This is a genomic window from Psychrobacillus sp. BL-248-WT-3 (assembly GCF_012843435.1).
In the GTDB taxonomy this organism is placed as follows: Bacteria; Bacillota; Bacilli; order Bacillales_A; family Planococcaceae; genus Psychrobacillus.
In genome coordinates, this window is record NZ_JABAFC010000002.1 from 1 (window position 1) to 115,343 (window position 115,343).

Sequence of the window (115,343 nt, forward strand, 5' to 3'; positions counted from 1 at the left end):
TTCATTCCGGACACGTCCTCTCTATTTATAGGATAGAGACTTAACTAACTTGTGTCCATACATCCATACTAGCATCACCTTGCATTATTTTATTGTTAAACTCAGTATTAAAATTTTTTACATCATTTATTAACTAACCCTGTAAGAAGAGAGGTGTTTCTCGAAAGATTACCGCATTTTCATTTTAAATGGAGTGGTGTAGGAGAAATGTGAATTATTTTAATAGAAGGTAAATCCCTTGATGGTAGCTTGCCTATCTCCAATAAAAAAGAGACCATAGTATAATATATCTTAATTTAAAGGAGGCAATTAAAATAAGTTACAATCGGAAACGTCGCAAACATAAACAGAATCATAACCGACCTTTATACAATAGCGAGATAAGTAATAATAGTACTAATCAACATATGAAAAACGATTTTGAAGAATCGAACAGTAAAGGTTCTAGTTCTATAATACAACAAGGCAATAGTATAAGAGATTATTATCATTCTAGAAAAGATTCATGTGGATCGAGAGGTAGGAGAAGAGGGGGAAGAATAATAGCCGGTCCTCCAGGTCCTCCAGGTCCTCCAGGTCCGCCTGGACCTCGAGGCCTAAGGGGGCCAACAGGAGCGGTAGGAGTTGGAGCGACCGGACCAACCGGACCAACAGGAGCTACAGGGGGAGCAATAGCTACAGAATTTAATCCTGCAGAAGCACCTAGTTATCAATTGGGACAGTTAATTTTCTTTAACGGTAGTTTATATCGAGCAAATGTTAATTCTCCAACTGGAACACCAGGTCAATCAGCAGACTATACATTATTGACCGGTGGAGGATTAGGTGCGACTGGAGCGACCGGAGCGACCGGAGCGACCGGAGCGACCGGAGCGACCGGTATAACTGGAGTAACTGGAGCACCTGGGACGATAGGTATAACTGGAGCAACTGGAGTAACCGGAGCAACTGGAGCGAGCGGTATAACAGGAGCAACTGGAGTAACCGGAGCAACTGGAGCGAGCGGTATAACTGGAGCAACTGGAGTAACCGGAGCAACTGGAGCGAGCGGTATAACTGGAGCAACAGGAGTAACCGGAGCAACCGGAGCGAGCGGTATAACAGGAGTAACTGGAGCGAGCGGTATAACAGGAGCAACAGGAGCAACAGGAGTAACTGGAGCAACAGGAGCAACAGGAGCAACAGGAGTAACAGGAGCAACCGGAGCGACTGGAGTAACAGGAGTAACTGGGGCAACTGGAGCAACCGGAGTAACTGGAGCAACAGGAGTAACTGGAGCAACAGGAGTAACCGGAGCAACCGGAGCAACCGGAGCAACCGGAGCAACCGGAGCAACCGGAGCAACCGGAGTAACTGGAGCAACCGGAGTAACTGGAGGAACCGGAGCAACCGGAGCAACCGGAGCAACCGGAGTAACTGGAGCAACAGGAGCAACAGGAGTAACTGGAGCAACAGGAGTAACTGGAGCAACTGGAGCAACCGGAGCAACAGGAGTAACTGGAGCAACTGGAGCAACCGGAGCAACCGGAGCAACAGGAGTAACTGGAGCAACCGGAGCAACCGGAGCAACTGGAGTAAGTGGAGCAACCGGAGTAACTGGAGCAACCGGAGCAACCGGAGCGACCGGAGAAACCGGCCCAGCTGCATAATACCCAACAAGAATCAATGATTAGTTGGAATTTAGGACTCATAAAGTTAGGGTGAAGTATGTAAAGATAACTTTTCAAAAAGATATTCCTTTTTGGAAAGAGCTCGGAACAAAACCCTCCTCTATGAAAAGCCGGTGAATTTTAAAGGAAGTAAAATTTCACCGCATTTAAATTTCGTTTATGCTAAGAGATTCTGGAGTATCCAACCATACTATGAATTGATGAACTGAGATACGTACTTAATGTACGATGTCTCGGTTTATTTGATATAAATAAAAAATTTTAGGCAGATACCAAGAAGACGTCTTCTTGTTGCTATAGTTTGTCTACCTTTAAACGTAACAGAGGTCATATTATAAACCATCTGAATAAAAAGGAGGCAATTAATATCGGTAACAACAATAGAAGACGTCGAAAACAAAAAGCTATTCAGAAACTCAACTTGCAAATGAATGGGATGAGTAAAAATAATAGTTCTGAAGAGCAATTGAAGAAAAATTTTAGTGATATTTCGATAAACAGTGACTCTAGCTCTATGGCTGATAAAGGTAGAGAGCCAATTCAGCAACATCATAGACAAGAAAATTATTATTCATCTAAAAAGGACTCATGTGGATTTAGAGGTAGAAGAAGAGACGGAAGAGTCATTATCGGCCCAGCTGGCCCCACTGGCCCCACTGGCCCAGCAGGACCAAGAGGATTAAGGGGTCCAACGGGTGCGGCAGGAGTTGGAGCAACCGGTGCAACTGGCCCCACTGGCCCAACCGGAGCTACAGGGGGAGCTATAGGAACTGAATTCGATCCGGCAGCTGCTCCTAGCTATCAAGCAGGACAGCTAATTTTCTTTAACGGTAATTTATATAGAGTAAATGTTAATTCTCCTACTGGAATACCAGGAGAATCCCCAGATTACACATTATTAACTGGTGGTGGAGCTGGAGCTACAGGCGCAACCGGAGCCACCGGAGTGACGGGGGCCACAGGAGCCACAGGCGTAACCGGAGTACCTGGAGCAACAGGGGCTACCGGAGCCACGGGAGTAACCGGAGTACCTGGAGCAACAGGGGCTACCGGAGCCACGGGAGTAACCGGGGCAACAGGCGCAACTGGAGCCACGGGAGTAACTGGGGCAACAGGTGCAACTGGAGCCACAGGCGCAACTGGAGCCACGGGAGTAACTGGGGCAACAGGCGGAACTGGAGCCACGGGAGTAACTGGGGCCACAGGCGCAACTGGAGCCACTGGAGTAACTGGAGCCACGGGAGTAACCGGGACCACAGGCGCAACTGGAGCCACAGGCGCAACTGGAGCCACTGGAGTAACTGGAGCCACAGGCGCAACTGGAGCCACGGGAGTAACTGGAGCCACGGGAGTAACCGGGACCACAGGCGCAACTGGAGCCACAGGCGCAACTGGAGCCACGGGAGTAACTGGGGCAACGGGAGTAACTGGGGCCACAGGAGTAACCGGAGCAACCGGATCTACGGGCGTAACTGGAGCAACAGGTGCAACTGGAGCCACGGGCACAACCGGAGCTGGTTTAGCAGAATACGGATATGTTTACAACTTAGCAACTCAACCTGTAGGTTTAGGGGATGATGTAAATTTTGATACAAATGGATTACTTACATCTGGAATAACTCATACAGAAGGTGAAGAAGCGATTAGAGTTACGAATCCAGGCGATTATGAGATTACTTTCTCTACGACAACCAACGAACCTAGCCAATTTGAATTGTTTGTAAATGATACGGCAATACCGGGGACACTTTATGGTTCCGGATCTGGTGTTGTACAAAACAATGGATATGTAATAGTAACTCTAGAAGCTGGCGATGTAATATCACTAAGAAATAGTTCTAGTACTCCAGGAACAGTTACTCTAACACCTACAGGAGGCACAGGGACGAACGTAAACGCTTCTATAACTATTAAGAAACTAGATAGTTAAAAAGAAAGACTCATTTCTTTAGGTCAGTGCCCATTAAGTCAAAGTGTTTTTATAAGAAAAAACAGTATCGTTTTAAAGGAAATATTGGAGTAAAGGTCTATATTCTAATTTATATATTAACCTGCCAAAATTGATTGGATTATATAAAAGTAGGTCCTTTGTAAAAGATAAATCCCCTCCTAATTAAATTCTTGTATAAAAAGGTTAATCAGATTTTACTGGTTAACCTTATTTTAATGAGAATTTTAGTTCTGAAATTTAATTCATCCTATATCTAACATTTTGTTGCCTGCAGGTTAATTTTTTTAACTTAAGTTAACAATAAACCGTTTGAGGGTTATTCATGTGATTAGTACAATGAAGGTAAGGATGAAGGAGATGAGTATGATGAGACTTACGATTAGTCAAATACTTATAAAAAAAAGAGAAGAAAAAGCAATTACACAAGATGTCCTAGCAAAATTTATAGGTGTTTCCAAAGCCTCTATATCGAAATGGGAAACGGGTAAAACTTATCCAGATATAACACTTCTGCCGAAGCTTGCATCATTTTATAATATAACGATTGACGAACTGATTGGTTATGCACCGCAGTTAACGAAGGATGAGATAAAGAAACAATATCACGAGCTTGCTACAAAATTTAGTAAACAGGATTTTGATTTAGTATACGAGGAAAGCCAAAGTATAATTCAAAAGTATTATGCATGCTTTCCCTTCTTACTGCAAATGGGTGTTCTTTATTTGAATCATTATATGCTCGCGCCAACGGAGGAAAAACAACAAGCTATTTTAGAAGAGACAGCTCAACTGTTTGTAAGGATTAAGCAAGAAAGTGATGATGTTTGGCTTAATAAACAGGCAAATTCGTTACAAGCAGTCATTTATTTATTATTAAAGAAACCTGAAGAAGTACTGTCTTTGTTAGGGGATACGTTACGCCCTGCTGTTGGCGATGAAATTGTACTATCTAATGCCTTTCAAATGATGGGTGATGTAGAGCAAGCAAAACGCACCTTACAAGTGAATATGTATCAAAGCTTATCAAGTCTAGCAGGAACTGCTCATTCATATATGTTATTAAATATTGACGATCAAGAGAAATTCGAAGAAACCATTCTGCGCATGGAAGGGATTACTTCTATTTTTGGATTAAAGGAATTGCATCCGAATATCGTGTTGCAGTTTTACTATGCAGCTGCCCAAGGATACGCAATGCAAGGAAATCGAGAGAAAACGTTGTACTGGTTGGAAAGATATATAGGGGTCTGCACGTCTAACATTTTTCCATTTACATTACATGGAGATAATTTTTTTACATTAATTGATGACTGGCTTGAAAATTTAGATTTAGGTATTAATGCAGTACGGGATGATGAAGTGATTAAAGAAAGTATGCTGCAAAGCGTATGCGCACAACCGGCGTTTGGTTTTATTCAAGAGGATCCTTTATATAAATTGCTTGTCGAAAATTTAAAATTTTCATTAGGAGGAAAAAAGTAAATGGAGAGCAACATGTCAACATTAATAGAATATTTACCATTTTTATTACCACTGATTATTATTCAGTTTGGATTGGCCATCTTTGCAGTAGTTCATGTAATAAAGCACCCGACATATCGGTTTGGTAATCAGGTGATGTGGATTATAGTAGTACTCTTCTTTCAATTTATTGGTCCTGTTATTTATTTCGTATTTGGACGGGGTGATAAATAAATGTCCATTGTTGAAGTGAAAGGACTGAAGAAGCAATTCGCAGATAAAAAAGTAATTGATGATATTTCATTTACAGTTGAAGAGAATCGAGTCTTTGGCTTTCTTGGCAGAAATGGTTCAGGAAAAACGACTACAATGAAAATGTTATTAGGTTTACTACAACCAGATGAAGGTAATTTAAATATTTGTGGAGAATTGGTTCGTTTTGGTGAGACGAAAACCAATAAATACGTTGGGTTTTTACCAGATGTTCCAATGTTTTATCCCTTTATGACTGCGAGAGAATACCTTCTATTATGTGGTGAAATTACTGGTTTAAAGCAACCATATACGAAGCAGAAAAGCGAGGAATTGTTAGATCTTATTGGATTGGCTAACGAATCTGGTAGGATTGGTACTTATTCAAGAGGGATGAAGCAACGTCTAGGAATTGCGCAAGCACTTTTAAATGAGCCTAAATTATTAATTTGTGATGAACCAACCTCAGCATTGGATCCAATTGGTCGAAAACAGATACTAGACATCTTACATGAAGTAAAGCAGAAAACAACGGTTATTTTTTCAACACATGTATTATCTGATGTGGAACGTATTTGTGACGATATTGCTGTGTTACATGAAGGTAAAATTGTGATGGCGGGAGATCTACAAGCTATAAAAAGGCAGTATCAATCTGATCTATTGCATATTCAATTTGGAACAGAGGATGATAAAAACAAATTTTGTGGCTTATCAAGTATTCAAAATTTGTTGAATGATAGTAATTTTAAAGAGGAGAAAATGAATCTGCAATTTAAACATACCCATTTTACAGAGCAATTAGTTTTGCAAGCATTCCAGGAAGCGCAAGTTTTTCCACAAAAGTTAGAAAAAATGGAGCAATCATTAGAAAATATATTTATGGATGTGGTTAAATGAAATCATTTCAAGCATTTATAAAAAAAGAATTAATGGAATCACATCGTACTTATAAATTGTGGATTATAGTCACTATTTTTTTAGGTCTTGGCATTATGAGCCCGCTAACTGCAAAATTAATGCCTGTATTATTTGAACAGTTTATGCCAGCAGGAGTAGTAATGGATATTCCAGAGCCAACTGCTCTCGACTCTTGGATACAGTTTTATAAAAATATTTCACAAATGGGTATTATTTTGTTCATTATTTTATTTAGCACCACATTATCCTCAGAGTTATCAAAAGGTACCCTTATCCTTATGTTAACAAAAGGACTTTCAAGAAAAACAGTTATCTGGTCGAAAGCCACAGCTATATCACTTATATGGACACTAAGCTATGCCCTTGCTTTTTGGACGACATTCGCATATACATCTTATTATTGGGATATGAGTACTGTTTCGCATTACTATTTTGCTGCTTTTTGTCTATGGTTATTTGGCGTTTTAATGATTGCTGTATTTTTGTTTGGAAATATCTTAGCAACATCAACATATATGCCGATGCTTTTTTCTGGAGTTGTATTTGTCGCATTATTACTACTAAATATGTTTGAGAAAACAGAAGCATACAACCCAATCCGGCTAGCAACGAATAATGTAGAATTATTAACCGGTGCTATGGGAACAGAAGATTTTACAATGGTTATTTGGCTAACCGTTGTAAGTATTTTCATAATCCTTTTAAGTTCCATAGCTATTTTCAATAAAAAACAACTATAATAACAGGTTTATGGGTGCAAGTCCTACACAAACCTCTTTTACCCAGATTCTCTCTTTTCTCCAATAATTATTTTTTGATTATGTAATAAATTACCTTATCCATAATTTTTTTCTTACATAATCTATAAGTATCAGGAGGAGAGGAGGAATAGTAAATGTCTGGATATGAAAATCAAGGCGGAGGATCGGGTTACGGCAATAGCGGATCAGGTTTCGTACTGCTTGTAGTGTTATTTATCCTACTTATTATTGTGGGAGCATCATTCATTTATTAGTTAGTTAATACTAACTAAGTTTAAAAAGTAAATCCCATTCTTAACCTTCTCTAAAAAAAATCGACTTTCTCTTCATTGAGTTAGTTGTTTTTTTTAGATGAAATCAAAAATATTACAAGAAAATAATAAACAAAAAGCCGATGTCCTTAAATAGCGAGGAACATCGGCTTTTAACTACCTAAACAAGCCTATAGCAGATCCTAATTGTCTCATCATGTTATATCCATTTTGTAAGGTAGTGGCGTGACCCGCAAGTGTGTTGATATGATTGGGCAGTCTTCCTAAAAAGCCTGGGGAAGAATTGTTGGAAGAAGGCTGGTTCCATCTATTATCAAAAGGTTGCCCAAATGGTTGTCCCTGATTAGGGGGACCAAACTGTTGCCCCTGATTAGGTGGTCCAAATGGTTGCCCAAATGGTTGTCCTTGGTAAGGAGGTCCAAAAGGTTGCCCTTGGTAAGGAGGACCGAACTGTTGCCCTTGATAAGGAGGGCCAAACCCTTGTCTATAACCTGGAGGAAAGGATCTTCTTGGTACTGGTGAAAAAAGTGGCATGTACTCACCTCCTTACAGAGTAAACCTATTTATAATATATGACAAAAAGTAATATGAACTTAGACTTTTATTAGAATGATAAATGAGTTATTTTCTTAAGTCCCATCTAAAATGAACATGATTCATATTTATTTTTTTATATCTTAAGTGTAATAATTTGTATATAATTAACTCATATAACTATATAAGGAAGTGGTTTATGGACATTTTACATTACATCACTATTCTATTAAGTTGGTTAATCATTTTTGTATTTATACTTAAAATAGCTAAGAAGAAGGAAATCTCATGGAAAAATTGGCGACTGTATGTAGTTTTACTGCTTGGCTTATTTTCCATAGATTATACCTTTTCTTTTTTAGAACGAAAAATTTCTATAGCCATTTTTCCGCTAGGCATGTGGATTTTATATATCTTTTTACACAAAAAAGAAGGAGCCTGGTTAAAGTACAGAACCTTTGCTTGGTTGGGTTTTTGGAGTAATTATTTGTTTTTAATGACGTATCTTTTTTCTTGGCCAATTTATTACTTGCTATATCCATCAGAAGATTTAGCAACCTATCTTAGTAATCCGGAAGAAGTAAGGGTTATTGCTATCCACCCAACTGCTAAAGAACAAAGTAAGGAAACGGGAGCACTTAAGAAAGAGTTACCTGAATTTAAGCGTGATGAATTTTTTACAGTGGAATGGTATAACGAAACCTATTTTAATAGTGATTCGACAAAAGCAAAAGAACGTTTTCCATACCTACTTGTAGATCACAAATCTAAGTGGGGAAGTGGGATAGAGTCAACTATCTATCTAGAAAAGGATGGTAAAGGGGTGCTAGTGTCTACTAGTAAAAACCAATACTATTTCCGTTCTGATCACTCCATTATAAAGGGGGGCAGCAATGATGAATAAGAAATGGATAGTTATAGTTTCCTTTGCTGTAGTCATTGGAGTGGGTATTCTTTTCTTTGTTAATCGAGAGCCAACACCCTTTTTGACCATGGAGGAGGTAACAGAAATACTAAATAGACAGGATATTAATAGTCCTGTGAAGGTATTAGATATAATAGATTTGGAAAAATCGTACCGTTTTGTTCCTTTTATAACGGAGAGTGGTCAGAGGGGAATTAGTTATTGGGCTTTTAATCATTTCGAATGGAAGTTAGTCGCCTACGAGTGGAGCGATCAATTAAAAGTATGGAAGCTAAGTCCGGATGATCCATCTAGCTATTATTTTGTCTGGCATTTTGAAGCGCAAGACGAAGTAACTCAGATGAATATACATTTATTACAGAACCGTTCGTATAGAGTGTCTGGAGATATTAGTATTTATACGCCAAGTATTCAGCTTCACAAAAATGTAAGCTTAATGAATAAAACATATGGAGTAATGCCTCTCCCAGAGGAATGGTATAAAATTATAACTGCTATTTCTTCTATCCAAGAAGATACTGTATTTGATTTTATGTCAAATCCACAGTCAACGTATTACTTTGGAAGACAGACACTAGATGAGCAGGGGCTTGATGCAAATTTAAAAAGAAATGAACGTAGCGCTAGTCAGTCAGGGCACTGGGTGGAAGAGCCGGATTATCAAATGGATTATGTAATAAGCATTTACGAAGAACAGCTAGAGCGTCCCTGATGAATAAATGAAATAGATCCACTTAAAGCAAATAAAGTAGCAAGTGTATAACTAATTAAAAGAGAGCTTATCCTGAACATTTTTTTCAGAATAAGCTCTTTTTTATATTTGTCGGGAAGAAAAAAGCTATTCTTAAAATGGACAAAGTTATGGAAGATATATCCTCATTCAGATTTTATTGTTTGATTATCTAAAAAGATGGGCTTATACTAACAAAGAATTCAAATTAAAGTACTCTAATTAAAGTACTTTGTTTGAAGTTTAATTAAAAGTAAATATTATTTGAAAGAAGGAAATTAAAACACATGAAGTTTACACAATTTTTGAAAACAAAGGGAGCTATTGCTTCCATTTTTATGGGGATATTTTATGCAGTTGCTATGCTGGGGATTTTTCTTCCAGGGTATACAGCGATCCCAGGTAACATCGATCAACTTCCAATAGCCCTAGTCAATGAGGATGCCGGTGAATATGGCTCGGTGATTGCCGACCAATTAAAAGAAAGTTTACCATTTGAAGAGATTAAAACAGATTTGTCCAATAAGAATGCGTTAGAACAGCTAGAGAAAAATGAAGTAACTCTAGTAATTCACATTCCTGAAAATTTCTCGGCAAACATGCAAAACGGAGAAGTATCATCCAGTATTGACTTCACTGTTAACGAAGTGGGTGCAACAGTTGTTTCTTCCTCCATGACGTCTATTGTCACGGAGATAAACAATCAGTTAAGCGCTCAGTTTTCTCAGCAGACCGCAAAGGGAGTGTTAATGAACTTTAATGTTCCTGAAGACCAAGCTGCTGCAATGGCAGAAACGATTGAAACATCTTATGTTGGAAACGTAGTAACGATCAATGACATCCCGGATGGTATGCATAACAACATGCTTCCGATGTTCTTAACAATGGCAGGTTATGTAGGGGCAATGATTGCAGCAATGCAATTAGTAGCTTCCTTCAAGGAGAGTCGCGGAAAAGCGAGCAAAACTCGTTTATTCGTTTACGTGCAATTGACTGCATTAATGATTGCCGTACTTGCGGCTCTTGCAGCAATGGGGATTACCTATCTAGTAAATGAACCTAGTGGAGATTTATTTTTAGGTCTTTTTGGTCAGCAAGTTTTAAACTATATGGTAGCATTTAACTTTACGGCAATGTTTATATTCCTTGTTGGGGAGGGTGGTATGATTCTGAACATACCAGTCCTACTAGTACAGACCATTGCAAATGGAGCAACCATTACAAGAGACATGATGTATGGACCGTACGAGTGGGTAAGCTATATTTCCCCAATGTATTACTCTGTACAAGCATACTGTGCTAATATGTATGGAGGTATTAGCCCAACACCTTATGTATGGGGCATGATTGCGGTCGGTTTAGGAGCAATGTTAATAAATATGCTGCTTGTAGCCTTTGTCCATAAACCAGTTCCAATAGAAAAAACTTCAATAAGCGAAACAAAGGAAGTTGTGAATAATACTGAAATTACTGCATGATTTTGCTACAATGAATATAATTCTGCCAAAGGAGCGGTACTATAATGGCAATTCAAATATATATATTGGGCAAATTAATGCAGGATAATAACTATCCATATAAGTTAAAAAAAGAGCTTTCAGAGCCAATTCCCTTAGATCAATTAGGGGGAGTGACAGAAAGTAAGCTATATTATCATTTTGAATCTTTGGTAAAACAAGGACTGATTGAACCGGTAGAAATTATTAAGGAAGAGCACCGACCCGATAAACAAGTATTTGCGATAACTAAGAAAGGTAAAGCTGCTTTACCACAAAAAATTTATCAATTATTTGAGAATACAGATACAATTAGCGGGATGGTCATCGCTCTAGCAAATATAGAATATGTTGATCGCGAAAAAGTAATTGAGATACTTGAAAAGAAAATAACGCTTCTCAAGGAACGATGGGATAACATAAAAAACTTAGAAAACCAAGTGCAGTTAACAGAGAAGAAAGAGCATTTAGTCAATTATCTTGGAGAATATTTTTCAGATAAGAACGATCATACCTCGCATTGGATCGAGGAGTTAATTAGACGTATTAAAAGCAATGAAATATAAGAGGGTTATTCAGCTAATTCGATAGCTGAATGACCCTTTTGTATTTTTAGAGTAGAATTCCATTTTATAGATTGGTTATAAAATTGAGTAAATATCGTGGGAAATTGTATAATGGGTATAATTGGAGGTGAAGTATTTGAAACTGTTTATTCAAGTGGTCATTGGTTTGATGTTGTTAATATTTTCTACAATTGCTTCTTGGTATGAGGGAAGTACATTGACAACGGCTATATGGGAGTGGAAGCATACAGCGGTTTTTTCAAAGTGGATCAATGGGTCTGTAAACCAAGCAAATGATATTTTAACAATAGATTATTTTATATATGCAGCTAAATTCTCACCTGCCTATCCTTTAACCATGCTATTAAGTGGAACGTATTTAATTATACTGATCGGCTACATATTATTTAGAGGTAAAACAAAGCTATTTTCTTATTTTCTAACTTCTGTCGGAATTGTATTCTTGGTTCTATGTAATTTAGTATCAGGTTCCCCGACGATAGGTCTAACCATATTTTTTTACAGTTCTCTTTTAATAGGAATTTTAGCGATTGGTGTAGCAATTATCTTACTTGTTACCAACAAAAATAAGGGGATAACAACTTAAATGTCCTGTTCCATAAATAGTTAAATATTATAAGAGCTAAACCAGAAGCCGATACTTCACTAGTGTGGGCTTTTTTTCATTCATAATTTAATATGCCTTTAGTGAATCCATCCCGTTTACAAAATAATAAAGAGAGTATATTATGTATATATGAATATATAATCATATATAAGTTTTAGTTTTACTTTAATGGAGGGCAGGGAGTTATTATGTCGGATCATCATAATCACACACACAGTGCCAATAAAATAGTATTGCTCGTTTCTTTTTTTATCATTTTTACCTATATGATTGTAGAGGCAATCGGCGGCTATTTGACCAACAGCTTGGCGCTTCTTTCAGATGCAGGACATATGCTAAGCGATGCTGTATCTTTGGCCATTGCATTATTGGCGTTTAGCCTTGGAGAAAAAGCTGCAAATAGTAACAAAACATATGGATATAAGCGCTTTGAAATTTTAGCAGCTGTGCTCAATGGCCTAACGCTTATGGGGATTGCATTCTTTATCTTTTATGAAGCATTTATGCGATTCGCTAATCCACCAGAGGTTGCTACAACTGGGATGTTAATCATTAGTTCTATTGGTTTAGCGGTTAATATTTTTGTAGCTTGGTTTATGATGCGAGGTAGTGATACAGAAGACAACCTAAATATGCGAGGAGCTTACTTGCATGTTATTAGTGATATGCTAGGCTCAGTCGGAGCAATCATTGCTGCATTACTCATCCTGTTCTTTGGATGGGGATGGGCGGATCCATTGGCTAGTGTGATTGTCGCTGCGCTTGTATTAAGAAGTGGATACTTTGTAACAAAGGCATCTCTCCATGTTCTAATGGAAGGTACCCCACAAAATGTAGACATAAATAACATTGTACAAACAATCGAACAAAACCCTGAAATCCATAGTGTCCATGATTTGCACATCTGGTCTATAACCAGTGGCTTGAATGCACTATCCTGCCATGTGGTTGTGAAAAAGGAAATGACAATTGGTGAGGGTGAAAAACTCCTGCAAAAAGTAGAGCACGATTTAGCTCATCAAAGTATACAGCATGTGACTATTCAACTGGAAACAGAATCACATAAACATGATTCATCTATTTTATGTACAACAAAGGCAGAAGACACAGGAGCTCACCACCATCATCACCACTAACTAAAAGGCTATGTTAAAGGTTATGGTTGATTTAGGATGCAAAGAAATATTAAATCAGAGAGTAGAATTGATTTCCGCCCCAACCGGACGCTTTCCGTGGGGTGAGCGATAAGCCATCACCCGTCGCTAACGCGCGCGGTTGTGATGTCTTATCTGTCTCACTCATCCCACTGGAGTCGCCGTCTGGCGCTCCAATCAATAAATGGAACAGCTTTATCATCGATAAATCGCTAATAATTTACTCGAATAAATAAAGCTTCAAAATGGTCACCAACCCCAATTTCATCATCTATTTATATTTAACAGACATTTGAAAGTACCTTTGTTTATGTTTACAGTCACTATAAAAAAGAATTGTTAGTCAAAATAAACTCATATCTTTAACAAAGCTAACTAAAAAAATAAGGAGGGTATAAAGTGGAGGAAAAGTTACAGCATGATTTAGACGAAGAAACCCTTTTCGTTGTATCCCAGACGTTCAAAGCACTAAGTGATCCTACTCGTATACGAATATTAAATTTTTTATGCTGTGAAGAGCACTCTGTCAATGAAATAGCGGAATCATTAAATTTAGGGCAAACAACGGTTTCTCATCAGCTACGCTTTCTAAAGAACTTGCGCTTAGTAAAGTTTCGCCGTGAAGGAACTACCATGTACTATTCAAGCGATGATGATCATGTGATGAACTTATTGCATCAGGCTGTGAGTCATGCCAAGCATTAACTTAATCTTTTGGCTAGGCATCTACTTGCATTCCAAAGTTGCTTGTAACCAAGAAGAAAGCTCCGATATTTACTTTACGTAAATCTTCGGAGCTTTTTATCTGTAGAGATTGCTTGTAATTATCCTTTAAGTTTTACTTCTCCTGGCTTTTTCATAAATAGAGATAGCACAAGATTAACGATTGCCAATATTAAACCTAGGGTAAATACGAATGATGAGCCAGAGGCAGTTGCCTCTGCTAAATTATCATTAACCGTTGTTAAATAGCTACTTTGTTTTGCAGATAACACGGAAACCATGATAGCAATACCCATTGCCCCAGCTACTTGTTGAACTGTTTGAGTTAATGCTATTCCATCTGGATAGTATTCTCTAGGCAATGAATTTAGTGTGTTTGTTTGCGTAGAAGCAAGTACCATACCGATACCAAGCATCATGATAATATGTGTAACAACTAATAACCATGTAGCTGTGTCGGTACCAAATGAAGCATAAAGGATATATCCAATAACAACAAAGATAGTACCTGGAGTTATTACAGCTTTTGGACCAAACTTATCAAACATCCGTCCAATGGTAGGTGCTAAAATACAATTCAACAAGCTTCCTGGTAGTAATACCAGACCTGTAGTAAAGGCAAGCATTAATAATGCCATTTGCATGTACATAGGTAAAACAACAAGCAATGATAGCATATTAAAGAATGTGATAAAGCTCATTACAACTCCCAAGACGAATAAAGGATATTTAAAGGCCTTCAAATTCAGCATTGGATTCTCCATTTTCGTTTGACGAAGAGAGAACAGAATTAATGCAATCACACCAACAATAATGGATGTTATAACGATTGTACTTGTCCAGCCATGTTCTCCAGCAACACTTACTCCATAAACAATGCCACCAAATCCAAGCGTTGAAAGAATTACAGATAAAATATCTATAGAAACTTTGCGAATTTCGTTAACATTAGGCAAGAATACTAAACCGATGATAGCAGAGAGTAGTAAGAACGGAAGGGTTACCCAAAAGATCCATTCCCATGATAGTGTATCTAAAATTAGTCCAGCAATCGTTGGACCTAATGCTGGTCCTGCTAACATAACTAGTCCCATTACTCCCATTGCAGCCCCACGTTTGTTTGGAGGGAAAATAGTAAAGATGACATTTTGCGTTAATGGCAAATTGATCGCTAATCCAGCAGCTTGAATAATACGTCCAACTAGCAAAAGACTAAAAGTCGGTGATACTGCAGCTAAAATAGTTCCGATAATAGATAAAGAAATAGAAGTAAGGAACATTTGACGTGTTGTAAATTTTTGCATCAGAATTCCCGTAACCGGTACTAAGATACCTAAAGTTAAAAAGTAACCCGTGGCTAACCATTGAATGGTTGTAGGTTTAACATCAAATATTAAACTTAAGTCTCCTAAAGCAATATTCAATGCGGTTTCACTAAAAAGTCCGACAAATCCTGCTACTAAAAGAGCAGCCATTATCGGTCCTGTCTTGATCTGTTTATTCATTTATATTTGAAACTCCCTCTATAAAATAGATATTCCCCTAGACTTTGTCTTAAGGGGAATACTTCTTTGTTTAGTATTGTAAACGTTCATGTCTAAATGTTGATATGTTCAAATAATTATTAATGGGTAATCTATTCTTTCTTTCTTTTATTTTTAATCAAAATAGTAATCACTGTATGTCGACTATAAGCGATTTAGATATTCCTTTATAACATTTTTCTTTTGTTCAGACCGGTCTAGTTGTTACTATAACAAAATAATTTCATACGATGTAAGTGTTTTTTTTATACTAAATTTTATCTCATTCACATTTTAGACAAAAATAAGGGGGTAAAGAGTTCTTAGTAATAAGGAGATGAGGAAGGATAGTGTAACTTCTTGTTGCTAGTATAATTTTCGAAAAGTTTTAACCCTCCAGCGGTTTAGCATGGAGGGTTAAGTGACTAGATTAAATTTTAGCCTTTTTATAGCTTTCTACTATTTCTATAATAAGGGAAATAACGATAGAGGCAGCGATGATTATCCATAATACATCCATTGCATTACTCAAAACAACGTTGTTTATTATGATTGTTTTTTCTATATAAGGAAGGGCAGCCTCGTTATATAAATTAGCGTTCCTTGAAATTATGAGAAAAGCAAACGTGCTAAGTATATGGATAATGCCATTTACTAAAGCTACTTTTTTAGTCCATTGACCTACCACCCACTTATAAAGTACGAGTCCTACCTCTAGGACAATAAACGTAACTACTATTGGCCAATAAGATAGTAATACATTTTGTTCAAATATAGGCATGACTAGTTGTAAGCCGTTACCATCTGAAGAACTATAAATACCTAACAGATGGTCAGCATTCCAGTAAATGATTGCCCAGACAGTAATCCAAAAAATACTAAAAATAATTTCTCCTGTAGATATGATTTTTTTAGCGGGAATGATTTGGACATCCTTTAAATCGTCTGGTGACCATGGAGTACCTCTTTTCGTTAAAGGTAGGTCATTTTTAGATAATCCGACTCGTTCAACAATGACAAATACTATAGTGGTCCATATAAACACCTGAGAGGCGGCATAGATGACGTTGACAATAGTGTCAGTAATTGTATTAATAATAACTGTTAGTATTGATTCCTCTCCATTAAACATTCCAATGCTAGCAACAATATTTAAGATAACGCAGATAAGGATGACCCAAGGGAAAATTAGCTTCAGCGTTTCTATATAGGCATCGTAAACCTTAGGACCGATTAAATACATAGGCTTATCGCGGTAGCTTGCTGCCAAAACAGCTGGATCGTCCATTTTAGCTAGCGCCTCTTTTACTTCCTTCTCTGTATAGCTCTCTGGAAGCATGTCTTCAATTGAAAATCTTAACTCCATTGCAATATCATCTCGTGATTTTTTAGGAAGTCTTCTTGTTACCTCATACACATAAGCATCAATCAAATTCATTCAAATCATCTCCCTCTAAAAGTGACTTCAATTCTAACGTCATTTTCTCCCACTCTCCTTTTAATAGTTCAAAAACCTCTATGCCATAATCACTTAGTACATAATACTTTCTTGGTCTACTTTCTGTTGTATCCCAGCTACTTGTTAATAAATCTTGTTTCTCTAAACGACGTAGTAAGGGATATAGTGTACTTTGTTCAATAGAAACCCCAGCACTTTCTAATCCTTGAACTAACGAATAACCGTACTGTGGCTTTCGTAATTGACTTAAAACTGCTAAAGGAAGCGTTCCTCTTCTAAGTTCAGTCATGTATGAATCCAACAAATTAACCAATTATTCTCACCTCTTTTTCTATACTGTATATCATACACTATTAGGTGACGAATTATAACGTATATAATACTTTATTAGAAAAAAATTATTTTATGTAGGCTTTACTTAAAAAAATTACATAAACGAATATAAAATTCGTTATTATCTCTTTAATATTGTTGTTTTTCCATGTTGTAGCTAGCGATAGACTTATTTTTTGTATAGTTGAATCTTTTTGTACTAAGATAACAATGAATCTAATACTTTTAAGAGGAGCTTGAAAATGAACCGTTTAGAAAACAAAACTGCTATAATCACCGGAAGTGGAGCTGGAATTGGTAAGGAAATTGCAATTGCATATGCAAAAGAAGGCGCTAGTGTAGTAATCGCTGACTTTAACGAGGAAGCTCTGCAATCTACCGTAAAAGAATTAACAGAATCAGGATTTTCTGTTTTTGGTGTTAAAGTGAATGTTGCAAACGAGAATGATGTGAAAAAAATGGTTTCCTCCACAATTGAGCATTTTGGTCGCATTGATATTTTAGTGAACAATGCAGGTGTAGGTGATAATATGCAAGCAGCCGCTAATGTCGAGGATGATATATGGAACCGTGTTATGAATATTAATGTAACAGGTGTTATGCGCTGTATACGTCAAGTGCTCCCTCATTTTGAAAAGAACGGAAGTGGCACAATTATCAACATGGCATCATTATCAGGTGTAATGGGTGGTCGTGGTGGACTTACTTATACTGCAGCTAAGCATGCTGTTGTTGGTATGACTAAAAATGTTGCTTCACATTATGGACCACTTGGTATTCGTTCTAATGCCATTGCACCTGGGCACGTAGAAACAGGATTCGCAGCAGCTATGGACAATGTTGATCCATTCGGTATGAAGCAAGCTACACGAGGTGTTGGAATGATGACAAGAGCAGGTCAAGTATCAGACATTTCAAATATCGCTCTATTCCTAGCCTCTGACGAATCTTCACTTATCAATGGCATTGTAGTAACAGCTGATGGAGGCTGGAGTGCTTACTAATTTATATTGACTCTCTAGATATTCTCTAGGGAGTTTTTTATTTTTAAAGGAAATATTACTTTCAGTATACTTTGTAGCATATAATGGGCAAGTGAAACAAATTCTCTACTTTTACGTCAGTATAAATTATAAATGTTTTGGTAGGAGGAATAATGGAAGACTTAATATTTACTTTAAAAATGATTATTATTGGACTTGTTCAAGGCTTTACAGAGCCAATTCCGGTTTCATCGAGTGGGCATGTTATGATTGCTAGTGAGCTACTAGGAGTAGGAGAACAAGGCTTCACCTTTGCGATACTAACAAACACAGCCTCTTTGCTGGCTATCTTGCTCATTTATAGACAGGATATTATTAGACTAGCAACAAATTCTATTTCCTATGTGCAGAAGAAAGACACGCGTTACAAAAGTGATTTTCGATTTGTGCTTTTTATAATTATTGGGACGATTCCAGCGGGCATATTAGGGGTTCTGTTGAGTGACTGGATAGCTGAAAGCATCAGTCTGACGGTAATTGCAATAATGCTTTTCATCACCGGGTTAGCCTTATGGACGATCCGAAATATGAAGGGGACAAAAGGAGAAAAAGACCTGACAGCCAAGGATGCTTGGATTGTTGGTTTAGGACAAGCAGTTGCTTTAACACCTGGTATCAGTAGATCAGGAGCTACCATTATTTCCTCGATAGCAGTAGGGATGAAACAGGAGACGGCGCTAAGGTTCTCCTTTATGCTTTATATCCCGATAAGTTTGGGAGGAGTTGTACTTGGTTTGTCTGATTTTATCGATGAACCAAACAAGGCTGAATTAGCCATTCCTTATTTGGCAGCCTTTGTAAGTACCTTTATCATGTCCTATTTTGCAATGAGATGGTTTATGGGAATCATGAAGAATGGGAAGCTGCATTATTTTACTTATTATTGCTTCGCCGTTGGTACTCTGTTGTTAATATTCTTTTAAAGGTACAACTAGGAAGAGGGTTCTTACCTCTCTTTCTTTTTTTTATGAATAAATAGGTCGCCTAGATGGGTGCAGCTAAATTGCATATATAAAGGTTAGGAGATGCAAGGTGATGTACAAACCATTTGTACCGCCTTCAAATAAAATGAGGAGGCAAGTCTATGTCATTACTGCCGTCTGATCCATTTAATCAGCTAACCAATAATATATTTAAAGAAATAGAACGCTTTTTTGGAGAGCTTCCCCTTTTTAAGGAGATGCAACTCGGAAGCTTGCATATGGATATGAAGGAAACGGATAATGAAATTGTTGCATTATGTAATATTCCTGGCTTGGATAAAAATAGTGATCTCGAAATTGAAGTGGTAAACAACATGCTAATGATAAATGGCATGATTAACCACTCCGGAGAGGCAAACAATAGAAATTCACATTACGTAAGTCGATTTCACCGTTCTGTGTCACTCCCGAGCTTGGTTTCTAAGGAAGACATGATTGTAAACTATAAAAATAACCAGCTAGAGGTTAGAATGCCAAAGCTAAAATAGATAAAAAAAGGAGATCTCCAAGTTTGGGATCTCCTTTTTAATGTATGTTATTTCCTTGTGTATTTCTTAATAGCCGGAAGAATTTCATTGCCTATTAGTTCAAGATTTTTTACTAAACTCTCAAAAGGCACCCCACCAAAGTCCATTTGTGCAATGTATCGTTGATGACCAAAAACCTCATGCTGATAGAGGATCTTTTCAATAATTTGTTGAGGACTTCCGATATTCATCACATCATGGGGATCGGCGCCTTGCATAAATTGATGCTTAGGATAACCATGCCCGTTGATTAGGTGGAGACCGTGGTTGAGATAAGGATAAATTTCTTGTTGGGCTAGTTGGGTTGTTTCTGCAGCGTAGAAAAATCCTGCAGTTGCAACAGGAAGCGCTTCAGGATTAAAACCACTTTCTTTAGCTGCATTTCGATAAGCATCTATGGAAACTTTAAAGCTAGTAGCAGGACCTCCTAATGTTGCTATAAACATTGGAACGCCTGCATGTCCTGCTTTGATCGCGCTTTCTGGACGTCCACCAACAGCTCGCCAAATTGGTAAAGAACCGTTTTGCGGGCGAGGGATAACCTGTGCCTCCCTTAATGGAGCACGAAATTCACCGCTCCAGTTTATGATCTCTTCTTTATTAATTTGAAGGAGCAGCTCAAATTTTTCTTCAAAGAGCTCTTCATAATCTCTTACGTTATAGCCCAACAAATCGAAAAGACCAACTCGGGAAGCCCTGCCAGCAATGATTTCTGTGCGACCTTTGGAGATTAAATCAATTGTAGCAAAATCCTCATAAACCCGTACTGGGTCAGAGGTACTTATAATCGTAGAAGAGCTCGCAATTTTAAGTGTGTCCGTGGCTTGTGCTATTGCAGCCAAAACAACGGAATGAGCTTGTGTAGTAAAGTACTCCTGATGACTTTCCCCTACGCTAAAAAAATCTAGCCCTGCCTGCTCGGCTAATTTGGCTAGCTCTATTATTTCGTTAAGTCGCTGAGCGGAAGAAATACGTTCACCAGTATGGGGATTAGGAATATGGTCCCCTAGTGTATAAAGGCCAAACTCTAAGCCTTTGCTTTGGTCTATTCTATAGTTTTGCAATTATCGTCACCTCTCCAAGTTTACAGTTTAAAAAAGATAACTAGTAAATTAAAGATACTAAAGAAAACTTTAAAATGGAAAGCTTTTGTCTTATCTAAAAGGTGTTCTATCTTAAAAAAAAAACAAACTTATAAACAGCTTCTCCCCAAAAGATAAAATGTAGCAGCTCATTATAGTAGAAATTAGACTTTCTCCACAAAGTTACACACATATTCAAAAATTTATAACATCTTTTTTGAGAGAATGTAGATAATTTCTAAAAAGTTATGCACTTATACACATAGTTATCCCTATTATAAAATGCTTCTGAAAGTTATCCCCATATTAAGGATTTCACCAAACGTGTGACAAATTAATGTTGTTATATCTTTTTTACTATACAACTTATGAGTTATATGGTTTCCTTATTTATTAGAAGAAACCAGTGGAGGCAAGATGAACGTGAAAAACATGGAATACATAAAGAATGAGCACTTTTTACAAAATATTTATTGCTCTTCCGTAGAAGAAACAGTAGAGGCAAGTTTGTTAGACAATCAGCTATTGTACATGAACCAATTAGGTCCTATCAAACTAGAAGTCGCATCTGACCAGTATGATGATGTGGTTTCACAACTAACAGACCGTTTACAAAATGAAGAGCTTGCAAGAGAAACAGTGAAGCAAGGTGCTTTTACATATAAACAAGTTCGCTATATAGCCCAGGCTGGTCTTGTAGACGGACTAATCTTAGAGGAGTCAGGTCGAGTTCAGCTTCTAAATGAGTCATTAGGAATGAGTGCAGCTGTTGCTTTTGCGCAAAGTACATGGAACGGAGCCACTCGTGAGGAAGCGGTAGAAAATGCGGTGTTCACTGGGTTAAATATAGTGGGAGAAGCAGTAGTAGATGAGGTGCTGTCAAATGACATGCAGGATATTGAACTAGATGACGCTTTTGAGTTAGGGAGTGGCGTCAGGGGGGCTATTCGAAAAAATGGAGCCAAGGTTGTAGCAAAGAAAGCTGCTGGAAAGTTTACTCATAAGGCTATGATTGGCTCATTAGCAGCTAAAAAAACTATTCTATTACTAAATGCTAACGTGGTTACCGGCGCATTAGTAACTGGTATGCTTTCTACCTTAGACATTTCCCGAGCTATAAAAGGTGAGATGTCTAAAACGCAGCTGTTTAAAAACATCACGAAAACAGCTGCAAATGTGGCAGGTAGTATAGGAGGTATGGCAATCGGTGCAGCCATAGGTGCTCTAATTCCATGGGGGAGTACAAGCACTGGGGCCCTAATAGGCGGTATAGTTGGTTTAATCATTGGTAGTATCGTCACATCTAAAATTGCAAGTAAGATTTTAAATCGTTATATTGAAGACGATGCAAAAGAGATGCTAGATTTATTCGAGGTGCAGCTCGAGCAACATGTATACAACCATTTATTGAACGAAAAAGAACTTCAAAATCTTTTGGATTTATTTAAATCGAAATACAAAATCCCTAAATTATTGCGTCAAATGTTCAAGTCCAATGATCGTGAACAGTTTGCGCGAGAGATAATTCAAAAGGAGCTTGTTAGCATTTACAGTAATCGTAAAACCTTAAAGCTACCGACTATAAATGAAATCTATAAGGCTTTATTAGAAATGAAATAACAAAAGGCCATTGCTGAGAGCTATTCAGTAATGGCCTTACGTTATATATATGGAAAGAGATTGATTGCCGACATATCAATCTAGCCTCTATTTTTAAACTTCTTTGTTTCTCTCCGTAATTTCACAACCGTCATCTGTACAAGTTGCATCTGAATCAGTTTGAATATGCTGAAGAGGCGCGGTTTGATTTTCTTCCTCCCAAACTTTCTTCAATGTTTGGACGAAGGCTTCGTGAGGCTGCGCTCCAGAAATGGCATATTTTCTGTTGAAAACGAAGAAAGGCACTCCTTGAACACCGAGCTGTTGACCTTCTTGCTGATCCATTCGGACTTCATCTAAATAATCAGAGCTTGTTAGAACCTTGCTTGCTTCCTCACGATTTAATCCTACTTCGGTAGCTAAGTCTAAAAGAGTTTCGTGCTCACCTAGGAATTGAGATTCTAAGAAGTGAGCGCTTAAGAGACGTTCTGTTAATTCGCCACCTTTTCCTACCGACTCTGCATATTTCACTAAGCGATGCGCATCTAATGTATTGGTTTGTTTCATTTCGTCAAATTGGTATGCCAATCCTACTGTTGCTGCATTAGCAATGACCTGCTCATTCATTGCCTTTGCCTGCTCAGGGGACATATTCATCTTTTTAGCAAGCATTTCATGAACAGTTACACTTTTATCGCTTGGTAGATGAGGCTGTAGCTCAAAACTTTTAAAGCTAACTTCTACCTTGTCTTTTTGATCAAACTCCTCTAAAGCCTGCTCTAAACGACGCTTTCCAATATAACAAAATGGACAAACAAAATCCGACCATACTTCAATTTTCATGACTGTTCCCTACCTTCCTATTGATAGAGTTAATATAGCATAAATCATATAAAGAGCGGTCCTTGTTTGCTTAGACTAGCTACTTCACCGGAGCTTCTCCTAGAAAGAGAGCAATTTGTTGGATAAGGTCCCTCCAATTTAAGGAAGCGCGTGCAATGGATTGTAGCTCATAGCAAGTGCTTGAGAGTAATTTCTCATCGCTTGTTACTTTTTTTAATGTGTTAGCTATCCCTTCCCAGTCGGATGTGGAGTGTATCTTTCCATATCTTTGGTTGTACGTAATATCGGAGACGCCGTCCACGTCTGTGCAGATCAAATAACAACCATTCTTAGCTGCCTCTGCTAAGACATGAGCATGACATTCTACTATGGAGGTAAGGGTAAATATTTTCGCAGCTCTATATTCTTGTTCTAGGAGAACTTTATCGTAAATGGGACCTAAGATTTTTACTTGAGAGGCATAAGTATTTCCCTCTAATAAGGTTAATAATTTGGCTTTGAAATCCTCATTCATTGGTCCAACTAAGCGAAATTCCCAATTCGGAATTCCTGCAGATAAGAAAGCTATTATAGCTGGAAGGACTTGTTTCTCTGGGGAATCTAATCTACCTACTGTTAAAATTACATTTTTTTTATCTTTAAATAAAACAGGTTCTGTAGGAAAAAATTCATAAAAACCGTTTGGAATTCTTTTTACATTTAAATTCAGCATTTCGTTAATTTTATTTTGAATTGGCTCGCACTCAGAGGTAACTAAGTCACAGAGATTCAATAGTTCTTCAAAATAAGGCTCTTGTAATAACCGAGATAACCAGTATCGATTTACATCTAGTTTCATATAAATTTTCCCAAGCGGGTTATACATTTTATATGTCTTCAAAATAGATAGATAAGATGGGTAAGGACCAAATGCAACCGCAATATCAATTTCATGCGCATGCTCTATCATGTATAGTTTCATATTTTCCTCGAAGTTTCCCTCGGAGGAAACACGTGCAAACTTAACATTAGGAAAGGTCTCATGGAGTAATGTCTGGTTAATGTGAGCAGTTACTATGGTTACCTCGTATCCTAAATATTCACCAAGTAATATTGGAACAAGACATACATCCTTGAATAGATGAGCATCACCGAGCGTATAGGACTCAATACTGCACACAAGAGCAATTTTTTTGGACAATCTTTCAGCCCCTCTGGCTTTTATCTTTAACATATGTAAGTCAGCAGGAATGTTGAATGGTAAAGCAGAACTAAACGATTATGTATCGGTTTAAGAATTATAAGGGGCGATAATGGATGGACATAAATAAAATTATTAATAAATTAGGGATCACATCTTATACAAGTCTTGAAGAGGTACAGGGGGGAAAAGACTGCTTAGTATATAAAATACGAATACCGGATGGTACTAATCTTGCCCTTCGGATCCAACATGCGGAACGATATGATCAATTTTTATATGAAAAGAATATAAAGGAACTTGCATTAGAAAGTGGTATTCCGGTACCTATTGTGTATTCAGTTATAGTGGAAGATTCCTATGCTGCTATGCTAATGGAATGGATTAAAGGAGTAACTGTACTTCAAATGCTAATAGAAAAACCAACTGTAGCTCATCAGCTAGGAGCAGAATTTGGAAAGACACATGCAAAACTTCATCACATAACGGTACCGGAATCTTTAGAAATCAGAACTCCCAATTGGTTAACCCCAATCGGTTCAGAAAAAAAGATAATCGAAGAACTGCCATCAGCTAAAGAATGTCTTATTCACTTAGATTTTCATCCACTAAATGTTTTAACAGATGGTAGCAAGATTACGGGAGTAATAGATTGGACTAATGTAGCGTTAGGTGACCCAAGATTTGATTATGCAAGAACTCTATCTATTTTACAGATAGAGGGATATCGTCATTTTAAAGATAATCTATCTCTTATAAAGGCATTTGAAACAGGTTGGAGAACGGGCTATGAAAGTGTTGACGGGTCTTATAATAACCTTCCAGCATTTTTTGTTTGGGCGGGTATCAGAATGCAACGTGATATGGGGAATTCCTTAAGTGTAGAGCAGGAAAAGGACATAAAAGAATGGATTAACAGCTGGGGAATACATTTTTAAGAGTAGACCTCTTCTTGAGGTTATTTGTTTAATCCATTTGTATAAGGGAATTTAACAGGTAACAAACTCTGTTTAAAGGAGAGGATTAATATGAATAAAAATGTCGCAGAGGTTATATTAGACCAACTATCCCTTTTAGGGGTTAAGCGAATTTATGGGGTAACTGGTGATACTATTATTGGGCTTTTAGACGCAATGGCCAAACAGGATAAAATCGAATTTATTGCTGTAAAGCATGAGTCTGTGGCAGCATTCATGGCTTCGGCGGAAGCAAAACTGACTGGTAGACTAGCAGTATGTACTTCTACAATGGGCCCAGGTGCAGCCAATCTTTTAAATGGTCTAGGTGATGCATATTCAGACAAGGCACCTGTATTAGCGTTAACGGGTCAGGCGGAACAAAAAGAAATGGGGACAGACTTTCAGCAATATGTCGATCAGCAGGAGCTATTTAAGCCATTTGCAGCATACTCAGCAAACTTAAATAGTGAGAATGCCATCGTTGATTTACTTCAGAAGGCAGCTGAAATTTCTCTACAGCAGAGAACAGTGACTCACATATCGGTGCCTAAAAATTTATTTGAAAAAGAGACTACTGCAAAGGCTAGACAGCTCCCGAAAGTATTAGAGGGAACAGGCACCTTTGAACTAAATGATTTAGAAGAGGTAGCGGGAGTGATGAAACAGGCACGACAACCAATGATTTTAGCTGGTGCAGGAGCAAGAGGAGCAGCAGGAGATATAGCAGAGCTGGCTACAACTTGGGGAGCAGGAATTTTATTAAGTCTAGGCGGCAAAGGGATTTTTGAGGATGCTACACCTCATCTCATCCAAGGGATTGGTGAGGGAGGAAATCCCCATGCCCCAAATGTATTTAAAGATGCGGATGTAGTTCTAATAGCAGGAGCAACGTGGTGGCCGGAGGGATATGTGCCAGAGGATGCGACTATTATCCATATTGACCTTCATTTAGAGCATGCCAAGAAAAGAGTGGCAGCAGATTACGGGATTAAGGGTAAAACTGAGCAGGTTATTCCTCTTCTATTAGAAAGCATGAAGGGCAAACAGAAGAATGAAGAGTGGCTTAATCGCATAGACGCAGTAAAAGAGAAATGGGCATATCAAAACGAACAGGAAGGTCAAATACAAGGATCTCCCGTTCATCCATCACGAATAGCAAGAGGACTAGAAAATACGGTAGCAGACGATGCAATCATTGCTTTAGACACAGGCGACGTAACAGTGTGGATGAATAGGAACTTCCGTCAAACTAACCAAAAGGTTCTCTTTTCAGGATATTGGCGTTCCATGGGCTTTGGTCTTCCTGCAGCAATTGCAGCAAAGTTAGAGCAACCAGAAAAACAAGTGGTAGCCGTGGTGGGAGACGGTGGTATAGAAATGACGTTAGCTGATTTATTGACCGCTACTCGTTATGGTCTGGATATCACGGTAGTAATTTTTAATAATGGAGCACTTCAAATGGAAAGCGATAAGATTCAAGCTGCTGGCAATGAAGAGTTAGGGACACAACTGACTAACCCAAATTTCGTTCAAGTGGCCGAGGCCTGTGGTTGGAAAGGGTTCCGTGTGGAAACAGATGGAAATTTAGAAGAAATACTGAGCAAAGCCCTCCAAACTAAAGGACCAGTATTAGTCGACGTATGGACCGAGCAAGCATTTTTCCCAGAAACAGAATAACAAAAAAAGAAGCCCGGAATAGGGCTTCTTTTTAAAAAGGGAAAATCCACGTCTGCATGTGGTCAGACGTGGATTTAGTCACCAATTAAAACATTGGGAATACGTAAGAGATTAGGAACCAAAGGATACCAAAGAATATTATTAGGTAAGCAGCATACTTGATGAAGGTTGCTCCTACCATCCCAGAATCAGTGCGTTCTTCACGATGTACTTCTACGCGTTTTTCTTCTTCAGCCATGTTTATTCCTCCTCTCACCATATTTTTGAATATATTTTAATTAGGAAGGTTAATAAATGATTACCCACAAAGAAATTTGAATAAACCTATCGGGGGTAGAAATGAGTTGAAGGGCATAGAGTCCTGTATTAAAATGAGGTAAATTGGAGGTAATAAAATGACGACAGCATTGCCGAAATGCCCAAAATGCAATTCCGAATATACATATGAAGATGGCTCTCTTTTAGTTTGTCCTGAATGTGCCCATGAATGGTCCTTAACAGAAGAAGTAGGAGATACGGCAGAAGAGTTGGTGGTGAAGGACTCTAACGGGAATATCCTCCAGGATGGAGACTCTGTTACAGTTATTAAAGATTTAAAAGTAAAAGGGAGCTCTTCCACGCTAAAAATTGGGACGAAGGTAAAGAGTATCCGCCTAGTAGATGGAGATCATAACATTGATTGTAAGATAGATGGCTTTGGGGCCATGAAGTTAAAGTCTGAGTTTGTGAAAAAGAGCTAATATAGGTCTCTTCGTTTAGAATGCATCACAAGGCACTAAAGAAGCAAGTACATCATTCATGTACTTGTTTTTTTATATATTGCCAGTTCTTTTTTTTATCCAATCCAAATAACTTTTAAAAAAAATATCACTTTATGCAAGCGTTTGCATTATAATGAATATATCAAATACTTCTGATGGGGGTCGGAGAACATGAAGACAAATAAGGAGCCTTGGTGGAAACGAAGTGTAGTTTATCAAATTTATCCACGTAGCTTTATGGATTCAAACGGAGATGGAATTGGGGATATACAGGGGATTATTTCTAAATTAGATTATATACAGAAGCTAGGTGTCAACGTTATTTGGTTGAGTCCTGTTTTCGACTCTCCGAACGATGACAATGGCTATGACATAAGAAACTACCGTACTATTTTAGATGAGTTTGGAACAATGGAAGATTTGGATCAATTGATAAGGGAAGCAGAAGCGAGGGACTTACGTATAGTAATGGACCTTGTTGTTAACCATACCTCAGACGAACATAAGTGGTTTGTCGAGTCCAAATCCTCAAAGGACTCTAAGTATAGAGACTACTATATTTGGAGAGAGGGGAAAGACAATTTGCCGCCGAATAACTGGGGCTCTGTTTTTTCCGGATCTGCATGGGAGAAGGATGATGCGACAGATTCCTATTACTTACATTTGTTTTCTAAGAAGCAACCAGACTTGAATTGGGAAAACGAAATACTTCGTAACGATATATATGAGATGATGACCTATTGGCTAGATAAGGGCATAGGCGGATTTCGAATGGACGTTATTAATTTTATCTCCAAGGTGGAGGGACTACCGGATGGAAAGGTTGGACAAGGACAGCTATATGGCGATGGAAGTCCCTATTTTATGAATGGTCCTAAAATCCATACATATTTAAAAGAAATGAATGAGCGTGTTCTTCAAAACTATGATGTACTCACAGTAGGTGAAATGCCAGGAGCTTCTCCTAAGGATGCTCAGTTATATACGAATCCTGCCAATAAAGAAGTGAACATGGTATTCACCTTTGAACATATGGATTTAGACAGTGGTCCTTTTGAAAAATGGGATGCAAAGCCACTGGATTTAGTTGCGTTAAAACACAATCTTGAGAAATGGCAGCATGCACTTCATGGGGTAGGATGGAATAGCTTATATTGGAACAATCATGACCAGCCTCGTGTGGTTTCTCGTTTTGGAAATGACCAAGAATATCGAGTTACTTCTGCTAAAATGCTAGCTATTTGTCTTCATATGCTACAAGGAACTCCTTATATTTATCAAGGAGAAGAACTAGGTATGACTAGCGTTAGATTTGATAGTATTGAAGACTACAAGGATATTGAAACAATTAATATGTATAATAGTAAAATAGAACAAGGTATACCAGAAGACACTATTATGCGTGGTATTTATGCTAAGGGTAGAGACAATGCACGTACACCTATGCAGTGGACAAGCGATGGGGGATTTACAACTGGTACCCCATGGATACAGATGAACCCGAATACTACTGAGATTAATGTGGAACAGGCATTAAACGATTCTTCTTCCATCTTTTATACGTATCAAAAGCTTATTGAGATGAGAAAACAGCACGACATTATAACTTATGGAAGCTTTCATTTGCTATTTCCAAACGATCCAAAGCTTTTTGTATATAAGCGCCAAACGGAGAAGGAAGAATGGCTTGTCATCTCGAATTTCTCAAATAGTACAGAGAAACTGCAATGGACTAGCTGTGAGGTAGATGGTCTTAGTGGAAAAGTAATAATAGCTAATTATGACTCTCTAGAAATAGACGAACAAGGGATAAGTGTACGTCCCTATGAAGCAGTAGTATTAGCTTTTGAAAGGAGATTATAAAGTGAAGAAGGTACTTGGCATAGATATTGGTGGAACCAAAATACGGATGGGCGTTGTGAATGAGACTGGAGAAGTCTTGGCTGATATAACAGTACCTACAGAGCTTCCCCTATACCCATATTTAGAGGAGCAGGTCTTAAAGATAAAAGATCAGTTCCCTGACATCTCAGGAGTTGGCATTGGGACCAGAGGAATGGTAGATGCTGAAACTGGAACAGTCACCTTTGAAAAGGAGCTGCCTGGCTGGGAGGGCACGCCAGTAAAACCGCTATTAGAGACAGCTACGGGACTTCGAGTCGAGTTAAATAATGACGCGAACTGTGCGGCACTTGCAGAGGCACGTATTGGAGCTGGAAGTAACTTTTCAAAAGTAGTTTGTGTAACGGTTGGTACCGGTCTTGGCGGTGGCTTTATATTTGATGGTCAGGTTATGAATGGTGCGAATGGTGGAGCTGGAGAAATCGGACATCTTATTTTATATCCTAACGGGTTAGTTTGTGGTTGTGGACGACCAGGCTGTAGTGAACAATACGTATCAGGAACCGCATTAAAGAGATTGATTAAAGAAGAGCATGTGATTGATCCGACTACAGGGGAATTAGCTAAGCCCCATACTTTATTTAAGCTAGCTTCTCGGGAGATTGAAAGTGCAAAACGTGCAAGAGATCGTTTTATAGCAGACTTTGCAATTGTTCTTTCTACCCTTCAAGCAGTAATTGATATGGATTGTATAGTTATTGGCGGTGGCGTTTCGGAATCTGCCGATGAATGGTGGGACTTGCTAATCGAAAAAGTAAAACCATTAATGCTTAAACCAGTTGAAATTAAACGAGCACAATTTGGTAATGAAGCAGGTATGCTTGGTGCCGCAATGCTTGTTGTGTAAATAAAATGCTTTGTCTCTTCTGGGACAAAGCATTTTTTTAAGAAAAATGGAGAATCGGTCGGTTAAGTCAAATAATCGGTCGGTCCCGCATTAAATAGGAAATCTCTACTGAAAAATGAAAAACTGTAGCCCCCAACAGGGGAGGCTACAGTTTTAATATCCAGGCTTTTTAAGGATCTTAAAGATGTTTCGTTTATAGTCTTCTACTCCTGGCTGATCAAAAGGATTAATGTCCAGCAAGTAAGCACTATACGCACAAGTCATCATGTAGAAATATAATAAGTGGCCAATATGCTCTTCATCTAGCTGTTCCATCGTTAATGTGATTTGAGGAACACCACCATCTAAATGGGCAGAGGCAGTAGCTTCATGACATGCTTTATTGAAATCATGTAACGTCAGGCCACTTAAGTAATTTAGCTCATCACGATTATCCTCCGCTTCAAAGACCGTTAGATCATCTGAAACTTGTTCGACCATGAGGAATGTTTCGAATAGCATTCGCTTACCATCTTGGATGTATTGTCCTAATGAATGGAGGTCCGTTGAGTACAGTACGGAAGCAGGGAAAATACCTTTTCCTTCTTTTCCTTCACTCTCCCCAAATAACTGTTTCCACCATTCTTGGACATACTTCAGCTTCTCGTCAAAGGTAGCCATTATTTCCACAGGATATCCCTTGCCGTATAAATGATTTCGGATGACAGCGTATTTAATAGCCGCATTCGAATGAACATCCATGACTTGAAATTCCTCTTCTGCTTGTTTAGCTCCTGCTATTAATTGATCGATATTATGCCCAGCTGCTGCGATTGGTAATAGGCCAACTGCTGTAAAGACAGAATAGCGGCCACCGATATCTTCTGGTACTACATAGCGTTTGTAGCCCTTTTCCTTCGCAAGAGACAATAAAGCACCTTTTTCCTCGTCTGTAGTGACGATAATGCGAGCTGCAGCCTCTTCACCGTAGCGTGCTTCCATGTACTGGCGTAGGAATCGGAAAGCAATAGCAGGTTCGGTTGTCGTACCCGACTTAGAAATAACATTTAAAGTTACTTCCTTAGAGTCTAAGTAAGTAATCAATTGCTTTAAATAAGCACCACTAACTAGCTGTCCCGCGAAGATGACTTCTAATTGGCTGTCCTTTTGGAATGGAGTAGCGAGTGATTCTAGAACTGCTTTGGAGCCAAGGTAAGACCCCCCAATCCCAATGACAACTAATACATCTGAATTAGAGCGAATATGCTCTGCAGTTTGTTTTATATCTTGTAAAAAAGCTTGCTGAGTGGAGCTTGGCCAATTAACCCATCCTAAAAAGTCAGATCCCAATCCTGTTTTTGACTGGATAAAATCATGAGTAGCCTCTAGTTTGTTATGTAATTCTTCTGTAAGGAGGCTTTGGTAATCCTCTGAGTAATTAACGGAAATTTTCATGAAGTACCCCTTTATTTTACATATTTTAATGACTTAATTTTACCATACCCCTTGGGAAAAGTTAAAAAAAGCTATCATTATATTTATTCTTCCTGCTATTGGCCGAGTTGACTCCAATACTACTTGTATATATTGAGAGTAGAAGCTAAAGAGGAGGATAAAAATGAAGATCCAGCAAATTGATTTGTGGGTATCTAACTTAGAGGAAGTGGTCATCTTCTACCGAGATACATTAGAGTTTCCTTTAACGTTATGGAAAGCTACCGAGGCCACATTTCAAATTGGAAATAGTTTGCTTAGATTTATTAAGGACAGTGAAGCCAAGGATACTTTCTATCACTTTGCTTTTAATATACACTCAAATATGTTTTCAAAGGCTAAATTATGGCTGCAAGAACGTGTAACGTTATCTATAGAGGAAGGGAAGGATGAGGTAGAATATAGTGGTCTTTTTAAAGCAAGGTCCTGCTATTTTCAGGATCTGGCAGGAAACATAGTGGAGTTTATTGCAAGAGAAGCAATTACACCAAAGTCGAATGCCATGCACTTCACTTCAAACAATGTTATTGAAATTAGTGAAATTGGATTAACTACCCACAATATCATTGAGTTCGCAGACAAAATAATGGAACTAGGGATCCCTTCACAAGATGGAATAATAGTGGACGAACCAGAACATTTAAACTTTATGGGGCATCAGGAGGATGGGGTATATATATTGCTTGGGCCTGTAGGTAGGAGATGGTTGTTTTCGGATAAAAGAGCAATAGCCTCGCCAGTGACAATCTACACAGACAAGGGCATTATAAGTAACGTTTTATAAAATTAGAGGCTAGGATAGACCTGCCACATAAATGAAGCTCCTTACATCTACTATCTGTAAATGTAAGGAGTTTTAATATGACCGTATTTATTGGACTTCCATATGTAAGTCTCCAGTTTTAGCCCATCCTCGTTTTTTAAGCAGGTGATAAGCGGTCATAGAGATAACTGCCGGTGCTATAATGCCTAACACGATATACATAAGAAGCACTCCAATACCTTGGTTTGCTAGAACATTTAATGGAGCGATGAATGAATTTAGTCCAAGCCCCGCTAATGTAAAAGGTACCTCAAAATTAAAAAATGAAATAGCAATCGGAGCACAAATAATTGAGGATAGAAATGGCCCAATTACTAACCGTGGATTTTTCACCAAATTAGGTACTTGAACTTTAGGTGTCAAGAACGATTGTGCAATGTTCGCACCTAAGTCATTTTCTTTAAAGGACATAGCTGTCCATCCTGCAAATTGTGCTGTACACCCGATTAATGCTGCGGCACTAGATACTGGGTCTAGTTGTAACGCAATGGCGATTGCTGCTGAGGAAGCAGGGGACATGAGGAAAATACTCCACACCAGTGCAATAACAATCGATCCAAGTAAAGGAGATCCAGAAACAGAACCAGCAATAAACTCACTTAATTGCTGTAACAAAGGCGTAGTGACAGCTGCTAACCCAACCCCCGCGACACCACCTATAAGGATGGCACAAAAAGGAATCGCAAGCATATCAAGCTTTGTTTTTCCTGCAATACGTTTTCCTACCCAGATAGCAACCACGGCTGCAAGTACTGCACTAATCGGTTGTCCTGTTGTCAAAACCCATAATCCATCTTGTAGTATGAGAGCATTCGCTCCAATGGTACTACAGGCCATCGCACTAAAAATAACTAATGTATTCCCGCCGAGCTGATAAGCGATACCTGCACCAATTGCTGGAGCAAGCATCAATTGAGCGGTTTTCCCAATAGCCATAAACCCTTCCCAGCCTGTAAACGTACCAATAGTTTCAATAAGTAGTCCAATTCCTAAAGTGACAAGAACGGCGTTTGCTAGTCCTTGAGAACCTCTGTACATTCGGTCGATTAGGTATGTCTTAGTTGCTTGCTTCATGGTGATTCCTCCTTGTTATATAATATATCGCATAAAATATACCGAACGTATTAAAAATAAATAGTCCTTATTTGGACTAACGCAATACATTATATGTGAATAATAAAAAAATATTATTCCAACCTTTTAAATTGTTATAATATTAATATAATTTATAATAACAGTCAATACTTATTTTTAAATAGATAAAAGAGGCTGGGACAAAACTCTCCTCAAAAATAAAAAGCCTCGAAAATTCTACGACCTTGTAAATTTTCGAGGCTTCTATTCAAATATACCTGTAGTTGTTTTCCGTTACAGTGGACGCTTTCCGGGGGCACGGCTTCAATCTCCTCGTCGCTTCGCTCCTGTGGGGCTTTCAGCTCGTGCTGTTCCCCCAGGAGTCGCCACCTTCACTTCAAACAACTAGATTGAAAGGTAACTTACAAGAAATTGTGCGGACCTTAAAAATGAAGTAAAAACATGAAATCGAGTTTCCGTTTCATGTTTTTTAATTTATAGACTAGTTACGTCCCAGCCTCTTTTGAGATTAACTTTTAGATTGTTCCAATTTCATGACACCTACTACATAAGAACATTTTTTAGTATAACGTCAAGAATGATTCAGGTGAATGGATTAAAAAACCTTCCATTGTTAATAAAAATAAATAAAACCATTAATAAAAATAATGAAGATGATATTAGAATAGCGATCAAATCTCTTTTTCTGAACTCCTTTAAGCTAAACCAGGAGCGAGTTTTAAATTTACCGAAACCTCGAAGATCCATTGTATTGCTGACTGTTTCAATACGTTCCAGACTAGAAAAAATAAGTGGCATTATAATAGAGCCAGCATTTTTTATTCGGGTAAATAGTTTTTCATTATTAGACATGTCCACCCCGCGAGCCTGCTTAGAACGAGAAATGGTTTTAAAATCCCTTTGTATATCAGGGATATAGCGTAGAGCAATAGAAACCGAGTAGGCAAGTCGATAGCTTACACCGATGCGGTTTAGAGAAGCTGCAAACTCACTTGGATGTGTGGTGACTAAGAACAAAAGAGCAGGAGGGATTACTGCAAAATATTTCAATGTAATATTTAACTGGTAAAACAATTGCTCCTGCGTAAGTGTATAGCGCCCCATGGACCCAGTAATAGGGTGGGAGGTACCATAAATAGTTGTCCCATGTTGAGGGGCGAACAAAAATATGGCTATATTGTTTAATAATAAAAACACGAGGATAAAACCAAGCACTAAGCTGATATCCTTTAATTTAATATCCGATATATAAAATAAAATAAAGCTACCGAGCAACAGCACCATTAAAACTCTTGTGTCATACGTTAACATGGCTGCAGTGGACCAAAGTAGGAAACAGATTAGCTTGGTTGAACCTGTTAGGCGATGGATAATAGAGTCACGATCAAGATAGCTTAGCAGTTCGTTGCCCATTAAATCGCACCTCCCGATCATATTGTATAAATTGCTCTACAAAATCAGAGGGATGCTCAATTTTAAGCTGCTTAGCAATCTCATATAAGGAAGATTCCTTTAAGTTAGCCTCTAGAATTAAAGAGGGATTCGATAGGATATGGGCTGGTGAGTCATCCACTAATATCTTCCCCTCTGTTAACACGATTGCGCGGTCTGTATATTCCGTCATTAGGTGCATATCATGGGTAATTAATATAATGGATGTACCCTTCTTCGTTAAATCTTCTAAGAACGTCATTAGTTCTGTAGTATGCTTGTAATCCTGCCCCGCTGTAGGCTCGTCCAATAATATAATTGGGGGCTCCATGATGAGGATAGAAGCAATTGATAAACGTTTTTTCTGCCCATAGCTCAAGGCTGCAATCGGCCAGTTTCTGAAAGGGTATAATCCACAAGTCTTTAATGTTTCCTCCACTCTTCTGTTAACTTCCCTATCTGATAGTCCAAATTGAATAAGTCCAAAAGCAACTTCATCGAAAACTGTTTGCTTAGAAAACATATGATTTGGATTTTGGAGGACAAAGCCTACACGATGAGCTCGTTCCTTGATAGAGTCGTTAATCGCATTAAAACCCTCGAAATATATAGTGCCTTCAGTAGGTCGTTCAAAACCACAGATAAGAGATGAAAGGGTAGATTTACCAGCTCCATTGGCTCCGATAAGGCTAATCATTTCTCCTTTATGTAATTGAAAAGACACGTTTTTAATAATGTCTAAATGATTCCCGTAGTGGAAGCTGATGTCATCAAGTGTCAGGACAGGCTCATTTTTATACCCAAGCTGAATTGGAGAGCATCTTGCATCGCTAAATGTTTTTAGCTTCTGCCGGAAGGAGTCATTTACAATGCTGTCAACCTTAGTTAGATTGGGGTGATCATTCAATTCACATCCAGCATATTTTAAAGCTTTAATGTAAAGTGGTTCTCGTATCCAATTATCCGTTAATAACGATCCTGCCAATAGCTCATTGGGGCTGCCGTCTGCAACTATCTGACCGTGATTCATTAATATTATGCGATCGATAGGTTCTGACAAAACATCCTCTAATCTGTGTTCTACAATGATAATCGTTTTGTTGCTATCTGCATGAAGCTGATCAATCAGTCTCATTGCTCCCTTCCCAGAAGCAGGATCAAGGTTAGCAAGAGGTTCATCAAACAATAGAATATTCACATCGTTTACTAAAACGCCAGCAAGAGCGACTCGTTGTTTTTGACCGCCCGAGAGCTCATGAATCCGAGCATCTAAATGATTGGACATTTTTACTAAAGAGGCTGCTTTTTGAACGCGTTCATGCATTTTTTGTGTGGGTACAGCATTATTTTCTAGGGAAAAGGCTATATCCTCGCCGACAGTAAGGCCAATAAACTGACCATCCGTATCCTGGAGTACCGTACCAACCTCCTGTGAAATGGTAAAGAGATCAAGCTCTCTGGTCTCTCTCCCATGAATGGTAAGGTTTCCTGTCATACTGCCTTTATAAGCAAAAGGGGCAAGCCCGTTCAGGCAATGAACGAGCGTGCTTTTCCCAGAGCCGGATGGTCCGACAATAGCTACTTTTTCCCCTTCGTAAATCACTAAGTTGATATCGTGCAAAGTAGGTTCGGATTGACTATTATATTGAAAGCTAAAGTGTTTAAATTCGATGACTGGCTTTTTCATGTAAATCTCCTTATCTACTTATTCCTCGTAGCTCAGGCTTCCTTTTTTAGTTCTTGTCTTTGCATACGCAGTAAGCAATAGTGTACCTAGAATTGCAACTGTAATAATATTAGAAGCAGCAGCGACGATCCCTTGTGTAAATACTTTATTTGCAGGCTCTGCATAAATAAGAATGTCCAATAATGGAGCTATTAAAGCCCATGCAATAACTTGAACAATGATTTGAATAATGTTAAATAATATGATGTGTTTTTTACCAAACTCTCCATCCTCAAAAGAAAACTTCTTAAAATATAATCCGATACCTAATCCAACAAATGCGGATGAAATGACCCAGCTCCACCATATAGAACCATAAGAAGTAAGGTCGTTTAAAGCATGACCAAATAATCCAACAAATAAACCCGCTATCGGTCCAAAAATAGCTGAAATGAGTGCTAAAAAAGCATAGGATGTTTGAATTGTCGTATTAGGTATACCGGTAGGGACTGCAGCAAACTTAGCTAAAATTAGGAACACAGCTGTTCCGATACCTATTGCAACAACCGTCCTAGTTGAAAAGATAGATTTTTTCATTTCATTTCTCCCCCTATATATTTTATTGCCAGTCATCCAATTAAGTGATTGTAATAACAGCTTTCCGGATCGTTATTGCTGTATTAGCACCTGTTGAAATTTTATAGGTATCAGCAAAGGAGCCTTGATTTAAGGCAATTCCTATATTATCAAGAGAATTCACATACATGAGTGCATCCCCTAATTCTGCGGCAGCGAAAGAACGACCATACGTAACTACTCCCTCATAGGCTACCTCTCCGTTAATAGAAAGCGAAACGTCAAATTTATCTCCATATTCTACATTCAGCTGCTTAAACTGTAGACGATGAATATTAGTCCAAAGATTGCCGAATGGTCGATCGATGACATCAATGACTCCTGTAATCGAATTATTTTCAATAACTGCCTCCTTTAATGGAAGTTCCACGATAAAGGATGTAGGGATAGAAGGTCCGATGTCCTCCATATGAATGTCACCAGAAGCAAGTCGTGCCCCTGTATAAGCAAAAATATCACGTCCATGAAACGTGTGAGATTCTCCAGAATTCGGTAGGCGGTTTTTAGACTCCTCAATTTCTCTCACTTCTTTAATACCAATAAATCGATTAATGTGGGTTAATGTGCCATTGTCCGGGGTGACGATATATTGATCGTTTACGGTCTTTGCAACTACACTTCTCCGATCCGATCCAACACCAGGGTCTACTATGGAAACAAATACTGTATCACTTGGCCAATAGTTGATGGTTTGTAAGAGACGATAGGATGCCTCCCAAATATTGTACTGAGGAATTTGGTGTGTCAGATCAAATAGCGGAAGTCCACGCTTCACACTATTGGCTACCCCATGCATGGCACTTACTGCACCGTCGTTGATACCAAAATCTGATTGAAATACTAATAAACCTTCTGTCATGTTAAAACACTCTCCTCATTGTTTTTGGAGGAGAGCGAATTAAAAAACTCGCCCTCCTCAATCATTGGATTGAAAAGGACGAGATACTCGTGTTACCACCTTTATTCACTACTTATTCACATAAGCAGCCTCAGCAAGTACAGAAATTCCGTTAATATGAAATTCTAGACTGTGGTGTGGATAACGGGTACCAATCCCGCTAGCATCTCAGGCGCAGGTAACTGCACGTTCAATGTAGTGCTCAGAGGCCATTGTTCAAATGGTGTTTTCTGCTTCTTTTCAGCTACCGAAGCTCTCTTTGAAGAAAACCACTCATCTTACTTTTTCTCTTCATCGCATTAACTTATTATAGTGAATTTACAATTAATTCTGATAACTGTCAAGCATTTTTTATAGTTCCTTTATACTTTCTTCCTGTGCCTTTTCCCATTCTTCTCTTAAAATACCCATTCGAATGGAATCATAGTAAACACCATTATATAAGCGGACTTTACGAATTCTTGCCTCCATAGACATTCCAAGCTTTTCTCCGACCCGAATCATCCGTTTATTACCTGACCAGGTCGTATAGCCTACTCGGACAAGTGGCATTGTAGTAAAAAGGTGGTTCATCCAAAGTCTCATAGCGCGGGTTCCTAGCCCTTTACCCCAGCTTGGAGCTTCATGAAAGCCTATACCCATCTCAAGCCATTTAGAAGGTTCATGCTCCCAATAATATGAAACGATTCCACGCAATATACCATCTACTTCAATCCCCCAAAAGCTTTTACTATCCACGTAAGACCCTGCTTTTTCCATAAATACCTCATAGGGAGTTGGCTTATAGTCATAATAAGGAGCATCCCACTTTTTCCACTCAGGCTCCTCATCTTTACACATTAATTCCCACAGTCTAGATAAATCATTGTACTGAATTGGTCGTATGATTAATTCTTGATCTTGATACAAGTTGTTTTCCTCTTTTCGTATTAGGTCTGTTTTTTTCTGTTTGTATTGAAAAGAGAAATGCTAGAAGTCTACTTTTCAATCACCATTAGTTTGTTTTTCATTCTCTATCAGTCCCTTCCATACTAGTAAACTAAGTATATAATAATTTTAGAAAAATGAGAAAATAAAAAATATATCGTGGTATAATTTTACTAACCAAATAAGGAAAGGGGATAGTTCTATGTTTTGTGCATTAAATTTTGTAGAGGTGAAATATAGCTAAACAAAAGGAGAGTCCAAATGAAATTAGAAACTGAGAGATTAGAAATTATCCCTTGTACGGAAGAAACTGCTCAAATGGCGGAAAAGCAAAGCTATGATAATGGGCCACAGATTTCTATGTCTTTAGAGATGCTTAAAGCGGATCCTTCCTCAATGGGTTGGGGAGCGTGGCTGGTGATAAAGAAAAGTGATGGTCAGGTCATTGGGGATATTGGTTTTAAGGGAAATCCTAATGTAGATAACCAAGTAGAGGTAGGCTATGGTTTATTAAAGGAGTATTGGAATAAAGGCTATGCAACAGAGGCAGTAGGCGCCATCATTCAATGGGCTTTTGCAACTGGTAAGGTGGATGCAATTATTGCGGAAACACTTTCCGATAATCTTGGCTCCATGCGTGTATTAGAAAAGCTAAATATGCAACGAGTAGGAACTTCTGAGCAAATGGTCAATTGGAAATTGGTGAAATAAAACAAAAAATCCTGTGATAAAAAACACAGGATTTTTTATAAATATATGTATTAATTTCTCAAGGCTTTTCCTAGCTCCTCGATCGAGCTAACAATGACGCCGTTTTGCTTGATCAGTCCAATAACAAACAAGTTGCGGTACATAAATTGATTTTCGGTTCCATCTTCAATTAATGCGTTAATTTTTTTCTTATTTTCCCGACCTTGTTGGCGTGTATCGGTATAGAGTGCATAAATTGGCCGATTTAACATAGAGAATGCACCAATTTCTGCTGCAACACCAGAATCTATTTCAACTCCATCAATTACGGCAACAAGGAAGTCACTCTTCTTCAGGGCATCGATGTCTGCACTAGCGATAAGCAGGCTATCTGCATAGGCCATTTTATCATTAATTGCTGTATTTTCCTGTGGTACATATAAGTCAACGCCTGGGAGTGAAGCTCGAATCTCCTTTGCTACTAGTTCATTTACTAAACGATCTCCTAATCCAAATAATCCATTTGCTAAATAACCTTTTTTCATCATTCATCCTCCTTTTCCATCTTTCATTGTAGGGAATTTTATATGAAATGCATAGGTAAAAAGGAAATAAGATTATATAAAGAGAATTATCAGAAGGGGAACTTATATGAAAACCAAAAGCTTATATTTTATTAGACATTGTAAGGCAGGGGGACAAGAATCGAATGCTCCTTTAACAAAAGACGGGGAACAAAGTGCCAAAGACCTTGTGCCGTTGTTAGAAAAATTACAGATTGACTATATCATTTCTAGTCCCTTTAAGCGGGCCGTCCAAACAATCGAGCCTTTTGCTCACCAAGCTGGTTTGAAGATACATATTGATGAAGCGCTAAGTGAGCGTATTTTAAGTAAAGAGCCTATGGATGATTGGCTAGTGCAATTAAAGAAGACTTTTGAAGATATAGATCTTACCTTTCCCAGTGGAGAATCTAGCCGAGAGGCACTAGACCGTATTTTGAATGTAGTAAATGAGGTGTCAGGTATAAATAGTGTTAAAAATGTGGGAATAGTGTCTCATGGGAATATCATGTCTCTATTAATCAATCATTTTGATAGTACATTTGGCTTTGACGAATGGAGTCGCATGAAAAATCCAGACATTTTCTTGCTAGAAGGCTCAAATATTAGTCGTGTAGAAATAGAAAAAATCCTGTCTAATTAAAGGCAGGATTTTTGTCATAATATAATACGCTTTTAAGATTCTTTACTGCTTGAGGAGCTTGAAGGTATACGAATATTGCTCATTTGACGTTCTTGTTCTTGCTCAGCGATTATATCGTTGTCCTCAGCATTATCACGGGTAACCTTTTGGGTAAGGATTGCCCCTACTGCTACTAAAATCATTACTGCAATATAATATCCTTTTTCGTTTAGCTGCAAATTATCTGCATTGTATAGCCCAATACTAAACATGACTACCCCTGCAAAAAAAGTGAAATAAGCTAGCACCGTAAAAGCCATCGTATTTCTTCGTCTATACCTCTTTGTATTCATGACATACGCCCCTTTGTATTGGTTTTAATTGTTATTATATGAATTATATTCTAGCATGAAAGAATAATAGTGTAAAATATTCTAAAGTATATGATTATTTCTAAAGATTTATAATTAGACATATTTCGTTATTATTCTCTAGCTTTAGAAATATAGTCAGATGCTACCTCTTGGCAAGGTATAAATAAAATAATAGGAGATGGAAAATGAAATATAGCATACCGGAATTAGCAGAAATACAAACACTAACATCCAGAATAAATACAATTCAATCATTACCAGATAATCCTATGGGAGCAGAACGAGTAGTAAGAGGCAATACCCATGCTTTTGCTGTGAAGGAAATACCGGGACCTGCTTTTAATACGGTGAGAGGATTAAATAGTTACGATTTAAAATACTTAGATGAAATCCTTTTCTTTTATAAGGAGCTATCTATTTCTTTTCGAATAGAGGTTACTCCACTGAATAGTTCTGATCAACTGTTTCGCAAGCTATCAGATATGGAATATTATCAATCTGGTTTTCATTCCTCCTTTATAAGGTCTGTCTCTAGTATTAAAAGTGGAAGTTTGTCGACAACTATCGAAGTTCGTCCACTTAAAAAGGATGAATTTAACTTGTTTTCAGCTATCTATGTAAATGCTTTCGGTCTGCCTACTTTTATACAAGACGGGATACAGCAAAACAACCAAATATTATATGACGTGCCGGGCTGGAATTTTTACTTAGCACTTCGACAAAATGTCCCGGTAGGCATTGGAGTTTTATATGTGGAAGGGGAACTTGCCACCTTGGCAGCTGCCGCAACTCTACCAGCTTATCGGGGAATGGGAGTGCAGCGTGCACTGCTAAATAAGAGGATAGAGAAAGCGGTGGAGCAGGGTGCAAAGTATATTACTAGTGAGGCTGTTTTCGGAAGTAGTAGTCATCGAAACATGGAACGTCAAGGGATGAAGTTAGCCTATACGAAAGCTATATGGACAAAGCGCTAAGGGAGTGATGGGCATGTTTTATCGAAGAAAGTATTATCGTGTAAAGGAAGAATTTGTGGAGAGCTTCAACAAGCTATTCAATGAAATTAATTTGCCGAATCAGTTAAAGCATGGTTCTCGCCTAGTAGGAAGATGGATGACGGCTACAAAAGATGATTTAGTCGAGATTTTTGCCATTTGGGAATATAACAGCTACGAGGAATATTTGCAAATAGAGGCTGCAGTAAGAAGGGATCAGTCACATGTTGCAAGCGTTAAAGACTGGTATGAACAATATGGTGGCAAGGAGTATGTTCAAGAAAATTTTTTAATAGAAGTAAAAGATGAAGAAATAATATCAACGGTCGAGAAAAATTATGACTAAAATGATAGCTACTTTTCTAAGGACGGCTTTAGGAATTGCCTTATTCCCATTAACCTTATGGAATATAACCATGAATCACAGAAATAAAATAAATCCTCCAGGCAATATTATTAAAACTAAGAAATCTAATATACACGTTATATTGGAAGGTGAGGGGCCAGATGTAGTCATATTAGAATCGGGATTAGGCTCTATCTCTATTGACTGGTCCGAAATTCAGCCCAAAGTTTCTAAGAGTGCTAAAGTATTGTCCTATGATAGAGGGAATTACGGGTGGAGTAAAACAAGACGACAAGCTCTAACTGCACTAGATTATGTAGAGGAGTTAAAGGAGCTGCTGGAAAAAGTAGATCTTCAGCCACCTTACGTTTTAGTAGGGCATTCCTTTGGAGGACTTATCATGAGGCTATACGCGAGCTTGTATCCAGAACAGGTGAAGGGTCTACTTCTAGTCGATGCTGTGCATGAGAACCAGTATGCTCCTAGTAACCAAAACAGAGGTTTTAAATGGTTGGTGACTTTTGGGTATGTGACTTCTCTTATTGGTCTGCCTAGAATAGTTAAGCAAAAGGCAGGAAGAAAGTTTTTGGGTGGAGAGAAAAATCATTATTTAAATTATACTGGGTATACACTGGGCGCTTACCAAACGATTTATCAAGAGTATATGGATATTGCCATTTCTGCAGATCAATTAAAGAATGCAAAGCCCCTTTTAAGTAACTTGCCTGTCACTGTATTAAGTTCTAATAATCCCGAGGAAAGGTGGGTTCAACAGCAGCTTTTGTTATCCAAGTTAACAGCCAGGACAGAGCATATCCAAACAGATAAAGGTCACTCTATTCATTTAGAGGATCCTTTCGTAGTTACCAATGCTATTATCAAGTTACTAAGCACAGGAGAATCCAGAAATGCTTAACGTACAACAAATTTTAACAAAAATAAAAAGCTTAAACCGTCCTTTTGTTTTAGGGGTAGACGGGCTAAGTGGAGCAGGAAAGACTACTTTTACTGATCAACTAGCTCAAGAACTGCAGGAAGCGGGTCATAAGATTGTTATTATCCACCTTGATGATTTAATAGAGGTTCGAGAAAAGCGTTATAACACCGGGCAACCAGAATGGTATGAATACTATAGCATGCAATGGGATGTTTTATACATTCAGGAAAGATTGTTTAAGTCAATTCATGAGAAGGCAAAGGTTCTTCAGCTTAAATTTTATAATGCCCAAGAAGATCAGTGCTTATCAAAGGAAGTCCCCCTGAAGGACTGTACAGTTCTATTAATTGAGGGGGTGTTCCTTCAACGTAAGGAATGGCGTAGTTTTGTTGATTATTTAATCTATTTGGATTGTCCGAGAATGATTCGAAACGGACGGGTGTTGAAGCGAGATTCCTATATAGGAGAAATGGAAGCAAGGCTAAATAAGTATGAACGAAGGTATTGGAAGGGTGAAGAGTTTTACTTAAGGGAAGAAAGACCATTGGAACAAGCAGATCTAGTTTTAGATGTAGAAAACGCTTCTATCATAAAAAATGTGCAATAAGTTAAATAGAAGGATAAAAAGCTAGTCTTGAAGAATATATCTAATATTTAATTTGACGGGGGGATGAAAGTGTTTAATGAGGTTAAGGTCGAACAGGTAACATCTACTGTAGAACATATGGAGGAGCTTTCTGAGCTATTAATACAAGTGGTAGAAGATGGTGCCTCTATTGGCTTTTTGCCTCCAATGGAGCTAGCGGATGCCATGGATTATTGGGAAGATATCTTAACTCCTGAGGTTATCTTGTTTGTTGCAAAAAGGAACAATCGTATTATTGGTAGTATCCAGCTCCATCTCTGCAGTAAACAAAATGGTATGCACCGTGCAGAGATCGCTAAACTAATGACTCATCCCCATTACCGGAGAAATGGAATAGGACGGCAGTTAATGGAGAAGGCAGAAAATAGAGCTGCAAGAGAGGGTAGATCCTTGATAGTTTTGGACACAAGAGAGGGCGATGCTTCCAATAATTTATATACTTCTCTAGGATATATACAGGCTGGCAAGATTCCCGGTTATGCCAAATCTGCTAATGGGGAAATGAGTACGACGATTTTTTATTACAAAAGAATAGAGGAATCTATTTAATACCGATGAGATAGATTACTTCTAACATTATACTTCAAAAAAGCATCAGAAATTTTACTGTATGTAAAATTTCTGATGCTTTTTGTGTTAACGTAAATACATTTTTCAGCAAATATTTAAATTAGATGAAAAAATAACTTTTAGGGAGATATAAGGTTCCATTAACCCGTCTATTTAAGTCGAAAATAAGAATATTTTGACTATTTTTGTATTATTCTAAGAAGTTTTATCGAATAGATTGAAAAGAACTGAATCAAAAGTATAATAATCTTAATCTTCTGTTAAAAAGCAAAGAAATTTAACAGAAGTAGAGGTGGAATAGTCTATATGCCTATAGAAAAGGAGGGTAATTAAGTAATTAGGTTCATTGTCTATAATACTTTAGTTCTAAGCGGAGAAAGTGACTGGGGGGAAGTGAAATTCGGAAAATAGTAGTGGTTATTACATTTATACTACTGGTTTTTGTTGGTTCTAGCTACATCTCGGCAAGTAGTATTAACTATTTTTCTCTAGGAAATTGGTTTATCAAAGTTCAGGAAGTGAAGGAACAAAAAGAGGTTGACGAGTCTATTAGTAATTCGTTAGTAGGATATGAAGTGATTCTTAAAGACTCTTTACAGTATCTAACTGACTCTATTCAAGAAAACCTTTTAGAAAAACAAATCTATCTTTCTAAAAAAGAGATTACAAAAACACAAAGAGAATTTAAGCGTGAGTTAAGTGAAGTTGTAAGCGATCTTGAAAATATGAATTTGGATGAACCAATTTTTGAGAAGGAACTGGAAGAACAACTGGAAATTGATATCGAAAATACGTTTAAAAAAGTGCTAGAAGGAACTTAAATAAACTATTAACTACTACTTACTAAAAAGGGGATATTGAGGATGATAAAAACAGTTAAAGGGAAAATAATTACAGGAACAGTGGCTGTTACATTACTTGTTGGAGCGGGATCTGCATTTGGGGCATCTAATGCTGGTGAAATGCTACAAAACTGGTTTAATACTCAATTTGGTGCAGCTACCGAGGAGTTTGATGAAACCGTTGGTGGATATCAAGACGATAAAACATTAGTAGCATCAACTCAGTACGGGGCTTTAGAGGCGAAAGCTACCAATAAGATTGGTGAATCTCAAGAAGACTCTACTGCAGGTGCTGCTTCTAAGATTGATAAAGACTTGCAGGAGCATAAGGCAGCGTTAGAGGCGAAAAAAGTAGAGCTTACTAATTACACTAATGCAGAGTTCACTAAAATTTATGAGATAGAAAAAGAGAATATACGTCTTCTCTGGTTAGAGGCAAATCGAAAAGCAGAAAGAGATATGGAGGCACATACGATAGCCGAAGGATCTACTGCTTTAGATGCATTAAATGCTGAATTAGAAGCTGCAACAACAGCAGCGCTTTCTGAGCTAGAAGCAGCGATAGAAGCTTCCAAGTCAGGTCTTCAGGCTACCATTGACAATCATGTGGATACTAAAACGGATGATTTGAAAGGAAAAATAGATAAGGAATTAGCAGACTTTACGCTTTGGACACAAATGATGACTAACTTCATGATTCAGACCCAAACAGATGCAATAGAAGCAGCTGCCAAAGATTTAGAGACAGCAGCGTTAACTTCTATGCAGGACTTAGTAAATGGGATAAATGAATAGGAACTCGGTAAGGTTACCAGTTTAGGGATGATTACACCTTAAGATGGAGGATGTGAAATGAAGAGATATTCTAAATATGTTCAAAAATATAAGGTGGTTCTCCTTGTCTTTCTTATCCTGTTTGCTATGGCGATAGGGGGGGGTATTAGAACTGCTTTAGCTGATCAAGACATTGCACTTATGATGAGTAATTGGTTTAACAAGAAGAAAGAAGCTTCCGTAGCAGATATAGAACAAGCGATTACAAAGGAAAAACAAATTCTTTTAGATGACCTTGAAGCTTCTTTATCTAGCGAAATGCAGAAAGCGGCAGACCAATTAGTGTCGTTTGCTAATCTTGAAAAGCAAAATAGAATAGTATCTCTAAACGAGTATGCTGAGTCCTTAAAGTCTCAGATGAAAATAGACAACTCTGAACAGGAGAAAGTTATCCGGAATAACCTAGATGCTATTATTGCACACGCAAAGGCTCAAATGAATGGACAAGCTAATGAACTAACATTACTGCCAATTCCTCCTGTAACGGAGGAAATAGAGAAAGAAGCTCCTAACGTTCCATTAGAGAATGAAGAAGAGCAAGGAAAAGGGGAACCAGAAGAGCGTCCTAATAATACAGATCAGGAAGGAGAAAAGAAAACAACCCCTAAAGATGATAAGGAGAATACAGTCGATCCGGTAGTAGGAGCTGATCAACCAAAGGTAGTTGATATCTATTCCATTACAGACTGGTTTAACCCACCTAATATACAAGGTGTTCTTGTGGAAGAGGTTGAAATCCCAAATGGCGTATTTTCAATTAATAATTCATTTTCCGATATATTAATGAATCCTCAAGCCGCAGATTCTATGAGAAGTATACTTCGGGGAATTGAAAAGCACCCACAATTCGCTGAAATCCAATATAAGTCAATAGATGAAATGTCTCGAATATGCCCTGCTTTGTTTAACGAAACCATTTTATATATGCTTAACAAATCGCTTGTTCAAATAAAAATATAATAAAAAAATTACGAGTGTTAGGTTAATCAGCAATTAGAATTGTTGATTAACCTGGCACTCGTTTCTTTATAGCGTAAATTAATTTACCCTATAAAAATATAATATTGCTTTTTAAAGTAATTTAAATTACTATTAAAAGTAATTGAGGGGGGATAATGTGGAAGAAATAAGATTAAATGTTGCTTTACTTCGAAGAAAGGTGCCAAACCTAACGACTGCAGCTAAATCTATTGGAATACGTCCTGCTACAGTTTCTAACTTATGCACTGGGAAAATCGATTTAGGAAAAGCAGAGGTAAAGACTCTTGTTGGTTTAGCTTCCTTGGCAAATTGCACGGTAGATGAATTAATCATTAGGGGGGAGAAAAAAGACATGATTGAAACTCAAATTAAAGCATTGGACTTTTTTGCGCCATTAGTAAAAGGAGGCACAACGGGCTTGGTTGCTAGACCTGGAATGGGACAGCTAGTAATACTAGCCGAGCTCATGCATCGTTTTAAAGAAAGTGGTTTTACTTCCGTGTTTTTATTGCCAAAAGAAGAGCATAGTGAATTAGAGGGGACCACGGAGTTAGCTGATATTGTAACTACTTCTATAGAGGAAGCCTATCAAAAGCTCGCACACATATCTGGGGAAGCAGTTTTTATTACTGATAGAAGCTATATTATTTCGGGGGAACTATTAGATTTGCAGGAAAAAATTCTTTCGGACAATATAGAGGGTATTACAACTATTTTAGTCGACTTATCAGGAGATGTAGTGGATGAAGAAATGCCATTTGGACCATTAGAAACGGTTTGGCAGTTAGATGCAGACCTTGCAACTCGTCATATGTATCCAGCTATTCATCCCATTTATTCGACGTCATCGATAATGGAGGGAACGGATGTGGACCAACGTCATTTTGGTTTAAGACAACGCGCCCAAAAGCTACTACGACGTTATAGAGAATTACGTTCTATTGTAATGGTACATGGGATTCAAAAGCTTCCGGAAGGGGAGCAAACAACCTATGATCGTGGAGAGAGGTTAGAGGCATATTTGACGCAGCCATTCTATGTTGCGGAAAAATTCACTGGTCCAGGAGAAGTTGTTTCTATAGAACAAACGTTGAATGATGTGGAAGCAATTCTAGAAGGAAAACAAGATCAGGAAAGTGTAGAGAAGTTAAAGTTTATTGGGTGCTTGAGCTAAATAAAAATAGGTGAGAGATGTAAATGATATAGTCATTTGCATCTTTTTTTATTTGGGTGGTTAATCGTCGGTCTAAACCAAGCGTTAGCTTATTTGTTTAAGAACAGGAATTCAGGGAAAAACTACAAATAAAAAAATATATTTGTTCAAGGGAAAGGAGGACGCCATGACTACTTTAAAAAGTAATGCACCTACCAAAGAAAATCAAAAACGTTATTCCAAAAAGAATATGTGGACTGGAATACTGTTTGGATTAGGAGTCGTTGCCTTTATAGATGAAGTGGTTTTCCATCAAATCTTACATTGGCATCATTTCTATGATAAATCCACAACAGATATTGGCTTAGTTTCCGATGGATTATTCCATGCATTTAGCTTCTTTGCTACTGTGGGCTCGGCTTTTTTAATGGCAGATCTTCATCGACGCCAGGCTTTTTGGCCAAAAAGATGGCTAGGAGGCATCTTTTTAGGAGCCGGAGTTTTTCAGCTATATGATGGTACGATCCAGCATAAGCTAATGGGTTTACATCAAATTCGTTATAATGTCGATATTCTCCCGTATGACTTAGTTTGGAACATAACTGCAATTTTAATGATTATCGTTGGTTTAGTTCTATTAAAACAAACGAGTACTAAGAGTGGAGGTGATTAGGATTGCATCATCACCAACAAGAAAGTGGTTTAAATATCGATATTGCTCAAATACTACTAGGTGCTCCATTTATAATCATGCTTTTTTTATATTTACTAGCCGTATATATGTCTAATAAAAGTAAACGAAAGTGGCCAAAATATAGAACGCTATTATGGGGAGTAGGAATTGTTTTAGCAATTATATCTGTATCGGGTCCCCTCGCACAGCAAGCACATACAGACTTTGTAGCTCACATGGTTGGTCATTTGTTTTTAGGGATGCTAGCACCGTTGCTTTTAGCTTTAGCGGCACCAATGACACTATTTCTTAGGGCTTTGCCGGTCAAAACTTCGCGAAGTATTACTAGAATACTTCGAACTAGATTTATTCACTTTTTTCAAAACCCAATCGTTGCATCTATATTAAATGTCGGTGGACTTTGGTTGTTATATACCACACCTTTATTTGAAATGATGCATGAGAATAGTTTGATTTATATCTTCATTCATATACACATTTTTCTAGCCGGCTACCTTTTTACAATCTCCATTATATATATTGACCCAACACCTCATAGAAAGAGTTATATATATAGATCAGTGGTTTTTTTATTTGCTCTAGCGGGTCATGCCATCCTTTCCAAATATATTTATGCAAACCCTCCAATTGGTATTTCGAAAACAGAAGCAGAAATGGGAGGGATGATTATGTATTACGGTGGGGACGCTATTGAGATAGGATTAATTATTATTCTTTTTTACCAATGGTTCAAACAAACCGGTCCTAAAGCTGAGATTATTAATCCTACACCTATCAATAGAAAAGAGGAGCTTATATGAAGGAGAATAATGCAAAATATACGGTTGCAGGCACTAATATTGAGGAAGTTAAAAGGCAAAATGCTAATTCTGGGTTAACTTATAATGAGTTAAACGAATTGATAGCTAAACAGTTAAAGGATGAGGAAATAAATAGTCAAAAATCAACTTAAAAGAAAGGACTGTGGTTTTGAAATGTATTTCAAAGCATTTCTCATTAAGTTTATTATGACAACAGCCGTCATTTGGATCGTACTAGGTTATTATGGGGTAGAATTATTAAATATTTTTATTACAAGTATTGCTTTAACTGTTTTAGGCTTTGTAGGTGATATCTTTTTAATGCCAAAGATCGGTAATATGCTTGCAACCTTTGGTGATTTCATACTGGCACTTGCAGTAGTTTGGCTAATAGGTATTTACTTATTCGACCCTTCCGTTCCTGCAGGAAGAGCAGCATTTATTATTTCTCTTATATTGATAATCGGAGAAATGTACTTGCATCAATATATAAAATTGCATATTTTCGAACCAAGAGTAACAAATCCAAGCGATAAAGCAGGTTATTATCAAAGAACGGATACACAATTGGAATTTGCAAAAGCATTTAGTAAAGAGGATTTTAAGAAAAAATAAAAAATGTATATTTTATCGTTTATAGCCCATTCTAATACGGTAGAAGGGGGGTAAAACAAAATGTCAAACAACAACAACAACCGTAATAACATCAACCGCAACAACAACAACAATAATAACAACAACGAATTCGGTGAAGAGTTCAACTTTGAAAACCTAAACAACAACAATAACAACAACAATGACAGAAATAACCGTAACAACAACCGCAATAACAATAATAACAACAATAACAATAACAACAACAACGATAATAACAATAACCTGTAGTTTTTAGGTTAAAAAGGCAACTTTACCTTCCTGGTAAAGTTGCCTTTTGTTTAAAAAACAAAATAAGTGGTACCTATAGGTTAAGAAACGGGGGAATGGAATGTGGTAAACAAGTTAAAGGAGTTAGAAGTAGAAAAAGCATATGTTACTTTTATGTTCCCATTCGCCTTTCATGAAAATCAGAGACAAAAAATGATGGAAACGCTAGAAAGGCATCATTTTAAATTTTTTAATTTAAAAAACAAAGCACTTCAAGCTGGTTATTATGGAAAAGGAGTAAAAGTTCGACATGAACAACTAAGTCAATTTTTTTTACCTTATATAGAAGATAAACTATTCCCCCAAACCACCAAAAATAGGGGGTTTTTAAGATATTCAAAAGAAATAAATGAGGAATTCACATGGGAACTTAAAGAACAAAAAAGTAATTTTCTTATTAATAGCGTAGACATCACGCTATGCCCCTTTGGAATTGGGGTTATAACAATCCGTACGTTAAAGGAAGGGCAAGAAAATTTGTCAGAGTTCCTGCACTTTATTTCTCACTTTAGAGTATTAGAACCTAAGCTGGAAGAGGAACAGGGAGTTAGTATATATAATGATTCCTATAAGTTTGAAACAACAAACCAACTAGTCTTAGATTACTTATGCCCGTCAGTTAAGCCATTTATTATAAGGAATGAACATTTAGAAGGATATTATGGTAGTCTTCCTTTTTTTGAAGATGCAAGAATGCTTTCTTCCGTTTTTCTCGTAGTAAAGGAAGATCAAGAAATTTTATCGGAACATCTGTATCGGGTTGCACAGGTTGATGGTAAAATGGACGGAAATCCATATATATCTAGCACTAACCCTGAGTACATCGAGCAATTTGTAGAGAAACGATTACATAATCGATGGGCTCCATTTACATATACTATTACCTCTGAGAATGTTCAGGCAACTGTTACAAAAATAGACGAGAAAGCTTCACCAAATAGCATCTCTGATTTTATGGGAACGATGTATTATAACTTATTGTTGCATTACTACTATAAGATAATGCTATTAAAACTCTCATTTGAGCATAGTGAGGTAAGCTGGTCCAAGGACAAAGAGTACGTGAGAGAGCTTATGGAGCTTATTTCTAAATTTTATTCAAGATACTACTTTGGTCAGGTTTCTCCAAGGCAAGAAGGGAAGGAGCTTACCCATTTACTTCGAGAGGCATTTAATCTAAACCATCTCTTTATTGAAGTAAAAAAGACATTGGATGATTTGTATCGTGCTCAAGATAACCAAACAAGCACTCGTCATAACATGCTTTTGTTTATGCTGACAGTCTATACGACCATTTCCGGTATCTATGGGATGAACTTGGTAATAGAGGATTGGAAGGGATTCACGGACTGGTCTAAGGTACCTGGATACTCATTCTTTGAATGGATATCCCTTGTTACTGCACTAAGTGGAATTGGATTGGCTATTGCGCTACTTGTAAGTACAGGCGGCAAAGGGTTGGCGAATAGATATAGAAAGTGGAAAAGAGAACGTACAGATTGATCCCCTATTAGGGGATTTCAGAGTGTAGACAAAAGGGTTGGAAATCGAAACGATTTCCAACCCTTTTGCTATTATCACAGTTTACAATCTGGAAAAGAGCAAATTCAGCTCTCGATTTTGTTTATTTTACGCCATTTTTGGCGTTTTCCAGGTCCAACTGGCCAACTTCTTAAAATTTAAGGCAGCAAAAGTTAGCAACGCCTGCATGGACAAATTTTTTAAGACCCTTTAAGGTTGTCCATCGCATACCATGCTTTTCTTTGGCATCGACAAAGCCACGCTCGATCGTCTCTTTACGCTTCCCGTAAATTTCTTTCATTTCATAGTTATGACTTCATTGGTTTGATTTTTCGTCATCATATCGCAGAGTAAGAATAAACAAAAGATGATTCAACGTCATATCTGGCAAGACTATTTGGATGTAGCTGAGGACTTATCATTCATTTTATAGAAGGCACCGTTGATTGGAGCGAAGAACGGCGACTCCTGCGGGAACAGCGCGAGCTGAAGACCCTGGACTGAGCGCAGCGAGGGAAGCGGCTGAAGCCGTGCCCGCGGAAAGCGTCCGTTCGTAGCGGAAATCAACTCTCCCTCGCGTTATTTCTATTTTAAAAGAAAAAAGACTGTAGGCAAACTCCATATTTTTTGGAGTTTGTCTACAGTCTGTAATCCCCTAGTAGGGGATTTTTTTGTATAAGAAGATAATGTTACATTGTCTACTTTATGTTGATAAAGTGCTAGATTATAGGATAATAATAGTTACAAGATAAAAGAAAAAATGGGGTAACGTTGTGAATTCTGAAAAAACATCTAAATCAATTGTATTACCGTTAATAGTTTCTATTGTTGCGATTTCGTTTGCAGCTATTTTTGTGAAATGGTCCAATGCACCAGCAACTATTTTAAGTATGTATCGAATGATCCTAGCTAGCTTATTGCTTTTGCCAGTTGTCTGGATAAAAAGGAACGAATTTAAAAGAATTTCAAAAAGTGAATGGTACCTTTTGTTCTTCTCTGGAATGTTCTTAGCTTTGCATTTTGCTCTCTGGTTTGGCTCGTTGAAGCTAACTACTGTAGCAAGCTCAACGATAATACTAGCGCTCCAACCAATTATTGCTTTAATCGGTGGAATGATTTTGTTTAAAGAAAGAACTACTGCTAGTGCCCTGCTTACTATGGGAATTGCTGTTGTAGGTGCTGTTATGGTGGGCTGGGGAGATTTTGGCCTTAGTAAAAGTGCCATATTAGGAGACATTCTTTCATTTTTAAGTGTCATTGCAGTAGTGGGGTATTTACTAATTGGTCAAAGTGCTGTAAAGAAAGTATCTCATTGGATTTATAGTTTCTGTGTATTTGGATTTGCTGCAGTCGCTTTAATTCTTTATAATGTTGTCACTTCGGTTCAATTAACAGGCTATGATGCAAAGGAATGGGGGATTTTTGTTTTATTGGCTGTTGTTCCTACTATTTCACATCTTATAAATAACTGGCTTCTTAATTATGTAAATGCTACGACCATTTCTATGAGTATTCTTGGAGAGCCTGTCGGAGCAACAATATTAGCTGTTATTATTCTAGGTGAACGTATAGTTGCTTGGCAGATAATCGGTGGCCTGATAGTTTTAGTTGGAGTCTTCTTTTTCCTTATGCAACAAATCAGTGGATATAAGAAAATAAGTAAAGCAAAGGTGGGGTGAGTTTACATGAATAACGCGGCGATGCTAAAAATGACATTGTCCATGGCTATTTTTGGTTCAATCGGTTTTTTTACAGTAAAAACCGGTATTCCTGCTATAGAGCTAGTGTTTGTTCGCTGTATTTGTGCAACCCTTTTCCTTGGTGCATTATGGTTAATCACTGGTCAGCATAAGACAGAAAAGTGGGGAAGAAGAGAAGTGGGCCAAACTCTTCTATGTGGCATCTTCTTAGTTTTCAATTGGGTATTCCTTTTCAAGGCTTTTGAGGTTACTTCTATTACGGTTGCTATAACCATATATAATTTGGCTCCGATATTTGTATTGTTACTTGGAACCTTATTTTTGAAGGAGAGGATGACATGGACTTCTCTCATTGCAGTCCTAGTCTGCTTTCTTGGGAGTGTTATGATTGTCGGTATTAACACTACTCAGTCATTCTCAGAATTTATGGGCTCGGGTTTTCTTTGGGCGCTTCTTGCTGCTCTTTGTTATGCAATGACTATGCTTCTTGGAAAAGGTGTTAACCAGTTAAGTGCATATGCAATGACTTTTTTGCAGACTTCAGTTGGAATAGTAATTCTGTTACCGTTCCTGCGGTTCCATGTATTTGAAGGATTAACTACGGAAAACTGGATTTACATACTTGGTACGGGCTTGATACATACAGGTTTTGTTTATTATCTGTTTTTTGATAGTCTTAGAAAGCTAACCGCTGTAGTAATTTCTGCTTTAGTATTTGTAGACCCGGTGGTAGCTATATTACTCGATACACTCATCTTAGATTTCCGTCCAACACTTGTCCAAGCTTTAGGGATATTCATGATTTTCGGAGGAATTATTTATACACTTATTGAATCGAGTAAGAGGGATTCCACAGGATCGCATTAGCCGAATATGCTAAAAGGTAGCTATGACTATGAAAAAGTCATTACTACCTTTTTTATTTACCTTTGTAAGCTTCGTTTTCGGACAGGAGACAATATAAGGGTGGATATGATTATCAAAGCAGCTATAACAACCGCCGAATAGAATAGCCCTCCGTAGCCATCTTGTGCAGCTATTGTAGTCACTTGATTGATACTTTTTAAAAGAGTCTGTAGTAATGTTGGATCTTGTATTTGGTCTAACAATGGTGACATAGTTTCCTGGGAAATAATTTCCCCGTTTTTCAGCACTTGTTGTGAAAGGTTCTGAAACTCCTGGAGTCCTGCTTCACTAAGGTTTGCTTCTTGGATGTTTTCCTGTAATATTCTTGGGAAATCATTTTGAAAGATGGTTGGCATTTCGGTAAATCCTCTCGTAATAAATCCTGCATAAATAGTTGGAGCAATAGTCATTCCAATTTGTCTGCTTAAAGAGAGGGTTGCTAAGGCTGTGCCCTTGTCAGTATTTAGTTTTTCGGTTGCCAATATATTTAAAGGTGCTCCCAAAATTATACCCATTCCAAATCCAGCTACTGAAGACGCGATGATGAAATGCCACTTAGCTTCAATCCAAGTAGGGAACAATAGAAAACCAATGGCAGAAATAATACCAGATAAAAATACAGCTACAATCGGTCCTTTTTTATCGACTAACATACCACCCATCGCTGCGCCTAACCCAGCTGCTAATGCAAGAGGTGTCATCCAATACCCAGCGTTTTCTTGGGCTATCCCAAGCACTTGCTCAGAAAAGGCAGGGATAAAAATCATACCTGCTAATAGAGCTCCTGAAAACATACCGATTAACAAGGTTAATAAGTATGACGATTCGGATAGCAGACGAAACGGAAGGATGGGATCACCCCCACGTTTTTCTAATCTACTTTCATGGAATAATAATAGAAGTAAAAGAACAATCCCTGCTAAGATATATCCATATACCTCTAACTCCAGCAAGCTCGTAAAGAAGTTGACTCCTTCAATATTAGTCAACCCATACATAATTCCGAGAATAGACAAGGAAAGTAAAGTAATTCCTAGTAAATCGAGTTTTCCAACTGCTGCATCCTTTGTTTCTTCTAGTTTTAAAAAACCAAGTATAACAAGAGCGATTGCAATAGGTATATTAATGAGAAACAAGAAATGCCAACTTCCTGTAAGGTCTAACAATACACTACCAAGATTGGGTCCTAATACTGCAGCAATACCATTCATCCCCCCTAGCATACCTAAAGCCTTACCTTGTTTTTCTACCGGCAGAGTGCTTAAAATATGAGAGCTTCCGATAATGAATATACCGCCTCCACCTAAAGCTTGGATGAAACGGGCGATTAAATAAAAAGTGAAGTTAGGACTTAAGGCAACTAGCAAGGAACCAATCCCAAAAATGGCAATCTCCACAATGAAAAGCCGCTTGCGACCATAACGATCAGAGAGCTTTCCTACTATTGGTACGCTGATTGCAAGACCGAGAGTGTAGAGTGTTATTCCCCACGCCCCCCAGTTTGCATTAACCTCAAAAGAACTATTGATGGTTGTAAGAGCAGCACTGATAATCCCGTTATCAAGAGCAGCCATAAAAACACCAATAGAAAATAATACGATTGCCCATGTTTGAGAAGTATTTTTTTCTGTCATACCATTCCTCCTCTCTTTCTATTTGATATCTAACTTATTTATACAATATTTTACATTAGCGTTATATCTTTTGATAGCCTAAATAATATAGATATACGTATAAAAATGATATTATTAGAGCAACCATTCAAAGGAGAAAATAAAAATGCCAACATATCATTATACGCAGCCGTTAGAGATAGAAATTACCCCTAAAACCACAGTATACAAGGAAGATGGAAAGGAAATTTGCACTTTTCAACGGTATTACTCAAATAAACTAAAGTGGTTCTTGGATAGAGCCATGGAATACCGTTACTTCCTTCGATATGACATATATGATTTAAATGATCAAGTTATTTTCACGTGTAAAAAGGTATCAAAGAAGGGAAGGGTATTTTTTCAAGCGTTTGATTATGAAACAAAAGAACACTTCACTATAACCTATGATAAATGGAAGGAACTAGTGGCGGACCTCTTAATTCTTGGTAAGGATTTAAATATAGTAATTGAAAAGGAGCTTGAAGATTGGACGAGCTATGTTTGGGAAGGTAAAGAAATTGCTAGATGGAGAGCAAGGGTAGAGGGGGAGTTCTTGATAGAACTCGAAATTCATGAAGAATCTCCTATTCAAAATCCTGCTTTTTTTGTGGCTATTAGTCAATGTGCATTATATATCGGTAGTTAATTTGTGTAGCTTTGCAGGTGTTTTTAGTAACCTCTGTAAAGCTTTTTTATATGTCTTAAGAAAAGTTATATTCTTTTACTTTTTCTACAAAATGGGATATTCTATAAATGTATCGTGCACGATGTATTTATGCAAGGAGCGTTTGACATGAAGAAAGAGAAACCCTCTAAATTAGAGCAACAGCTATGTTTTGAGGTGTATAAGGCTTCCAGCAACTTTGCTAAGCTGTATGCAAAAACCTTAGAGTCTTATCATTTAACCTTTCCACAATATTTGGTTTTGTTAGCATTATGGGAAGAAGATCATTTGCTAACGAGGGATATTGGAAAACGATTGGAGTTAGGCATTGGTACATTAAACCCGATTATTAACCGAATGATTGATCGGGGATGGCTCGAAAAGAATCAATCTAATGAGGATAAAAGAGCTTATATTATTTCTTTAACTGACAGAGCTAAAAATGCAGAAAATGAAATTGAACAATCTATTTTACAGAAAATTACTAGCTGTAACTTCCTAGACATGAATGCTATTACACTCATGTCCCAATTAAAAGAACTGAATACTTTTTTATCGAAAATGGAGGAATGATGAAAATGAGTATTTATGACATTAAAGTACAAAAATCGGACGGAACGGAATATGACTTAAGTATGTACAAAGGAAAGCCAATGTTAATCGTTAACACGGCAACTAAGTGTGGGCTTAGTAATCAGTTTGACAGCCTCGAAAATCTATATAAAAAGTATCAGGATGAGGGACTAGTAGTACTTGGTTTTCCATCCAATCAGTTTTTTCAAGAGCCTGGAAATGGAGCGGAAGCAGAACAGGCTTGTCGTATGAGCTACGGAGTAACCTTTCCCATGCATGAAATGGTAAAACTAAATGGCAGTGAGGCACATCCGTTATTTAAATACTTGACGACGCATACCAAAGGATTGCTTTCAAGCAAGATAAAATGGAACTTCACAAAATTTTTAATCGACAAAGACGGAAATATAGTTAAAAGATACGCACCAACTGACAATCCTAATGATTTTGAAGAAGACATAAAAAATATAATAAATGAATAAAGTAAAGGACCTGGATTGCCAAAGATCTAGGTCCTTTATGTTTAAGTTTTAGGAAAAAAAGGAATAAAGAGAAAAAGAGACGAAATGGGGAAATAGCATGGAGAGACTAACTGTAAAAGAACAAACACTACTTGCCTATTACGTGTGCAATTTTCTGGAAAAGGGATCAGAAGGTAGCTTATCAAAAGCTTTGAAGGAAGGGTTAGGTGACCGACTCTCTACCATTCAGGAGGAACTTACAAAAAAAGGTCTGTTGAGTAAAGAGGATAAAATGATAACAAATGAAGGAATTTTATACATGGATAACACTTTACACATCCAATCATATGCAACAGAAGGAAATAAACTAGCATACGTCAAAGATAGCTTACAAATAAATGAAATCGAGCTTTCGGAGCCCGCGTTAAAGCATTACATTCATCAAAATATTGGAATTGAACAACCATCTATTCATTAACCATAAAATACGTCTGACTCTTTAGAGTCAGACGTATTTTATGTCCACTATTGTCCAAAATGCTCAATATTACTTGCACTTAAATTATTCCCATCGGGATCTTTAAATCCAAAACCTCCTAGACCCTCCTCATTTACATTCAGTGGCCCAACCTCAACTTTATTTTTCTTCAACCATTGATAAAAATCTTTTAACAAAGGCGTATAAAAGTCGATGATACTATGGATCACATTAGAGTGAGTGTTAGTAAAAAATAAAGGTCGAACTTCTTTTGTTTCTACTAAAAAAATAGTAGGAACTCCTTTCGTATGAAAGGAAAGCATGGCAGTCTTGTCTCCTTTAGATTCAACATGAACCCCGAGAACAGTCATATAAAAATCCATGGAGCTCTCTAAATTACTGACGGGTATTTCTACAGTGGCGATACGAGAGATAAAGTGAGACATCTGCGTTAGACCTCCTATAAAGAATATACGTACTAATATATTCTATTTTTACCCTTATTTTCCCTCTATAAATCTAATAAATTTTAGCATAATTTAAATAAAATATAATAAAAATGTAATAGTAAACTGTCCACTTTTAACTTGAAGCTTAATTTTAAATTAAATGAAAAGTATAAAATATTATTAGTAGATTGAAGGATTCTATGGTAAGATTTTTCCTGTGAAAAAATGAAAGTAAAGAAGGAATAAACTTGGCAATTAGACAAAAGAAGGATTTAGGAGAAAAGCTAAGCTTATTTCATTTAACTTGGCCAATCTTTTTAGAAGTATTTTTGTTTATGTTAATGGGAATAGCAGACACTTTTATGTTAAGTGCAGTATCCGATAATGCTGTTTCAGGAGTTGGGGCAGCCAACCAATATATCCATATTGCGATATTAATCTTAGAGGTAGTAGGTAATGGTGCTGCTATCGTAGTTTCACAATATTTAGGTTCTAGAAGATATATAGAGGCCTCAAAGATTTCCGGTCTTGCCGTAACTTTAAATCTTGGTGTAGGAATTATTCTTAGTATTGGATTTGTCATATTTTCTAAAAGTATTATGGCTGGTATGAACCTAGAGGGAGAGGTCCTTGAGTTTGCCAATCAATATTTGATGATTGTTGGCGGTGGTATTTTTCTTCAAGCATTGATTAATGCTTTGGCTGCCATTATCCGTGTACATGGTTATACAAAGCAAACCATGTTTGTTTCGCTAGGGATGAATATAATTCATGTCGTGGGTAACTATGCCTTAATCTTCGGTAAATTTGGCTTTCCTGAGCTAGGTGTACAAGGTGCTGCCATATCATCTGTAGTGAGTCGATTTATAGCGCTTCTTGTGTTCTTTTGGCTTCTATATCAAGTAATGGAGTACCGTGTGCAAGTAAGCTACTATTTCACCATCTCTAAAGAGTATGTGGGAAAAATACTTAAAATAGGTTTACCTTCAGCTTTTGAACAAATTTTATATCAAGGCTGTCAAATCGTATTTTTATATTATGCGACTTATTTAGGAGCAGAAGCATTGGCTGCTAGGCAGTATGCTGTCAATATATCGATGTTTACGTATTTGTTTGCAGTCGCAATAGGTATGGGAACTGCAATAATTGTCGGGAGGTTTGTAGGGGCCAATGAAAAAGAGGAGGCCTATAAATCTGTTTGGTATAGTGTAAAAAGGGCATTTGTATTTACATTAGCAATGGTTGCTGTTGTAATCACGTTCCGTCATCCTTTGATGAGTTTATTCACCGATAACGAGGAAATTATTAAAATTGGAGCTTCTGTACTTGTCTTAAGCATCATACTTGAAACTGGTCGTACGTTGAATATAGTAATTATCAATTCGTTGCGTGCCGCCGGGGATGCAACCTTCCCGGTAATAATGGGCGCCTTATCTATGGTGATGATGAGCGTGCCGTTAGGATATTTATTTGTTTTTGTTCTTGATATGGGACTACCAGGAATTTGGTTAGCTATAGCAGCAGATGAGTGGCTACGTGGAATTATCATGTTCTTTAGATGGAAGAGTAAAAAATGGGAAAAGTATGCGCTTGTTCATGAAAAAGAAGAGAACTCTGATTTAGACAGTCAGACAGTCTAATGTTTAGCTGTCAGATTAAAAACCATCGACAGCTAAATGTCGATGGTTTTTCTGTTACTTAGAAGATAATTATAGAACGAAGGAATTAAACTTTAGCTTCTTTAATTGTTCGATGGCTCTTTTTAGTATTTCTACATTTTGAACCAATGCAATTCGTACATAGTCAGCTCCTGCTGAACCAAAGACAGTACCTGGAACCATCACCACACCAGTTTGATCGATTGCCTCGAAGACAAATTCCTTATCTGAGATTTCATAAGGGTACTTAGCCCAAACGAACATGCCACCATTAGAGGGTGCTACATTCCATCCAAGTTCTCTTAATCCATCCATAACTACTCTGTGTCTTTCAGAGAAGGTTTTGCGTAGTGATTCCGTAATTTCCTCAGCGTGATTAAGAGCAACAATTCCTGCCTCTTGAATTGGACCGTAAATGCCAAAGTCTAAATTAGATTTTAATTGTTTCATAATACCGATCATTTCCGAATTTCCAGCGATATAAGCTATCCGGGTTCCTGCCAAACTAAAGCTCTTAGATAAGGAGTTAATCTCCATGCCTACTTCAAGAGCACCAGGTGTTGAAAGAAAGCTACAAGGAGAGTCTCCAGTAAAGTAAAATTCAGAGTATGCTGCATCGTGTAGAATAATGACATTATATGTATTAGCAAAAGCAACTACCTGTTGGAAAAACTCCTCGCTTGGCATAGCAGGTACCGGGTTTCCAGGTAAATTTAATATCATTAGTTTGGCTTTTTGAGCTATTTCTGTTGGAATTGCACCTAGATCAGGTAAGTAGTCATTCTCTTCTAGAAGGTCCATATAGTAAGGCTCTGCTCCTGCTAATTTTATACCGGCATCATACGCAACATATCCAGGGTTGGTCGTTAGAATGATATCCCCCTCATCACAAAAGGCTAGAGGTAAATGGACTAGTCCCTCCTGAGAGCCCATCGTTTGGACAATTTCAGTCTCGGGATTTAGTGAAACATTACAGCGTCGCTGATAGTAATTAGCCACTGCCTCATAAAAACGCTTCGTTCCACTTAATGTATAGCCATAAGAATCTGCTGAAAAGCTCAAATCAGATAGTACTTTCCTAGCCGCCTCACTTGGCGGGATGTCAGGACTGCCTAGGCTAAGGTCATATAGCTCGAATCCGGATTCTTTTTTTCTGGCTGCCGCTGCTTTTAAGTCACCAAAGATTGCTGGCTCAAATAAGGACATTTTAGTAGAAGGTTGAATGATCAATGAAAGCACTCCCTTGCAAACAATTAATAAATTTTATGTATCATCATAACACAAATTATATTAATATTGAGAAAAATATAAGATATTGTTTTGTAATGGGGAGTAAAAGCCATAAACAGAGCTTTATTTAATCATCAAATATTTTTACGTAGTACATTTTATAAAAAAAGAAGGCTGTTGCCAGCCCCCTAAAAGTAGTATTTAGTGAGATAGTGGATCAGTTTGCTCCACTTCCTTTTTGCTTTTTTCTTCTAATATTCCATCCGTCATGACATACACTTTATCGCAGTATTCAATTAAACGAGTATCATGAGTTACCACAATCGTAGTAGTTTCATTATTTTCTGTTTCTTTCTTCAATAGCTTCATCACTTCGTATGCACGATCAGAGTCTAAAGAAGCGGTTGGTTCATCAGCTAACAGAATAGAAGGCTTACTATATAATGCCTTGGCAATTGCGACACGCTGTCTTTCACCACCAGATAAATCAGAAGGATACTTTTTACGCAACTCAGTAATACCGAGGTTTTCGTACAACGTATCGAGCTCTTCTTTTGTCATATTGTCTTTTTTTACATTATCGAGTAATTTCATCTGTTTATCTACTGTTAGAAAAGGTACCAAGTTGGAGGCCTGCAATATAAAGCCTATTTCCTTAAGTCGAATTTTAGACCGTTTTTTTTCATTTAAATTGGTGAGATTTTGATTGTTTACAATAATCTCTCCGCTAGAAGGGGATTGCAGCCCTCCGGCAATGGTCAGGAAAGTACTCTTTCCTGAACCTGAAGGACCAATCACTGCAATAAGTTCCCCTTTATCGGCTACAAAATCAGTTTCCTTTAAAGCATCAACCTGCTTATGACCTGAACCGAATGTTTTCTTTACCTTATCTAACTTTAAAATTGCCATTTACTTATCCTCCAATCGCCTTTAACGGGTCTATTTTCACAATGGTAAATACAGAGAAAACTGCTCCTAGAATAGCAACAACCACTAATACAGCCCCATAGATTAACATTGTCGTTAAATCAAAGGCCACAGGTACTGCACTTGGTAAAAATTTTCCTGTTAAAATCGTTAAGCCGAATCCTACAACGACACCTATGAAGGCAAGGAGAAAGGTTTGGACGATTACTGAAACTGAGAGATAACCATTAGAAATTCCTTGGGCCTTCATGACACCAAACATACTAATTTTTTGAACGGTTAAAACATACAGGAAAATTGCAACGATGACAGATGAGATCCCAAATAGGAAGTAAATCATAAAGTTTAAGGTAAGAGATTGCTCAGTGTACCCAGGAAGGCTCTCTATGAAGTTCTCAATCTCAGTAATTTGAAGCTCATCATTGCTTGTATTTATAGCATCTAGGCTGTCATCCGAAACAACAATACCATTTATTTGATCCTCATTTGCTTCAGCTGCTTCACCGAACTTTACTTTATGAAAGGTTGCTAGTTCCCCATAGAGCACGGGTGCACCATTAAATCGTGAGCTTTCTGTAAAGCCGACGATCATTAATGTTTCATCCGTAGATGAAAGTTCTAGTTCATCTCCGATTTTAAAACCCTCTTCTTTTAAATTATCACTTGCTACTACTTCATTTTCGTCGGAGAATTCTTCACCTTCACTGACTTCTGGCATCAAAAATTCTTCTTTGTCTATGCCAAATATAGACACATTCTGCTTAGAATCCCCGTTTGTCGCAATAGCACTTATTTGTCCAAGTATTGCCTTATCCTTAGCTTCGATGTTATCTAATTCATCGGTGCTAATAAATGATTGCGGTAGACTTTTATCCGATTCCTCGGCAAGTACAATAGCAGTTGCATTCCACTTGTCTACTGCTTCGCGATTTAGGTTTGCTAACCCGGTAGCAAGCCCGGAAAGGAAAAATACAAGGTATGCCACTAACATTAAGACTCCTATGATTAGAAAAAAGCGTAGCTTATTTTTTTTAATTTCATTCCATGCTAAAAACATTCCATTCACTTCCTATCTCTTTTATTAAAGCTGTACTGCTGTTTGATAGAGGCTATCGGCTGTTACAGCAACTGTTTTAGTATCATTTGAAATATCTCTAATTGCCTCTACAAGGTTTGACACTTGAAACTCTACTTGGTTTATATAGTCGGTGTTTTCATCTATAGAAAAAAGGATTTTATTGAATTTCCGATTAGTATCCTGGGAGCTTTCTAATCCTAGCTCAACACTCTTTTCCATATTTGCAATAGTGTTAACGGCTTTGTTTGTAAGCTTGGTAGAGGTTTGTACCAAGTATGTAATTTCTTCTACAGAGCGTTTAGACTGCTCCGCTAGTTTTCTTACTTCCTGTGCCACCACTGCAAAGCCTTTTCCATGCTCACCTGCTCGAGCTGCTTCTATAGATGCGTTTAATGCCAGCAAATTGGTTTGTTCCGCTATTTGCTTTACTAGCCCAACGATGTGAAAAATCTCTTCCGAAGAATGTTTTAAATCAACAATAATTTTTGCCATTTCTCCTGTATTACCAGTGACAAGCTCCATTTGTTTTTGAAGAAGTTCTATTAACTTGTTACCGTCGTTAGCTTCTGTTTGTATTTGTTTAACGCTGTCCATATTAGCCTGAACACTTTCACGTATCCTAGCGGTATTCAATTCGACCTGTTCCATGGAGGTAGTCGTCTCATCGGTTAAGCCTGCCAAGTCCTCACTTATTGATGAAATTTTACTTTTTAACTCTGTTTTAACTGTATCGTATTGCTGTTGGCGAAGCTTCACGTTTTCTTTTTCATATTCTTCTAGCACAAGCTGCATTTCTAAATTAATAAGCTTAGATATAGTAAGAGAGATCTCTTCTTTTTGGGCGTGATCCCTTATTTCCTTGTTAACTAACGAAATGATTATTGTTTGTATTTGATGGAAGGTCCCCATATACCACTTAGGCTCTAATCCAATCCGAAAGTGCATTTGGGCTAGTCTTCGTTTTCTCTCAATGGTAGTTTCCGTGAACTCACCACTAAACATCTCTATAATATAACTGCCGACTGTTTTCTTAAGACGCTCGATTTGAGTTCTTTCTTCAATAATTGCTCGTAAGGAGGGAACAGAAAGGACTTGCTCATAAAAAACAGAGACAATATCGTCTATACCCTTTTCCACATAGGGCTGAAACGTATGTATCATTCTTATATCGTCCTTGCCTAGACCAATTAACTTCATTTGCTTCTTTAATTCTGGATATAGCTCCAACTGTATAACTGGTTCTTTTACGGTTGTATTTATTTCCGTTTCTTTAAACCATTTTTTCGCAAAAGGTATTACCAATCTAATCTCTCCTTATTGAATAAACTTGATGAATACGTGCAATTGGATTTTCTTATACTCTTATTATTAACAGGACGTATTACGTTTGTCAAATGTTTGTATAATATTATTTATAATACATTATACAAATTAGTTCCGAATGAATCATGCAAATATACTCTATTAATCCCTCGGTTTAGAGATATTAGGGTGAGGATTTTATGCTAGAATTTTATTTTTAGTAGAACTACTGTATAATGTTGAGGGAATGATGTTATACTATAGATTAATTAACAAAAGCAACAACAGCTTTTACATAGAGGCTGAAAGGATGAATATGGATGATGCAAGCTCGCCCAAATAGTAGTTATAATATTCAGCAGGTGTCTAATGTAACAGGTTTGTCAAAGCAGGTTATTCGGAAATGGGAAGAGCGCTATGACTTGATTCAACCTGAACGTTTAGATAACGGCTATCGGGTTTATAGTGAAGAGGATATAAAGAAGCTTTTAAAAGTGAAGGTATTATCTGAGAAGGGATACTCTCTAAAGCAAGCAGTTGCGCAGGTTTTGGAGGAAAAACAATTAGATCATGCCCAAGTGGAGCTACCTATAGAAAAGGAATCCTCCTTTCCAGAGTTTAATGATTTTGTTTTTAAGCTGTTGGAGCATGGGACAGATTTCGATGAAATAGAGCTAACGTATACTTTGCAGCAAGCATACTTTCACTACGGGTTAGAGAATTTTTTAGATAAGGTCGTATTACCCTTTTTACTCGAGGTGGGAAACCGATGGGAAAAGGAAGAATGGGATGAGTATCAGGAGGCTGTTTCTAGTATGATTGTGCGTGATTTCCTCGTGCAAATTCGTCGTAATTTTCATTATAGGGATGATGCGCCACTAGTGATAGGGTGCTGTCTTCCTCATGAAACCCATGAAATCCCGGTTCATATTTTATTACTACAGTTTATGATGAAGGGGTGGAAATCCTTTTTAGTAGGTGCTTCTCCTGCACCAGGTGCAATAGAGTCCATGGTAGAAAAACTAAAACCACAAAAAGTACTATTATCAGCTTCGACAAGCATACCCTTTGAACGCAACCCTAAATTGTTAGCAGGTTTGGATCAGTTTGCTGAAAATCATAAAGAAATTAAATTTTATATAGGTGGAGCAGGTGCTATGCAATACTTTGCCTGCAAAAATTTAAAAAATATAAGCTTAGCCAATTCTATAGAAGAAGTAATCAATTAAAAAAGCTACTTGTTTTCCATGAGAAAACAAGTAGCTTTTTTGGCTGTTTAGGAAATTATAAAGTTCTGAATCTGTGGACCAATTGATGTCTAGCTCCACCGCCTTGCCCCTCGGGGTCAAATGGATAAAAGGTGCTCCTGCGCAAGCTCGTCGCAAACAAGAGCGTTTGCGGTGGCTGAGGAACTGCCTCCTCGCTTTTTCCCATTTGCCTGTCGGGGCAGACATAGGCGCTTGCGCTTTTCTTGCTAATTCCGTTAGAAATTAGATGTCAGACTAATATTCCGCCTGTTTTTAAATACTTTTCAATACCTTCTGCAGTACGATAAGCTAATGCTCCTACGGTACCTGTAGGATTCATACCTGAATTATGAGGGAAAGCGGATGCTCCTGGTACAAATACATTTTCACAATCCCACATTTGAAGGTAACTGTTCAATGCACTTGTTTCAGGGTCAGCACCCATAATCACTCCACCAGTGTTATGAGTGGTTTGATATTTTGTCGTATCCCAGTCTCCTTGATCTCCAGGAACTGTGATTTCATCAGCACCCATTTCTTCAAGAATTTTGGCAGTAATTTCTCTAATATATTTTTGTTGATTTTTTTCGTTGTCATGATAGTTAAACGTCATACGGATAAGTGGATCTCCAAAAGCATCTTTATACGTAGGATCCAAATCAATATAGTTATCCTTATGAGGCATAACAGCCCCTTGAGAGCCTACTGATAGATTGCGGTTTGCCCAGTAAATAGTGGCATCCTTGTATTCCTTACCCCAGGCTGGAGTTCCTTTTGGTACACTATTACTTGAAATAGGTCGTTTACCGTAATGGCCAAGAGCAATGTTGCCTCCGTGTATGAAGTCTAAATCAGAGTGATCAAAATTATCTCCGTTAAAATCATCTAACACACCAGCAAGAGATCCTGTACCTGCATAAAGGTTAAATTCTCTATCCTTAAAGAAACCAGTAGAGGCAGCGGATGTCATTTGATATGCATAGTTTTTACCGATAACGCCAGTTCCTGTTTTAGGATCATAAGGGCGTCCAAGCTCTGAGTTAAGTAAAATTTTAATATTGTTTAGAGCATAGGCTGAAACCACGACAACATCGGCTTCTTGTATATACTCTTCGCCTGTACGAGTGTCTACGTATAATACCCCAGTTGCTTTACCATTAGTATGAAGCACTCGGCGAACAACAGAGAACGTACGAATTTCAAAATTACCCGTTTCTTTGGCTACAGGTAAAACAGTTACTACAGGAGATGCTTTAGAACCGTACTCACATCCGAATCTTTCACAGAAACCACAATACTGGCAAGCTCCTCGTGAAACTCCATCGGGATTTGTGTAGCTTTCAGAAAGAGTAGCAGCTGGAGCTACATAGGGATGATATCCTAAATTCTTGGCAGCTTCTCTAAACATTTTCATAGAAGGTGTTTCTTTTAATGGAACTGTTGGATATTTTACTTTTGGAACTTCTGGATGTGGATTTTCCTCTCCAGAAATACCGGCCATAGCCTCAAACTTTTCAAAATAAGGCACTAGCTCGTCATAAGTGATACCCCAATCTTGTAGTGGCATATCTGCAGGAATCTTATCTTTTCCGTAGCGTTCTACTGTTTTGGAATAGATTTCAAAGTCATAAGGAAAGAAACGATACGTCAAACCATTCCAATGCTCACCGGAACCACCTAAACCGTCCCCAATTAAAAATGAACCATGCTGACGATATGGTAGCGCTCTCTGGGAGGGATTATGTCTTACAGTCAGTGTTTCCTTGGATAGGTCTTGCATCATTTCGTTTCTTTGCTGATATCTCAACTCATCATGTACCATCATGTAGTCTTCGACTGATCTTGATTTGCCTCGTTCAAGACCAACTACTTTATACCCTTTTTTAGTTAGCTCTGAAGCTACGATTCCGCCAGTCCAGCCTACTCCAACTAAAACTATATCTGTTTTTGGTAATTTTTTAGCCATTATTATTTACTCCCTTAAATTAATGATTATGTTGTGAATTTAAACTTTGAGGTTCGAAAGTGACAAACTCTTCTTTTTCGATAATATCTGCATAGCTCATTTGATGACCAGGGAATTTTTTCATTTTCCACCCTTGCATGTCTTTGTTTCCACCATATAAAGGATCGGAATAGACACCTTCTATTGTTGCACTTTTCAATAGCTTAAAGAAAAAAGAGGAAGTGACTGCACCGTTTAATGTTATTTCTCCTGCTTCCATAGCTGTTAGGATGCTTATTTGTTCTTCATCACTAATCTCAGCAAATCTTTTATCATATTGTTTTTTTGCTTCGGTGTTTAGTGCTTCAATACCTAAGTCAAAAATTTGTTGTCTATTTAAATGAGTTTGATGTCCAAATAACGCTGTAGCTTCTGCTGGATAGAAAGGGCCACTCATGTATTCCTTTGCATTGAGCCCCCAGTTCCCAGCCAATTGATGGTCAATATAGTAAGTAACTAATAAGTCTTTTGCGCCAGGTCCAACATCTGTTTTAGGGAAAATTTGTTCTGTTGCCGCCTCAACGGTATCGAATTGCGACTTATCAAAATACATTAATGCTTGGTTGAAATTAGTGGAGGATTTAGATGCAACATGAGTTTCGTTCTTCACACCAGCAGAATCTTTTCCTAAAAGACTACCAAGGGCTCCACCTAAAACTACTCCACCTACTGTTAACCCTGAATTTTTTATAAATTTACGTCTAGAAGAACGTTTTTCTAGAAATTCGGTTTTTGTTTCCTGTTCTGACATATTGATACCCTCCGATGTTAAATGATAGAAAATCCAATTATTTACTTAGTTAAATTATGGATAAAAATAAAAAATATTTTAATGAAGCAGGTTGCCCCAGTTGTAAACTAGAGAAAACAAAACGGTGAATACTAAAAGAGAACCAATAAAGTATGTATGCTTTTTCCCTGTCCAACATAGAACTATTATTGCTAGTCCAATCCCGGTACCTAATAAAGCAAACCAAGGAAACGAAGAGTTATAGAAAAATAAAGCAAGTGCTAAATCAGCAACGATGAATAATGCGAAAAGTACTTGGTTTAATATTTTTAGTTCTGCTAAATTGTAAGCTGTCACATCTTTTCCTCTTTCTTTTATAAAAATTATCACTTAATAATAGTGAAAAATAACCGTCCTCAATTTTACTCTTTTTTTTCATTAAATCTACCTATTTTATACTATTTTTTAAAGTTTATATTTTCAGAAAAAAAGTATGCTATTTTATTTGTAGGTTATAAGATATTACATTAGCCGTTCAAAATGAATGGCGCAGTATCCATTAAATGTGATATGATTGAAATTAGTAACAGGTACTAATAACAGGTAAAAACGGGAGGTTCTTATGAAGGACTTAATACAGCTAAAAGATAAAAATATTGTAGTGATGGGTGTAGCAAATGAGAGAAGTCTTGCTTGGGGAGTTGCAAAATCCTTATATGACGTAGGCGCTAATGTTATTTTTACTTATCGTAAAGAAAGATCATTAGGTAAAATTCAAAAATTATTAAGTGCTAATGACTTGGAAGCTAAGCTAGTAGTAGAATGTGATGTTAATAGTGATGATAGTATTAAATCCGCATTCGAAACAATAGGCAAGGAAGTGGGAGTCATTCACGGAGTTGTACACTCTGTAGCGTTTGCCCATGCAGAGGATTTAAAGGATGATTTCATTAAAACATCTAGAGAGGGCTATGCCTTTGCCCAAGATACCAGTGCATATTCTCTAATTGCAGCTGCAAGAGAGGCGGCACCATTTATGACAGAGGGCGGATCCATTGTTACGATGACATATTTGGGAGCAGAACGTGTTTTAGAGGGGTACAACGTTATGGGGGTAGCGAAAGCATCATTGGAGGCGTCGGTAAAATATCTTGCTTTAGACCTAGGTAAACAGAATGTACGAGTCAATGCAATTTCTGCTGGAGCAATTCGTACGTTAGCGGCTAAGGGCATCTCTTCATTTAACACTATTCTACACAAGATTGAAGAAACAGCTCCTTTACAAAGAAACGTAACACAAGAAGAAGTTGGCGATATGACGGTTGCTCTTTTAGGTAATCTGTCCAGAGGAGTCACAGGTGAAATAGTGTACGTAGATTCTGGATACAATATTATGGGATAAATATTAGGGACTGTAGTTGATAACTATTCAACTACAGCCCTTTTTCTTTTCTCCTATTGGAACTAGAGAGGCTCCAACTGTTCTCCTGTTTGAAAGGTCTTTTCACTCTGTCATACCTAATTTAAGTCATTCCTTATTAATAAAGATTATTAAAAACGTTTTTTTTATGAAAATTAGGGTATTTACACAAATAGAGTCGAAATGGATTAGAGGAGGAATTAGTTTGGATAAAAAAGTAAACGAAAATAGCAAACATGAACAATTGGAGCAGTTCCGCGCTGTAGATAAAGATCAAGCTATGACAACTAATCATGGTTTAAAAGTTTCAGAGGATGAATTTTCTTTAAAAGCCGGAGATCGTGGCCCAACTCTTATGGAGGATTTTCATTTTAGAGAAAAGATGACGCACTTTGATCACGAGCGAATCCCTGAGCGAATCGTTCATGCGAGAGGGTACGGAGCACATGGAGTCTTTGAGCTTTATGAATCTATGAAGCCTTATACTAAAGCGAAGTTCTTACAAACACCTGGTTCTAAGACCCCTGTTTTTGTAAGGTTTTCGACGGTGGCTGGCTCCCGAGGTTCAGGTGAGCTAGCACGTGATGCTCGAGGGTTCTCCACTAAATTTTATACGGAAGAAGGAAACTACGATTTAGTAGCTAATAATATTCCTGTCTTTTTCATTCAAGATGCCATTAAATTCCCTGATTTAATCCATGCGATGAAGCCAGAGCCTCATAACGAGATGCCACAAGCAGCTACAGCACATGATACATTTTGGGATTTTATAGCGAACAATCAGGAATCGGCACATATGATTATGTGGGCAATGTCGGATCGGGCAATCCCTAGAAGCTATCGAATGATGGAAGGCTTTGGTGTTCACACCTTCCGATTTGTCAATGAAGAAGGAAAGGCTCATTTTGTTAAATTCCATTGGAAGCCTTTGCTTGGAACTCACTCAGTAGTTTGGGATGAAGCACAAAAAATTAATGGTAAGGATCCTGATTTCCACCGCCGTGACCTATATGAAGCAATAGAAAAGGGCGACTATCCAGAATACGAATTTGGCGTTCAAATTATTGCAGAAGAGGATGAGTTCGCTTTTGACTTTGATATATTAGATCCTACTAAAATATGGCCAGAGGAAGATGTTCCAGTTAAACGAATAGGGAAAATGACGTTAAATCGTAATGTAGACAATGTGTTTGCAGAAACAGAGCAGGTTGCTTTCCACCCTGGTAATGTCGTTCCTGGAATAGATTTTACAAACGATCCCCTTTTACAAGGACGATTATTCTCCTATACGGATACACAGCTAATAAGACTTGGCGGTCCAAATTTCCATGAGCTGCCGATTAACCGTCCATTATGTCCATTCCATAATAACCAAAGAGATGGTTATGGTAGACAAACAATCAACGTTGGACAAGTAAGCTATCACAAAAACTCACTTGCTAACAACACTCCAGCTCCAGTAAGTGAAGCAGAGGGGGGCTATGCACATTACCAAGAAAAAATAGATGCACGTAAAGTAAGAGCCCGTAGTGAAAGCTTTAAGGATCATTTCACACAAGCTACGATGTTCTGGAACAGTATGAGTCAACCTGAGAAAGAACATATTGTTGAAGCATTTAGCTTTGAGCTTGGTAAATGTGTAGAGAAGTCTGTACGTACACAAGCATTAGAAATGATTGCGAATATAGATTTAGATATGGCTAGTAAGGTAGCGGAGAATCTAGGGATGGTTATTCAAGGAACTGCTGATAATAAGGTTACAAAATCTTCACCAGCGTTAAGTCAGCTAAATACCGTGATGAAGCCGGATACTAGAAAAATTGCTATTTTAGTAGGTGATGGCTTCGACGAGGAATTATTAAGCTTTATCGATGCACTAAAAGCAAAAGGAACTCTTCCTATGGTTGTAAGCGATCACCATGGAAGTGTTACTGGTGCAAACGGTGCAAGCTTACCAGTAGATCACACCTTCTTAACAGCGGATTCGGTTTTATTTGATGCAGTCTACGTGGCTAGCAATAATGGAACAACACCGGCATTTAAGAAGAATGCGATGTTATTTGTCCAAGAAGCATTTACTCACTATAAGCCTATCGGATCTACCTTTAGTGGCGACGAGCTACTAGAAGAAATGGGACTTGTAGGTCAAATTGGTGTGTTAGCTAATGACAAAGTACATTTTGTAGATGACTTCATCAATGCAGTGGCAGCACATCGCTTTTGGGATCGTGCAGTTTAATAAGGTTACAGTTAAAGAGGTATGTCCTTTAATACAGGGCATACCTCTTTTGATTGAGATTAACTTAATGAAATTAAGGGCATTGTTAACAATAGAAGGAACATTATCACCCAAACGAGAAGTAATAGAAAGAGGTATGAGGAGGAGAGCTATATGCATTACGTGATTATAGGCGGTGATGCAGCTGGTATGAGTGCTGCAATGGAGATTTTTCGCAATGATTCTACAGCAGAAATTACGACTTTAGAAAAAGGAAATATTTACTCATACGGACAATGTGGCCTACCATATGTAGTTGGCCAAAAAATATTTTCTACGACAGATGTAATCGCACGAAGCGTGGAGATGTTTCGAACGAAATACAAGATTGATGCAAAGATTGGGCATGAAGTAACGGATGTAAACCCTCTGAACAAAACAGTTGCAGGTAATGTATTAGTAACTGGAGAAAGATTTGAAGTTAAGTATGACCGCCTATTAGTAGCAACAGGTGCTAGCTCCATCGTACCTGATTGGGGGGGGACACAACTAGATGGAATACATACATTTAAAACCATTCCGCAAACGGAGGCATTAATAGCTGAACTGAAAGATGTGAACCACGTAACTATTATCGGTGGAGGATATATTGGTTTAGAAATGGCAGAAAACATAAGAGAAATTGGTAAAAAGGTCCGAGTAATTCAACGTGGAGATCGACTAATGCCAATTCTTGATCCAGAGATGTCAGACATATTACTACAAAAGGCAAAGGAAAAACATGTGGAGGTCAAACTAAATGAGGAGGTTAAATCCTTTACGGGAAACACACGAGTCCAAGAAGTGGTAACTGACAAAGGGACCTACTCAACAGACTTAGTGTTGATAGCTATTGGCATAAAACCAGCAACTAATTTCCTTAAGGAGACAGGAATAGAAACTCTAGAGAATGGAGCCATAATCGTAAATGAATATTTGGAAACAAGTATTCCAGATATTTATGCGGCAGGAGATTGCGCCACTCATTTTAATCGTTTGAAACAAAAAAACGATTATATCCCGCTAGGTACTACTGCCAATAAACAAGGTAGGCTTGCAGGATTCAATATGATTGGAGAAAAAATACCGTTTAAAGGTATTGTCGGTACCTCTATTATGAAATTCTTTGAATTGTCGATTGGTAGAACCGGACTGTCAGAGGAGGAAGTAAAGGGACTAGACATTCCTTTCGACACAAGTACGATTGAGGCAAGTGATATTGCAGGGTATTATCCTGGTAAAGAGTTAATGCAGATAAAACTTCTTTATCGCAAAGAGGATCAATTGCTTCTAGGTGGGCAGATCGTTGGGGGGCATGGAGTAGACAAGCGCACTGATGTATTGGCTACTGCCCTGTACCATGGTATGACGCTCCCGGATTTATTAGACCTGGACTTATCGTATGCTCCTCCATTTAACGGTGTATGGGATCCTTTGCAGCAGCTTGCTAAAAGAAACTTTGATAAGAATAAATAAAGAAAAGTGGGGGAATTGAGAGATGGAAATAGAGACAAAGGAATATAAGGTTAGAGATATCTCATATAAGATTAGATCGGCTAGTCAGCTGGATGCAAAGCAGCTGTCCGAGGTAAGGGTTCAAATCGACGGGGAAACGGAGAATCTAGATAGAGAACAAGGGGAAGCATTCATTGATGTCACAGGCTTTGAAAAGCTAATTGAAGATGACACCCTTTCCGTGAACAATCTCTTTTTAGTCGCAGAGATTGAGGGAAGGATTGTTGGTTTTTCTAGATGTGAAGGGAATGGCTTAAAGCGGTTTGCGCATAAAGTGGAATTTGGTGTGTGTGTCTTAAAAGAATATTGGGGGCTGAGTATCGGTACCAACCTATTGAAGGAGTCTATCGCTTGGGCGGATGCCGGTAGTATCAAAAAAATCTCATTAAATGTATTACATACAAACGAAAAAGCGATTACCTTATATAAAAGGTATGGTTTCGAGGTAGAGGGTATATTAAAAAATGATAAAATGTTAAAGGATGGAAAATACTATCACACAGTTGTGATGGGACGTTCTTTCATTTAAAATAAAATTTAGTTGACTATTCTAAACTCATTGAATATACTATTAAAAATCAATTTATATTATTTAGGCAAAGAAAAGGACATGAGTCATTTAGGTAATTTCTTATTAGAGAGCAGGGTCATCGGCTGAAAGCCCTGTAAGAAAAACGTATGATTTACCGCCTTGGAGCTATTATGGGGAACAACTAGTATCCATAATCGGGAAACCGTTATCTTTTTAGAGAGCCGTATTTTTTATTCGACGGCAAAATTAGGGTGGAACCACGACCACGCTCGTCCCTTTACCAGGACGGGTGTGGTTTTTTGTATGCACAATTTTATATTTAAGCTATGAAAAGGACATGAATTATTCAACAACTTCTAATTAGAGAGCAGGGTCATTGGCTGAAAGCCCTGTTAGAAAGGCGAATAGTTTACCACCTTGAGCTATTATGGGGAACAACTAGTATCCATAATCGGGAAACCGTTATATTTTATGAGAGCCGTATTTGTTAATGTCGGCAAAATTAGGGTGGAACCACGACCACACTCGTCCCTTTACCGGGATGGGTGTGGTCTTTTTTTATTATGTAAAACAAAACGAGGAGGAATTAATTATGTCAGTAAAAGCCGAGGGAAGATTAAGTCATCAAAAATTAGGTCAGCAACTAGAATTATTTATGTCCATGGAGGAAGCTCCAGGTATGCCATTTTATTTGCCAAAAGGAATGGTTTTACGAAATGAACTCGAAAATTTATGGAGAGAAAAACATCAGCGAGCGGGCTATCAGGAGATAAAAACTCCTATCATGATGAAGCAGGAGCTGTGGGAGAAATCGGGACACTGGGATCATTACCATGAAAACATGTATTTTGCTGATGTGGATGAACAAAAGTATGCGATTAAGCCAATGAACTGTCCGGGAGCAGTTTTAATCTTTAATAGTAAAAGAAGAGGCTATCGAGAACTTCCTATACGATATGCAGAGCTAGGGTTAGTACACCGTCATGAGCTTTCGGGATCTTTGAATGGTCTATTGCGTGTTCGAGCATTTACTCAAGACGATGCACATCTGTTTGTTCTAGAAGAGCAAATTGAAAGTGAGCTTGCGAAGGTGTTAGATCTAGTAGATGAATTCTACCGGAAATTTGGATTTAGCTATAAAGTGGAGCTATCAACTCGTCCAGAGGATTTTATGGGCTCTGTGGAAGTATGGGACCAAGCAGAAGAAGCGCTAGAATCGGTATTGAAGAGTAAACAGGTTGAATATCAAGTAAACGAGGGAGATGGAGCTTTTTACGGTCCTAAAATTGACTTTCATATACTCGATTCACTTGGACGTAGCTGGCAGTGTGGAACAGTTCAGCTTGATTTTCAAATGCCGGAAAAATTTAATTGCCAGTACGTCGATGAAAACAATCAACTACGTCGTCCTATCATGATTCACCGAGCAATATATGGTTCTATCGAACGTTTTATCGCGATTCTATTAGAACACTTTCAAGGTAATTTTCCACTTTGGCTAGCCCCGGTTCAAGTGAAGGTGTTGCCTATCGCAGACGCTCATCTAGCTTATGCGGAGGAAGTAAAGTCGCGGCTACAACAAGAAGGCTACCGGGTAGAAGTAGATGACCGCGTAGAAAAAATTGGATTGAAGATACGAGAGGCAGCCATGCAAAAACATCCGTATATGCTGATCATTGGTGACCAGGAAATGGAGAATCAAGTTGTTTCCGTTAGGAAGCATCGAGTAGGAAGCCTTGGTGATATTGGGATAGAAGCATTTATTGGACACCACCTGAGAGAGTAAAGTTGTTGTGGTAAGTGGATAGGATGACGGATTGTCGTAAAGTATCCGGTCATTGTAGTAATCGGAGGGTGGATTGTCGTAAACTTGCTGGAACTTGTGAGGGTATGGAGCGTCATGCGGTCAACCGAGCCATCGAATTGTAGTAGAGATCCTTTAGCACCATTAAAAAAGGATTTTATGGCCACCATCTCGAATAAACTCTCGATAGGAAGTGTCGCTATGGTTAAATGGTTTATCTTGTTTGGTGGAATAGTTTTATTAGGGATTAACTTTTATGCTGTCTATGACGTGTACCAGCCGAAAGTTGGTCCTATAGGAAGTGGAAGAATATCTATGTACTTTTGGATAAGCATTTTTATTAGTACCCTGTCAGGGATAATTGCCATATCTCAATTCTTTGTATTATTTGCCTATGATCAACGTAATAAAAATTTTCCTAGAATGGAAACGAAACGGTTTGTACTACGCCAGATAGAGCTGACCGATGCAGAAGAGGTATTCTATTATTTTTCTCAGTATGAGGTTATGAAGTACTATGATCTTGATGTCTTAAAGGATGTTAGTGAAGCAAGAAGAATAATAAAAAACTGGCAGACAAAATACCATAAAAACGAAGGCTTGCGTTGGGGAATAGCGACAAAGGAAGACAATAAGATTATTGGAAGCTGTGGGTTCCATAATTGGGAGAAAGAACATTTCAAAGCGGAAATCGGTTTTGAGGTTACGCCAGAATACTGGCGAAGCGGAGTGATGACGGAGGTTTTGCAGCCTATACTAACTTATGGCTTTGAAAAGATGGAGCTTCACAGAATAGAAGCCCTCTATGATCCCGACAATATGGCATCCAAAAAAACATTGGAAAAAGCAGGATTTATATATGAGGGTACATTAAGAGAATCTGCGTTTGAAAAAGGACAATTTTGTGATGCTTCCATTTGCTCTTTGTTAAAAAAGGAGTTTGCTAAATAGCAAACCCCTTTATAAATTATATTAATATCGAACCCAGCTCAGACCAATGGTACCTTCTCCCGCATGCACTCCTACACAGGCACTTAGTGGGATAACAATTACCTTAAGGTTAGGGAATTCCTGCAGGATTTCTTCTCTCCACGTTTGAGCATCCTTTTTGTTGTTGCAGTTGATTACTGCAACTTCTGGAACTTCTGCTATTTTCATATCTTTTCGAAGGCGTCCCATTACATAGTTTTTAGCTCTTTTAGTAGCACGTACTTTTTCTGTCGGGACGGTTTTTCCATTATCAAAGGAAATAACCACTTTTATATTTAATAGATTGCTAAGAAACGCTGCTGTGCCGGAAACGCGACCACTTTTATGAAGCTGAGTCAAGCTAGATGGAATGAAGGATAACTCAGAGTTATTTGTCATATTTTCTATATGAGCTACAACTTCCTCTACGCCTCGGCCTTCTTCTAACAAGCTTTTCCCAACCTCTAGCATTTTGACCATTGGATAAGAGCCTATTTTCGAGTCAATGGAATATACTTTGAAATTGGCCATTTTAGAAGCGGTTTGTGAGCTGTGGTAGGTGCCAGACAAACCGCTTGATGTATGGACGGCAACTGCACAATCATATCCTTCTGCTTTTAGGTCTTCATATAGTTGTACCATTTCACCAATTGGAGGCTGAGAGGTCTTTGGATGAACTTTAGCATTTCTTAATTTGTCATAGAATTCATCATGTGTCATATCAATCGTTTCTTTGAATGCACCCTCTTCAAAAACAATATTTAACGGTAAGACATGTATATTATGTTTTTCAATAAATGATTGTTCCAATAAAGCGGCAGTATCAGTGATCCAAGCAACTTTTTTATTCACAGTTGATAATCTCCTTAATAAAAATAATTTGTTAGCGATAATGTAACGCAGATGAATACATATCAATAGTGTTACTTGTCATGTTTTGTCGAAATTTCGGGAACTGGAACATATTTTGAACATATTTAGAGGAGGTGAAATGTTGAAGTATTTATTACCGTATTCTCTACATAATTTAATGCAAGTATATCTACAGCAATTAAATACACATTTGCCTATGAATTTAATAGAAGGAGTCTATTTGTATGGCTCCGTTGCTTTAGACGCTTTTGATGAGAGGAAGAGTGATATAGACTTTATCGTTTTATTAAATCGACAGGTAAATGAGAAAGAGATAGAAATGATAAAGGATCTTCATACTCAATTGTCTAAAGAGGAATTAGGTTCTCGGATGGACGGTATGTATATCCAAGCAACTGACCTTAGTAAGGGGAACGAAACAATGCAACCTTATCCTTTTTGTGCGGATGGCGTTGTTAGAGTTGGGCATTGGGACATTAATCATGTGACTTGGTGGGTGTTAAAGGAGCATGGAATTACATTGCAGGGAACAGATATTCAAGAGTTAAAGATTTCTACTGAATGGGAGGACGTCTTAGGGACGTTAAAATACAATATTAATCAATATTGGTATGAGAAAACAAAAGAAATACCAGATTCAGTGACTGACGAGGTGGTGGAGTTTGTTACAGCTACTATTTGCAGAATTCTTTATTCACTCGAATATCAGCAGATCATTTCAAAAAAAGAAGCACTGAGAAAAGGGTTAAGTATGCTGCCAAATGTTTGGCATCCTTTAATACAAGAAGGGATGAGAATTCGTACATTAGAGCAATCTCCTTCGCTATTTGCAACAGAAAGCTCACGTGCAGAAGCTTGTCGAGATTTAATATTGTACGCACATGAACTTTGTAATGCACACTATTTTCAGGAGGTATAGAAATGGAAATTAGAAGATTAATAGGTGATGATGCAGAGGCATATTGGCAGCTAAGGCTTGAGGCACTGCAAAATAACCCCGAAGCATTTGGTACTAGTTATGAAGAAGCTATTCAAAGAGAAAATCCAATTGAACGAGTAAGAAGCAATTTTCAAGTAAATGAGAATTATACGTTCGGTGCATTTGAGGGAGATAAATTAATCGGTATGGTTACTCTTTTACAGGAGAGTGGCTCAAAAATGAAGCATAGAGCAAATATATTTGCGATGTATGTTAGTCCACACGGGAGAAGAAAAGGTGCCGGTAAGTCCTTAATGGAGCAGGCGATTAAACAGGCAAGAGAAACTAATGAAATTGAAAAGATTAATCTCTCCGTAGTATCTAGTAATGAGTCTGCAAAAAATTTATACCTGCAGCTAGGATTTAAAGTATTTGGAACAGAAGAAATGGCTTTAAAGGAAAGAGATGTTTATTACGAGGAACATCATATGACCCTTATATTAAAATAAAGGAGAGATAGTATGGAGGAAAAGACAAGTAAACAAAAGGATAATACCAAGCTGCCTATGATACAAACACCAATACGTTCTATTTTTGAAAAGTTTTCTAGAGAAAAGGATGCTTCTTTAATATACGGGGAACCAATCATTATGGACAATAAACGGATTCTGCCAGTAGCCAAAGTGAACTACTTCGTAGGTGGAGGAGGAGGTGGTGGATTTACAGACGAGCAAAATGCTAGTGGTCAAGGAGAAGGAGCAGGTGGTGTATTTTCGATTAAACCAGTTGGAGTTTATGAAATCACCGAGGAAAATGTAAAATTCAAGCCTATACTTCCGATTAATCAATTACTTACTGTGTTCTCCATTATCACCTTAGGTCTTGCCTTCCTATTAAAGAAAAGTCGAAAATAAGTTCTTTAAATAGCTTAATAGAAAAACGCTACCTTTTAAATTTAGTGGGTAGCGTTTTTTCTATTCTTTAACCATTGAACAAGCGTTAGCAATAGCATGGCAAAAATTGCGCCACTTGTATCTAATAGAACATCCTGAAAGAGTGCAGATCGTCCACTCGTAAAGGATTGATGGAATTCATCTGCTGCTCCTAGAAAAAAGGTAATCAGTATGGCCAACAGCTTTCTGTACTTTTTTTTCGGTAAAGCAATATAAATGGCTAATCCAATCAAACCAAAATAAAAAAAGTGCGTTCCTTTTCTAATGATAAATTCAACAAATGCATAGTAGCCACGTTCCTCGACAGAGACATAAAATCCCCAATATGGAATATGAAATAAAGACAAAAAGGATTCCAATGGCTTGTTGGGAAGCCAGTTTTTAAGCACAGTCTCTAAAGACTGCTGCTCGGAAGTTTGACCCGAAGCAATAAATACAAAGAGAATTAAAAGTAATAGTGGGATATATTTTTTCATATAAAAACAGTAGCATAAACTGAACAAGAAACAAACTAATTACAAGTTTTAACACTAGATAACCATTTCTACCCCAAAATGATACGCTATGGTACACTTACGATAAGTGAATAATTTATTGCAGGGAAAAGGTGCTGACTTGTCAGCTTAATTGGGAATTCGGTGAAAAACCGAAGCTGTATCCGCAACTGTAAATGCTAATGAAATAAGAAAAATACCACTGTCGGCTAGAAGTCGATGGGAAGGTTCTTAGAGTAAAATGATGCATGAGCCAGGAGACCAGCCTTTTCTTGAACGTATAAATACTCTTCGGAAGTTAAGGGGTTGTACGGCACGTGTCTATTTTTTCGATTGAATTTATAAAACGATAAATAGTATTGCGCCGCCCTTTTTGGGGTGGCGTTTTTTGTGCTGTAAGAGGTCGAGTATTGTATTGCATATGTTCACATTTACTAGGAAGGGAGGGGAAAAAGGTGAAAAAGGACATGCGTTATATTTGTTATCCGTTTATGAGAGAGAAGCCTTCTACAGTAGACTTTGAGATTCGAACGGACTCACTGACGACACGTATCGGCTTGGCTGCTTCTTTAACAAAAGATATTCCAAGAGTATATGAGGACCTTATGTATTTGGCCCCGATGGCATACCACTTAAATGGGTCTGTCAGAGGGAAGCTCGCGATCCATGAAGAAGATTTACAGATCCTCAGCGATATGTACGATTCCTACGTAAGCGAAGTAGAAGGAAGAGTAGATATATTCGTACTTCCACAAGGTTCAACGGCTGCTTGTGAGTTGCACGTATGTCGAAGTGAAGCAAAAAAGTCGGTCAGAGCTTTACATAAAGTCTCTTTAGAAAGAGAAGTACCTGAGATTTTATTTGATTACACGCAGCTATTAGCAAATGTATTGTTTGCAATGGCGGTATATGTAAATAAGTATCATGGAGTTGACGAGATTCAATTTGTCAGTAAATCATATCCCATGAGAAAAAAGAAAGAATTGGGGGATTAACATATGAATAAACAATTAAGAAATTGGTTAGCGGTACTAATACTTTCTATCTTACTTGTAGGCTGCCAAGAGGCTGAAAAGAATACAGCTGTTGAAACAGATTCTGTACAAGAAGTAAAGGAATACACTGTAACGGACGATATGGGGAACGAAATTACATTTGAAGAAGTTCCCGACACGGTTGTGTCTCTACAACCAAGCAACACAGAAATTCTATTTGCCCTTGGCGTGGGAGATAAAATAGTGGGAGCTACAGAGTATGATACCTATCCAGAAGAAGCACTGGAAATTGAAAGAATTTCCGATTCTATGAGCTTTAATGCAGAACGGATTTTAGAGATAAGCCCAGATGTAGTGATAGCGTATACCACCGGTTCTGAGGAAGAGCTTAAAATGTTGGAAGATGCGGGTTTAGACGTTTTTGTCATTCAATCGGCACTGTCATTTGAAGACGTCTATGGTGATATTGAACAGTTGGCCGCAGTAATGGGAGTTGAGGATAAAGGAATAAACCTTGTTAACTCTATTAAAACTACTATTCAAAGTGTTGAGGACAAAGTATCGGGTGTAGCTAATCAGAAACAAGTTTATTTTGAGATAAGCCCCTCTCCTGAAATTTTTACAACTGGTAAAAATACGTTTCAACAAGAAGTTTTAAATAATGCTTCTGTTGTGAATATTTTTGGAGACCAAGAGGGGTGGATTAAATTATCTGAGGAAGATGTCATTAAGAAAAATCCTCCGATTATCTTAACTACTGTAAATTATGTAGAAGATCCAGTTGGTGAGATTAAGGCTCGTCCAGGCTGGAACCGGCTAGAGGCTGTACAAAACAACGCCATCTTCCAATTAGATTCGGACATAATGTCTCGCCCTGGTCCACGAATTGGTGAAGCTGTGGAACTAGTAGCTAAAACCGTTTATCCAGAATTATTTAAATAAAGTAAAGGATGGTCTCGTTTTGAGGAGGCCATCTTCTTTTATTTTAAAACAGGTACCTTGCAATGGATAATAGTGTTATGGTATAGTACTATTTAATGAATAGTACCGAGGAGGAGTTAGAAGTGACAGCAAACGTTTATATTGAGACATTAGAAAAACAGCTATATATTTTAAATGCTAAGGAGCGCCAAGCGGTTGTTCGAGATTTCCAAAAATATTTTTGTGACTTGTTAAGAGAGGGAAAATCCGAGCAAGCAATAATAGAATCATTAGGAGCACCATCGTATATAGCAAGGGAACTACTTAAGGCTTACTCCGAAGAGGAAATGATCGTAACAGAAGTGGCATATGAAAGTGCATATATATAAAATGCTACAAAGGCTAGTTACCCTTTGTAGCATGACTTCATTGACAAGTTTTAACTGGTTCATTGGGAATCCAAATTTTACAGTTTGAATCTGATAAATCCCCGTCTGTATAAACTTTCATCTCTGGTGTGTTGCCTATATCACTAACCCCTATCCCATCACACAAACTCCAAGAGGCCCTTTTATTTCTTCGTTATTTAAAGAAATAAAGAGCAAATGTATATTAACACATGCAAAAAGCCGCCTATTAGAATTTGGCGGCTTTTTGCATTAGATATTTTTTTTAGTTACTGTTTCTTTGTCTTCTATTTTAAATTCTTCTGCAACATCGTCTACTATATCTTTAGTTGAGCTTTTAAATTCTTTTAACGTCTCTCCAATTGCTCTACCCAATTGAGGTAATTTTTTCGGACCGAACACGATTAAAGCAATAATTAATATAATGATTAAACCTGGTATTCCGATATTTGGCATTATAATCTCTCCTATACTGTTTCTGTATATTCTCATGTGTTTTTTCAATAGTAGTTAATCATACATAAAATTGGTTGTTTTGTATCAATAACACATTATACTCCTACGTTTAAATTTGTAAATAATTTAGTTTTAAAAATAATCTAAGCGTTTTGAACTGGAAAAGTCTCTTCGTTATAAAAGTAGCCTTAATCCCTTCTGCAAAAATTTAATTATATAAATATAATCTTATCGTTTATTTATCCAGGAAATACTAATTAATTTATGCCCATAATACAAAGGTTTTTCTATTATTCTGCATTAATTATAAAAATTTAATGTTTTTTCAGAATAAAATTATATTTTTATAATCGAAATAAATATCTAGTTTTTAAGAAATAAAAGGAGTAGACTGTAAAACGGTTGTTTTGTTTTGTATAAAAATTACATTTTCATAGTTGTGTGAACTATGTTAAAGGAGAATAAAAGTGACGCAATATAACTTAGAAGAATTAAAACTGTTGAATCAAGTAATTTTTGCTTTATTTATAGTAGCAGATTTAGCTCTTGGCCTCTTTTACTATAATAACGAGTTTCCTTGGTTCGCGTTAATAGGTTCAAGTATTGGACTAGCTATAATTGTTCTTTGCTGGACTGGAAAAAAATATATATACTTTGTCTCATTTTTATTGGTTTATACGATCTTATTCTCATTAATTTATAACTGGCATGTAGTTTTTCATTAATTAGAATATTTTTAACTAATTGTTTACCTAAATAAATAGTTTAACCTATTTTTCAACTAATTTACATTGGAGGTCATATTATGTCAGAACAGGAAAACAAGACTACATACTTAGATAAACGTTCATCTAGACGTACTTTTATCAAAAACTCTGGATTAACAGTTGGTGGAGTTGTACTAGGTGGAGCACTCGGTTCTTTACTAGGGAAAGACTCAACATCTAAAACTAACGAGACTGGGGTTCATTCAGCAGCTGCTGGGGTTAACTACAACCAAGCACTGATGTATTTTGACAAGGCACAATTTGATACGATAGAGGCTGCAGCAGAGCAAATTTTCCCTAAAACTGAGGTAGGACCCGGTGCTAAAGAATTACTTGTTGCATATTATATCGATCACCAACTCGCGGGAAGCTTTGGTCTGAACTCAAAAGAATATATGACCGGTCCTTTCTTCCCAGGAGAAGCAGTTCCACAGCAAGGGTACCAAACACATTTGAATCGTCAGCAAGTGTTTAACCTTGGAATTACAGCTTTAAATACAGAGGCTGCAAAGAAATCCGATGATAAACCTAAATTCGCTACTTTAACAGAAGAACAACAAATCGAAATCTTAAAAGATTTTGAAGCTGATAAGGTTAAATTAAATGGAGCTGTTAGTGCATCCTTTTTCTTCTCTTTACTTAGAAAAGTAACAATTGAAGGAGTATATGCTGACCCTATGTACGGCGGTAACAAAGATATGGCTGGTTGGAAGATGAAGAATTTCCCTGGACATCAATCAAGTTATACTAATGTATTAGAAAAAGATGAATTCGTGAAAATAGATCCTATGAGCTTAAACTCTCAGCATCAACACTAATAAACACCAATAGAAAGGGTGAACAACTTTGGCAACTAAATTACCAAAAACAGATATAGTTTTAGTAGGGGTAGGCTGGGTAGGCGGTATTATCGCAGCAGAACTTACAAAAAAAGGATACAAAGTAGTAGGTATAGAGCGTGGTAAAGAACGTTCGACTGAAGATTACTTTATGGCTCATGATGAACTACGTTACGCAGAGCGTAAAGAAATGATGCAAGATCTTTCTAAAGAAACGATTACATTCCGTCACAATATGACACAACGAGCATTACCTTACCGTGAATGGGGTAGCTTCCTAATCGGAGAAGGAACAGGTGGTTCAGGAGAGCATTGGAATGGTCAAACTTACCGCTTCCTTCCATACGATTTCGAAATCTATTCAGAAACTGTTAAACGTTACGGAAAAGGTAAAATCCCTAAAGGGATGATGCTTCAAGACTGGGGTATAACATACGAAGAGTTAGAACCATACTTCGATAAATTTGACGCTATGACGGGTATTAGCGGTGAGGAGAATCCACTACCTGGCTCTCCACAAATAAAATACCCTAACCCGCCAATGCTGGAAACACCTGCTATAAAATTATTCAAAAGTGCAGCGAAAGAGCTTGGTTATCATCCATACCATATGCCTTCTAACAATTTATCGCAATCTTATACTAATCCAGATGGCGTTTCTCGTGGCGCTTGTCAATATTGCGGTTTTTGTGAGCGTTTTGGTTGCGAATATGGAGCAAAAGCTTCACCAGTAGTTACAGTATTACCTGTAGCTAAAGAAACTGGTAACTTCGAAGTACGTACTCATTCTGTTGTACGTAAAGTTCTACACACTAATGGAAAAGCTACTGGCGTGTTATACGTTGATATACGTACTGGTGAAGAGTTTATCCAAGAGGCAGATGTAGTTGTAGTATCAGCTTATCAAATGAACAATATTAAACTATTATTAAACTCTCAACTTGGCCGTCCATATGATCCAGTTACTGGTACAGGTGTCATTGGTAGAAACTATGCATACCAAACAATTCTAGGGACTGCTGTAGGTTTCTTTGATAAAGAGTTCAATTTATACGGTGGTGCAGGATCTCTAGGAGCACAAATTGATGACTTTAACGGAGACTTCTTTGATCATACTGACTTAGATTTCTTACATGGTGCGACAATTCAAATTACCCAATTAGGGGATCGTCCTATTGCCAACAATCAGATTCCAGCAGGCGTTCCAACTTGGGGGAAAGAATTTAAAGATGCTTCTGTTACAAATGCAAACCGTGTTCTTATTGTTAAAGCACAAGGAGCTTCCCTTCCTTGGCAAGATAATTACATCGATCAAGATCCAACGTATAAAGATGCATTCGGTGATCCATTACTTCGTATGACGTTTAATTGGAAAGATCAAGACCGTCAGCTAATGAAGTTTATGGGCGAAAAATCAGCTGAGATCATGAAAAAAATGGGTGCAAAAGATATCAAAATTAATGGCCTCGAAGTCGGAGATTACGATATTCGTAACTACCAATCTACTCATAATACTGGTGGAGTAATTATGGGCTCTAATCCAGAAACAAGTGCTTTAAACAGCTATCTACAAATGTGGGATTGTGAAAACGTATTTGTACCTGGTGCAAGTGCTTTTGCTCAAAACTCAGGTTACAACCCAACTGGTACAGTTGGAGCACTAGCATATCGTGCTGCGGAAGGTATTGAAAAATACTTAAAAACTGGCGGATTATTAGTTTAAAATCGAGAAGCTTCTATATAAAGAAATAATATTTGCTTAAACTTAACAAATAATTTTTACTCATAGAATTAGCCAACAACTTAAAAACTGCTATCTTCTTTCCATCAAAAGAAGGTAGCAGTTTTTTAATATATGGATTCATCCACAAACTTTTAACTACTCTTTTGGATTTCTAAGAAGCTTGCACAGTTTGTGTAAATTTCAGGCTGTTCATTATGAACCGAATTTTTGTGGGTTCCTTGGACTGTTTAATCTGCCAAGATTGCTTCTACTATTTCTTTAGGACGAACATCAAGAGTAGATAAATCCTTGAGGTCGATCCAAATCGGTTCATATTTTCCTTTTTCTTTAGAAGTGCTTACATATTCATCTCCACCTCCGGATCCAAACGTACCGCTTACAATATCAGCTAAATAATAATATTGAGTTCCGCTATATGGTAGTACTTTAAAAAGTCTTTGGATGCGAACATGTACCCCTAGCTCCTCATATGTCTCACGAATAGCTGCCTCCTCAGGGGTTTCTCCATTCTCGATACCTCCACCCGGAAATACATAGTAGGTGGTATAAGGCTTAGTCCTTTTGATCAGTGCAACTCGTCCTTGTTCTAAAATAATAGTGGCTCCTCGATTTCTCATCTTATTCCCCCCTTCACCTATTTTTAAGAAAATTATAACAATAAATTAATGGAAATATGTAAAGAGTTCTTTACATTGGAGAAATTTTTGATTATTCTGTATGTAAAGATATATTTACATTGTAAGCAAGGAGGAAGTAAATGGCAAAGGTCATTAATCATATAAGAGAAATCCGTTTAAAAAAGGGGATAACACAGATTCAAATGGCGGGTGATTTACAAATTACCAGACAAACCATTACAGCGATTGAAAACAATAAATACAATCCCAGCTTAGAGCTTGCACTTAAACTAGTACGTTATTTTGATGTACCTATTGAAGAATTATTTTATCTAGAGGAGGAATAAGGATGAAGAAGGGCTATGAGATCCTATTGTATGGAATAATTAGTGGATGTATCATTGGTGGCTCGTTTTTAGGGGTGTATATCTCGGGTAAAGAGGAGGGCATCTTCGATTGGGGGCTTTTCTTGCCAATGTTAGCTGGAGCATTAGGGGGCTTTTCTGTCTTTTTGCTTTATGCATGGTGGCGACAAAAACGTATAGGAAATGTACCGGATATGGATGAACGCACAACTGTGATGATGAAGAATTATTTTTCTACTGTACTTTATTTTGTCCTCTTCGGTACAGGGGCCATATTATTAATATTATTTGCGCTTGGTGTTGAAACAATAGAAATAGGAATACTCATTATTTATATGATGATCCTATTTATGTTAATTGGTATTGGTACTTTTATAATCAAGAAGATTTGAGGGACATAGAAAGGGTATTATAAAGGTAGTTTATAAGGTCTATAAAGCGTATGCAGTATAAATTGACTAAGAAGGGATGTTAAGAAATGGTTCATGTTTTATTTGTCTGTCTAGGTAATATTTGTCGTTCTCCCATGGCGGAGGCTGTATTTAAGCATCTAGTAGCAAAGGAAAAATTAGAAGCGAGTATTCGAGTAGATTCAGCTGCTACAAGTGAGTGGCATATTGGAGCCCCGCCACATCCAGGGACAATAGCCAAGCTAAAAGAATATGACATTTCGACAGAGGGTATATCCGGACGTCAGCTACAAAAAGAAGATTTTGAAGAATTTGACTATATTGTTGGTATGGATGAAAATAATATTAAAGATATACGACAAATGCTTGGTCAACCTGATCATCCCAAAATTATTCGTTTTTTAGATTTGACTGAGCACAAGAAAGATGTACCTGATCCTTATTTCACTGGTGATTTTCAGGAAACCTATGATTTGGTTTTAGAGGGCTGTGATGCACTTCTAGGCAAAGTTAAACTTGATTATAAAGAGCAACTGTAGCAAGAGGGGGAATAAAAGTGGAGTATGAATATTTTCATGGGGTACCGGACAAACAGACGCTTTCTGGTGTTTTGGAGCTACATAAGCATGTATTTGACGGCTCAGACTTGGCAACAGAAAAGTTAAAAGAAAAAAACAATTTAATCCTGTTTGTAGCAAAGGATGGAGACCGTGTAGTAGGATTTAAAATTGGCTATGACTACGGAAATCGCACCTTTTATAGCTGGCTGGGCGGTGTTCACAAGGATTATCGTGGAAAAGGAATAGCGAAAGAGCTGATGTGCAGACAGCATGAACTTGTTAAGTCAATGGGGTACACAAAAGCCCGTACCATCTCAAGAAATGAAAAAAGAGAAATGCTAATTTTAAATATAAAGTTTGGGTTTGATATTAAAGAAACATTTATAAGTAATAAAGGTACGCATAAAATTGTGCTAGAAAAAATGCTATAGGGAGGAAACTAAATGACGGATTGCTTAGGCTGTATGTTAGCGAATAAAAAACAAGAGATATTTGTTATATTTGAGAATGATCATATTACCTGCTTTTTAGACCATGAACCCTTTAATAATGGGCATGTGCTTATACTTCCAAAAAGGCATTATGAGGATGTGGATGACCTAGATGTTGAGGTAGCCTATTCGATCATGGATGCATCAAGGCTAATCTCTAAGGCTATCAAAAGATTATATGCCCCAGATGGGATTACAATCTGTCAAAATGGAGGAGTCTTTAGTGAATTGAATCATTATCATATGCATGTTGTACCAAGGTATGAAGGTCAACAATTTGCAGAGTTTTATCAAGATGAGCCACTCGTACGTAATTTAGAAAGCATGCAAACTGTTACAGCTAAACTTAGAGACTCTGTTCGGAACGTTATAGCAGAAGGTTAATAAAATAATTGGCTGAAAGAGTCTTGTCCGGAGAATGGAAAGACTCTTTTTTAGCTTATGGAATGGTTATTGTATAGTTAGGTCTAACGAAGATATTCTCCTCGACTTAAAGGTATCTTAGTGTGAAGTGAATGGAAGTTAATGTATTAATTTTTGCTACTTACAAGGAATCTAATGTATAATAACACAGTAGAATTCTAGAGTACGAAAACAATAGGAGAAAGAGAGTGGGACTTTATGGGTCGTAAATGGAATAATATCAAGGAAAAGAAAGCTTCCAAGGATGCGAATACTAGTCGTATTTATGCCAAATTTGGTCGTGAAATATACGTTGCAGCAAGACAAGGTGAACCTGATCCCGTCTCCAATCAAGCGTTAAAGGTTGTATTAGAGCGTGCGAAAACTTACAGTGTACCAAAACATATTATTGATAAAGCAATTGAAAAAGCAAAAGGTGGATCTGAGGAAAGCTATGACGAGCTTCGCTATGAAGGATTTGGTCCAGGTGGATCAATGGTTATCGTAGATGCATTAACAAATAACGTAAATCGTACTGCTTCTGATGTGCGTGCTGCATTTGGTAAAAATGGCGGCAACATGGGAGTTAGTGGTTCCGTATCTTACATGTTTGATGCAACAGCAGTTATTGGGTTAGAAGGAAAAACAGCTGACGAGGTATTAGAAATCCTAATGGAGGCTGATGTGGATGCTCGTGACATCTTGGAAGAAGACGACGCGGTCATCGTATACGCTGAGCCAGATCAATTCCATGTGGTGCAAGAAGCTTTAAGAGCAGCAGGAGTTGAGGAATTTACAATTTCTGAGCTTACAATGCTTGCTCAAAACGACATTGCATTGGATGCAGATGCACAAGCACAATTTGAAAAAATGATTGATGCTATTGAAGACTTAGAGGACGTTCAGCAAGTTTATCACAATGTAGAATTAGCTTAATGATATACAGAGGAAATCTTCACTTCAGGAAACTGGAGTGAGGATTTTTTGTGATATGGACTTTCTACAAAGTATATGAAACCCAAAGACAAATCATTTAGCTGAATGGATAAAAGTGACACCTGGGCTAAGCGTTTATCAAGGCAAGAAGAATCCTATTAAATTTTTTAAAGGGAGAAACTGTTGGAATTATGGAGCGTCTAATTGGTAAAAGGGAGAGAAAAGAGAATGAGGAAATCCTACATTTGTGCATTAATCCTGCTGTTAGGTAGCTTCTTCATCCTAAGCCCAGCTATGGCAAGCTGGGCTTATCAGTTTGTAGTTTGGGATGGTGACGTGTATATAATTACAGAAGAAAACGTAGAGAAAATAGGCAAGGAGATTGGACATGTAACAAAATACTCAGATAGAGAAGGAACGTATTCAGGTAATTTTTCTAATACATTTCCTAAAGGGACTAAGTATTATGAAATAGTGGAAGTAAATCCAGAGGAAGCTATTGCTGTTGAATCAGAAGTAGGGATATACGTGAAAGCAAATAGTGACGGAGAGTATGCGGGAAGTAAGAAGAACAATTGGAATACAATATCCGTTTCTTTCATTGGAGGGGTACTCCTTGTTCTCTTCATAGCTATTGCTATAACGTATGGCCTTGGAAAGAAAGGGAAAACCAATCGTGGATAAACCAGTTCTGGTCACCGTAACTCATGATCCAGATGGTGAAGAGTGAAGAAACTCTTTGTGCTTTGGGTAATCGTTAATGTCAAAATAAAAAAAGAGTAGAACTGTGACCATGAAATAGTTCTTCTCTTTTTTTTTATTAATGGGCAGCAGAGTTATTTCTCCGATATTTCCATTGCTGATATTGGAAACGAAAGAAGCAACCTATACAAAACCCTAAGATAGCCACAAATGCTGCTAAGCCAACCATGACGGTTGCAATATTAAATAAAATGCTCCACTTTAGGAAAAAGCTAATGCTAGCTACAACTAAAAAGCCAACTGCAAGCCATTGGTTAAATCTTAGCTGATCATAATCCTCTTGGATATATTCACTACCAGGTTTCTTTAAAAATCTTTTTGCTATAACTAAGATAGGGTGGAATCCAATTAATAAACTGGATAGATTAGCGATTAATGGTATAAGTAGAATCCATGATGATTGAGTAAGAAGCGCTATGACTACGGAGGTTACTATTGACCACTGATTGACCATAACAAGGGGTTTTGGAATTGTCTTCATCTTAAAACCTACTTTTCTGATTGGATTTATATTATTATATGTTGATTTTCAGTTAATGTAAATTAATTAAGAACTAAATGACCTATTTCCCGGGAAATCGACATATTTTTTGAAAAGTGTCTGAGAAATAACTAGTCAATAAATTAAAAGACGTGAAATCAACAACAACTTGATTTTCACGTCCTTATTTCTTTTTAAATCATCTCTCTTATTGTTTGGTAGGGAGACGGCGACGAGGAGATTGAAGCCGTGCCCTCGGAAAGCTTCTGTCGTAACAGAAAACATACATTTTATTTTGAGGAGTGTTACGTCACATCCTCTTTTGTGTTATTTGGTTTTTAACTGATTAATCTTTTGGGTCAGTAAATTAAATTGCTCATCTAACTCGGCATATTTGGAATCCTTAGGAAGAAGGTAGCTTAACTGACCTAAAATGGCGAGACGCTCTGTTTCTAAAGTGAGGAGAATTTTTTCGACTTCATTTTCCTCTTCTCTATGGAGCCACTTATTGTAAGTCATCTCGACTTTCTGGACTTTCTTATTTTCAAATATAAGTAGCTTGTTGGTTAGCTTTTCTAAAAAATAACGATCATGAGTTACAAGTAAAATAGTACCTGGATAAGTGGAAAGAGTTTTTTCTAGCTGCTCTCGAGAGGGTAAATCGAGATGATTTGTAGGTTCATCTAAAATAAGTACATCTTTTTGATCTAACATGAACTCCATTAACTTGAGTTTTACCCTTTCACCCATACTCATAGTAGAAATGGGACGTAGCCAATGGTCCTTTGAAAATCCCAAGTTGGTCATCAGAGTTTGAATGATTCCTCTTGTTTCGAAATCTGTAGTTGCAAAAAAGTCAGAGGGGGTCTGCTCATTCGGAAGGTCGAATACAGTTTGTCGTAAATAGCCGATATTCATCGAATCCGTTTTCCAAAGCTCACCGTCAAAGGGTTCCTCTCCTATAAGCATCCGGAAGAAGGTTGTTTTACCACTTCCATTAGCACCTATAATACCAACGCGTTCATTTGATTGAATAGTAAAGGAGGTATCTTGGAAAAGAGTTTTGGCATTAAAGGATTTGCTTAAATTTTTGGCTTCTAGAATGCGTTTTCCCTTTTTCTTATTCCCATCAATAGAGAAGTTGACTTCCTTTTCCTCTACTGGACGATCTACCCGATGCTTAGAAAGCTCTAGCTCTAGTCGTTTTTGTTTAGAGCGGATTTGAACATCCTTTTTCTTTGCCTTCATTCGGAAATATTCTTTGTAGCCATCCTTCTTTGTCGAATCAGCATGAGCCTTATTAGTCCATTTTTTTAACTCTGCAATTTGTTTTTCTACGAGTTGTACTTTCGATTGTTGCGCGTTATATTCTCTCTGTTGAGTATGGATTATTTCTTCTTTTCTTTTGCGGTAGGTAGAATAGTTTCCTTTGTAAGGAGTTAGTTTTTGATATTCAATTTCCCATATATAATTTGATACTTGGTCTAAAAAGTAACGGTCATGAGAGACTAAAATAATGGTTCCTGGATAGGTAGCTATTTGCTCCTTTAAAAAGGATAGACTGCTTTGGTCTAAATGATTAGTAGGCTCATCAAGTAATAGTAAGTGAGACCTTTCTGCAAAAACTTTAGCTAGTCTTTTTTTCATTTTTTCTCCGCCGCTTAAACTATTATAAGAAAGGGTACGGGGAACAGACCACTTGCTCATATAAGTCCATTCATCCTTCTCCACTTCAGTTGAAAAGAAATTCTCGTCCTCTTGCTTGCAGTAGCTAATGGTCGGAGGAGCTCCTATCCATTCGATTTGTCCAGAAGAGGAGGGAGCTTCGCCTGAAAGGACGGATAGAAGCGAAGATTTGCCTTCACCATTTCTTCCTACAATACCTATTACAGCACCTAAAGGTATATCCGTTTTTATATTTTTAATAATTTCTTTATGACCATGTGTAATGCTTAGATTTACTATTCTTCCTTGTATTGTCATAACATTTCCTCCCTGCCGGAGAGACTAAAAAATCCCTCCGAGTATAGACGGAAGGATTCTGCTGCCATTTAAATGTACGACAAAAAATAACTACAAAATGTTTGCAGTATTCATTGATCTGATTTGAAAAATGGGCAGACTCATCCTATTTCCGTTTTAGCTAAAAATATTTTTCTGCGTTAAGCAGCAATATTAAGCGAGAAATAAGATTATAAAATCATAGTCCACCCATCGTCCCTTCGATATTAGTTACTAATTAATATAACATATTCTTCTGAAAATTAAAGGGTTAATTAATACAGTGCTTGACTAGACCTTGGACTTTCCATTTCAAGTTCATCGTCTGTTCTTCTTTTTTGTATGAACCAAATTCCTATGATAAGCACGAGTCCAATCCCACTACTTAAAACCTCAGGAACAATAAGCATTAACCCGGCTACAAATAAGACAGATCGCTCCCAAAACCTTGAATATCTGATGAAATAGCCAATCATAGAGCTGCTTACCGCAACCATCCCAATTAAAGCACCAGCCAAGGATAGTATCAGACTGACCAGTTCCACATCCACCATAACTAAAATGGGATTATAGATAAAGATATATGGAACGATAAAGGCTGCTATGGCTAGTTTGACTGCATTTAAACCTGTTTTAAAGGGGTTTGCCCCTGCAATACCTGCCCCCGCATAAGCTGCAAGACAGACAGGAGGAGTGATATCCGCAACTATTCCGAAATAGAATACAAACATATGAGCAGCAATTGGAGCTACCCCGAATTCATTTATTAAAACTGGAGCCGCAATAGTAGCTGTAACTACGTAGTTTGCTGTAGTAGGTAATCCCATTCCTAAGATAATACAAGCTATCATAGTGAATATGAGAGCAAGAATTAGATAACCATTGGATAGGGCCACCACTCCTGCAGCAAATTTGGAGCCAAGGCCTGTCATACTTACAATGCCAGCTATAATTCCAGCTGTAGCAACCGCTGCTATAACTGGAAGAGCAACTCTTGTACCTTGCTCTAAAACGTGTATTGTCTTTTTAAAGGACATTCTTGTTTCTTTTCGTATTAAGCTCACTAGAAAGGCAGCGATTATTCCAAACAGTGCAGCACGTTGCGGAGTAAAACCGTAAATAATGGTTCCTGTAATTACGAAAAGTGGTAAAAGCATATACCAATTCCGTTTCATTGTCTTTGTAAAAGAGGGTAATTGTGACTTAGGTAATCCATGTATCTTCAGTTTTTTTGCCTCAAAATGAGTGCCGATAAAAATACCTGTAAAATAAAGAATAGCTGGAATAATAGCCGCCAACATAATAGCCCCGTAGGATACACCTAAAATCTCCATCATAATAAATGCTGCTGCACCCATCATAGGAGGCATAATTTGACCGCCGGTAGATGAAGCAGCTTCAGTTGCACCAGCAAATTCTGGCTTGAATCCTGCTTTCTTCATCATAGGAATGGTGAAGGACCCTGTTGCCACCGTATTACCAACGGAGCTCCCTGAAATAGTTCCTTGCAGTGCACTCGCTACAACTGCTGTTTTTGCTGTACCGCCTGTATATCTTCCTGTTAAGGAAAAGGCTAAATCATTGAAGAATTTCCCTACATTTGTTTGTACGAGCATTACGCCAAAAAATAGAAAGAGGAATATGAACTTTGCTGAAATTTGAACTGGGGTGCCGAAGATTCCACTTTCCTTGTACCAAAGTGCAGTAGCGGTTCGCTCAATCGAAAATCCAGGATGTGAAAGGATTTGAGTAGGGACAAAATTTCCGAAGATAGCATAAAGTATGGCTACTAAAGCCACTATGACGATTGGCAAACCAACCGTTCTTCTGGTCGCTTCCAGGACGAGAAAAATCCCAAGGATGGAGATAATTACATCAGGTATGCTATATCCGGAAATTCTGCTCTGTAAAATTGAATCAAAAAAGAATATTTTATGATAGGTCACATACATCGCAGTAAAGGCAAGTACAATGTCATACCAGGGGATATTTTTTTGTGTTTTTAGCAAATCTCTTTTAAATGGGTACAACAGAAAAATAACTCCGAGAGCAGTTCCTACATGGACGGCTCCTTGTTTTTGAGTGGGTAAAGTTCCATAGTAGGCAGTATATAGATGGAATACGGTTAAGGCTACACCTAAAAAGGTAACGACCCATGCCCACTTTCCAATATTTGTTCGGAATTGATTTTCTTTATCGTATTTTTCCAATATTTCTTGCGCATTTACAGGTTGCTGATCTTTCATTGCCTCACCTCATCTTTAACTGGATTTATTTATACATCGATTTTATTTTACATCGTCTAAGCTTTTAATATCGGAGCTTTCACGTGTAACAATTTGAATAACCTCTGGATAAATATGACCAATAAAAGCGGCGTTCGGAACCTCATGTCCTTCAAATGCAGCCTCACCATTTACTGCTTGTAATGCTGGCACATGTACAGACATACCTAAATCCATGTTTCCATCTCGAATACTGGATAGATTTTCTACGGATGCTCCAGTTTCTGTATTCGTTAAGTTAAATCCTTCTATATGTTTGTTCCAAATGCTTGCCATCTCTCCACCTAGTGGATAATAAGTGCCGCCTTGGCTTCCGGTGCCTAGTATAAAATCATTTTTTCGATTGCTTTTATCAGCAGTCAGCTCAGCAACCGGATTGTCTACAGTAAGACCCTGTTCCTCATAGTAACGTTTAGCTCCAGGATGAATTGGAAGCCCCTCAGCTCCATTTAGCGCATTTTCTAAAATCATTTGTTTTGCCTGAGCATGTGTATTTTCATTGGCATTTTCAATCATGATCTTAGTTAGCTCATACCCAAGTTCTTCATCAATCGTATCCGTACTTCCCATTAAAATGGCGTACGCTGTAACCGTTTCTACATCGGAATCCAAAAAGTCGTATGTGTCCTTAGGTATAGTGTGACGTCTATAGCCACTATTCTCTTCGATATAAGAAATTGCATCATCAGATAAGCTCATCATTACTACATCTCCGGCAGAATTCTGCAAGCTCTCAATACTAGCAGCAGGGAGGCCAAGAATACCAATAGAAATATCAATATTTCCATCCTGAACACCATCAGCAGCATCTCCGAATCCTTCCTGATAAGCCTTGTAATCATCGTCTGTAATTCCATATGCATCTAAAATTAGCTTAGAAACAGAGTTAGTTTCACTAGCAGGTGGCCCAATTGCAATATTTGGCTTACCCCCACTACATCCAGCCATAAACAATGCTAAAACTGTGATAAACAAAATAATGCTAAAACTTTTCTTCTTCATTTTCTCTCCCCCCAAAGGATTATTATCATCTCAATGACAGCGTTTTCAAAATTAAAAACAACAATATAATTGTCATTTTAAGTAGATGATTATTAATATTATACTTTTAATCTAAAATTTTACAACTAAATATCAGTATTTTCAGATATTTAAGGTTTGATTACAGAGAGATTGCAGGTGCCAGGCACCTGCAATCTCTCTGTAATCATTCTGGGTGCGTGTGTTTGTTTGTATTTATAGAAGGAGTTAATTAATTATTTCAAAATGTATTTAAATTCGTGATTTTTAATAAAAATTACTGTACAATAAGCACATATTTGAGGAGGTAATGAGAACATGAAACAGTTAGATGCACATGAGATTATTTCTTACATTCAACACGCAAAGAAATCCACACAAGTGAAGGTATACATAAAGGGAAATGGTATTGACCAACTTTCTTTTGGGGAAAATACAAAAGTTTTTGGACAAGGAAATTCTCTTATTCTATTTGGAGAATGGTCGGAAATTCAACCTACTTTAGAACAGCATAAGGATCAAATCGAAGATGTAGTAGTAGAAAATGAGAGCAGAAATTCTGCTATTCCACTATTAGATTTAAAAGGGATAAATGCAAGAATTGAACCAGGTGCTGTTATCCGTGATCAAGTGAGCATTGGGGATAATGCGATTATCATGCTTGGTGCAGTGATTAATATCGGAGCTGTAATAGGTAAAGGAACAATGATCGACATGGGAGCAATCCTTGGTGGCCGTGCGACGGTTGGAGACAATTGTCATATCGGAGCTGGAGCAGTGCTTGCAGGTGTTATAGAGCCACCTTCTGCTACTCCGGTAATTATTGAAGACGACGTATTAATCGGTGCGAATGCCGTAGTCCTAGAGGGATGCCGTGTTGGTAAAGGAGCAGTTGTTGCAGCTGGAGCAGTTGTTACGAAAGATGTGCCACCGTATACAGTTGTTGCTGGTACCCCTGCAAAAGTGATTAAGGATATCGATGCACAAACAAAATCGAAAACAGAAATCATGCAAGAACTACGTCAAATTTAAGAAGGTGACATATGAAGGCCTTACTTGATATTCGTCGCGATTTGCATCGTATACCGGAGCTTGGCTTTGAAGAAGTGAAAACGCAGGCATATCTTTTAGAGCAGATAGGATCCCTTCGACAGGATCGGTTAACGACTATTACATGGAAAACAGGAATTGTAGTGAAAGTAGAAGGGCTTCAACCAACTCAAACGATTGGCTGGAGAGCTGATATTGATGGTCTGCCAATCAAAGAAGCTACAGAGGTTAAATTTTCTTCCGAGCATCCAGGGAAAATGCATGCATGTGGTCATGATATGCATATGACTGTTGCACTTGGCTTGCTAGAAAAAATAGTAGATACACCAATAAACGATCATATGGTGTTCTTGTTTCAGCCAGCAGAGGAAAGCCCAGGTGGTGCTCTTCCGATGCTTAACTGGCTAAGGGAAGAGCATCCTGAGCTAGTTCCTAACAAGATATTTGCTTATCACGTAGCACCGGAGTATCCAGTTGGGACAATCGCTACTCGACCTGGCCTCCTATTTGCCAATACGTCAGAGCTCTACATTGACTTAATAGGGAAGGAAGGGCATGCTGCCTACCCCCATCAAGCAAGGGATATGTCAATCGCAGCAGCAACTCTTTTGCTACAGCTACAATCCATCGTGAGCCGTACAATTAACCCAATGAAGCCTGCAGTATTAACTATTGGTAAATTTACATCTGGTACTGTACAAAATATTATTTCAGGTCATGCCCGTCTTGAAGGAACGATTCGTACGATGGATGCTACTACGATGGCATTAATAAAAGAAAAGATAGAGGCTTTTTGCCATGCTACTGAAATCGCATTTGAGTGTGAGGTAAAAATTGATTATGGATCATCCTATTATCAGGTGTATAACAATCATGACATTACCAATGATTTTCTTGCTTTTGCTGAGCAGCATCAAGCAACTAATGCCATTCATTGTGATGCAGCGATGACAGGTGAAGATTTTGGATATTTTTTAAAAGACATACCAGGCATGTTATTCTGGGCGGGTGTCGATTCTCCTTTTGGTCTTCATCATGCAAAGATGAACCCAAGTGAAGAGCTATTAGACTATCTTGTCCCTTTTGTGGATCAGTACTTTAGAACACTTACAAGCAATTAAACAAGAAAAGCGGAACCGCCTATGTCTGCCCCGACAGGCAAATGGAGAAAAGCGAGGAGGCAGTTCCTTAGCCACCGGAGCTTTTAACCATTTGACCCCGAGGGGCAAGGCGGTGGAGCTAGACATCAAGAAAAGCGGAACCGCCTATCCCTGCCCCGACAGGCAAATGGGAAAATGCGAGGAGGCAGTACCTCAGCCACCGCAAACGCTCTTGTTTGCGACGAGCTTGCGCAGGAGCAGTATTTTCCCATTTGATCCCGAGGGGCAAGGCGCCGAAGTTATACATCAATCTATCCACAGGTGCAGAATTCAATAATTTTTTTAATAACGTAAAAGACAGAGATACTTACTCTCTGTCCTTTTTTATAAAATTTTGTAGAAACCACTTCTAGCTCTTTGGAACACTATTAATGTACCAAACAAATATATTTAAGAAAGCTGGTGTGTTATGAGTAATATTATTAGTTATTACAATCAATTTGACGAGTGGGGGAGACTGGAAAGGGAACCGATTGAATTTCAAGTGAATTGGCACTACATAAGTACGTACCTGCCTCCTAATGGGAACGTCCTTGATAATGGTGCAGGCCCGGGAAAATATGCGATGAAGCTGGCTCTGGAAGGATTCAATGTGACTCTAACGGATTTAACTCCCAAACTAGTGGAAATAGCGAGAGAAAAGGCAGAAGAATTTAATCTAAAAGGTCGCTTCACCGATTTCCTAGTGGCGGATGCAAGAGACTTATCCAAAATCCAAGATGAGCAATTTGATGCTTCTCTTATGCTAGGCCCAATGTATCATATACAGGGAGAAGCCGATCGTATAAAAGCAATCCAGGAATTACATAGAGTAACTAAAAAAGACGGTCTTGTTTTTGTTGCCTTTATGCCGAGAGTTAAACACTTATTAACCTCCTTGACACACCCAGAGAACTGGAAACCGCATGACCAAATGGACAACATCCTTCAATTCAATCAAACCGGCTGCTTTGATCATCAGGAGACTGGACGTTTTACTGGAGCCTATTATTATAATATCGATGAGATAAATCCTTTTATGGAATCAAACGGATTTCAAGGTTTGGAATTGATTGGCTCTAACGTGGCTGCAACATTGAACAAGGAAAGCTGGGACTACTGGAAGGAAAAAGGGGAGCAGGAATATGAAAAACTAATTAACCTGCTAATTGAAAAAGCCAGCGACCCTTATATGCTAGGGGTCTCATCTCACCTGCTGTACATTGGAGTAAAAAAGTAAAAAAGAGCGTGGACGTTATAGTTCACGTCCAGCCCTCTATCCATTAATCAACGAGTTGTACATTATAATCCTTAAACCAAATATGCATTTGAGCCAAATATGCCAACAGCTGAGGACCCGTCATCAATTGACCATACCAAGGAGTTTTAAAAGCTTCTCCATTTGATTCGATTAAAGAGTGAAGGCTGCTTGGTGTAAATAATTCATGTAAAATAGAATTCTTATCTAATAACTGTTCCTTGAGCATAAGCTGTACCTTTGCCGCGTAAATAGGGTTATGTGTTTTTGGATAAGGACTCTTTTTACGATAAAGTACCTCGTTAGGAAGAATTCCCTCTAAAGCCTTGCGAAGTATACCTTTTTCTTGATTTCCAACCATTTTAAAATCCCACGGAATATTCCACGCGTATTCTACAAGTCGGTGGTCAGCAAAGGGAACGCGAACCTCCAAACTTGCTCCCATGCTCATACGGTCTTTACGGTCTAGCAGAGTGGTCATAAACCAAATCATATTCATATAAAAAAGCTCTCTTCGTTCAGCTTCTAAGGAGGATTCTCCAAATAGCTGAGGCGTTTCAGCTGCACTGACGTCATAAGCATTTTGGACATAGTCATCGATGTTCAATTTCTTCTGCCAGCTATCATTTAGCAATGAGTGTCTTTCATGCTTGGAGCGAATCCAAGGAAAGCCTGTTTCTGCATTCCCTATCTTATGGAACCAAGGATAGCCTCCAAAAATTTCATCCGCACATTCTCCAGATAATCCAACGGTAAAATCCTTTTTGATCTCCTTACAAAACCATAAAAGAGAGGAATCGATATCTGCCATTCCAGGTAAATCGCGAACATGGACTGCCTCCGTTAAGAATTGGGCTAAATCATCCTGTGTAATAACAGAAAAGTGGTGGGTAGTATTAAGAGTGCTGGAGACCTTTTGGATGAAAGGAAAATCCTCGCTCGGCTGAAATTCATTTCCCTTGAAATGTACGTTATTGTTTTCATAATCGATGGAATAAGTATGAAGAGCAGGCTTTCCGTCTCTTTTATAAGCATTCGCCGCCACAGCCGAAATAGCACTTGAGTCTATTCCTCCTGAAAGGAATGTACATAAAGGTACATCGGAAACGAGCTGTCTTTCTACTGCATCTGTAAATAAGAATCTTACATTCTCCACCGTGTCCTCTAAGCTATCGGTATGCTCCTTACTTTCCACATTCCAATATCTCCAGATACGTAGACCATTCTTAGAAAAGGTTAAGGCATGTGCGGGACGAAGCTCCATTATCCCTTTATAAACACCAAAGCCAGGGGTACGAGAAGGACCTAGCCCAATAATTTCTGATAAACCAATACGATCGATTTCCGTTGGGACATCTGGATGTGCAAGCAATGATTTTAATTCAGATCCGAAGAGTAACCCTTCATTTCTTTCTGTATAAAACAAAGGCTTTACCCCTAAGCGGTCTCTTGCCATAAAAATCTTTTGTTCTTCTTCGTCCCAAATCGCAAATGCAAAAATCCCATTAAAATAATCAATACACTGTTCCTTCCACTCGATATAAGAGGTTAATAATACCTCTGTATCGGAGTGGCCAGAGAATGAATGCCCTCGACTTAATAATTCTTTTCGAAGCTCCTCTGTATTGTATAGCTCACCATTATAGCAAAGTGTGTAGTTCCTAGATTGATAGCTTTTGCTCATGGGCTGCTTACCACCAATAGGGTCAACCACTGTTAATCTTCGGTGACCAAACGCAGCATGCGCTGTACTCCATACGTTATGGTCATCTGGTCCTCGTTTTTTTAAACACTCTGCCATTTTCTCGACAATAGGGGAATAGCCCCTTAAATCTTTTTTAAAATCAATCCATCCCGTTATCCCACACATATAATTCGCATCCCTTCTTTCACCCCCATAGTATATGCAAAAAAGTACTGTAAAAGTGACGAGAGAAATACACTCCAAATAGTAAAAAGTACCGCGAACATGTAAGGTTCGCGATACTTTCATTTAATATTAGGTTGTTACCTTCAGCATCGTTTTAATCTTTTGAATCATACCACCAGTGCTATACGTAAGAACGCTTCGTTTATAGAAGGAAAGACTAATGACGAATGCGATAATAGAAGTAATAACGAGTATGCCTAAAGCTAACATTGGCTCGAATGCCCCAATGTCTGTTGCACCAATACGTAGTGGCATTACCATCCCGGATGTAAATGGAATATATGAAAATACCTTTACTAGCATAGTGTCCGGACTTTGTGCGCCAAAGATTAACACATAGAATCCAATGATTCCTATAATCGTCATTGGCATAACAGCCTGGCCCGCTTCCTCCACTTTAGAAACCAGTGAGCCTAATAATGCTCCAATGATTAGATTTAATATTATTGTCAGTATTAAAAAGGCAAAAGCATACCCAATGTAAGAGTAGGAAAGCTCCTCAATCATAGGCTGTAGGCTATCCATTTTGGAGCCACCATCAACTGTCATGAAGATGACTGCTAAAACTAGGATCAAAGCTGCAATTTGAGTAATCGCCAAGAGAAATGTCCCAGTCAATTTAGCGATTAAATGAGTAGATGGTTTAACGCTTGCAAGTAGCACTTCTAAAACACGAGAACCCTTTTCAGAAGCTACATCTGTGGTAATCATAGATAAAAATGAAATTAAGAATCCATAAATTAAAGACCCAACAAGCATAGAAGCAACGATTCCTATCGCCTTCTCATCCTCACTCTTACCACCAACCGAGGCTTCATCTAAATTTTTCATAGTGATGACTGTCTCAGATTGCAGGATTTTATCAGCTTCCTCAGCGGATAAATCTAACTGTTGTACCTCATACAATTTCCCTGCATATTGAAGGGTTGAAGATAAGCTAAGCTGATCATTAAATGTGAGTGGTTCATACGTAGCAATCTCAGCACTTAAAGAATTCCCTTCATCTTTTATAAAAATAGCAGCCGCATAGTCTCCATCAATTACTTCCTTTTCTACTTCATTATTAGATTCCGTAGGAAAGGTGAAGGCTAAATCACTATTCGATTGGAATAAAGCATCAATATCGGCATCTGTTTCATTTATCACAGCAATTTCCAATGCTTCACTTTCAAAGAAGGCGGCCTTTATATCTGACCAAAACATCACGATAGAAATTACACCGACATAGATAGCAAGCATGACAATAAATGACTTTGCCTTTATCTTTTCGGTATATAGCTGTTTTACAAGCAACCAGAATTTAGACATTCTTGCCACCTACCTTATCCTTGAAGATTTCATCTAATGACAAGTAATCCAGGCTAAATTTTTCAATATATTTACCATCAAAAATGGAGTCGAAAATCGCTTGAGCATATTTTTCGTCTGCTAGTGTAAGTACATACTGGTCTTTGCCAACATGGACTTGCTTGACGCCTTCCATACTTTCCAGCTTATTCTTAGGTATATCTGTTCGAATGGTTAGTCTTGTCTTCCCGTATTGCTTCTTCAAGTCTAGTAAGCTACCAGCAAACAAAGAGACACCTCGTTTTAATAGACACAAATGGTCACAAAGCTCTTCTACATTTTCCATTTGATGACTAGAAAATAAAATGGTCGTGCCTTTCTCTTTTAGCTCTAAAATAGCTCCCTTTAACAAGTCCTTATTAACTGGATCCAAGCCACTGAAAGGTTCATCTAGAATGAGAAAAGCAGGCTGGTGTATGAAGCTTGCGATTAATTGAACCTTTTGCTGATTACCCTTTGATAAAGTTTCGGCTTTTGCTTTTCTTTTATCCTCTAATTCAAAACGGTCAATCCAATAATCGACTTCTTTTTTTAGTTCCTTTCGGGATTTACCACGAAGCTCACCAAAGAAGTAAAGCTGATCCTCTACTTTCATTGCAGGAAAAATCCCTCTTTCCTCGGGTAAATAGCCAAGAAGGTCTCGGTTAATATTGTTGATATTCGTACCATCCCATGTAATGGTTCCTTCTGTAGTTTCCTGTAAATCTAGTATCATACGAAAAGTTGTTGTTTTACCTGCACCATTTTGGCCGATTAAGCCAAAGATTTCACCTTTTTCGATGGTGAAGGAAAGATGGTCTACTGCAGTAAAATCATGGTAACGCTTGGTTACTTCATTGATTACTAATGCCATACATATTCTCCATTCCTAAGTATTTTTACATAATACTTTATACGTGCAATTACCCTAAACGTTTCAAAAAATTGTGAAACGTTTAGTATAGCCTTCCGTCTAATACATTGATAACAACAAAGGGGACGGTAAAAAATGAAAAAATTACGCTATCTTTATTTAAGCTTTATAGCCATTTGTCTTCTTCTCGCACCTACATTTGTGTTAGCAAAGGAGGGGGAGGATTCCATGAAGTCTAAATTAGAGGGGTTTACCGGAGTGGTTAAAGAAATCACTCATAAAGCGGACAGTGTCATACTTACGGTAGAAACAGAGGAAAAAGAACCAATTGTCACTATTTTTACTATTTCAGATGAGACACTTTTATTTAATAGCGGTACCACGAAGGAAATTAAACAAAAGGATTTTGTTAAAGGACAACGAATAGAAGCCTATTATGACAAAACACAGCCTAGGATTATGATTTATCCTGCCCAAATCACTCCTGAGCTAATAATTGCGCATGATTCCAAAAATGTAGGCTTTGCTAAAGTGGGAATTTTTAATGATCAGTTAACAAGTGAAGACAATCAGCTGAAGCTTAACATTACTAAGGACACGCTTGTGGTTAATAAGCATGGAGAGAGTATTATACAAAAGAATTTTGCAGGTCATGAGCTAATTGTTTTTTACACCTCCACAACTAGAAGTATTCCTGCACAAGCAATACCATCCAAAGTAGTGGTCTTGGATGATGAAGAGCAGAATGCCAGCAACTTTATCAAATTTACAGGAACCGTTAAGGAAGTTACTAAAGATAATAAAGAAGTGACCTTGACTGTAGAGTCAGACAATGACGAGAAATTGGTATCTATGTTTATATTGAACAAAGACGTTATAGCGCTTAACGATGCTTCAACAAAAGAAGTATCGATTGACTCGTTTCAAAAGGGAACTAAAGTGGATGCTTATTATGATAAAAATAAACCAATGATTCTGATCTATCCACCAAGAATCACACCAGATATAATAGTTGCTCATGGAAAAAAGGGTAGCTTAGTAAAGGTGTCAAAATTCAATGAGGATTTTGTGAGCTTAGACAGTGAGCTTCATCTTCAAATCACCGATCAAACCAAATTAATGGACGAAAAGGGTAAGAAAATTAAACAAAAGGATTTAAAGGGTAAGGAGTTAATCGTATTCTATAGCGCTCCTAAGGGAGAACAGAAGCTTATAACTCCTTCTAAAATTATCGCAATAGACTATGTTGAACCTGCTTTAAAGGAGCTCAATCTTCTAATAGAAGATAACCATTTTATCCACAATGGGGTTAAAATGATTCCTTTACGCCAAGTGGCTCAATACTTAGGATATGAGGTCATATCCCATCCAAAACGAAATAGTATGTATTTAAAGCTTGGTAACGGTTCTTTTACCATAACACGTGGTGAGCTGAAATATGGATATAATAAAAGTATAAGGGAATTCCAAGAGGCTCCTGTTTTGCACAACAAGCAAACCTATGTGTCTGAGGATATTTTAGAGTTATTGATACCTGAGTCGTGAACGAAAGCCATCCCTGCTTTTAGAGAGGGATGGCTTTTGTTTAGATAAAATATAGAGGATGGAGAAAAAGTAAATGAATATACATAAAATAGATAGCAATTATCCAATGGAATTATTGCTATTAGCTGATCCCTCAGAGGAATTGGTGGAAGCCTATTTAGATAGAGGGCAATGTTATATAGCGAAAGATAGCGACGAAACAATTGGAGTTTATGTATTGTTATCAGTGGATGACGATACTATAGAGCTCAAAAACATAGCTGTGCATGAGCGATATCAAGGAAGAGGTCTAGGAAAAGAATTGGTACTTCATGCAATTGAAAGATCCATGGAGCTTGGATATAAAATAATAGAGGTAGGTACGGGAAACTCTAGTTTAAACCAGCTTGCGCTCTATCAAAAGTGTGGTTTCCGAATCGTATCTGTGGATAGAGACTTCTTCACTATTCATTATTCGGAAAAAATTGTGGAAAACGGAATTCCGTGTGTGGATATGATACGACTAGAAAAAAGATTATCCACAGGAGGACTATAGAGATTAGAGTTTATATCTACACTCTAGATTTCAAACGGGAGTCATCGTCCCGTTTGAAATCGCATTAAGCTATGCGTTATGTAGAAGCTTTAACACTTTCTTTAACTCGGCAGCTTTAATTTGTCCGGGAGCGGAAGCAGAGAGAACGGAACCAAATGTAGCCGCTGAACCAAAAATCTCTCCAGCCATACGACTAACGATACCTGCCTTAGCCATAGACATCGTAATAATTGGACGGTCTGCATATGTAGAATACATTGTGTAGGTAGCATCCAAAAGGGTAAGAACGTCTGCGGGGCTACTAGGCATCACAGCTATTTTGGGGATATCTGCCCCTAGCTTTTGCATAGTTGTCATTCGTTCTATTATGATTTCTTTGGGAGGTGTTCCTTTAAAATCATGGCTTGACATTACAACAGAAATTTGAAAATCCTTAGCTAAAGCTACTAATTCCTCTACATCCTCCGAAAAAAGCTCTATATCCACTAAATCTATTTCTTTTGTTTGGATGACCTCACGCAAAAGCTGCTTATAATAGGTGCTCTCTATAACAGTAGAACCGCCCTCCTTATGACTTCTAAAGGTAAATAGAAGAGGAATTGGATACAAAAAATTGCGTATATAGGAAAGGGTATCCTTGACCACTTCTAGGTTTTCCACTCCTTGCAACAAATCTACTCTCCACTCCACTATATCTGGAGCGCTTTCTTTAACTAGTGGTAGCTCATTTAAAAGGAAGTCTTTATCTTTTCCTATTAATGGAACAATGACCTTAGGAAGTCCTTCTCCAATGTGAATATCCCGAATAGAAATAATTTTCATAAATATCTCCCATCATGCAACGTTTTACGTTATATTAACATAAAACATTACAAAGGGGATGGAAAAATGAGATTTCAAATCTATGAAAGTGCAGAGAATTTTTACGAGAAGGCAATACCTTTTTTAAAGGAAAATGAGGACAAATTTAGCTTGTTTCTAGGGGTGCTAGAAAGAATACGAGTAGGTGGATATGAAAACCCGCTAATGGCGACTATTGAAGAAGATGGAGAGTTAATTGCTCTTTTTCAAATGACTCCACCACATCCTCTAAATATTATTTTTGTGGATCCAAATAAAATAGAGGCATCCACTGATTTAGGTATAGAAGAAATCATACAACGAGGTATACATATTGATTCTATAATAAGTGTGAAAGATTGGGCTATGCATTTTGCAGAGAAATGGGAAGAAAAAACCGGTCAACCTCACTCTCTATTAATGGACCAGGGGCTATACCGATTAGATCAAGTAGACGATACGTTAGAAGCAAGTCCTGGCTCCTGGAGGCTTGCTAATGACAAAGACGCTCCACTAATCGAATCTTGGCTTAGCCAATTTGAAGGAGATACGGGACTTCCGAGAAGTGCTAAAGAAGATATAGCTCAAAGAGTGGAAGCTATGTTAAATGCTCGTGAGGTTTTTCTTTGGGAGGATGAAGGGGAAATCGTGTCCATGATGAAGAAGGCGAGACCTTCCGCGCATGGGGTGACTGTTTCTATGGTGTTTACTCCAAAAGAGAAACGACGAAAAGGATACGGCAGAACCATGGTGGCAGCCTGCAGCAAGGAGCTATTAAAGGAATATGACTTCTGCGTGCTATATACGGATATGCTAAACCCTACATCGAATAAGATCTATCAAGAAATTGGTTATCAGAAGCTATTAGATTCGGTTCATTTACAGCTTGGCGAAACAAAATAGGGCGTACCTTTAAAAAAATAGCGACTCATATTGACTTTCATATTTTGTTCCTTTAAAATAAGTGAAAATTCATACACAATTCGATGATAAAGAGAGTATTTGAAGAGATAATGTTTAGCGAGTCAGGGGTGGTGAAAGCCTGATACAGGACTTTTCAGAGAAACGCACTTTGGAGAAGCTTTTTGAACTAAGAGTAGAAAAGACCGGGGAAGTCCTCGTTACTAACGTTAAAGCGGTCACAACGTGTGACAACTAGAGTGGTACCACGGGAATTTCAGCTCTCGTCTCTTCATAGAGGCGAGGGCTTTTTATATGGAAGAATTAAATGGGAGGATGACTGTACATGGAATTAGTAAAGCAAATTGCTGCTTTGATTGGTGCCCAACTAGAAGGACTAACAGTAGAGGAAATAGAAAAGCTTTTAGAAACGCCAAAGAACGTAGAACTAGGAGATGTAGCATTTCCTTGTTTTACGCTAGCAAAAATATATAAAAAATCTCCTCAGCTTATTGCCGCTGAATTGGCAAAGCAGCTCAAGGGAGTACTTATTATAAAGGCGGAGTCAGTAGGAGGATATGTGAACCTTTTTTATAATCAGCAAACAGTAGCTAAACTAGTATTAGAGGAAATACTTAAAGATCCAAATCATTACGGCCAGCTGCCAATGAAGAACGAGAAAATTACGATAGATTTCTCCTCACCGAATATCGCTAAGCCCTTTTCTATGGGACATCTACGTTCTACGGTAATAGGAAATGCACTAGCCAATATAGCAGAAAAGAACGGATACAAGACTATTCGTATTAACCATTTAGGAGACTGGGGAACCCAGTTTGGTAAGCTGATTGTTGCTTATAAGCTATGGGGGGATAAAGAAAAAATAGAAGCCTCTCCAATAGAGGAGCTATTGAAAATCTATGTGAAATTCCATGAGGAAGCAGTAAGCGACGAATCGCTGAATGATAAGGCGAGAGCTGCCTTCAAGCATTTGGAGCAGGGGGATGAGGAGGCTAGAGAACTTTGGAAATGGTTCAAGGAAGCCTCTCTTAAAGAATTTCAAGGTATTTATGAATTGTTAGGAATTCAATTTGATTCCCTGGATGGCGAGGCTTTTTATAACGATAAAATGGCAATAGTCGTTAAGGATCTAGAAGAGAGAGGTTTGCTAGTCGAGTCTAGCGGTGCATTAGTAGTGGAGCTCGAGGATATGCCGCCATGCTTGATTCAGAAAACGGATGGAGCAACTCTTTATGCTACGAGAGATTTATCGGCAGCCTTGTATCGCAAAAAAGAATATGATTTTGCAAAGTCATTTTATGTAGTGGGCAACGAGCAATCACTTCATTTTAAACAGTTGTTCAAAGTATTAGATAAGATGGGATATGGTTGGGCAAAAGCATGTCAGCATGTCCCTTTTGGAATGATGCTAAAGGATGGCAAGAAGATGTCGACCCGTAAAGGGAAAGTAGTTTTATTGAAAGGAGTGTTAGAAGAAGCGATTCAAGAGGCAAAAAGAGGTATTGAAGAGAAAAATCCATCTCTTCCTAATAAAGAAGAGGTCGCAAAATCGGTTGGGGTAGGTGCAGTCATCTTCCATGATTTAAAAAATCATCGTATGAATGATGTAGAATTTTCACTAGAACAAATGCTCAACTTCGAAGGGGAAACTGGCCCGTACGTTCAGTATACACATGCAAGAATATGTTCCCTTCTTCAAAAGGGCAATTTTGATGCTAACAATGTAAGCCTGGAAGGGTTAAAGAAAGAGACTTGGCAAACGATTACGACACTTCAACGTTTTCCACAGGTTATTCAGAAATCCTTTGAACAGGTAGATCCGTCTCTTATAGCAAAATACTGCCTAACGCTATCTCGGCACTTTAATAAATATTATGCACATACAAAAATCCTCGTTGATGATGAGACAAAGGTATCCAAACTGACACTTTGTTATGCGGTTGCGATAGTTTTAAAGGAAGGGTTGAACTTACTGGGTATAGAAGCTCCGGAACAGATGTAAAAGAAAAAAGACTGGTCGTGATTCTGCTCACAACCAGTTTTTTGTATAGTTATTTTAAATCAATAATGATGTCTTCCATTTGGAATTGTTTTTGATCGGCGGTTATACTGCCTTTGTATCCCTTATCTTCTTCAATAGGCTCATAATTACGTAATTCTACCTCGGGAGTTATAATAAGCTGAGTAGCCTGAGGATCAACTTTTTCATATATGGCGCCCCATTTAGTCGAGTGCTTATGAACAGAATAACTCCCACTTTGTTCTTCTTGCGAATAACGATTTCCTAAATTATCCTTAACTAATAATTCAACGATAGCGCTATCCCACTTTTCATATAATTTATCAGTGTCAATTTGTTCAAATAGAAGATGAAACGAATTTGGAGATATCGTTAGCTTTTGAAGATGTACTGTAAGGTCATTTTGACTAAGCTTTTTATCTAATTTATAAATATCAATGTCTGCTTTGTTTAAAGTAAAGTTAAATTTCCAATTACCCTCGATGGGCTCGTTATCAGTGGTTCTTCCTGGGCGCAAATAATCTATATTCCATTCTATTGGTAAAGAGGTTTCTTCTTCCTCCATTTTCATAGTGATAATACCTACATACTTATTCTCACTCTCTGATACTTTACTTGCCTCATGACTTCCAGTTTTAGGAGAGCCTTGAAGGTGAGGTATCCCTCTAATTACCAAGGGGTTCCCAAGATCTCTATTGGCCTTGATTGTATACGTCACAATCATAGATTCACCATCGTAAATGGCATCATCAACAGTTACGTTTACCCCATTACTTGTTGCTGTTAAGTTAATCATAGTAGCATTTTCAGCGTAGTCTCCATAAAATTCTCCATTTTTATCTCTGTAATCATAAAAGAATTTATAAATATTACTAATTACTGGAATATTGTCCGCGTAGGCTGTGAAGGAAAGTCCTACTAAAGCAGAGATACTGAGTCCTGCAGCAAGAGAAGCGGCAGCTAAAATCTTTTTTCCTTTCTTTTGTTTAGGAGAGATTTTATTTTTTAATTCTTTTTTTACCTTCGCTCTCTCAAATTCACTAACTTCGATTTCTTCAAATTCATCTAGATCTATATCAATTTCATTAAATTGCTTGTAAAGGTCCTTCATACAAAGCTACCTCCTAGAAGAAATTTTGTAACCTGTCCATTTAGCCTTTTCTTTCCTCGATATATACGATTATCGACAGACGCTTTTGTTTTTCCAAGCTTCTTAGCGATTGCCTCTGTGCTTTCGCCAAGAAAAAAACGCATGATGAAGATTTGTTGGTCGATTGGGTCTAGCTTATGGATTAATTGCATTAGCTCGTTTCGGTTTTCTGTAAGGATTAGACGTTTTTCTATTGAATCAGCTGGCTGAAGCTCCATCTGCTCACTGGAAACCTCCATATTACGAGTTGCTTTTCGGTAGTAATCAATTGCCTTAAATTTAGCAATCACACAGATCCATTTTTTAAAATCAGTTGTGTCTCCATTAAAATCCTTCGCATGATGCCAAATCGATAAAAAGATATCATTAATACATTCATCCATCATCCCAGCATTATTTAAAGGGGAAAGAACCTTGTAGGAAACGCCTTTTATTAACGGTAAGTAATTATCCACAATGTATTCCAGTGCATCTTCTTTTCCAGATTGCAGCCTGTGGATAAAATTAGATTCAGTTGATTTCATCTACAATAGCTCCTTTTGGTAGTTGTAAAAGCTTTTACACTCTATATAACGTCTACGATTTTGATTTTTCTCAAAAATAAAATATTTATTTTAGAGTAACATGAGAAAGTAAAAAAATGGGCATAAAAAAAGGCTGCGTGTTGCACGCAGCGATGGCTTATTGACTATTTTTACTTTGCTGAAGTATTTGTGATTCCCCTGATAACTCCCAGTTCTCTACTGTTTCGTATGCTTGCTCAGGGGTATAGCCTTTACCGACTAGAACCCCCATAAGTATAAATTCTTGTAGGATGTGCTTCGTATTAATGCCTCTTTCCACATCATTTAGACCTTCATTTACAAGGTACTCCGTATATTGAATCCATTGATCTGGAAAGGCAACTGGCTCAGGAGCATTGCTTGTGGTAGTAGATGCAGTGTTTTCAGTTGCTGTCTTCTCAGGGGCATTCATCGCAAAATTCTCCGTTAAAATATAATTATACAATTGGGCGTGCTTCATTTCGTCTGTTAATATCTCAAAGACAATGTCTCTATACTCGCGATAGGGAAGGCCTTCCCGTATGACTCTGTACTTTTCCATTGCTTTTAGCTCACCGAAAAATGCTTTCTTAATACCACTTATATAATCGGCTGGAGGTACGAATTGCTCTTCCGTGGTTATGACAACCTCATTACCAGTTACTGCTTTGTACATTTGTTTGAACCATTGATTATGCTTTACTTCATCGTTTCGAATGGAGGTGATTATTTCAATTTGCTCTTGCGTAGGAGCTAAGGAAATTAAATAATCATAAAAAACTTGATCTTCTTTTTCTCCTTGTACTGCTTCCGCTATTAGTGCTAAGGATTGTTGAAAAGCCTGTTGAGCATACATCTGCTGGTTGTAGTTTTCTGTTTTATTCATACATTTCCCCTTTTGTTATAGTCCTTACCTAGTCTATGAGAAAAGGGGAGAAAGAGTGTTTATAATTTAATTCCAGAAACTGCACGTTTAGCAACAGTTAGTCTGCCGTTGTCAGATGTTAGTCTTACTTGATGAGTCCCTGCACCAAAGACTGTTTTAGAATTACGTTCCCCAAAAATATCTACTTTGCCCCAATCGACTTTTGCAGAGATAGATACATCTGAAGGGTCGGATTCTGTTTCAATCATGATACTTCCGTTGTCAGTTTTAAGATCAATCATTCGATCAATGCTAGTTGTTAACAGTTCAATTCGGCCGTTGTCCGTTTTCCCCAGGATATCCCCATTTACATATTGCATGGTGATGCGGCCATTGTCAGTTTCTGCATGAACTTTCTCAGTATCCACATTGCGCAATTCGATTCGCCCATTGTCGGTTGTTGTCGTTAGCTTGTCACTCTGCACTCGGTCTAGCTCAATCCGTCCATTGTCTGTTTTAACTTCCATTAAGGTAGAAGCTATTTCTTGAAGTAAAATAGACCCGTTGTCGGAATTGACCTTTACAATTTTGCCAAGTAATTTCTCTGCTCGAATACGACCGTGATCAGACTTCATAGTGATAGTTGAATAGAGCTTTTTTGGTAGTGCGACATTTACTTTCAATTCCTTGACTTGAAAAATAAAAGTAAAGAAGCTCATTTTTTTAGACTTCAACTTAACAGAAAGTGTATCACCAATCACTTCAGCCACGAATGAAAGCTTTTCACTTTCTCCAATTAACTCAACGATTGTTTCATCTGTCTCAGATGGAAACAGATTTAGAGCTCCATAGTCTAGATCTATTAACACATTAGTAAACGTAGAGTCCGG

General features: G+C 37.8%; 119 protein-coding genes, 1 pseudogene, 1 riboswitch and 4 other annotated features (1 of these 125 running past the window's edge). Of the genes and pseudogenes, 77 read left to right on the forward strand and 43 right to left on the reverse strand.

Annotation, left to right across the window (positions count from 1 at the left end):
- The first annotated feature begins 539 nt into the window (after positions 1-539).
- From HF876_RS19080 to HF876_RS01785, 7 genes are all read left to right on the forward strand, one after another.
- Positions 540-1,649: a hypothetical protein gene (locus tag HF876_RS19080; protein ID WP_481900272.1), complete on the forward strand. Its 1,110-nt coding sequence runs from the start codon at positions 540-542 to the stop codon at positions 1,647-1,649.
- A gap of 322 nt (positions 1,650-1,971) precedes the next feature.
- Positions 1,972-3,600, forward strand: a complete 1,629-nt coding sequence (locus tag HF876_RS19085; RefSeq protein WP_277347064.1) for a BclA C-terminal domain-containing protein — start codon at positions 1,972-1,974, stop codon at positions 3,598-3,600.
- Positions 3,601-3,984: 384 nt separating this feature from the next.
- Complete coding sequence (locus tag HF876_RS01765) at positions 3,985-5,103, forward strand: helix-turn-helix transcriptional regulator (RefSeq protein WP_169358335.1); 1,119 nt, start codon at positions 3,985-3,987, stop codon at positions 5,101-5,103.
- Positions 5,104-5,316, forward strand: a complete 213-nt coding sequence (locus tag HF876_RS01770) for a PLDc N-terminal domain-containing protein (RefSeq protein WP_240949579.1) — start codon at positions 5,104-5,106, stop codon at positions 5,314-5,316.
- Positions 5,317-6,234 carry an ABC transporter ATP-binding protein gene (locus tag HF876_RS01775; RefSeq protein WP_169358336.1) on the forward strand — a complete coding sequence of 306 codons (918 nt, stop codon included), beginning with the start codon at positions 5,317-5,319 and terminating at the stop codon, positions 6,232-6,234.
- Positions 6,231-6,995, forward strand: a complete 765-nt coding sequence (locus HF876_RS01780; RefSeq protein ID WP_169358337.1) for an ABC-2 transporter permease — start codon at positions 6,231-6,233, stop codon at positions 6,993-6,995. The genes HF876_RS01775 and HF876_RS01780 overlap by 4 nt, the downstream gene beginning before the upstream one ends.
- Before the next feature lie 155 nt (positions 6,996-7,150).
- Positions 7,151-7,270 (forward strand): YjcZ family sporulation protein, encoded by a 120-nt coding sequence (locus HF876_RS01785; protein ID WP_169358338.1) that lies wholly within the window; start codon positions 7,151-7,153, stop codon positions 7,268-7,270.
- A gap of 174 nt (positions 7,271-7,444) precedes the next feature.
- On the opposite strand, the gene HF876_RS01790 is transcribed toward HF876_RS01785, so the two are convergent.
- On the reverse strand, positions 7,445-7,822 hold the full coding sequence (locus tag HF876_RS01790) for a hypothetical protein (RefSeq protein ID WP_205963966.1): 378 nt from the start codon (positions 7,820-7,822) through the stop codon (positions 7,445-7,447).
- Positions 7,823-8,021: 199 nt separating this feature from the next.
- On the opposite strand from HF876_RS01790, the gene HF876_RS01795 reads away from it, so the two are divergent.
- The 7 genes from HF876_RS01795 to HF876_RS01825 all read left to right on the forward strand — a co-directional run bounded on the left by HF876_RS01795 (position 8,022) and on the right by HF876_RS01825 (position 14,026).
- A complete protein-coding gene (locus HF876_RS01795; protein ID WP_169358339.1) occupies positions 8,022-8,726 on the forward strand; it encodes a hypothetical protein in 705 nt (234 codons plus the stop codon).
- Positions 8,716-9,459, forward strand: a complete 744-nt coding sequence (locus tag HF876_RS01800) for a hypothetical protein (protein WP_169358340.1) — start codon at positions 8,716-8,718, stop codon at positions 9,457-9,459. The genes HF876_RS01795 and HF876_RS01800 overlap by 11 nt, the downstream gene beginning before the upstream one ends.
- A 305-nt stretch (positions 9,460-9,764) precedes the next feature.
- Complete coding sequence (locus HF876_RS01805) at positions 9,765-10,955, forward strand: YhgE/Pip domain-containing protein (protein WP_169358341.1); 1,191 nt, start codon at positions 9,765-9,767, stop codon at positions 10,953-10,955.
- A gap of 44 nt (positions 10,956-10,999) precedes the next feature.
- Positions 11,000-11,539, forward strand: coding sequence for a PadR family transcriptional regulator (locus tag HF876_RS01810; protein ID WP_169358342.1), 540 nt, complete (start codon positions 11,000-11,002; stop codon positions 11,537-11,539).
- A 136-nt stretch (positions 11,540-11,675) separates the two neighbouring features.
- A complete protein-coding gene (locus tag HF876_RS01815; protein ID WP_169358343.1) occupies positions 11,676-12,146 on the forward strand; it encodes a YjdJ family protein in 471 nt (156 codons plus the stop codon).
- A gap of 209 nt (positions 12,147-12,355) precedes the next feature.
- Positions 12,356-13,303: a cation diffusion facilitator family transporter gene (locus HF876_RS01820; protein WP_169358344.1), complete on the forward strand. Its 948-nt coding sequence runs from the start codon at positions 12,356-12,358 to the stop codon at positions 13,301-13,303.
- A 417-nt stretch (positions 13,304-13,720) separates the two neighbouring features.
- Positions 13,721-14,026, forward strand: coding sequence for a metalloregulator ArsR/SmtB family transcription factor (locus HF876_RS01825; protein WP_169358345.1), 306 nt, complete (start codon positions 13,721-13,723; stop codon positions 14,024-14,026).
- 119 nt (positions 14,027-14,145) lie between these two features.
- Here HF876_RS01825 and HF876_RS01830 read toward each other — a convergent pair whose 3' ends face one another.
- The 3 genes from HF876_RS01830 to HF876_RS01840 all read right to left on the reverse strand — a co-directional run bounded on the left by HF876_RS01830 (position 14,146) and on the right by HF876_RS01840 (position 17,339).
- Complete coding sequence (locus HF876_RS01830) at positions 14,146-15,549, reverse strand: DHA2 family efflux MFS transporter permease subunit (protein ID WP_169358346.1); 1,404 nt, start codon at positions 15,547-15,549, stop codon at positions 14,146-14,148.
- A 448-nt stretch (positions 15,550-15,997) separates the two neighbouring features.
- Complete coding sequence (locus tag HF876_RS01835; RefSeq protein ID WP_169358347.1) at positions 15,998-17,005, reverse strand: HAAS signaling domain-containing protein; 1,008 nt, start codon at positions 17,003-17,005, stop codon at positions 15,998-16,000.
- Positions 16,992-17,339, reverse strand: coding sequence for a PadR family transcriptional regulator (locus HF876_RS01840; protein WP_169358348.1), 348 nt, complete (start codon positions 17,337-17,339; stop codon positions 16,992-16,994). The genes HF876_RS01835 and HF876_RS01840 overlap by 14 nt, the downstream gene beginning before the upstream one ends.
- Before the next feature lie 262 nt (positions 17,340-17,601).
- On the opposite strand from HF876_RS01840, the gene HF876_RS01845 reads away from it, so the two are divergent.
- The 3 genes from HF876_RS01845 (at position 17,602) to HF876_RS01855 (ending at position 19,873) form a co-directional block, all read left to right on the forward strand.
- Positions 17,602-18,363: a glucose 1-dehydrogenase gene (locus HF876_RS01845; protein ID WP_169358349.1), complete on the forward strand. Its 762-nt coding sequence runs from the start codon at positions 17,602-17,604 to the stop codon at positions 18,361-18,363.
- 152 nt (positions 18,364-18,515) lie between these two features.
- Positions 18,516-19,325 carry an undecaprenyl-diphosphate phosphatase gene (locus tag HF876_RS01850; protein ID WP_169358350.1) on the forward strand — a complete coding sequence of 270 codons (810 nt, stop codon included), beginning with the start codon at positions 18,516-18,518 and terminating at the stop codon, positions 19,323-19,325.
- A 161-nt stretch (positions 19,326-19,486) separates the two neighbouring features.
- Positions 19,487-19,873 (forward strand): Hsp20/alpha crystallin family protein, encoded by a 387-nt coding sequence (locus tag HF876_RS01855; protein WP_169358351.1) that lies wholly within the window; start codon positions 19,487-19,489, stop codon positions 19,871-19,873.
- 47 nt (positions 19,874-19,920) lie between these two features.
- On the opposite strand, the gene HF876_RS01860 is transcribed toward HF876_RS01855, so the two are convergent.
- A complete protein-coding gene (locus HF876_RS01860) occupies positions 19,921-20,976 on the reverse strand; it encodes an LLM class flavin-dependent oxidoreductase (protein ID WP_169358352.1) in 1,056 nt (351 codons plus the stop codon).
- Positions 20,977-21,417: 441 nt separating this feature from the next.
- On the opposite strand from HF876_RS01860, the gene HF876_RS01865 reads away from it, so the two are divergent.
- Positions 21,418-22,614, forward strand: coding sequence for a hypothetical protein (locus HF876_RS01865; RefSeq protein WP_205963967.1), 1,197 nt, complete (start codon positions 21,418-21,420; stop codon positions 22,612-22,614).
- Between the two features lie 93 nt (positions 22,615-22,707).
- Here the strand turns inward: HF876_RS01865 and HF876_RS01870 are convergent, their stop codons facing one another.
- Positions 22,708-23,436: a DsbA family oxidoreductase gene (locus HF876_RS01870; RefSeq protein ID WP_169358354.1), complete on the reverse strand. Its 729-nt coding sequence runs from the start codon at positions 23,434-23,436 to the stop codon at positions 22,708-22,710.
- A 79-nt stretch (positions 23,437-23,515) separates the two neighbouring features.
- The gene (locus HF876_RS01875; protein WP_169358355.1) at positions 23,516-24,616 is read right to left on the reverse strand and encodes a glycosyltransferase family 4 protein; all 1,101 of its coding nucleotides are present in this window, start codon (positions 24,614-24,616) and stop codon (positions 23,516-23,518) included.
- Between the two features lie 116 nt (positions 24,617-24,732).
- Between HF876_RS01875 and HF876_RS01880 the strand changes: the two genes are divergently transcribed.
- Positions 24,733-25,554 carry a phosphotransferase family protein gene (locus HF876_RS01880; RefSeq protein ID WP_169358356.1) on the forward strand — a complete coding sequence of 274 codons (822 nt, stop codon included), beginning with the start codon at positions 24,733-24,735 and terminating at the stop codon, positions 25,552-25,554.
- Between the two features lie 90 nt (positions 25,555-25,644).
- On the forward strand, positions 25,645-27,252 hold the full coding sequence (locus HF876_RS01885) for a thiamine pyrophosphate-binding protein (RefSeq protein WP_169358357.1): 1,608 nt from the start codon (positions 25,645-25,647) through the stop codon (positions 27,250-27,252).
- Positions 27,253-27,337: 85 nt separating this feature from the next.
- Here the strand turns inward: HF876_RS01885 and HF876_RS01890 are convergent, their stop codons facing one another.
- Positions 27,338-27,490: a hypothetical protein gene (locus HF876_RS01890; RefSeq protein ID WP_169358358.1), complete on the reverse strand. Its 153-nt coding sequence runs from the start codon at positions 27,488-27,490 to the stop codon at positions 27,338-27,340.
- A 157-nt stretch (positions 27,491-27,647) separates the two neighbouring features.
- On the opposite strand from HF876_RS01890, the gene HF876_RS01895 reads away from it, so the two are divergent.
- From HF876_RS01895 to HF876_RS01905, 3 genes are all read left to right on the forward strand, one after another.
- Positions 27,648-27,992, forward strand: coding sequence for a zinc ribbon domain-containing protein YjdM (locus HF876_RS01895; protein WP_169358359.1), 345 nt, complete (start codon positions 27,648-27,650; stop codon positions 27,990-27,992).
- Between the two features lie 192 nt (positions 27,993-28,184).
- Positions 28,185-29,876 (forward strand): glycoside hydrolase family 13 protein, encoded by a 1,692-nt coding sequence (locus tag HF876_RS01900; RefSeq protein ID WP_169358360.1) that lies wholly within the window; start codon positions 28,185-28,187, stop codon positions 29,874-29,876.
- 1 nt (position 29,877) lies between these two features.
- Positions 29,878-30,762: an ROK family protein gene (locus tag HF876_RS01905; RefSeq protein WP_169358361.1), complete on the forward strand. Its 885-nt coding sequence runs from the start codon at positions 29,878-29,880 to the stop codon at positions 30,760-30,762.
- Positions 30,763-30,915: 153 nt separating this feature from the next.
- On the opposite strand, the gene HF876_RS01910 is transcribed toward HF876_RS01905, so the two are convergent.
- Positions 30,916-32,196 (reverse strand): glucose-6-phosphate isomerase, encoded by a 1,281-nt coding sequence (locus HF876_RS01910; RefSeq protein WP_169358362.1) that lies wholly within the window; start codon positions 32,194-32,196, stop codon positions 30,916-30,918.
- A gap of 163 nt (positions 32,197-32,359) precedes the next feature.
- Here HF876_RS01910 and HF876_RS01915 point away from each other — a divergent pair, with 163 nt between their 5' ends.
- Positions 32,360-33,019, forward strand: a complete 660-nt coding sequence (locus HF876_RS01915) for a hypothetical protein (RefSeq protein ID WP_169358363.1) — start codon at positions 32,360-32,362, stop codon at positions 33,017-33,019.
- An 87-nt stretch (positions 33,020-33,106) separates the two neighbouring features.
- Here HF876_RS01915 and HF876_RS01920 read toward each other — a convergent pair whose 3' ends face one another.
- From HF876_RS01920 to HF876_RS01945, 6 genes are all read right to left on the reverse strand, one after another.
- Positions 33,107-34,132, reverse strand: a complete 1,026-nt coding sequence (locus HF876_RS01920; protein WP_169358364.1) for a PTS sugar transporter subunit IIC — start codon at positions 34,130-34,132, stop codon at positions 33,107-33,109.
- A 603-nt stretch (positions 34,133-34,735) separates the two neighbouring features.
- Positions 34,736-35,566, reverse strand: coding sequence for an energy-coupling factor transporter transmembrane component T family protein (locus HF876_RS01925; RefSeq protein ID WP_169358365.1), 831 nt, complete (start codon positions 35,564-35,566; stop codon positions 34,736-34,738).
- Positions 35,538-37,271 carry an ABC transporter ATP-binding protein gene (locus tag HF876_RS01930; RefSeq protein ID WP_169358366.1) on the reverse strand — a complete coding sequence of 578 codons (1,734 nt, stop codon included), beginning with the start codon at positions 37,269-37,271 and terminating at the stop codon, positions 35,538-35,540. Before HF876_RS01930 ends, HF876_RS01925 begins: the two co-directional genes overlap by 29 nt.
- 18 nt (positions 37,272-37,289) lie before the next feature.
- Positions 37,290-37,847, reverse strand: coding sequence for an ECF-type riboflavin transporter substrate-binding protein (locus HF876_RS01935; RefSeq protein ID WP_169358367.1), 558 nt, complete (start codon positions 37,845-37,847; stop codon positions 37,290-37,292).
- Positions 37,848-37,887: 40 nt separating this feature from the next.
- Complete coding sequence (locus HF876_RS01940) at positions 37,888-38,745, reverse strand: SAM hydrolase/SAM-dependent halogenase family protein (RefSeq protein ID WP_169358368.1); 858 nt, start codon at positions 38,743-38,745, stop codon at positions 37,888-37,890.
- Positions 38,746-38,816: 71 nt separating this feature from the next.
- Positions 38,817-39,088: a binding site (T-box leader), on the reverse strand.
- 47 nt (positions 39,089-39,135) lie between these two features.
- The gene (locus tag HF876_RS01945; protein ID WP_169358369.1) at positions 39,136-39,693 is read right to left on the reverse strand and encodes a GNAT family N-acetyltransferase; all 558 of its coding nucleotides are present in this window, start codon (positions 39,691-39,693) and stop codon (positions 39,136-39,138) included.
- Between the two features lie 279 nt (positions 39,694-39,972).
- Here HF876_RS01945 and HF876_RS01950 point away from each other — a divergent pair, with 279 nt between their 5' ends.
- Positions 39,973-40,422, forward strand: coding sequence for a GNAT family N-acetyltransferase (locus HF876_RS01950; RefSeq protein ID WP_169358370.1), 450 nt, complete (start codon positions 39,973-39,975; stop codon positions 40,420-40,422).
- A 50-nt stretch (positions 40,423-40,472) separates the two neighbouring features.
- Here the strand turns inward: HF876_RS01950 and HF876_RS01955 are convergent, their stop codons facing one another.
- Entirely contained in the window at positions 40,473-40,946 is a 474-nt protein-coding gene (locus HF876_RS01955; RefSeq protein WP_169358371.1) for a nucleoside 2-deoxyribosyltransferase, read from the reverse strand.
- Between the two features lie 106 nt (positions 40,947-41,052).
- On the opposite strand from HF876_RS01955, the gene HF876_RS01960 reads away from it, so the two are divergent.
- Positions 41,053-41,607: a histidine phosphatase family protein gene (locus tag HF876_RS01960; protein WP_169358372.1), complete on the forward strand. Its 555-nt coding sequence runs from the start codon at positions 41,053-41,055 to the stop codon at positions 41,605-41,607.
- A gap of 32 nt (positions 41,608-41,639) precedes the next feature.
- Here HF876_RS01960 and HF876_RS01965 read toward each other — a convergent pair whose 3' ends face one another.
- Positions 41,640-41,939 (reverse strand): YiaA/YiaB family inner membrane protein, encoded by a 300-nt coding sequence (locus HF876_RS01965; protein WP_169358373.1) that lies wholly within the window; start codon positions 41,937-41,939, stop codon positions 41,640-41,642.
- A 206-nt stretch (positions 41,940-42,145) separates the two neighbouring features.
- On the opposite strand from HF876_RS01965, the gene HF876_RS01970 reads away from it, so the two are divergent.
- The 14 genes from HF876_RS01970 (at position 42,146) to HF876_RS02035 (ending at position 53,182) form a co-directional block, all read left to right on the forward strand.
- Complete coding sequence (locus HF876_RS01970) at positions 42,146-42,934, forward strand: GNAT family N-acetyltransferase (protein ID WP_169358374.1); 789 nt, start codon at positions 42,146-42,148, stop codon at positions 42,932-42,934.
- A 13-nt stretch (positions 42,935-42,947) separates the two neighbouring features.
- Positions 42,948-43,298 (forward strand): NIPSNAP family protein, encoded by a 351-nt coding sequence (locus tag HF876_RS01975; RefSeq protein ID WP_169358375.1) that lies wholly within the window; start codon positions 42,948-42,950, stop codon positions 43,296-43,298.
- Entirely contained in the window at positions 43,291-44,214 is a 924-nt protein-coding gene (locus tag HF876_RS01980; RefSeq protein WP_169358376.1) for an alpha/beta hydrolase, read from the forward strand. Before HF876_RS01975 ends, HF876_RS01980 begins: the two co-directional genes overlap by 8 nt.
- Positions 44,207-44,842: a kinase gene (locus HF876_RS01985; RefSeq protein ID WP_169358377.1), complete on the forward strand. Its 636-nt coding sequence runs from the start codon at positions 44,207-44,209 to the stop codon at positions 44,840-44,842. The genes HF876_RS01980 and HF876_RS01985 overlap by 8 nt, the downstream gene beginning before the upstream one ends.
- A 117-nt stretch (positions 44,843-44,959) precedes the next feature.
- A complete protein-coding gene (locus tag HF876_RS01990) occupies positions 44,960-45,430 on the forward strand; it encodes an N-acetyltransferase family protein (protein ID WP_481900273.1) in 471 nt (156 codons plus the stop codon).
- Between the two features lie 434 nt (positions 45,431-45,864).
- Positions 45,865-46,272, forward strand: coding sequence for a hypothetical protein (locus tag HF876_RS01995; RefSeq protein ID WP_169358379.1), 408 nt, complete (start codon positions 45,865-45,867; stop codon positions 46,270-46,272).
- Between the two features lie 42 nt (positions 46,273-46,314).
- The gene (locus tag HF876_RS02000; RefSeq protein WP_169358380.1) at positions 46,315-47,088 is read left to right on the forward strand and encodes a hypothetical protein; all 774 of its coding nucleotides are present in this window, start codon (positions 46,315-46,317) and stop codon (positions 47,086-47,088) included.
- A 57-nt stretch (positions 47,089-47,145) separates the two neighbouring features.
- A complete protein-coding gene (locus HF876_RS02005; RefSeq protein WP_169358381.1) occupies positions 47,146-48,087 on the forward strand; it encodes a hypothetical protein in 942 nt (313 codons plus the stop codon).
- Positions 48,088-48,244: 157 nt separating this feature from the next.
- Entirely contained in the window at positions 48,245-49,282 is a 1,038-nt protein-coding gene (locus tag HF876_RS02010; RefSeq protein ID WP_169358382.1) for an ATP synthase beta subunit C-terminal domain-containing protein, read from the forward strand.
- A gap of 166 nt (positions 49,283-49,448) precedes the next feature.
- Positions 49,449-49,934, forward strand: a complete 486-nt coding sequence (locus HF876_RS02015; RefSeq protein ID WP_169358383.1) for a DUF2243 domain-containing protein — start codon at positions 49,449-49,451, stop codon at positions 49,932-49,934.
- A gap of 2 nt (positions 49,935-49,936) precedes the next feature.
- Positions 49,937-50,755 (forward strand): cytochrome c oxidase assembly protein, encoded by an 819-nt coding sequence (locus tag HF876_RS02020; protein ID WP_240949581.1) that lies wholly within the window; start codon positions 49,937-49,939, stop codon positions 50,753-50,755.
- Positions 50,752-50,907, forward strand: a complete 156-nt coding sequence (locus tag HF876_RS02025; RefSeq protein ID WP_169358384.1) for a hypothetical protein — start codon at positions 50,752-50,754, stop codon at positions 50,905-50,907. Before HF876_RS02020 ends, HF876_RS02025 begins: the two co-directional genes overlap by 4 nt.
- A gap of 22 nt (positions 50,908-50,929) precedes the next feature.
- Positions 50,930-51,370, forward strand: coding sequence for a DUF2512 family protein (locus HF876_RS02030; RefSeq protein WP_169358385.1), 441 nt, complete (start codon positions 50,930-50,932; stop codon positions 51,368-51,370).
- Positions 51,371-51,742: 372 nt separating this feature from the next.
- Positions 51,743-53,182, forward strand: coding sequence for a CorA family divalent cation transporter (locus HF876_RS02035; RefSeq protein WP_251553237.1), 1,440 nt, complete (start codon positions 51,743-51,745; stop codon positions 53,180-53,182).
- 126 nt (positions 53,183-53,308) lie between these two features.
- On the opposite strand, the pseudogene HF876_RS02040 reads toward HF876_RS02035, so the two are convergent.
- A pseudogene (locus HF876_RS02040) lies at positions 53,309-53,513 on the reverse strand (transposase); the annotation flags it as partial.
- Between the two features lie 460 nt (positions 53,514-53,973).
- On the opposite strand from HF876_RS02040, the gene HF876_RS02045 reads away from it, so the two are divergent.
- Together HF876_RS02045 and HF876_RS02050 are read left to right on the forward strand one after the other, a co-directional pair.
- On the forward strand, positions 53,974-54,879 hold the full coding sequence (locus tag HF876_RS02045; protein WP_169358386.1) for an EamA family transporter: 906 nt from the start codon (positions 53,974-53,976) through the stop codon (positions 54,877-54,879).
- 6 nt (positions 54,880-54,885) lie between these two features.
- Positions 54,886-55,767 (forward strand): DMT family transporter, encoded by an 882-nt coding sequence (locus tag HF876_RS02050; RefSeq protein WP_169358387.1) that lies wholly within the window; start codon positions 54,886-54,888, stop codon positions 55,765-55,767.
- A gap of 56 nt (positions 55,768-55,823) precedes the next feature.
- On the opposite strand, the gene HF876_RS02055 is transcribed toward HF876_RS02050, so the two are convergent.
- Positions 55,824-57,440 carry an MFS transporter gene (locus HF876_RS02055; protein WP_169358388.1) on the reverse strand — a complete coding sequence of 539 codons (1,617 nt, stop codon included), beginning with the start codon at positions 57,438-57,440 and terminating at the stop codon, positions 55,824-55,826.
- 145 nt (positions 57,441-57,585) lie between these two features.
- Here HF876_RS02055 and HF876_RS02060 point away from each other — a divergent pair, with 145 nt between their 5' ends.
- The 4 genes from HF876_RS02060 (at position 57,586) to HF876_RS02075 (ending at position 59,637) form a co-directional block, all read left to right on the forward strand.
- Positions 57,586-58,107 carry a tubby C-terminal domain-like protein gene (locus HF876_RS02060; protein ID WP_169358389.1) on the forward strand — a complete coding sequence of 174 codons (522 nt, stop codon included), beginning with the start codon at positions 57,586-57,588 and terminating at the stop codon, positions 58,105-58,107.
- Positions 58,108-58,254: 147 nt separating this feature from the next.
- Entirely contained in the window at positions 58,255-58,698 is a 444-nt protein-coding gene (locus tag HF876_RS02065) for a MarR family winged helix-turn-helix transcriptional regulator (protein ID WP_169358390.1), read from the forward strand.
- 5 nt (positions 58,699-58,703) lie between these two features.
- A complete protein-coding gene (locus HF876_RS02070) occupies positions 58,704-59,180 on the forward strand; it encodes a glutathione peroxidase (RefSeq protein WP_169358391.1) in 477 nt (158 codons plus the stop codon).
- A gap of 97 nt (positions 59,181-59,277) precedes the next feature.
- Entirely contained in the window at positions 59,278-59,637 is a 360-nt protein-coding gene (locus HF876_RS02075; RefSeq protein WP_169358392.1) for a hypothetical protein, read from the forward strand.
- A 47-nt stretch (positions 59,638-59,684) separates the two neighbouring features.
- Here the strand turns inward: HF876_RS02075 and HF876_RS02080 are convergent, their stop codons facing one another.
- Complete coding sequence (locus tag HF876_RS02080; RefSeq protein WP_169358393.1) at positions 59,685-60,083, reverse strand: VOC family protein; 399 nt, start codon at positions 60,081-60,083, stop codon at positions 59,685-59,687.
- Between the two features lie 245 nt (positions 60,084-60,328).
- Here HF876_RS02080 and HF876_RS02085 point away from each other — a divergent pair, with 245 nt between their 5' ends.
- Positions 60,329-61,726, forward strand: a complete 1,398-nt coding sequence (locus HF876_RS02085; RefSeq protein ID WP_251553348.1) for an MATE family efflux transporter — start codon at positions 60,329-60,331, stop codon at positions 61,724-61,726.
- A gap of 69 nt (positions 61,727-61,795) precedes the next feature.
- Here HF876_RS02085 and HF876_RS02090 read toward each other — a convergent pair whose 3' ends face one another.
- From HF876_RS02090 to HF876_RS02105, 4 genes are all read right to left on the reverse strand, one after another.
- Complete coding sequence (locus HF876_RS02090; protein ID WP_169358394.1) at positions 61,796-62,974, reverse strand: aminotransferase class I/II-fold pyridoxal phosphate-dependent enzyme; 1,179 nt, start codon at positions 62,972-62,974, stop codon at positions 61,796-61,798.
- A gap of 201 nt (positions 62,975-63,175) precedes the next feature.
- A complete protein-coding gene (locus HF876_RS02095; protein ID WP_169358395.1) occupies positions 63,176-63,883 on the reverse strand; it encodes an ABC transporter ATP-binding protein in 708 nt (235 codons plus the stop codon).
- A 4-nt stretch (positions 63,884-63,887) separates the two neighbouring features.
- Positions 63,888-64,958 carry an ABC transporter permease gene (locus HF876_RS02100; protein WP_169358396.1) on the reverse strand — a complete coding sequence of 357 codons (1,071 nt, stop codon included), beginning with the start codon at positions 64,956-64,958 and terminating at the stop codon, positions 63,888-63,890.
- A 24-nt stretch (positions 64,959-64,982) separates the two neighbouring features.
- Entirely contained in the window at positions 64,983-66,281 is a 1,299-nt protein-coding gene (locus tag HF876_RS02105; protein ID WP_169358397.1) for a globin-coupled sensor protein, read from the reverse strand.
- A 320-nt stretch (positions 66,282-66,601) separates the two neighbouring features.
- On the opposite strand from HF876_RS02105, the gene HF876_RS02110 reads away from it, so the two are divergent.
- A complete protein-coding gene (locus tag HF876_RS02110; protein ID WP_240949583.1) occupies positions 66,602-67,510 on the forward strand; it encodes a MerR family transcriptional regulator in 909 nt (302 codons plus the stop codon).
- A gap of 268 nt (positions 67,511-67,778) precedes the next feature.
- Here the strand turns inward: HF876_RS02110 and HF876_RS02115 are convergent, their stop codons facing one another.
- From HF876_RS02115 to HF876_RS02125, 3 genes are all read right to left on the reverse strand, one after another.
- Complete coding sequence (locus tag HF876_RS02115; protein ID WP_169358398.1) at positions 67,779-69,494, reverse strand: GMC family oxidoreductase; 1,716 nt, start codon at positions 69,492-69,494, stop codon at positions 67,779-67,781.
- A gap of 19 nt (positions 69,495-69,513) precedes the next feature.
- Positions 69,514-70,284 (reverse strand): gluconate 2-dehydrogenase subunit 3 family protein, encoded by a 771-nt coding sequence (locus HF876_RS02120; RefSeq protein ID WP_169358399.1) that lies wholly within the window; start codon positions 70,282-70,284, stop codon positions 69,514-69,516.
- A gap of 78 nt (positions 70,285-70,362) precedes the next feature.
- A complete protein-coding gene (locus tag HF876_RS02125) occupies positions 70,363-70,620 on the reverse strand; it encodes a hypothetical protein (RefSeq protein WP_169358400.1) in 258 nt (85 codons plus the stop codon).
- Positions 70,621-70,885: 265 nt separating this feature from the next.
- Between HF876_RS02125 and fabI the strand changes: the two genes are divergently transcribed.
- From fabI to HF876_RS02155, 6 genes are all read left to right on the forward strand, one after another.
- Positions 70,886-71,665 carry an enoyl-ACP reductase FabI gene (fabI, locus tag HF876_RS02130; protein WP_169358401.1) on the forward strand — a complete coding sequence of 260 codons (780 nt, stop codon included), beginning with the start codon at positions 70,886-70,888 and terminating at the stop codon, positions 71,663-71,665.
- 217 nt (positions 71,666-71,882) lie between these two features.
- Positions 71,883-73,922 (forward strand): catalase, encoded by a 2,040-nt coding sequence (locus tag HF876_RS02135; protein ID WP_346764023.1) that lies wholly within the window; start codon positions 71,883-71,885, stop codon positions 73,920-73,922.
- Positions 73,923-74,075: 153 nt separating this feature from the next.
- The gene (locus tag HF876_RS02140) at positions 74,076-75,416 is read left to right on the forward strand and encodes a CoA-disulfide reductase (protein ID WP_169358403.1); all 1,341 of its coding nucleotides are present in this window, start codon (positions 74,076-74,078) and stop codon (positions 75,414-75,416) included.
- A gap of 22 nt (positions 75,417-75,438) precedes the next feature.
- Positions 75,439-75,984: a GNAT family N-acetyltransferase gene (locus tag HF876_RS02145; protein ID WP_169358404.1), complete on the forward strand. Its 546-nt coding sequence runs from the start codon at positions 75,439-75,441 to the stop codon at positions 75,982-75,984.
- 61 nt (positions 75,985-76,045) lie between these two features.
- Positions 76,046-76,267 (forward strand) — a binding site (T-box leader).
- Positions 76,268-76,304: 37 nt separating this feature from the next.
- Positions 76,305-76,523 (forward strand) — a binding site (T-box leader).
- Between the two features lie 56 nt (positions 76,524-76,579).
- Positions 76,580-77,773, forward strand: coding sequence for a threonine--tRNA ligase (gene thrS / locus HF876_RS02150; protein WP_169358405.1), 1,194 nt, complete (start codon positions 76,580-76,582; stop codon positions 77,771-77,773).
- A 219-nt stretch (positions 77,774-77,992) separates the two neighbouring features.
- On the forward strand, positions 77,993-78,742 hold the full coding sequence (locus HF876_RS02155; RefSeq protein ID WP_240949585.1) for a GNAT family N-acetyltransferase: 750 nt from the start codon (positions 77,993-77,995) through the stop codon (positions 78,740-78,742).
- Positions 78,743-78,763: 21 nt separating this feature from the next.
- Here HF876_RS02155 and HF876_RS02160 read toward each other — a convergent pair whose 3' ends face one another.
- On the reverse strand, positions 78,764-79,612 hold the full coding sequence (locus HF876_RS02160; protein ID WP_169358406.1) for a DegV family protein: 849 nt from the start codon (positions 79,610-79,612) through the stop codon (positions 78,764-78,766).
- Positions 79,613-79,754: 142 nt separating this feature from the next.
- On the opposite strand from HF876_RS02160, the gene HF876_RS02165 reads away from it, so the two are divergent.
- From HF876_RS02165 to HF876_RS02175, 3 genes are read left to right on the forward strand one after another with little or no spacing between them, the layout of a single operon-like run.
- Complete coding sequence (locus HF876_RS02165) at positions 79,755-80,552, forward strand: nucleotidyltransferase domain-containing protein (RefSeq protein WP_205963969.1); 798 nt, start codon at positions 79,755-79,757, stop codon at positions 80,550-80,552.
- Between the two features lie 2 nt (positions 80,553-80,554).
- The gene (locus tag HF876_RS02170) at positions 80,555-81,061 is read left to right on the forward strand and encodes a GNAT family N-acetyltransferase (RefSeq protein WP_169358408.1); all 507 of its coding nucleotides are present in this window, start codon (positions 80,555-80,557) and stop codon (positions 81,059-81,061) included.
- Positions 81,062-81,073: 12 nt separating this feature from the next.
- The gene (locus tag HF876_RS02175; RefSeq protein ID WP_169358409.1) at positions 81,074-81,466 is read left to right on the forward strand and encodes a GerW family sporulation protein; all 393 of its coding nucleotides are present in this window, start codon (positions 81,074-81,076) and stop codon (positions 81,464-81,466) included.
- A 41-nt stretch (positions 81,467-81,507) separates the two neighbouring features.
- Here HF876_RS02175 and HF876_RS02180 read toward each other — a convergent pair whose 3' ends face one another.
- Entirely contained in the window at positions 81,508-81,981 is a 474-nt protein-coding gene (locus HF876_RS02180) for a VanZ family protein (RefSeq protein WP_169358410.1), read from the reverse strand.
- 112 nt (positions 81,982-82,093) lie between these two features.
- A riboswitch (cobalamin riboswitch) is annotated at positions 82,094-82,283 on the forward strand.
- A 171-nt stretch (positions 82,284-82,454) separates the two neighbouring features.
- Here HF876_RS02180 and HF876_RS02185 point away from each other — a divergent pair.
- From HF876_RS02185 to HF876_RS02195, 3 genes are all read left to right on the forward strand, one after another.
- Positions 82,455-82,994, forward strand: coding sequence for a hypothetical protein (locus tag HF876_RS02185; RefSeq protein ID WP_169358411.1), 540 nt, complete (start codon positions 82,455-82,457; stop codon positions 82,992-82,994).
- A gap of 3 nt (positions 82,995-82,997) precedes the next feature.
- The gene (locus tag HF876_RS02190) at positions 82,998-83,936 is read left to right on the forward strand and encodes an ABC transporter substrate-binding protein (protein WP_169358412.1); all 939 of its coding nucleotides are present in this window, start codon (positions 82,998-83,000) and stop codon (positions 83,934-83,936) included.
- A 122-nt stretch (positions 83,937-84,058) separates the two neighbouring features.
- Positions 84,059-84,304: an HAAS signaling domain-containing protein gene (locus HF876_RS02195; RefSeq protein ID WP_169358413.1), complete on the forward strand. Its 246-nt coding sequence runs from the start codon at positions 84,059-84,061 to the stop codon at positions 84,302-84,304.
- A 270-nt stretch (positions 84,305-84,574) separates the two neighbouring features.
- Here the strand turns inward: HF876_RS02195 and tatA are convergent, their stop codons facing one another.
- Complete coding sequence (gene tatA, locus HF876_RS02200) at positions 84,575-84,781, reverse strand: twin-arginine translocase TatA/TatE family subunit (protein WP_169358520.1); 207 nt, start codon at positions 84,779-84,781, stop codon at positions 84,575-84,577.
- A gap of 464 nt (positions 84,782-85,245) precedes the next feature.
- Between tatA and HF876_RS02205 the strand changes: the two genes are divergently transcribed.
- From HF876_RS02205 to HF876_RS02215, 3 genes are all read left to right on the forward strand, one after another.
- Positions 85,246-85,503, forward strand: coding sequence for a hypothetical protein (locus HF876_RS02205; protein ID WP_169358414.1), 258 nt, complete (start codon positions 85,246-85,248; stop codon positions 85,501-85,503).
- An 80-nt stretch (positions 85,504-85,583) separates the two neighbouring features.
- Positions 85,584-86,363, forward strand: coding sequence for a gluconate 2-dehydrogenase subunit 3 family protein (locus tag HF876_RS02210; protein WP_169358415.1), 780 nt, complete (start codon positions 85,584-85,586; stop codon positions 86,361-86,363).
- Positions 86,364-86,391: 28 nt separating this feature from the next.
- Positions 86,392-88,107, forward strand: a complete 1,716-nt coding sequence (locus HF876_RS02215; RefSeq protein ID WP_169358416.1) for a GMC family oxidoreductase — start codon at positions 86,392-86,394, stop codon at positions 88,105-88,107.
- Between the two features lie 248 nt (positions 88,108-88,355).
- Here the strand turns inward: HF876_RS02215 and HF876_RS02220 are convergent, their stop codons facing one another.
- A complete protein-coding gene (locus HF876_RS02220) occupies positions 88,356-88,745 on the reverse strand; it encodes an NUDIX hydrolase (RefSeq protein ID WP_169358417.1) in 390 nt (129 codons plus the stop codon).
- A gap of 140 nt (positions 88,746-88,885) precedes the next feature.
- On the opposite strand from HF876_RS02220, the gene HF876_RS02225 reads away from it, so the two are divergent.
- The 7 genes from HF876_RS02225 (at position 88,886) to HF876_RS18740 (ending at position 92,593) form a co-directional block, all read left to right on the forward strand.
- On the forward strand, positions 88,886-89,092 hold the full coding sequence (locus tag HF876_RS02225; RefSeq protein WP_169358418.1) for a helix-turn-helix transcriptional regulator: 207 nt from the start codon (positions 88,886-88,888) through the stop codon (positions 89,090-89,092).
- 2 nt (positions 89,093-89,094) lie between these two features.
- Complete coding sequence (locus HF876_RS02230) at positions 89,095-89,502, forward strand: hypothetical protein (RefSeq protein WP_169358419.1); 408 nt, start codon at positions 89,095-89,097, stop codon at positions 89,500-89,502.
- A gap of 86 nt (positions 89,503-89,588) precedes the next feature.
- Positions 89,589-90,059 carry a low molecular weight protein-tyrosine-phosphatase gene (locus HF876_RS02235; RefSeq protein ID WP_169358420.1) on the forward strand — a complete coding sequence of 157 codons (471 nt, stop codon included), beginning with the start codon at positions 89,589-89,591 and terminating at the stop codon, positions 90,057-90,059.
- Between the two features lie 17 nt (positions 90,060-90,076).
- Positions 90,077-90,511, forward strand: a complete 435-nt coding sequence (locus tag HF876_RS02240; RefSeq protein WP_169358421.1) for a GNAT family N-acetyltransferase — start codon at positions 90,077-90,079, stop codon at positions 90,509-90,511.
- A gap of 12 nt (positions 90,512-90,523) precedes the next feature.
- Positions 90,524-90,955 (forward strand): HIT family protein, encoded by a 432-nt coding sequence (locus HF876_RS02245; protein ID WP_169358422.1) that lies wholly within the window; start codon positions 90,524-90,526, stop codon positions 90,953-90,955.
- 237 nt (positions 90,956-91,192) lie between these two features.
- Positions 91,193-91,909, forward strand: coding sequence for a YebC/PmpR family DNA-binding transcriptional regulator (locus HF876_RS02250; protein ID WP_169358423.1), 717 nt, complete (start codon positions 91,193-91,195; stop codon positions 91,907-91,909).
- Positions 91,910-92,137: 228 nt separating this feature from the next.
- The gene (locus HF876_RS18740) at positions 92,138-92,593 is read left to right on the forward strand and encodes a hypothetical protein (protein WP_205963971.1); all 456 of its coding nucleotides are present in this window, start codon (positions 92,138-92,140) and stop codon (positions 92,591-92,593) included.
- Between the two features lie 136 nt (positions 92,594-92,729).
- Here the strand turns inward: HF876_RS18740 and HF876_RS02260 are convergent, their stop codons facing one another.
- The 4 genes from HF876_RS02260 to HF876_RS02275 form a co-directional block, all read right to left on the reverse strand.
- On the reverse strand, positions 92,730-93,152 hold the full coding sequence (locus tag HF876_RS02260; RefSeq protein WP_169358424.1) for a DUF4395 domain-containing protein: 423 nt from the start codon (positions 93,150-93,152) through the stop codon (positions 92,730-92,732).
- Positions 93,153-93,479: 327 nt separating this feature from the next.
- Entirely contained in the window at positions 93,480-95,135 is a 1,656-nt protein-coding gene (gene abc-f, locus HF876_RS02265; RefSeq protein ID WP_169358425.1) for a ribosomal protection-like ABC-F family protein, read from the reverse strand.
- Positions 95,136-95,428: 293 nt separating this feature from the next.
- Complete coding sequence (locus HF876_RS02270; protein WP_169358426.1) at positions 95,429-97,399, reverse strand: TRAP transporter permease; 1,971 nt, start codon at positions 97,397-97,399, stop codon at positions 95,429-95,431.
- 42 nt (positions 97,400-97,441) lie between these two features.
- On the reverse strand, positions 97,442-98,440 hold the full coding sequence (locus tag HF876_RS02275; protein WP_169358427.1) for a TAXI family TRAP transporter solute-binding subunit: 999 nt from the start codon (positions 98,438-98,440) through the stop codon (positions 97,442-97,444).
- A gap of 336 nt (positions 98,441-98,776) precedes the next feature.
- Between HF876_RS02275 and dapD the strand changes: the two genes are divergently transcribed.
- The 3 genes from dapD to HF876_RS02290 all read left to right on the forward strand — a co-directional run bounded on the left by dapD (position 98,777) and on the right by HF876_RS02290 (position 101,887).
- Positions 98,777-99,490, forward strand: a complete 714-nt coding sequence (dapD, locus tag HF876_RS02280; RefSeq protein WP_169358428.1) for a 2,3,4,5-tetrahydropyridine-2,6-dicarboxylate N-acetyltransferase — start codon at positions 98,777-98,779, stop codon at positions 99,488-99,490.
- An 11-nt stretch (positions 99,491-99,501) separates the two neighbouring features.
- Positions 99,502-100,629: an N-acetyldiaminopimelate deacetylase gene (locus HF876_RS02285; protein ID WP_169358429.1), complete on the forward strand. Its 1,128-nt coding sequence runs from the start codon at positions 99,502-99,504 to the stop codon at positions 100,627-100,629.
- Between the two features lie 448 nt (positions 100,630-101,077).
- Positions 101,078-101,887, forward strand: coding sequence for a class I SAM-dependent methyltransferase (locus tag HF876_RS02290; protein WP_169358430.1), 810 nt, complete (start codon positions 101,078-101,080; stop codon positions 101,885-101,887).
- Between the two features lie 43 nt (positions 101,888-101,930).
- Here HF876_RS02290 and asnB read toward each other — a convergent pair whose 3' ends face one another.
- The 3 genes from asnB to HF876_RS02305 form a co-directional block, all read right to left on the reverse strand.
- Positions 101,931-103,775, reverse strand: a complete 1,845-nt coding sequence (gene asnB / locus HF876_RS02295) for an asparagine synthase (glutamine-hydrolyzing) (protein ID WP_169358431.1) — start codon at positions 103,773-103,775, stop codon at positions 101,931-101,933.
- A gap of 129 nt (positions 103,776-103,904) precedes the next feature.
- Positions 103,905-105,143, reverse strand: coding sequence for an ABC transporter permease (locus tag HF876_RS02300; RefSeq protein ID WP_169358432.1), 1,239 nt, complete (start codon positions 105,141-105,143; stop codon positions 103,905-103,907).
- On the reverse strand, positions 105,136-106,035 hold the full coding sequence (locus HF876_RS02305; protein WP_169358433.1) for an ABC transporter ATP-binding protein: 900 nt from the start codon (positions 106,033-106,035) through the stop codon (positions 105,136-105,138). Before HF876_RS02305 ends, HF876_RS02300 begins: the two co-directional genes overlap by 8 nt.
- Positions 106,036-106,263: 228 nt before the next feature.
- Here HF876_RS02305 and HF876_RS02310 point away from each other — a divergent pair, with 228 nt between their 5' ends.
- Both HF876_RS02310 and HF876_RS02315 read left to right on the forward strand, forming a co-directional pair.
- Positions 106,264-107,580: a stalk domain-containing protein gene (locus tag HF876_RS02310; RefSeq protein ID WP_169358434.1), complete on the forward strand. Its 1,317-nt coding sequence runs from the start codon at positions 106,264-106,266 to the stop codon at positions 107,578-107,580.
- Positions 107,581-107,653: 73 nt separating this feature from the next.
- Complete coding sequence (locus HF876_RS02315; RefSeq protein WP_169358435.1) at positions 107,654-108,115, forward strand: GNAT family N-acetyltransferase; 462 nt, start codon at positions 107,654-107,656, stop codon at positions 108,113-108,115.
- Positions 108,116-108,184: 69 nt separating this feature from the next.
- Here the strand turns inward: HF876_RS02315 and aroD are convergent, their stop codons facing one another.
- Positions 108,185-108,937: a type I 3-dehydroquinate dehydratase gene (aroD, locus tag HF876_RS02320; RefSeq protein ID WP_169358436.1), complete on the reverse strand. Its 753-nt coding sequence runs from the start codon at positions 108,935-108,937 to the stop codon at positions 108,185-108,187.
- Positions 108,938-109,003: 66 nt separating this feature from the next.
- Here aroD and HF876_RS02325 point away from each other — a divergent pair, with 66 nt between their 5' ends.
- A complete protein-coding gene (locus HF876_RS02325; RefSeq protein ID WP_169358437.1) occupies positions 109,004-109,858 on the forward strand; it encodes a GNAT family N-acetyltransferase in 855 nt (284 codons plus the stop codon).
- A 74-nt stretch (positions 109,859-109,932) separates the two neighbouring features.
- Positions 109,933-110,150: a binding site (T-box leader), on the forward strand.
- Positions 110,151-110,201: 51 nt separating this feature from the next.
- Positions 110,202-111,878 carry an arginine--tRNA ligase gene (gene argS / locus HF876_RS02330; RefSeq protein WP_169358438.1) on the forward strand — a complete coding sequence of 559 codons (1,677 nt, stop codon included), beginning with the start codon at positions 110,202-110,204 and terminating at the stop codon, positions 111,876-111,878.
- A 49-nt stretch (positions 111,879-111,927) separates the two neighbouring features.
- Here argS and HF876_RS02335 read toward each other — a convergent pair whose 3' ends face one another.
- The 4 genes from HF876_RS02335 to HF876_RS02350 form a co-directional block, all read right to left on the reverse strand.
- Complete coding sequence (locus HF876_RS02335; RefSeq protein WP_169358439.1) at positions 111,928-113,007, reverse strand: DUF4179 domain-containing protein; 1,080 nt, start codon at positions 113,005-113,007, stop codon at positions 111,928-111,930.
- On the reverse strand, positions 113,004-113,570 hold the full coding sequence (locus HF876_RS02340) for a sigma-70 family RNA polymerase sigma factor (protein ID WP_169358440.1): 567 nt from the start codon (positions 113,568-113,570) through the stop codon (positions 113,004-113,006). Before HF876_RS02340 ends, HF876_RS02335 begins: the two co-directional genes overlap by 4 nt.
- A gap of 157 nt (positions 113,571-113,727) precedes the next feature.
- Positions 113,728-114,474 carry a ferritin-like domain-containing protein gene (locus HF876_RS18835; RefSeq protein WP_169358441.1) on the reverse strand — a complete coding sequence of 249 codons (747 nt, stop codon included), beginning with the start codon at positions 114,472-114,474 and terminating at the stop codon, positions 113,728-113,730.
- 59 nt (positions 114,475-114,533) lie between these two features.
- A protein-coding gene (locus HF876_RS02350; RefSeq protein WP_169358442.1) for a DUF4097 family beta strand repeat-containing protein crosses the window boundary here: on the reverse strand, positions 114,534-115,343 show its 3' portion. 246 nt of this gene lie beyond the right edge of the window; only the last 810 of its 1,056 coding nucleotides appear in the window; its start codon lies beyond the right edge, outside the window; the stop codon is at positions 114,534-114,536.

What these genes read in the sequence shown, in the direction of transcription:
- HF876_RS01765 (WP_169358335.1), top strand. Translation starts at nt 3,985, where the DNA reads ATGATGAGACTTACGATTAGTCAAATACTTATAAAAAAAAGAGAAGAA.
- HF876_RS01770 (WP_240949579.1), top strand. Translation starts at nt 5,104, where the DNA reads ATGGAGAGCAACATGTCAACATTAATAGAATATTTACCATTTTTATTA.
- HF876_RS01775 (WP_169358336.1), top strand. Translation starts at nt 5,317, where the DNA reads ATGTCCATTGTTGAAGTGAAAGGACTGAAGAAGCAATTCGCAGATAAA.
- HF876_RS01780 (WP_169358337.1), top strand. Translation starts at nt 6,231, where the DNA reads ATGAAATCATTTCAAGCATTTATAAAAAAAGAATTAATGGAATCACAT.
- HF876_RS01785 (WP_169358338.1), top strand. Translation starts at nt 7,151, where the DNA reads ATGTCTGGATATGAAAATCAAGGCGGAGGATCGGGTTACGGCAATAGC.
- HF876_RS01790 (WP_205963966.1), bottom strand. Translation starts at nt 7,822, where the DNA reads ATGCCACTTTTTTCACCAGTACCAAGAAGATCCTTTCCTCCAGGTTAT.
- HF876_RS01795 (WP_169358339.1), top strand. Translation starts at nt 8,022, where the DNA reads ATGGACATTTTACATTACATCACTATTCTATTAAGTTGGTTAATCATT.
- HF876_RS01800 (WP_169358340.1), top strand. Translation starts at nt 8,716, where the DNA reads ATGATGAATAAGAAATGGATAGTTATAGTTTCCTTTGCTGTAGTCATT.
- HF876_RS01805 (WP_169358341.1), top strand. Translation starts at nt 9,765, where the DNA reads ATGAAGTTTACACAATTTTTGAAAACAAAGGGAGCTATTGCTTCCATT.
- HF876_RS01810 (WP_169358342.1), top strand. Translation starts at nt 11,000, where the DNA reads ATGGCAATTCAAATATATATATTGGGCAAATTAATGCAGGATAATAAC.
- HF876_RS01820 (WP_169358344.1), top strand. Translation starts at nt 12,356, where the DNA reads ATGTCGGATCATCATAATCACACACACAGTGCCAATAAAATAGTATTG.
- HF876_RS01830 (WP_169358346.1), bottom strand. Translation starts at nt 15,549, where the DNA reads ATGAATAAACAGATCAAGACAGGACCGATAATGGCTGCTCTTTTAGTA.
- HF876_RS01835 (WP_169358347.1), bottom strand. Translation starts at nt 17,005, where the DNA reads ATGAATTTGATTGATGCTTATGTGTATGAGGTAACAAGAAGACTTCCT.
- HF876_RS01845 (WP_169358349.1), top strand. Translation starts at nt 17,602, where the DNA reads ATGAACCGTTTAGAAAACAAAACTGCTATAATCACCGGAAGTGGAGCT.
- HF876_RS01850 (WP_169358350.1), top strand. Translation starts at nt 18,516, where the DNA reads ATGGAAGACTTAATATTTACTTTAAAAATGATTATTATTGGACTTGTT.
- HF876_RS01855 (WP_169358351.1), top strand. Translation starts at nt 19,487, where the DNA reads ATGTCATTACTGCCGTCTGATCCATTTAATCAGCTAACCAATAATATA.
- HF876_RS01870 (WP_169358354.1), bottom strand. Translation starts at nt 23,436, where the DNA reads ATGAAAATTGAAGTATGGTCGGATTTTGTTTGTCCATTTTGTTATATT.
- HF876_RS01880 (WP_169358356.1), top strand. Translation starts at nt 24,733, where the DNA reads ATGGACATAAATAAAATTATTAATAAATTAGGGATCACATCTTATACA.
- HF876_RS01885 (WP_169358357.1), top strand. Translation starts at nt 25,645, where the DNA reads ATGAATAAAAATGTCGCAGAGGTTATATTAGACCAACTATCCCTTTTA.
- HF876_RS01890 (WP_169358358.1), bottom strand. Translation starts at nt 27,490, where the DNA reads ATGGCTGAAGAAGAAAAACGCGTAGAAGTACATCGTGAAGAACGCACT.
- HF876_RS01895 (WP_169358359.1), top strand. Translation starts at nt 27,648, where the DNA reads ATGACGACAGCATTGCCGAAATGCCCAAAATGCAATTCCGAATATACA.
- HF876_RS01900 (WP_169358360.1), top strand. Translation starts at nt 28,185, where the DNA reads ATGAAGACAAATAAGGAGCCTTGGTGGAAACGAAGTGTAGTTTATCAA.
- HF876_RS01910 (WP_169358362.1), bottom strand. Translation starts at nt 32,196, where the DNA reads ATGAAAATTTCCGTTAATTACTCAGAGGATTACCAAAGCCTCCTTACA.
- HF876_RS01915 (WP_169358363.1), top strand. Translation starts at nt 32,360, where the DNA reads ATGAAGATCCAGCAAATTGATTTGTGGGTATCTAACTTAGAGGAAGTG.
- HF876_RS01920 (WP_169358364.1), bottom strand. Translation starts at nt 34,132, where the DNA reads ATGAAGCAAGCAACTAAGACATACCTAATCGACCGAATGTACAGAGGT.
- HF876_RS01925 (WP_169358365.1), bottom strand. Translation starts at nt 35,566, where the DNA reads ATGGGCAACGAACTGCTAAGCTATCTTGATCGTGACTCTATTATCCAT.
- HF876_RS01930 (WP_169358366.1), bottom strand. Translation starts at nt 37,271, where the DNA reads ATGAAAAAGCCAGTCATCGAATTTAAACACTTTAGCTTTCAATATAAT.
- HF876_RS01935 (WP_169358367.1), bottom strand. Translation starts at nt 37,847, where the DNA reads ATGAAAAAATCTATCTTTTCAACTAGGACGGTTGTTGCAATAGGTATC.
- HF876_RS01940 (WP_169358368.1), bottom strand. Translation starts at nt 38,745, where the DNA reads ATGACAGAAGGTTTATTAGTATTTCAATCAGATTTTGGTATCAACGAC.
- HF876_RS01950 (WP_169358370.1), top strand. Translation starts at nt 39,973, where the DNA reads ATGAAATTAGAAACTGAGAGATTAGAAATTATCCCTTGTACGGAAGAA.
- HF876_RS01955 (WP_169358371.1), bottom strand. Translation starts at nt 40,946, where the DNA reads ATGAAAAAAGGTTATTTAGCAAATGGATTATTTGGATTAGGAGATCGT.
- HF876_RS01960 (WP_169358372.1), top strand. Translation starts at nt 41,053, where the DNA reads ATGAAAACCAAAAGCTTATATTTTATTAGACATTGTAAGGCAGGGGGA.
- HF876_RS01965 (WP_169358373.1), bottom strand. Translation starts at nt 41,939, where the DNA reads ATGAATACAAAGAGGTATAGACGAAGAAATACGATGGCTTTTACGGTG.
- HF876_RS01970 (WP_169358374.1), top strand. Translation starts at nt 42,146, where the DNA reads ATGAAATATAGCATACCGGAATTAGCAGAAATACAAACACTAACATCC.
- HF876_RS01975 (WP_169358375.1), top strand. Translation starts at nt 42,948, where the DNA reads ATGTTTTATCGAAGAAAGTATTATCGTGTAAAGGAAGAATTTGTGGAG.
- HF876_RS01980 (WP_169358376.1), top strand. Translation starts at nt 43,291, where the DNA reads ATGACTAAAATGATAGCTACTTTTCTAAGGACGGCTTTAGGAATTGCC.
- HF876_RS01985 (WP_169358377.1), top strand. Translation starts at nt 44,207, where the DNA reads ATGCTTAACGTACAACAAATTTTAACAAAAATAAAAAGCTTAAACCGT.
- HF876_RS01990 (WP_481900273.1), top strand. Translation starts at nt 44,960, where the DNA reads ATGGAGGAGCTTTCTGAGCTATTAATACAAGTGGTAGAAGATGGTGCC.
- HF876_RS02000 (WP_169358380.1), top strand. Translation starts at nt 46,315, where the DNA reads ATGATAAAAACAGTTAAAGGGAAAATAATTACAGGAACAGTGGCTGTT.
- HF876_RS02005 (WP_169358381.1), top strand. Translation starts at nt 47,146, where the DNA reads ATGAAGAGATATTCTAAATATGTTCAAAAATATAAGGTGGTTCTCCTT.
- HF876_RS02015 (WP_169358383.1), top strand. Translation starts at nt 49,449, where the DNA reads ATGACTACTTTAAAAAGTAATGCACCTACCAAAGAAAATCAAAAACGT.
- HF876_RS02025 (WP_169358384.1), top strand. Translation starts at nt 50,752, where the DNA reads ATGAAGGAGAATAATGCAAAATATACGGTTGCAGGCACTAATATTGAG.
- HF876_RS02030 (WP_169358385.1), top strand. Translation starts at nt 50,930, where the DNA reads ATGTATTTCAAAGCATTTCTCATTAAGTTTATTATGACAACAGCCGTC.
- HF876_RS02050 (WP_169358387.1), top strand. Translation starts at nt 54,886, where the DNA reads ATGAATAACGCGGCGATGCTAAAAATGACATTGTCCATGGCTATTTTT.
- HF876_RS02055 (WP_169358388.1), bottom strand. Translation starts at nt 57,440, where the DNA reads ATGACAGAAAAAAATACTTCTCAAACATGGGCAATCGTATTATTTTCT.
- HF876_RS02060 (WP_169358389.1), top strand. Translation starts at nt 57,586, where the DNA reads ATGCCAACATATCATTATACGCAGCCGTTAGAGATAGAAATTACCCCT.
- HF876_RS02065 (WP_169358390.1), top strand. Translation starts at nt 58,255, where the DNA reads ATGAAGAAAGAGAAACCCTCTAAATTAGAGCAACAGCTATGTTTTGAG.
- HF876_RS02070 (WP_169358391.1), top strand. Translation starts at nt 58,704, where the DNA reads ATGAGTATTTATGACATTAAAGTACAAAAATCGGACGGAACGGAATAT.
- HF876_RS02075 (WP_169358392.1), top strand. Translation starts at nt 59,278, where the DNA reads ATGGAGAGACTAACTGTAAAAGAACAAACACTACTTGCCTATTACGTG.
- HF876_RS02080 (WP_169358393.1), bottom strand. Translation starts at nt 60,083, where the DNA reads ATGTCTCACTTTATCTCTCGTATCGCCACTGTAGAAATACCCGTCAGT.
- HF876_RS02095 (WP_169358395.1), bottom strand. Translation starts at nt 63,883, where the DNA reads ATGGCAATTTTAAAGTTAGATAAGGTAAAGAAAACATTCGGTTCAGGT.
- HF876_RS02100 (WP_169358396.1), bottom strand. Translation starts at nt 64,958, where the DNA reads ATGTTTTTAGCATGGAATGAAATTAAAAAAAATAAGCTACGCTTTTTT.
- HF876_RS02110 (WP_240949583.1), top strand. Translation starts at nt 66,602, where the DNA reads ATGATGCAAGCTCGCCCAAATAGTAGTTATAATATTCAGCAGGTGTCT.
- HF876_RS02115 (WP_169358398.1), bottom strand. Translation starts at nt 69,494, where the DNA reads ATGGCTAAAAAATTACCAAAAACAGATATAGTTTTAGTTGGAGTAGGC.
- HF876_RS02120 (WP_169358399.1), bottom strand. Translation starts at nt 70,284, where the DNA reads ATGTCAGAACAGGAAACAAAAACCGAATTTCTAGAAAAACGTTCTTCT.
- fabI (WP_169358401.1), top strand. Translation starts at nt 70,886, where the DNA reads ATGAAGGACTTAATACAGCTAAAAGATAAAAATATTGTAGTGATGGGT.
- HF876_RS02140 (WP_169358403.1), top strand. Translation starts at nt 74,076, where the DNA reads ATGCATTACGTGATTATAGGCGGTGATGCAGCTGGTATGAGTGCTGCA.
- HF876_RS02145 (WP_169358404.1), top strand. Translation starts at nt 75,439, where the DNA reads ATGGAAATAGAGACAAAGGAATATAAGGTTAGAGATATCTCATATAAG.
- thrS (WP_169358405.1), top strand. Translation starts at nt 76,580, where the DNA reads ATGTCAGTAAAAGCCGAGGGAAGATTAAGTCATCAAAAATTAGGTCAG.
- HF876_RS02155 (WP_240949585.1), top strand. Translation starts at nt 77,993, where the DNA reads ATGGTTAAATGGTTTATCTTGTTTGGTGGAATAGTTTTATTAGGGATT.
- HF876_RS02170 (WP_169358408.1), top strand. Translation starts at nt 80,555, where the DNA reads ATGGAAATTAGAAGATTAATAGGTGATGATGCAGAGGCATATTGGCAG.
- HF876_RS02175 (WP_169358409.1), top strand. Translation starts at nt 81,074, where the DNA reads ATGGAGGAAAAGACAAGTAAACAAAAGGATAATACCAAGCTGCCTATG.
- HF876_RS02180 (WP_169358410.1), bottom strand. Translation starts at nt 81,981, where the DNA reads ATGAAAAAATATATCCCACTATTACTTTTAATTCTCTTTGTATTTATT.
- HF876_RS02190 (WP_169358412.1), top strand. Translation starts at nt 82,998, where the DNA reads ATGAATAAACAATTAAGAAATTGGTTAGCGGTACTAATACTTTCTATC.
- HF876_RS02210 (WP_169358415.1), top strand. Translation starts at nt 85,584, where the DNA reads ATGTCAGAACAGGAAAACAAGACTACATACTTAGATAAACGTTCATCT.
- HF876_RS02220 (WP_169358417.1), bottom strand. Translation starts at nt 88,745, where the DNA reads ATGAGAAATCGAGGAGCCACTATTATTTTAGAACAAGGACGAGTTGCA.
- HF876_RS02225 (WP_169358418.1), top strand. Translation starts at nt 88,886, where the DNA reads ATGGCAAAGGTCATTAATCATATAAGAGAAATCCGTTTAAAAAAGGGG.
- HF876_RS02230 (WP_169358419.1), top strand. Translation starts at nt 89,095, where the DNA reads ATGAAGAAGGGCTATGAGATCCTATTGTATGGAATAATTAGTGGATGT.
- HF876_RS02235 (WP_169358420.1), top strand. Translation starts at nt 89,589, where the DNA reads ATGGTTCATGTTTTATTTGTCTGTCTAGGTAATATTTGTCGTTCTCCC.
- HF876_RS02245 (WP_169358422.1), top strand. Translation starts at nt 90,524, where the DNA reads ATGACGGATTGCTTAGGCTGTATGTTAGCGAATAAAAAACAAGAGATA.
- HF876_RS02250 (WP_169358423.1), top strand. Translation starts at nt 91,193, where the DNA reads ATGGGTCGTAAATGGAATAATATCAAGGAAAAGAAAGCTTCCAAGGAT.
- HF876_RS18740 (WP_205963971.1), top strand. Translation starts at nt 92,138, where the DNA reads ATGAGGAAATCCTACATTTGTGCATTAATCCTGCTGTTAGGTAGCTTC.
- HF876_RS02260 (WP_169358424.1), bottom strand. Translation starts at nt 93,152, where the DNA reads ATGAAGACAATTCCAAAACCCCTTGTTATGGTCAATCAGTGGTCAATA.
- abc-f (WP_169358425.1), bottom strand. Translation starts at nt 95,135, where the DNA reads ATGACAATACAAGGAAGAATAGTAAATCTAAGCATTACACATGGTCAT.
- HF876_RS02270 (WP_169358426.1), bottom strand. Translation starts at nt 97,399, where the DNA reads ATGAAAGATCAGCAACCTGTAAATGCGCAAGAAATATTGGAAAAATAC.
- HF876_RS02275 (WP_169358427.1), bottom strand. Translation starts at nt 98,440, where the DNA reads ATGAAGAAGAAAAGTTTTAGCATTATTTTGTTTATCACAGTTTTAGCA.
- dapD (WP_169358428.1), top strand. Translation starts at nt 98,777, where the DNA reads ATGAAACAGTTAGATGCACATGAGATTATTTCTTACATTCAACACGCA.
- HF876_RS02285 (WP_169358429.1), top strand. Translation starts at nt 99,502, where the DNA reads ATGAAGGCCTTACTTGATATTCGTCGCGATTTGCATCGTATACCGGAG.
- HF876_RS02290 (WP_169358430.1), top strand. Translation starts at nt 101,078, where the DNA reads ATGAGTAATATTATTAGTTATTACAATCAATTTGACGAGTGGGGGAGA.
- asnB (WP_169358431.1), bottom strand. Translation starts at nt 103,775, where the DNA reads ATGTGTGGGATAACGGGATGGATTGATTTTAAAAAAGATTTAAGGGGC.
- HF876_RS02300 (WP_169358432.1), bottom strand. Translation starts at nt 105,143, where the DNA reads ATGTCTAAATTCTGGTTGCTTGTAAAACAGCTATATACCGAAAAGATA.
- HF876_RS02305 (WP_169358433.1), bottom strand. Translation starts at nt 106,035, where the DNA reads ATGGCATTAGTAATCAATGAAGTAACCAAGCGTTACCATGATTTTACT.
- HF876_RS02310 (WP_169358434.1), top strand. Translation starts at nt 106,264, where the DNA reads ATGAAGTCTAAATTAGAGGGGTTTACCGGAGTGGTTAAAGAAATCACT.
- HF876_RS02315 (WP_169358435.1), top strand. Translation starts at nt 107,654, where the DNA reads ATGAATATACATAAAATAGATAGCAATTATCCAATGGAATTATTGCTA.
- aroD (WP_169358436.1), bottom strand. Translation starts at nt 108,937, where the DNA reads ATGAAAATTATTTCTATTCGGGATATTCACATTGGAGAAGGACTTCCT.
- HF876_RS02325 (WP_169358437.1), top strand. Translation starts at nt 109,004, where the DNA reads ATGAGATTTCAAATCTATGAAAGTGCAGAGAATTTTTACGAGAAGGCA.
- argS (WP_169358438.1), top strand. Translation starts at nt 110,202, where the DNA reads ATGGAATTAGTAAAGCAAATTGCTGCTTTGATTGGTGCCCAACTAGAA.
- HF876_RS02335 (WP_169358439.1), bottom strand. Translation starts at nt 113,007, where the DNA reads ATGAAGGACCTTTACAAGCAATTTAATGAAATTGATATAGATCTAGAT.
- HF876_RS02340 (WP_169358440.1), bottom strand. Translation starts at nt 113,570, where the DNA reads ATGAAATCAACTGAATCTAATTTTATCCACAGGCTGCAATCTGGAAAA.
- HF876_RS18835 (WP_169358441.1), bottom strand. Translation starts at nt 114,474, where the DNA reads ATGAATAAAACAGAAAACTACAACCAGCAGATGTATGCTCAACAGGCT.